Source organism: Dielma fastidiosa (assembly GCF_000313565.1).
GTDB classification, from domain to species: domain Bacteria; phylum Bacillota_I; class Bacilli_A; order Erysipelotrichales; family Erysipelotrichaceae; genus Dielma; species Dielma fastidiosa.
In genome coordinates this window covers 164005-279347 of the sequence record NZ_HE578927.1, presented here as the reverse complement: position 1 = coordinate 279347, position 115343 = coordinate 164005, and the positions used below count along the sequence as shown (strand labels likewise).

Here is a 115343-nt window from a genome sequence, read left to right as displayed (position 1 = left end):
GAGTGATGAGGAAGCCTTGATTATTACTGGTAAAACGGATCTTGAATCAGCAGTGCAAATGATTCATGCATTGGGTGCCAAAACAGCAGCGGTAACGTTAGGAGCCAAGGGTACCTATCTCAGCAGCGGCAATACTCAGCAAATTGTGGCAAGTCAGGCGATTGAACAGGTTGACTCGACGGGGGCCGGCGATGCCTTTGTGGGCGCTTTGCTCTCACGCATTCTGCATGCTAATAAACGTGACTTCAGCGCTGAGGAATGGCTGGAAATGGTACGTTTCGCTAATTGTGTCGGGGCGCTGACTTGCATGAAGCATGGTGCTATTGACGCTATTCCTTCACTTGATGAGGTTATGGAAAAACTGAATGAATCATTAAAATGAGGCGCTTTGCTTCATTTTTTTCATAAAAAAAGCGGCTGTAAACCGCTTATCGCTAAATATGAAAGACTCTGCCTTCCTGTATTTCTGTCTTTTCTTTTTCTTCCTTCGCATAACCCAGAATACAGAAGCCAATTCCTTCAACATCATCCTCAATACCCCATGCCTTTAAAAGCTTCTTTCCTTCATCACTTTCAAATACTTCCTTGGCACGGTGAATCCAGCGGCTGCCGATACCCATTGACCAGGCGGCATTCATCAGATTGCCCATGGCAAGACTGCCGTCATATAGGTAAGTTGCTTCCTTTTTCGCCAAAACGATAATGACATCTTTGGCACCATAGAAAGGATCAAAAGGCATTCCCGCTACCGCCGCGTTCATATCCGATAACTGTTTAACAACCTGATCATCAGACACAACAACAAAACGCGGAGTCTGTTTATTCATTCCCGAAGGAGCATTGAGACCAGCAGCAACAATTTCATCTAATAATTCCTTGCTGACATGCTTATCCTGATAACTTTTACAACTTTTTCGGCTAATTAAATTCTTGACTGTTTCATTCATTCAAAATTCCTCCGTTTCAATACAAATAGGGTTAAAACTATTTGTTATTTTATTGATAATATAATAATATCATTATAGGCTATAAATAAAAAGTACGATATTTTTAGATACTAGGTATCTAAAAGAATACTTAGGAGGAAAATTAATGACTGATGAAAAGTTTGGCAAATGCCCTTATTATACTGCACAATCTGTTTTACAAGGAAAATGGTCTATTTTAATCATGCATTATCTCAGCGGCAAAACTCTGCGATTTAATGAATTACTCAAAATGATGCCGGATATGACACATGCGACACTCTCCAAACAACTGAAAAAATTAGAGAATGATAGTCTGATTGTCCGCAAGGAATATCCGCAGGTACCACCCAAGGTAGAATATTATTTAAGTGATATCGGTGAAGAATTTTTACCTGTATTGGAAAGCTTAAAGCATTGGGGAAAGCAGTATATTCAATACATGGAGAAGTTGAATCATTGATTTTAAAAAAATATTGTTGACAACGCTTACAAAGCAGTGCTATGCTAATTATGTAAAAAGAAATAGGATTGTTACTCTCTGGGAGGCTTTACCTAAAAATGAAAAGATGTCTTTTTGTTTTTAGTGAGTGCTGAAAGAGAGTTTTTATATTTTAAGGAGATAACTGCCATGTTTGGTCTATTTAAGAAGAAAGAAGTAATTAAAGAAGTAATGGTTAATGCAATATGTGAGGGATTGGTTGTACCGATTGAACAAGTTCCGGATCGCGTATTTGCCAATAAAACACTAGGTGATGGTGTCGGCTTTATCCTTGATCAGGATACGATTTTTGCACCTTGTGACGGTGAAATCATCATGCTGGCGGGAACTTATCACGCGCTAGGTTTAAGATTAAAAAATGGCGCTGAAATTTTGATTCATATCGGATTAGATACAGTCTATTTGAATGGACAGGGCTTAAAGCCTAAGGTTAAAAAAGGTGATTTTGTGAAGCAAGGCCAGCAATTACTTGAAATTGATCGCCGGCTGATGAAAGAGAAAAAGATTGATTTAACAACCCCTTTACTATTGACAACCAATGAAGAATATCGTTTAACTATGATAAAGAATAATGGAACGGTTAATATTATCCATGAACCTATCTTAAAAATTGAACGGATATAAAAAGGAAGGGAGATACAATGAGAGTCGTAAAAAACATTAACAACAACGTATCTCTTTGTATAGACAGTCAGGGCAGAGAGGTAATTGCTTTTGGTAAAGGTATTGGTTTTACCAGACCGCCTTATGAAGTACCCCTGACAATGATCCAGCGGACTTTCTACAATGTAAATCAGGCATATTTGGGTGTGATTGCCCAGATTCCTGAGGAAATTATTGATGTATCGACGGAAATTGTTGATAATGCCAATCAGCAATTAGGCGATCGTTACTCAGCAAATGTTATTCTGACATTGGCAGATCACATACAGTTTGCGATTAAGCGGCAACATGAACAAGTCCATTTAAAGCTGCCTTTATTGTATGAGGTCAAGCATTTATATCCTAATGAAATGAAAATCGGTATTGCGGCACTGGCATTAATCAACAACCGATTAAGTATTCAGCTGCCTGAGGAAGAAGCTGCCAGTATTACTTTGCATTTGGTTGATTATGGCAATAAAGAAATAAATCCATCGAGTATTAAAGAAAAATCGAAGCTTACTAAGGTTACTGAATTTATTGAAACGCAGATGAATATTAAAATTGATAAAACAGGTTTTAATTATTCAAGATTTGCGACTCATATGTATTATTTGTTTGAAAGGATTGATACGGATAAAAATATTTCATCTGAAAATGAAAAAATGTTTGAACTATTAAAGGTTCAGTATCCAAAGACTTATGATTGCGCGATAGCAATTAAAAATATATTGAATGTGGAATTTAATGATGAAGAATTATTATATTTAATTATTCATATAAATCGTTTATGTTCTCGTGAGGATTGTTACCGATAGGGCTTACCCTCAGCATAAAGGTATTTAATACTTTTTGTGCTGGGGTTTTATTTTGGCCATGACAATATAAGATGCGCACTTATATTGTAAATATAGATCAAAGGAGGATTGAATATGGCAAAAAAGAATTATGATGAACTGTCAGGAAAACTGATTGAATTGATTGGCGGTAAAGAAAATGTTAGTTATTTTACGCATTGTACAACTCGCTTGCGTTTTAATCTAAAAGATCAAGGATTAGCAAAAACAGATGCAATTAATCAGCTTTCAGGTGTAAGCGGAACTTCATGGGCAAGTGATCAGCTGCAGGTGATTATCGGTGCAGATGTTGATTTGGTTTATGATGCTGTATGTCATGCTGGCGGATTCAATAAAAATGAGAAGATTAATGAAAATTTAGATGAACCAAAGCAAAAGAAATTTAGTTTTAATTCTGTTTTAGAAGCAATTTCTGGCGCAGTATTACCTATTATCCCGATTATTATCGCGACGAGTTTTATTAACATATTGGCGACTTTATTACAAAAGGCGGGTATGAGTGCGGATAATGGAACGATTCAAATGTTAACCCTTGTTGGTGCAACAGGTATGTATTTTTTACCAATTTTCATCGGTGCGACAGCTGCGAAGAAATTTAACACAAGCATGGTCTTAGGTATGTTAATAGGAGCTGTAATGATCAATCCAACTTATCTTACGGCTGTAAATGAAGGAACTTCATTGAGCTTGTTTGGTTTGCCTGTCGCAATGGTAAATTATACAAGTAATTTCTTACCAACTTTAGTTGCGGTAGCAGTTATGGCACCGATTGAAAAATATTTAAGAAATCATATACCGGCAGCTATTAAAAGTATTGCTGTACCTTTCTTAACATTATTGATTATGCTGCCATTAACTTTTTGTCTGATTGGTCCAGCAGCATCATTATTAGGCACATATTTTTCTAAGGGTGTTGTCTGGCTCTATGAAACATTTGGTTTCCTTGGTGTTGGTTTACTGACAGCGGCTTTACCATTCCTGATTATTTCTGGAATGCATATGACATTAGTTGTTTATGCAATTACATTATTTACGACTTTGGGTTATGAACCAACTGTATTTGTTGCCGGTATTATCATCACGGCCTGTCAGGCAGGAATCTGTTTGATGGTATCTTATAAAACTAGAAATGCTGAATTAAAAGCTACATCTTTTGCCGCATTTCTTACAGCGGTAATTGGCGGCACAACGGAACCGGCTTTATTTGGCGTTACAATCAGAAGTAAAAAAACAATCTATGCAACGATTATTGGCGGTTTCTTAGGCGGTTGTGTCGCAGGTTTGGGACATGCAGCAGCATATTCAACAATTTATAGCTCTTTCTGGGATTTGGTGGCTTTTATTCCAGGTGGTACAGCTAATTTGTTATGGGAAATTGGTGGCTGTTTGGTTGCCTTTATCAGCGCGATGATATTCTTGTATTTAACATTTAAAGAGGAGGATTTTACTTATGATAAATAATTATTCAGGTTTATTTTCACCATTATATCTGCCGGATGCTAATGTGATTTTGAAGAATCGCTTTGAGGTTTGTCCTAGCAGTCCTGTGTTTATTCAAGGGCCGGAACCATATCCTAGCGAAAGAATGATTCAGCACTATGCACAATTAGCAAAAAACGGTGCCAGTTTAATTACTGTTCATCTTATTACATGGGATGGCAAACCGCTGCCGCCGACAACAGAAAATGTAGTATTATCAGGACATTTAGCCGGCATGGATTTATTTGATACACGTTGTTCTCATTATTTTGCTCAGCTGGCGGAAGCAGTACATTTTTACAATTCAAAAATCTTAGTCAGAGTTACTGTACATGGACCGGAGGGTTATGATATATCTAATACTTTATCCCGATATATTCCGCACAACATGACAGATTTGAAAATGAATAAAGAAATGACAAAAGAAATGCTTTATGAATCAGTGGAGACATTGGTAAAGGTATGTAAGAAATTAAAAGAGTATGGTTTTGATGGTGTATTTTTGCATTCTGCATATCGTATGACATTATTTGGAAGAAGTTTATCTACGGCAACCAATAAGCGTACAGATGAATTTGGCGGCAGTTTGGAAAATCGTTGTCGTTTTCCATTCTATGCATGTGATGAAATTAAAAAAGCATGCGGTAAAGATTTTATTATTGAAATGAGCATTACAGGTGAAGATTCAACTGAAGAGGGCAGATGGACCTTAGAGGATACTCAGAAATTTATGAAATTAGCTGAGGGACATGTTGATATTGTCCAGCTTAGATGCTGGGAGATCGATCACACGAGTATTATTGGATATGAGCCTAATCCTCGGCCTTATGCGTATATGGCGGCAGCAGCAAAAAAAGCTAATTCAAGAGTATTAGTATCCACAACGAATGGTTTCCTTGATCCAGATGCCTCTGAACAGACAATTGAAAATGATGAAGCTGATCTTATAGGCATGGCCCGCGGCTGGATCTGCAATCCGGATTTACCTCAAAAGCTGCTTGATGGAAAAGCTGATGAAATTGTTCCATGTATTCGCTGCAATAAATGTTTATTAGCTTCTAATGATGCGGCGCCGGTGAGCGTCTGTTCGGTAAATCCGCGTTTCTGTCTTGAAGACCGTCTCGATAAAATGATTTCTAAGGAATTCAGAAAGAAACGAGTGGCGGTTATCGGCGGCGGCCCGGCTGGTATGGAAGCGGCTTTGAGTGCTGCTGAGCATGGTCATGATGTTACTTTATATGAGAAATCAGAATCATTAGGCGGACTGCTTAAAATAGCAACCATCGCTGATTTCAAATGGCCGTTGAAAGATTTCACAGAATATCTGATTAAGAAAACACTAAATTCAAAGGTTAAGCTGAAATTAAATACTTTGGCTACCCCAGAAATGATTCAAAATGAGGATTATGATGTTGTCATTGCGGCAATTGGTGCTGAACCATCTATACCATCAGCATTTAAAACAAATAACCAGAATGTCATGACGGCAGCTGAAGCATATCTTCATCCAGAAAAGGTCGGCAAAAAGGTTGCGGTTGTCGGCGGCGGCGAAGTGGGTGTAGAAACCGCGCTCTATTTTAATGGACTTGGCAGTGAGACAACAATTATTGAAATGCAGGAAATGCTTATGCCGCAGACTTCTTTTGAACATTATTATTATATGATTGAATGTGAATGGGAACAGCGTGAGAATTTTAATATCATGGTAAATACTTCGGTTTGCTCGGTATCGGAAAATGGTGTTGAATGTGATACAAAGGGAGATAAGCGATTCGTGGAAGCTGATACAATCATCCTCTGCTTAGGATATAAAGCTAAGGTTGAGGATGCATTTAAGTTTGGCAATGGTAAAGCGGAATTCTATCATATTGGTGACTGTCTGAAAGCAAGATCGTTACAGACTGCGATGCGTGAGGGATTCTCAATAGGTTCTACAATTTAGTAAATAAATTTAGTAAAAGACTCAATGTTTAAAAGAACACTGAGTCTTTATTACGATAGCAATATTTACTCTAATTTCATTATTTGTGTGAATGTAAGCTTAATAGCCACATTAAACCAACCTTGATTTATAGTGATAATTCAAGTAAGATGGTCGTATTAGGAAGCTTCTATATATTTTGGAGAACGATTATGAAAATCATAGAATATGGTAAGGCACATGAGGAAGTATTACTGCTGCTGCATGGCGGCGGTTTATCAGCGTGGAATTATCGTGATGCTGCGAATCAGCTAAAGGAAAACTATCATGTAATCGTGCCGCAGTTAGCAGGACATGCAGATAGTGATTGTCCTTTTACTTCCATTGAGAATCAAGCTAAGGAAATAATAGACTATATTGATAAGAATTTTAAAGGCACAATTTTAGCCATCGGCGGTTTATCGCTTGGCGGACAAGTGCTCATTGAAATGCTTGCGCAAAGAAGCGATATATGCAAATTTGCCTTTATTGAGAGTGCTTTGATACTGCCGATGAAGCTGACAGCCGCATTGATGGCGCCAGTATTGGGCATGAGTTACGGCTTAATTAAGCAAAAGTGGTTTGCTAAGCTGCAATTTAAGTCACTAAAAATACAGGCAAAACTATTTGAAGATTATTACCGTGATACCTGCAAGATCCAAAAACAGGACATGATTCGCTTCTTGAAGGCCAATGCTTCTTATAGAATGAAACCATCACTTTCTGAAACAACCGCCAATGTAACGATTTTTGTAGGCAGTAAAGAGCGAGGGAATATGCGCCGTTCTGCAGAACTTTTACATGCCCAAATTCCTAACAGTAAATACCAGATATTAAATGGATATTCTCATGGAGAATTAAGTCTTAACCACCCCAATGAGTATGTGGAACTATTAATCAATACTCTTTCCACAAGTAATGAGGGGTTAAGGCATACGCATACGTTTGCTGCTGATAATCAGATCACATCCCAAAATCGTGAGATATAAAAAAGCTCAAAGTATATCTGTTACCTTTGGGCTTTCTTCCATTACAATAATATTTAATAATAGCCATTTAGTCAGTCATTTTCTTTTTGTGAAATAAATTGAGTTAAGTAAATAGGCAGACATAAAATATCCTGATCTTTAGAAATATCTTTAGTATGAATGATATATCGGTTCAGTATCCTATCAGAGTATTTATTATAAAATTCATCAATGGAATGATGTGTGCGATAATTTGATGATTTAACTTCAATAGGACAAATTTTATTACTTTTAGATATCAAGAAATCAATTTCATAATTTCTCTTCTGTTCAAGGTTAGTAAAGGTAAAATAAAATAAATCATTTCCGGCTGCGGTTAAAGCTTGGGCAACCGCATTCTCATAAAGGTATCCTAAGTTTGCGGATAATTTATCATTCAATAATCTTTCATAAATGCTGTTTTCAGTGAAATCCCGATCTTTAAACTGAAGTGTCACGAATAAACCGGTATCTGCCATGTACAGCTTGAATTGGTTTAAATCTTTATAGGCTGATAAACCAACAACCGGATTATTGGCATGATAGGCAACGGAAACAACCTTGGAATCCTTTAATTCAGAGATTAGACTTAGAATTGTAGTATTCGTAGTTTTATATGAATTCAATACATTCTTAGTTTGAAATCCTTTTGCATTTTTATTTAATTGTGATGGAATTGCTTCAAATATCATTGCCAATCTGCCTGTGGAATCAATCTTTTTAAAATCATCTTCATATAGATTTATAATATCTCTTTTTACATCATCAACTTTTTTGAAATTATTGGTCATTATATATTCATTAACTGCCTGTGGCATTCCGCCAATTAGCATATATAAGCGATAATCACGCATTAATTTCCTGTTTAAGGCATCTCCTAAAGGTTTCTTAGCAGCAAATATACCTTTTAGTAAGTTTGTTGTAGTATGATCATCAAGTGCCCAAAGAAATTCTTCATAGTCCATTGGGTGCATTTGGAGTTTTCTTTCTTCACTTGGAATTAAGATGTCTTTAACATTTTTCTTGATGGAAATTAAAGAACCTGTTTCAATATAATCATAACGGCCATCTTTTACAAGCGTTTTAATAGCTTGCCGGGCTTTAGGGCATAATTGTACTTCATCAAAGATAATTACTGAATTTCTTATTTCTAAATCAACTCGATATTGTAACTGAAGCTGAAGAAAGAAGTAATCAAGATCAGACATATCATCAAATAATTCTTTAATAGTTTTTGAAGCAACAGCAAAATCTATCAGGATATAAGTTTTATATTCATTTTTCGCAAATTCTTCAACAACGGTAGATTTTCCGACCCGTCTGGCGCCTTCAATCAAAAGTGCAGTCTTACCGTTTGAATTATCTTTCCATGCTTTGATTTTATTGTATATTTTTCGTTTAAACATTAGCTGTCAGCCTCCTGTAAATTTATTATATCCAAAAATCGCAGCTTATACAACACCGTTATATCCAAAAATCGCAATTCAAATTTGTGTTGAACCTCCAAAAATCGCAAAATAATAATAAAAATAGCAGTTAATCAATCATGACTAACTGCTAATAAACATGGTGTAAATACCTTCTAAGTATACAATAAAATGAATCTGCTGATTTAAGAAAACATGATGATGAAAGGTATTTTCAAGTAATTAATCAATCTGTCAATATCCCATGAGGTAAGTGATAATAATGAGATAATGGGAAAGATACCGAATAATATATCGAAGAACCTCTGAATTTTCAGCTCACGCGAAACCACAATACCCAATGCTGAATCCAGGGCAGCAACAAGCGACAGTAGGATGGAAATGTTGGTGACTAAAAGGAGTACAGCTAAAAGCATATTGAACAAAGTAGGCTGATAGATACTATAATCTAAGGGTAAATAAGAGAGATAGATGGAACACACATAAACAAAACTAAGGAAAGATGATGTGTAGGTGAATATATAAATTATCTTTTTACAGTTCATGATTCTTATCTTCTTTCTTGATTTGATGTGTATACTATAAATTAATCAAATCTTATAGTTTCTTTAAACTTATCCTTTTCTCATGCTTCTCATTCTCATAAACATAATATTGCTGCTGATCCTCCATGCCCTTAATTGTTTCCAACAGCTTCCATTTTGGTGCGGCTTTTACTTTTTTCGTATGCTTTACAGGCTGATATCCCTCGGCGGCAGCCGGTTTATCACAGAGAATCAATGAACTGTAAGGCGGCATCGTTATTTCCACATTACCATTTACCGCTTCATAAACCGTATCTGTCAGTAAGTCCGTTAGCGTTCCCACATATGGAATGGAGATATCATAGGCTTCCTTATCCAGATTTAAGGCAGTAAAAATAACCTGATCAGCGGCGGACCGCTTATAGACAAGCTGCTTGTTGCGGACACACACCTGTTCATAATTTAATTCATGCAGTGCCGGCTGAGATTTATGGATACGAGCCAAGCGTGCGATATGCTCACTTAATTCATTACTTTGCACATCCTCTAAACTTAAGCAGGGTCTTAATCCGGCATCACTGCCATTTGCCTTAATACCGCTCATGCCCACCTCACTGCCGTAATAAATGGAAGGAATACCCGGCATAGTAAAGAGTATTGTATAACAATTATTCAGATGCTCAAGCTGACGCAATGTGCTGCCTAACCGGTTTACATCATGATTATCCACAAAATTATACAGACAGAGATCCTTGTAGATACCGCCGCTGCCAAATTGCCGGTTTAATGAATAACCAATTTCAAAATAATTCTCATCGTTATGGGATGAATAGATTCCTTTGTAGCATTCATAATTTGTGGTAGAATCCAGCATCTGATCATTGATCCAATTTTTATAATCACCATGAATCACTTCACCCATCAGCCAGAAATCTGGATTTTTTTGTTTGCATTCATAACGCAGCCGCTTAAAGAAATCCTTATCCATGACATCAGCTGCATCTAAGCGTAAACCATCGATATGAAATTGATCCATCCAAGAAAAGATTGCTTCAATGATCATATTGCCAACTTCAGGATTTCTTAGATTCAGTTTAACCAAATTATAATGCCCATTCCAACCTTCATACCAGAAATCATCATTCATTGGTGAGCGGCCATTGAAATTCAGATTCATGAACCAATCACAATAAGGGGAATCCCATTTATGTTTCTGTACATCCTGAAAGGCCCAAAATTCACGGCCAACATGATTGAATACACCATCAAGCACGATGCGGATACCCGCTTCATGACAAGCATCACAAACTTCTTTAAATGCTTCATTGCTGCCTAATCGGCGGTCAATTTTAAAATAATCCTTTGTGTCATAGCCATGCTCACTGGATTCAAAAACCGGCCCCAGATATAAAGCATTGATTCCCAGCTCTAAAAAATGCGGAATCCATTCCTTTACTTTTAAAATACGATCAATGGTTTCACCATTATCATTAGTCATTGGCGCTCCGCAGAAGCCCAATGGATAAATATGATAAAAAATACTAGAATTAACCCAATTCATATAAATTCTCCCTCTTTTCTTATTTAGTATATCAGAAGTTGTTCAAGCATGCCATAGCTTCTGATTTTGTGTAATATTTTTGTACAATTTCTTGATTGTGTACAGCATTAGTTTTATCACATACTACACAAATATGTTATAATAGTAGAAAACGGAGGTCATGCTGAGTGCTGAAATATATTTATAATGCAAAACAGAGGGATGGCAGTCTGGTCAAGGGTGAAATAGAAGCTTCTGACACGAATGATTTCCTTATAAAACTTAAAGATATGCAGCTTTACTGCATCAGCTATAAAATTATTGATGATTTTGAAAATCACAGCAATTTTAAAATGAAAGGCAAAGATCTTGTACTGTTCTCAAGACAGATGTCAGTCATGCTTTCGGCAGGTGTTTCAGTGGTGCGGGCAGTTGACATATTGTATGAAAAAAGTGAAAACCAGCGCATGAAGGAGTGTTATCGCCGTCTGTATGAACGTTTGCAGCAGGGGCGGGAATTATCCTATGCTATGGATGCTGAGGGGAACACATTTCCTAAATTGCTGATTCGAATGATTCGCAGCGGTGAAATCAGCGGTTCATTGGATACTACATTAGAGCGCATGGCCGATCATTATGAGAAGGAAAATAAGCTGTCAAATAAAATTAAGAATGCGATGCTTTATCCTAAAATCTTATGCGGTGTGTGCATCGTGGTCGTAATTGCTGTTATAACGTTTATCCTGCCTTCTTTCTTTCAGCTGTATGAAGGTCAGGCACTGCCATTGCCAACGCAGATTATGATTTGGATCAGTGATTTTATCACGAGTAAGTGGTACATTCTGATTGTTGCGGCAGTAGCTGTTTATTTATTTTGGATATGGTTTAAACGGATACCGGCAGTTCGTTTCAAACTTGATCATTTGAAACTGGTGATGCCGATTTTTGGTAAATTGAATAAAACAATTCTATCCTCCCGCTTTGCAAATACGTTTGCGACGCTTTACGCGAGTGGTGTCAATGTAATTGAAATACTTGAAATCTGTTCAGATATCCTTGATAATACATGGATCACGGATTGCTTTAAGCGAATTATTACTCGTGTCAGCAATGGTGAGTACATGTCAACGGCGATAGGTGCTGAGGATATATTTGAACCGATGCTGATGTCGATGCTTTTTATTGGTGAAGAAAGCGGACGGCTTGATGAAATATTGAATAAAGCGGCAGATTTTTATGATGAAGAAGCGAATGCGGCTACTGAGAAAATGGTATCAATGATTGAGCCAATGCTGATCATTGTCATGGGTGTTGTGGTATGCTTTATCATTGTGGCAATTATGCTGCCGATGTATGGCATGCTGGATAATGTCAGCTAATGTTTAAATGGGAGGATTAATAATGATACTGGTTATATTATTTGAAGGACAGTATATACGGTTCTATCAATTTTCTGATAATCCGCATGATCTGGAGCTTAAAAAGAGTTCAGTAATCGATCTTAATGAAAAAGAGATTTATAATGATGATGTCTATGATTTAACTAAGTTAGAGACGATAGTCAGAGATGAAGTTAAAAAGCAGAAGTATCCGCGTAAGAATGTTAAGATACTGCTTAATAACCGCCAATTGATTCTGCGTGAGTTAAGCGTACCAATGGGAAATGAAGATGAGACGCAGACGATGGTTGCTAATGAGATGATCATGTCGCTGAATCTCAGCAATGATTATGTAGTTACTTATACTAAGCTGGGCAATACGAATGAAAATGGCATTGAAGAACAGCGGGTGTTTGCTTCGGCGATTCAGGAGAAGACGCTGGCGGGCTATAAACAAATGATGAAGGCATGCCGTCTGCGCTGCAGCAGTATTCAGACTAGTACCGCAAACCTTCTGCAATATCTCTGTACCGTTGAAAAGGATAAGACGGTATTATTTGTAGAATATAATACGGATCATGTACGCAGCTTTTTATTTGAAAAAGGTAATTTTATTTTATTGCGTACCTTAAAGGATATTATTGAATATCGTGATGAAGAGGCTTTTACACAATCCTTGTTTGATAATATTGCGAAAATGGATCAATTCCAGTTTACCCGCAATCGTTATCAGCCAATTGAAGAGATTCAGATATTTGGTAATAATCCAAATCTTGAGACATTTAAGAAGCTTAATCAGGATTCAGGCCGTCCGATTACACTATTAGATAAGCCAATCATGATGCGGACTATATCCAATTATTATCAGGTGCTGGCTGGCGCATGCGCGCTGTTTGATACGCATACGATTGGTTTTTTACCTGCCTATGGTAAGAAATCAAAAAGCCGTGAAAAGATTAAGAATAAGTCTAAAAACCGATTGCTTATGACTGCTGTTGTTTCATTGCTGTTAATGGGATTGGCCTGTGGGTCAGCCTTTGCTTATGATTATTATCTGCAGAGTAAGCTGAATGAAATCACTGCTCAGATCACTCAGCGGGAAGTACCGCTTCAGGAAGCCAACCAGATTATCAATGAGTTTTCTTCTGTTAATTCATTGGATCAGACATTAACCTCCATTCAGGATATGAAGGATTTGACTGTTAAACTGACACCCGCGGTCAGTGCCTTGCTGACTTGGAATAAGTCTGGTGATATTCAAATTGCGAGTGCAGCCTATGCGAATCAGGTCTTGGAACTTAACGGCATAGCAGTTAATAATACAGACTGTGCGGCTTATGCACGGCTGCTTGATAATTCTGGTTTATTTTATACGGTAAGCTATACTGGCTTTGAGGCTCGTGAGGGTGGTTATGAGTTTGTGATGACAGCGATTCTGAAAGGAAGTGGCGAATAATGAAATTATCAAAATCAGAAACCTTGCTGATTCAGATATTGATCATAATGGTGGTTATAGCTGTTGGGTTTTTCATTTTTCTTTCGCCGATGATGAATTTGATTCAGACTCATAAATTGGCTATATTGAGCGGTGAGAGCCAGCTTCAGGAGATGAATATGGTGATTGAACAGGCCGATTCATCTAAACCGCTGATTGAAACTCTAAGAAAGCAGGCAGCAGAAAAGGCTAAATCAGTATATCCGCTGTTAGCTAATGTTCAAGTAGATGATGAATTAATGAATTTGGCATATCAGACGAATACGACACTGTCGATGCTGCTGATTGAGGATTTTAATGAAGAAGGATCTGAAAATGCTGATGCAGCAGTGCCTGGTATTGTTAAACAGGCAACGATTACCCTGCTTGGTGAGATTGATAATCTTTATCATTTCATTGACGCGGTAAATAATTATAGTAAGAGCATGGTTATTGCCAGTGTAGCTGTTGAAAACAGCACTGAAACGAAAGCGGATATTGTATTGTATTTTATGCAGGCAGATATGTCGGCAATTCAATAAAGAAAGGAAGTGATCAGCATGCGAAAGGATAAACGGGGAATGGCGCTAATTACAGCCATTGCGGTTCTGGCATTAATGCTGATCCTTTTTGGCGGCTTGGCGATGATATATAGTTCACAGGTCAGCCGTAATAAATTAGAGCATGAGCAGTCACAGGCAATGCTGTTGGCGCAGTCATATATGGAGATGTTGAATGATGTGCTGATGGATCAAGAGGCTCAGCAGGATTTTATCAAGGAATTCGGATCAATTAGATCCAATGTACCGGTGGAAATCAGTGCAAGTATTAGTGAAGAGTACCCAAAGCATCAAGTAAAAATCATAGCTACAGCACAAGATGTGAAATATAATGGGAATACGAAAACTAGAGATATTAAGGTAAAGGTTACTGTCACTGTTGATGATGAAGTGAGAAGTATTCTTGCCAATTACACATATAAAGAAGTGGTGGGCGGTGCATTGCTTGATTATGCTGTCTATGCAAATAAAATTAATTTCTATTCCAATGGGGATAAGGATAAAGAGGGCGATCCGATCATATTTAATAATTCAACTTGGTATAAGGATAGAAAAGGTACGCAGTCGATTGCTTCAAAGCAGTTAATCAATGCTGATGGTTATAAGTTTGGAGGGATTGAAAGAGGTAATTTTGATAAAATATTTCATATCAAAAAGAATGGTGAGATCAATCCTGAGAATGATGATTTCAGTGGCTTTGCCCAAGCAGTCAATCATGCTGATTTAAGCAGAAGCATTGCACCATGGGATCGTCTATCTGAGCCTGATGAGTCAATACCTTATTGTCCTTCCGATTCGGTCATAACCCAAAGCTGTATTTGGAACGGTGATGAGATGGCGGGAGATATTACCTTTAAAGCAGTGGATAATGATATCGTTGTCTATGTGCCAATTGATGATGAATTTGAATTAAATGGAGCAAAGATAGAATTTTATAACATAGAGACAGATGAAACACCTAAGCAGCTTTATTTCTATGCATATTCTGACAATGAAGATAGAGTAGAGATTGAATTTGATGAGAAATCAACCATTACCACGATTAACAATACTATTGATGATGGTAGCAATGAATATGTCGATGTCTTTTTTATCTGTAATGATGATCTTGATGTAGAGTTTAAGAATGAAAATGAAAAAAATCAGCTTGAAGCATATTTTTATTTTCCTAAGGGAAAGGTGAAATGGGAAACCTCAAAGGTCGATAAAGAAAGGTATAAAGATGAAAATCGAATTCGTGGCTGCTTAATTGCTCAAGAGATCATGATTGTGGAAAAACAAAATGACAGTCATAAGGGCTATGTAGGCATCGACTATGTACCGCCAAGAGCTGTTCAGAGTGGAGATTCAGGGACAACTTCGGCAAGTGTTACATTGAATCGTTATGAAGAAGGTGGCAAATCATGAAAAAGGGATTTACATTAGTTGAGATACTCACTGCGGTTGCCCTATTGGTTGTAATTGGCTTGTTTATGGCTACCGGTTATCTAACCATGATTCGGCTTAACCAACAGACCATTGTCGAACGAAGAAATCTTCATGAAGCCTCGACAATATTTGCTCAAAAAACATTGACTTCTCTTAAATCATATGGTGATTCAATGGCCATCACTTTTAAAGTTAAAGGTAAAACTGTGGTCAAAAAAGTGGATGGCTATGTGGATGAAAAAACAGGGCTTGTTTATTATGAAATCAATGAGGTTCGGGAATGATGAACAAAAATAATAAAAAAGGCGGCTTCACCTTGATTGAATTAATCGTAAGTATTGGCATTCTTATGATAATTCTTGGTGCTATCGGCAATATGTTTGTGCCGGTGCTTAGAAATTATCATACGATTAACACAGATGTTGATTATCAGAATACATTGAATAATATCAGCAGCAGTATTGATGAACAGATCCGTTATCTTAATGAAGATGAAATTATATTAAGTGATGAATGTATTGACGGTTATGTGTGTATTCAAGCTGCTGATTACCAAGATCAATTTTATGATTCAAGTATTGAATTAGAGTTATCTTTCTCTTCATTTTATTATAACTATTCAACATCACCGGCATCCGGTATTAATAAAGTGATGAGTATAAAAAAAGCGGGTGAGAGTGTTTACACATTGTCTAACTCGCTGAAAATGATGAATTATTCTGGGAATACAGATACTGGCACTTATACATGTCTTAATTATAAAGTATCAGAAAAATAGATTTAGATAGGCTTGAATGATCTGCGGGCCATAAAGTGAGGCAATTGATATGCCCAATGCCAGAAAAGGTCCCAAAGCCATGTAGGATTTACCTTCGCGTTTCTTAATCAGCATCAGACAGGCTGCATAGAAACCACCGATGATGATGCCAATGATACCGGCAAGCAGGGTATTGGCAAAACCAAGAAATAGACCGGAAGCAGCCATCAGTTTGATATCACCGCCGCCGATGCCGCCATGAGTTAACCAAGCAATCAAAAACAATGGCAGGGCGATAACAATGCCGCCTAAAAGGATTGATGAAAGTTCAGGCTGGTTGATCAGATAGCTGCCGACTGCCAATGCCAGAATGAAAAAATGTGAACCATCGGGGATTTCCATGGTATCGATATCAATAAAGGAAATGACGATCATAACACATAAAAGCAGTGCGTGAATGATGAAATTCAGACTGATGCCATACCGGTTAAAGCTAAGCAGAAAAGCGAAACCGCCAAGCAGTTCTACAAATGGATACCGCGCTGCAATAGGCGCACCGCAATAGGCGCATTTACCGCGCAGGGAGAGCCATGAGAACACAGGAACAAGATCCTTTGGAAATAGCCGATGATGGCAGGCAGGACAAAAGGAATAGCCCTTGCTGACGCTGAGTTTATTGGGTACTCGATAAATGACCACATTTAAAAATGATCCAATCACGCAGCCAAAAATAAAGATATATAAATAAAATAAAAAGCGTATCATACATTCACCTCAGAAATATGATACACTAATTGTTGGATAAAAGAAACTAGGGGGTGCATTTATGAGAAAAAATGTTCGTTTAGGTGAGGTGCTTGTAGAGAATCAGGTCATTACTGAGGAACAGCTGCAAAAAGCACTTGAAATACAGAAAAAAGAAGGTAAAAGACTAGGTGAAGTGTTAACCAGTCATGGGATGTGCAGTGAATATCAGATGCTGAATGCTTTGGCTAAACGTCTGAATTTGACTTATGAGCCTAATATTGCCGCTCAGGTTGATGTTGAAATCGCAAAAATTGTACCGGAACAGCTTGTTAGAAAACACAGCATCGCACCGCTTTATATCAAAGAAGGGGTGCTGTACGCGGCGACCAACGACCCATTGAATTTCTTGGGCTTAGATGATATCGGCATGGCCAGCGGGCTGGACATAGAGGTTATTGTTTCACCGAAGCAGGATGTTTTGGAAACCATTGATAAGCTGTATGCGAAAGCCAATACAAAGCAAGTGTTAGAGAATATCAGCAATGAATATGAAGATTACACAAGCAGTACCGTTTCACTGGAGGATTTTGAACAGGTAAACGACCGCATTGATGCTTCTCCGGTTGTTCAGCTGGTCAACTCCATGATCCGTGAAGCGATTCAGATGAATGCGAGTGATATTCATATTGAACCGCTGCCGCAGATGACCCGTGTGCGTTTCCGTGTCGATGGTTCCTTGTTTGAGCATACAATGCTTAAAAATAATATTCATGAATTAATCGTAACTCGTATCAAGATTTTGGCTGGTTTAAATATTGCTGAGAAGCGTGTTCCGCAGGACGGCGGTATTGCGCTTGATCTGCCTGGCGGTAAGGTCGATGTGCGTGTCAGTATGCTGCCGACCATTTATGGAGAAAAGGTTGTACTGCGTTTGTTAGGTTCTGATAAGAATGTCAATTATGATTTGAAGCAGCTTGGTTTTACACCGCATAATCTGAATTTAATTGAACGTTCACTATATAATACAAATGGTATCATATTGATGACAGGCCCAACCGGCAGCGGTAAGACTACAACTTCTTATTCAATTCTCCAACAGATCCAATCGCCGGAATTAAATATTGTCACCATTGAAGATCCGGTGGAAAAGAAATTTACCAATATCAATCAGATGCAGGTAAACGCCGGTATCGGCCTTACTTTTGCGAGCGGTCTGCGTTCGATTCTGCGTCAGGACCCGGATGTTATTTTGATTGGTGAGATCCGTGACGAAGAAACGGCTTCAATTGCCATTCGTTCCGCCATTACCGGTCACCTTGTATTATCTACGCTGCACACCAATGATGCGGTAGCTGCCATTCCGCGTTTGCTGGATATGGGAGTGCCGGCTTATTTGTTAGCCGCTGCACTGCGTTGTGTCATCGCTCAGCGTTTGGTTCGTAAAATATGCCCGCGCTGTTCCCATGAAAGGCATTTAACTGAACATGAAAAGTCCTTACTGAACTGTCCGGAACTGGATGTTGTAAAGGAAGCGGACGGCTGTGATTACTGCGGTCATACAGGCTACCACGGACGTACTGCGATTCATGAGGTTGTATTGATCGATAAAACGATTTATAAGATGATCAGCAGCGGCGATCCGCAGGAACTGATTTATCAAATGGCGGTTAGGAATGGCATGACAACGCTTCGTTCAGAGGGAATTCGTTTATTAAGAGAAGGTATTACCAATTTTGATGAAGTTATCAAGCTGATATATTCGACAGAATAGGAGACAGACATGATTGAACATTATTTAGATATTGCCCGTGAACGCAAAGCGAGCGATCTGCATTTTACTTATGGTTTGCCGCCGATGATTCGTATCAATGGTGAGCTGACAGCTTTAAACAGCGAACTATGTGATGATATGCTGCTTAACGCATTAGCGGTTGAATTGATGCGGCCTGATGAGACTGAATATTTTAATACCGGCCGAGATATTGATACATCTTTTACCGGAGCTGATCAAACCCGCTACCGTCTGAATATTTTCCGCCAGAAGGGACATACCGCTTTAGCGATTCGACTTTTAAATGATCATATACCGACAATGCAGGAATTAGGACTGCCGCCGGTATTGCATAAGCTATGTGCCCTGCCAAGAGGCTTGGTGCTGGTAACCGGGCCAACCGGCAGCGGTAAATCAACAACCTTGGCATCAATGATTGATGAAATCAATCAGCTGAAACACTGCCATATTCTAACCATGGAAGATCCGATCGAATATGTGCATGAGCATAAGAACTGTATGGTCAATCAGCGTGAGATTGGCCGTGATTCTGACAACTATTTAGCGGCGCTGAAATCGGCGCTGCGTGAAGATCCAGATGTAATTCTGATCGGTGAGCTTCGTGATTATGAAACAATTTCCTTAGCGGTATCGGCGGCGGAAACCGGCCATTTGGTTTTTGCTACTTTGCATACCCGCGGTGCTACACAGACAATTGACCGTATGGTTGACGTATTCCCAGCGCATCAGCAGGGACAGATCCGCACCCAGCTGGCAAACTGTCTGCGGGCGGTAATCTCTCAGCAATTGCTGCCGCGTCAGGATAAGGACGGCCGGGTTGCTGCCTTTGAAATCATGATTGTCAATGACGCGATTGCCAACCTGATCCGTGAATCCAAGACATTCCAAATTCCTACAATCATGCAGACCAATCTGAAAGAGGGTATGATTCTTTTGGATAATGATTTAGTGAACCTTGTCCGTGCGGGAATCATCGATTACGAAACCGCTCTGACCAAATGCAACGATCCTGCCGCAATCAGAAAAGCAATGCCTTACTAAATATGGTGAAAGCCATATTTTTTTCTTTTATTATGTATTTAAATCTTAAATTCGTAAAGTAACCCCATTGAGTTATATAACAAAACAATTCACATCAAAAAAAAGACTATAACACATTTGCTGTATGTTATGATCCTTTTTAAGTTAAATTCTATTATAAATTTCTCTTTGTTAATTAATTTCTTCTTTACAATCATTTTTATTCCTGACAATTAATTGTATTCTCTGTATGTTTTAAATCATTCAATATTTTTTTAATTCCCTCATAATGTTCTCTAAAATTTACTTCACACAATACAATACGTTCAAGAATCTTACCAATAGCTAATAAGAATAATGAACAACCAATTGTAAAAATAAGAAATATTGTAAAATTGAAACTTTTTTGATAATAAAGGTAATCATATCCTAGCGCATAACAAATAAAATACAGAGCCAATTATTCCTACACAAATAAAATTATTGTGATAATTTATAAGACTAGAGTTAAAGTAAAATACTTTTGTCATTCATAATTTACATTTTCCCCTTTCTAAGTAATACACAAATAAATCCAAATATTAATCTAATGATAACATTTAGCATAGCCTATCCCTCCTTGTATATATTCTACTTTATAGTACTTATACAATCAAGCTTATTTTACACGGTTTTTAAAGTGTATAAAACAGTCAATACTTGCAATATGATATAGCGTATAAAGGGGTAATGGCTATGCTTTTAAAATTGAAAAAGAAGAATATGTAAATAATACTTTTAGATTAAACAAGAAACTGGTAGAAGAAATGGATAAAGTAGCTGATTCTAAAAATATATCTTTGAATAAGTTAGTCGTTTTATGTATTGAATATGCATTGGAAAACTTAGAAACTAGGAAAAGTGAATGATTTATACTCAAATTTTTGTGTAAATAGCACTTGATTTCATGAAACTAAATAGGAGGAATGTTGATACATTTACTGAAAATTAATTTTTGTCATGAATATATGTTACGTTTCGTTACTTTATTTAGAAAGTGGGCACATATGTTTAGAATAGCTTAGATAAAAGCTTTCCAAATTAGAGAAATACTAATTCTACGATTTCTTTAAGATATATTTTGGCTTTAGCTATTGCTTCAAAAATGAAAGTCAAAACCAGCTTAACGGATATTCCTTATGCTATTCAAAATTATAGAACGTCAGCTGAATTAGGCCCTTTTAGATAAATGCAGATAAAATACCTTTCAATAGTATAGTTTATTAAAAGATATTTTTATTTTAAATTTCTCAACTTGTTGTTTTACAAATTGAAGATTTATAATCTTTGGTAATTCTTTAATATTTTGACAAGTTAAGTTTAAAAAAAGATGATTATACTTACTGAAAGAAAGGTGATCAAGCATTAAGTTTAATAAAATTTTCAAAATTTTCACACTTTCTTCATTCAATTTTCACAAAAGGCGCTTAAAATAAGAATCAGAAAGAGATAAGAAGCAGCCGTCACTGCTAGTCGGAACCATATTTCCCTTTTCATTCAATCCCACGACACTTATCTCTCTCTATTACCTATATAAATAAAGGAGGGTGGAATATGCGCGTACTATCATTGAACCTGCATGGTTATCAGGAAAAAGAGCCAGTTAAAAAATTACAGATCATCGCTGATTCAATTCTTGAAAATGATATTGATATTATTTGCTTCAGTGAGTGTGCTCAGCGTTATTTCACACCTATCGTTGATCGTAATATAAAAAAAGATAATGCCGCTTATCTGATTCAGCAGGCATTAAACGCCCAAGGCAGCAGTCAGTATGAACTGCATTATGAAAAGGTTCATTTTGGTTATTTTGGCTTTGTGGAGGGCTTGGCGATTTTAAGCCGTTATCCGATTCTCAGCTGTGAAAGCTTTTATGTATCAGCTCAGCGTTCAATGCTGACGCCTAATACACGCAAAGTAATGGAAGTGCTGATCAAGGTGGGAAATCATCCCATTATGATTTATAACGCGCATCTGGGCTTTGATCGTAAAAATCAATTCCTGACGCAGTTTGAAAAAATACATGAACGGGCGAGCCGTCATCATATTCCTTCAATCATTACTGGAGATTTTAATATTGACAGTGCATCCATTGATTATATGGAAATGATGCATTATGGTTATGTAGATTCATATTCCTTTAATCAATCAGAGGGTGATACATGGCATAAGGGCAGAAAAAGCCTGCGTCTTGACTACATGCTTGCGCGCTCCTCACTAAATATTCAGCAATATTGTCATTTATTTAAGGAAGAGCGGGTTTCTGATCATCTAGGAATCCTGACACAGTTTAGTTTCTAACCGCTTTTGCGGTTTTTTTCTTGTGTCATGGGGCATACTACAACCGGTGATGCATATGAAAAATATACAATTTGCAGTCTTTAATTTCGCAACCTTTATATCGATATCAGCAGTAAATTCACAGCTGATTCCTTTTTTAAATGAAAGCGGCTATACACCGGCACAAAAGGGCTGGGTGTTAGGTTTCAGCGCGCTGGCATCTTTGCTTTTCGCAGCTGTTATCGGCTGGATCAGTGATAAAACCGGTAAGATGAAACCGATGTTCATCATTACAACGCTCTTATTTATGGCCGCTGTGTTTGCCTCTTTTATATTAACCAGTGATTTGTGGATCAAGGCAATCTGTGTCATTTTAATGTTTGGGATTGTCAAGGAAGTTATGAGTATCAATGAAACATGGGTTTTTCAGCTTAAACCTAAAACCTTTGGTAAATATCACTGTTTCTCAGCAGCAGGTCTGGTCAGCGGCTCCTTGGCAGCAGGCTTTATTTATAAACAATTCAACAGTATTGGTTTATGCATTCTCTGTCTGAGCGCTTCTGCTATTTCATTACTGTGCGGTTTTTTTATCAAGGAAAAGGAAGCGGCGGAAAAGGGTTCAATTTCATTAGCCAGTATGAAAAAACTGTTGATGAATAAATCGTATCAGCGCTTATTGATGATTTTATTTCTATTGATGATTACCGGCTTCGCGGATCAGTTTGTGGTCGTGGATAAGCTGATTGCATTGGGCGGTGATCGCATCGCGGTATCTGTGAAATTTGCGATTCAGTCGCTGATGGAAATACCGATTTATTTATTTTCCGCTAAATTATTTAAGAAGTTTGAGCCATCACGCTTATTGTTGGTTGCGGCATTGATGACCGGCGTTAAATTTGTGGCCTATGGTTTCTGCGCGACACCGCTATGGGTGCTGATCGTGGCGGCTTTGCAGCTGTTTACCCATCCGATTATCGTTTTAACCAGCAAGCTGCTGATTCAGGAAGTAACACCTAAGCAGCTGGCAGCTTCAGCGCAGATTGTGGGCTTTGCAATCTATTTCGGTATCAGCGGTTTTTTAACACCGGTAATTGGCGCGTGGCTTGTAGAACGGTTTGATTTTAACATCACTTGCTGGATCTTTGCATGTATCGCGATTATTCCTACATGGATGATCATAAAAATGCGTAAAAGTAAGGGAAATCAGCCGGCTTAAGCTTTTTTCTGAGGAGAATGAATTTTCATCCCGGCCAGATTCTGTTATACTATATAAGTGATTTTGGGAGGTGGAAGCATGCTTGAAAAGCTATTGTATAAGATTGTCGATTTCGGCCGTAAGCATCCTTCATTAAGATATGTTATGCTTCTGCCGCTGGCGGTTATCTATCTGCTTGACTCAATTTTATATTATTTAAGTCTGCCTTTCAGATTGATATTCGTAGCATTTTCTAATCTGCGTAAAGAAAAAATAGAAATCCTGGAAGTTGAAGACTATCTAAATAAGGAACAGGCGCCGCCTAAGCCAAAGCATCGTTTCAGAAAAGCACTGGCGGTTGTGATATTGCTGGGACTGTGCGCGATTTATCCTATTTCCCGTTATGTTAAAAGCATGAGCCGGCCAATGCTGATTACTCATTTTGAAGCGCTCGCTGATGATCAGCTGATGATTGCACAGGGCAGTACGATTGATGAATTAGCACTGCCGGATACGATTCAAGCAAGCGGTTATGCACTTGATAAAGCGGGGAATCAGGTTGGCAATGAGAAAAGCATCAACTTGAAAATCAGTCAATGGAATGTAGAACCAGGTTTTGAAGCTGAGGCAGAGGCGGGTGTGACCTATACATTTACGCCGATTCTATCTGAGCGATTTGAAACCGAAGCGCCGCTGCCGCTGATTATTCGTACAGTAAGCAGCAATTATATTGAAAGTGAAATTGTTAATGAAGTATATTTGAATGGCAAGGGAAGTGACGCCAATGACGGTCAATCACCGCTTACGGCAGTTCAAAGCTTTGAACGGGCTAAGGAATTGCTGAATCATGAAGCGGGAACGATCTGGATCATCAATGGCATTACGATCAAGGATGAACAAGTCTGGGATGCTGATCAGCCGATTACGCTGAAACGCTATATGGGTTCAGCTTCATATCCTGCTTATACAGGAACATTGATTGATATTCGCAGCAGCGGTTCGCTGACTTTAAACCAAATCAGCATCGACGGCTCTTCTTTTGAAAGTGAAGCGGCAGCGATACTGGTCGACGGCAAGCTTAAAATTAGTGAGCTGACACAGATTATAAACAATCAGTATCCTGATCATGCCGGGGCAATTGATGTCGGCAGCAAGGGATCTCTTGAATATCCGGAATCACTCACCTTCGATGGCTGCAGTACCGATATCCACGGCAGTTATATCTCAATGCAAAACGGCAGTTCGATAATTAGCTATACACAGGCAGAATAAAAGGCGTTAAGAATGTTCCATAAGGAATTCCAACGCCTTTTTCTTATTGTGCTTTAGCTTGCAGATAGGCTTCAATTTCACCGGCAACATGCTGGGCATATTTAACGGCCTTTACTACGGTTTTAGCGCCGGTCACAACATCACCAGAAGCAAAGACACCGACTCTTGTCGTTTTCCCGTCTTCATCGGCAATCAGCAAACCGTTCTTACCGGTTTCCAAGCCGGTTGTATTGCGGACAATATTGTTTTTAGGCAGCTGTGATACCGCAATAATGATGGAATCACAGGCAAATAGATGATCGCTGTCCGCTTTTTCAACACTTTGTGGGTGGCCGTCCGCATCCATGACAACCTCACAGTCAGCAACGATCATACCTTCCTCGCTGCATGCCTTAGGGATCTTGTAGAAGACAAATTTAACACCGTCATCAATGGCTCCCTGCAGTTCAGCTTCGGTGGCAGAGATATTCTCCTTGCCCTTGCGATAGAGAATCGTCACATCACAGCCATGGCGGCTGGCGGTACGCGCCGCGTCCATCGCGACATCACCGGCGCCGATAACCGCTACCTTTTTGCCGAGTTGATAGACCTCTGGATCTTTTAGATAATCGATGGCATAATGCACATTGCCTAAGCTTTCCCCAGGGATATTTAAGGTTCTCGGATTCCATACACCCGTACCGATAAATAAGGCATCATAGCCATCCTCCAAAAGCCGGTCAATGGTCAGCACTGGACCAATCAAAGTGTTTGGTCTGATTTTTACCCCTAATTCAAGCAGCTTTTCTTCCAGTAAATCAAGAATTGTCCGCGGCAGCCTGAAATCAGGAATACCATAGCGGAGAACACCGCCAATGCGCGGATGAGCATCAAAAATAGTGACAGGATAACCCTTCTGGGCCAGCTGCAGGGCAATCGTAATCCCTGCCGGGCCGCCGCCGATAATGCCTACCCGCTGATTATGGATGCGTTTTTCAGTAAAATGAACATGCTTTAAATAATGCTTGGAAATTTCATTTTCAATGGCAGGGAAATCAACTGGTTCACCTTTGATGCCGCGGATACAATTGCCCCGGCATTGTTTTTCATGCGGACAGACAATAGAACAGATAGCTGAGAGCGGGTTGTTGTCAAACAATCGTTTGCCAGCCTGTTCATAGCGTCCTTCTTTATAATCGAGAATTACCTCCGGAATCGGCGTATGAATCGGACAAGCGCTGACACAGCGCGCGTTCTTGCAATTCAAACAGCGATTTGCAGTTTCTAAATTTTTCATAACATCACCTTCACTTGACCTATATTCTAACATACTTTAAATTGAAATGCTTTTTCTTTGTCCCAATTTTTGCGTAAACGTGATACACTGATAGGGAAAAAGAGGAGTAATTGAATGAAAAGTTATCTGATTGATCTTGATGGCACAATGTATCGGGGAAATGAAAATATTGATGGCGCCAGAGAATTTATCGCTTGGTGTATCGCCAAGCAGCAGCCCTTTTACTTTCTGACGAATAACGCTACCCGTACCCGTTTAGAGAATGTGCAGCATATGGAAAAACTGGGGTTCAAAGGCATTCGTGAAGATCAGTTTTTCACCTCAAGCATGGCGGCGGCGCGCACGATGCAAAAATTCAGCACGAAGCGCAACGCGTATATGATCGGCCAGGCAGGTTTAAGAGAAGCCTTATTGGATGCCGGGTTTAAACTTGTTGAAGAAGATGTCGATTTTGTTTTTGTGGGCCTTGATGCCAATGCTGATTATGAATCATACTCTAAGGCACTGAGTTATTTAGTAAATGGCGCCAAGCTGGTTGGCACCAATAATGACCGCAAGCTGCCGCATGGCAAAGGCTATAAGCTCGGCAACGGTTCAATTGTGGCCATGTTTGAGTATGCGAGTGAACAGCAATCACCTAAGATCGGCAAACCGTATCCGCCCATTCTGAATGAAGCGCTTGAGTATTTTAATATTAGAAAAGAAGATGCAATTTGTATTGGTGATAATTTGGAAACCGACATCCTGCTCGGTGTTAATTGCCAGGTCGAAACAATCTTTGTGACGACGGGTGTGCATACATTCGCGGACATTGAACGCTTTCAAATCGTACCGACACATAAGATCCATTCACTTTATGAATTGATGAGCGAATAAAAACATACAATGGAACAGGTGATCTCATGAATGCAGACCTGTTCCTTTTAATTTATGCCTGTTTAAAGGCATTCTTACCTTTACCTTCCATTGAAGCTGTCTTTGTACCGCTATGTCTGGCAGCTCCGACCAAAAGCTTTTACTATGCGGTAGTCAGCGGTATCGGTACCTTTTTAGGCGGTTACATCGGCTATGAGTTAAGTGTCAGCTATGGCCGTAAGGTTGCCTTAAAGCTGGTCAATGAAGAAACATTGTCCGAAGGAGAGGCAGCCATGCAGAAATATGGCGCGATGGCTGTTATCCTTGGATCGCTGACACCTTTTCCTGATTTCGTACTGGCATATCTGGCTGGTTTATGCCGAATGAACCGCTGGCTCTTTTTATTGCTTGACGGCGGCTGCCGCTTTATGCGCTCATTGCTTGTTGCGGCAACATTAAGCAAAGCGAGTGAATTTATCGCAATCGAGAAATATTCAACACTGCTCTCTATTTTGATTCTTGTTTATTTTCTTGGCAAGTACGTAATCCGTAAAAAAACGTAAAAGGGGATCGTCACGCATCAGTTCCGGATGCCATTGAACGGCAAACATATCCGCTTTTTCAATTGCTTCAATCGTTCCATCGTCGGCAATCGCGCTGATCATAAAACCTTCAGGGCATTGCGCAAGTGCTTGATGATGATAAGAATTAACTGAAGGCAGCGGCATACCGCTTAAAAATGAATGAGGGGCAATGATCAGCGGATGGCTGGTTTTCATATGTTGGTCAATATCTTGATATAAAGCCGCATGATACACCACAGCTAGTATCTGAATACCGCGGCATAAGCCAAACAAGGGAAGATGATGTTTTTCACAATAATGAATGCAGTCAATATCCAGCTGTTCGATGCTGGCTTTTTCGATGACTGTATTAGGGTGTGGTTTATCGTTAAAAAGAAGCGGATCAACATCGTCGCCGCCGCTGATCAGCACACCATCACACCCAGAAAGCTGGTCTTTGATGTCAGCTTGCGGATAAATCAGTACCGGTGTAACATGAAGTGCCAGCAGCGCATGAATTAACGGTGCTGAAATTTGATATCGTGACTCAGCTTCATTGAGCCGAACGGGAAGGGCAATTTTTAAACGCATACGATCACCTGCATTAGCCTATGCATAAATCAAGAAAAGGTGCCGTTGCACAGATGGATAGGCTTAACTCAATCGTAAAAATCATAGCCAATAAGCCGTTTGGACTATCTTTTTGGATAGCGTTTTCATCATTAAAATGGAAGGGTTTTCCAAAATAAGTAAATGTGCATAAATAAAATTCCTAATGAACATCTGATTAACAGCTTGGGTATCAGCCAAGAACATTTCTCATGTTTAAAAATCTTTTTAATAACAGTTGACATTCCTAACGAAAAAAAGTAATATTTATACAGGCAGTAATGCCTCTTTCATCTTAACCTAACTTACTTTTCTTCCCCCACCCATACTTGTAAGTTAGTTCTCCCCCAAAGTTAAGATGATCGTATGCATCATTGAAGGCACTTGAAAAAGTGTCTTTTTTCATGTTGAAATTGAATCAGAAAAATATCATTAAAAGATTATTTAAAGTTAATGCAGCTTGATGATTTAATGATATGCAGTTTAAAAAGTTAATTTGCCGCCTCAAATCATTAGTTTTATATATTTTTAAAATTGTTATTGATAATAGGTGCGGATTTTATGTATTATTAGCTTTAAGGTATCAAATTGTAGCTTTATACAAAACGTAATATCTGCAAGCAGATTTATACTATATGTCTTTTGATTAGGAGGTGCGTGATGATCAGGAAGCGATTTACTGACGATGTTTTTGCGAAAAGAGATATCACCCATGTGCGGGAAACCGTGCGGATGATTGCGGTATATCATGACCGCTATGCTTTTCTGGAAATAAAAAGAGATGATATTTTTGGCTGTCTGCGCCATCTTGAAACACTGGGCGGCGGCATTGAGGCTAATGAAAGCCACGCCCAGGCAATTCAGCGCGAGCTGCTTGAGGAGAGCGGCTGGGAAGGGGAGATTTTACGGCCATTATGTGTGATTGAGGATACTTATCATCTGATCCAGCGCCGGACTATTTCTCACTTCTATGCGGTCAGGCTGATTCGGCAAAGCCGACCCTACGCTTATACTGAAGAAGAAAAGCAGCTGATTCACGGTTTAGTTTTCTTAAGTGAAGAGGAAGTGCTGAAGGAACTGTCAGCGCTCGATAAACAGTCGATTCAGAAGCTGATTTATCAGCGTGATTTATTTGCATATAAGTGTTATCTTGAAACATGCTAATTGTGAAGAAGTTATTAAAAGCAAAGTAAATGAAATCTTTGCTTTTTTTTGTTATGCTAATGCAAGTAAGGAAAAGGATATAGAGATGCAAATAACAAAACGTGATGGAACTAAAGAAACATATGAATCAAATAAAATTGCCCGGGTAATTAAACTGGCGTTTGAAAACACACAAAGCTGTATTGAAGCTGAACAGCTGAAGGTGATGCTTCAGGAAATTGAACAGCAGCTGGTTGAGAATCCTGATGATATTAAAGTAGAACAGATTCAGGATCTTGTGGAAGTAAGCATGATGAAGCATGGCTTTTATAAGCAGGCAAAAAGCTTTATTCTTTATCGGGATCAGCAGGCTAAAAACCGCCGCATCGTCGATGAGCTTGCTGCCTCTTTGCCGCTGGCCGGACTGCGGCCGGTATTAAAGGGAATCCATAAGGACTATGGCAAGGCATTGGCGCTTGATTTGATGCTGGCAAAGTATCAGACTTTCTATAAGCCGGAAATGGATATGGATCAGCGGCTTAAGAGCTTGATACGATCTGCCGTTGAGTGCGTCAGCGCTGAAGCTCCGCAGTGGGAGTTTATTGCCGGCCGGTTACTGAACTTTCAGAATAATCATATGATTGAGGAGAGAATGGCTGCCCTGAATATTCACAGCTTCTATGATAAGCTGGTCTATTTAACAGAACAGGAATTATACGGCCGTTATATTCTTGAAGCATACAGCAAGCAGGAAATTGATGAATTAGCGGCGGCTTTAAAGGAAGAGCATACAAAGCTGTTTACTTACAGCGGTCTTGATCTGGTTATTAAACGATATTTGATCGCGGATAAGGATCATCAGGTTTTAGAGAAGCCGCAGGAAATGTTTATGGGAATCGCGATGCATTTGAATATGAATGAGAAGGAAGACCGTCTGCATAAGGTCATTGAGCTGTACGAGGTATTAAGCACTTTAAAAGTAACGATGGCAACACCGACGATGTCCAACTCCCGCAAACCGTATTTTCAGCTTTCAAGCTGCTTCATCGATACTGTACCGGATTCTTTAGAAGGTATTTACCGCAGCATTGACAATTTCGCGCAGATTTCAAAATTCGGCGGCGGCATGGGCTTATATTTTGGCAAGGTTCGCGCGGTCGGATCTGATATCCGCGGTTTTAAAGGTGTAGCCGGCGGTGTGGCACGATGGATCAAGCTGGCCAATGATACCGCGGTGGCAGTGGATCAGCTCGGTGTGCGGCAAGGCTCTGTAGCGGTTTATCTTGATGTATGGCACAAGGATATCCTTGATTTTCTGCAGCTGCGCACAAACAATGGTGATGACCGCAAAAAGGCTCATGATGTCTTTCCGGCTGTCTGCTATCCGGATCTGTTTTGGAAAATGGCCCGTGAGGATCTGAATCAGCAATGGTATTTGATGTGTCCGCATGAAATCTTAATGATCAAAGGCTATGCGCTTGAAGATTATTATGGTGAGGAATGGGAAAAACGTTATTTTGACTGTATCCATGATGAACGTATCAGCAAGCAGGCAATCCTATTGAAAGATTTGGTACGTCTGATTCTTAAGTCAGCGATTGAAACCGGCACGCCGTTTGCCTTTAACCGTGATCATGTTAATCGCATGAATCCTAATAAGCATGCGGGAATGATTTATTCATCAAATCTTTGCAGCGAAATTGCTCAGAATATGAGCGCAATCGAGAGTGTGTCAAAAACAATAGAAGAAATTGACGGAGAGACGGTCATCGTGACAAAGACGAAGCCGGGTGATTTTGTCGTGTGCAATCTGGCATCTTTGGTGCTGGGCAATATTAATGTTCATGATCAGGTAGAACTGCGTAAGATTATCAGCATCATTGTCCGCGCATTGGATAATGTTATCGATTTGAATTTCTATCCGATTCCATATGCCAAGGTTACCAATCAGCGTTATCGTCCAATCGGTTTAGGGACCAGCGGTTATCATCATCTGCTGGCAAAGGAAGGCATTCGCTGGGAAAGTGAAGAACACCTGCGGTTTATGGATCAGGTGTATGAACAAATCAACTATTATGCGATTGAAGCCAGCTGTGAGCTAGCGGCGGAAAAGGGCTGTTATGCTTATTTCAGCGGTTCTGAATGGGATAATGGAAATTACTTTACCGATCGTGGTTATCAGGATGAGAAGTGGCAGCAGCTAAGCGCGCGTGTTCATCAATCAGGGCTGCGCAATGGTTATTTGCTGGCAATTGCGCCAACCAGCTCGACTTCAATTATTGCCGGTACAAGCGCGGCTGTCGATCCGATTATGAATCGTTTCTTCCTTGAAGAAAAGAAAGGCAGCATCATCGCCCGCGTAGCACCGGATCTGAATATGAAAACATGGTGGATTTATCAAAGCGCGCATACGATCAATCAGGAATGGGTGGTTAAAGCCGCTGGTATCCGTCAGCGCCATATTGATCAAAGTCAGTCTTTAAATCTGTATATCACAAATGATTATACATTTAGACAGGTGCTGAATTTATATATAAAAGCATGGGAAAATGGTGTAAAGAGCGTTTATTATATTCGTTCTAAATCACTGGAAGTAGAAGAATGCGAAGTATGCGCGGCATAGGAGGACAAGATGGAAACCGTAAATAAGAAAGCGTTGTTTAATGAATTTGGTGATACTGATGTTTTAAAGAAACGGATGATTAACGGTAATACGACCAATCTGAATGATTTTAATAATATGAAATATCAATGGGTATCCGACTGGTACCGTCAAGCGATGAATAATTTCTGGATACCTGAAGAGATTAATCTGAGTCAGGATGTAAAGGATTATCATCGTTTAAGCAATGAGGAACGAACAGCTTATGATAAGATTCTTTCCTTTTTAATCTTCCTTGACAGTATTCAAACCGCTAATCTGCCTTGTGTTTCTGAATATATTACAGCCAGTGAGGTAAATCTCTGCCTGACAATTCAGGCTTTTCAGGAAGCGGTGCATTCTCAGAGCTACAGTTATATGCTGGATACTATTTGTTCACCGGCTGAACGTGATTCGATTTTATATCAATGGAAGGATGATCCGATTCTTTTAGCCCGCAATCATTTTATCGGTGATTTGTATAATGAATTCCAAGCGAAAAAGACGAGCTTCCAGTTAGTAAAAACATTGATTGCCAATTATATTTTGGAAGGCATTTATTTCTACTCAGGCTTTATGTTTTTCTATAATCTTGGCCGTAATGGCAAGATGCCGGGGTCCGCTCAGGAGATTCGATATATCAACCGTGATGAAAACACTCACTTATGGCTGTTTCGCTCGATTCTGCTGGAACTGAAAAAAGAAGAACCGCAGCTGTTTACCGATGAGTATGTGGCAATTTATAAAGCGATGCTGGCTCAGGGTGTTGAGGAAGAAATTCGCTGGGGAGCTTATGTACTTGGTGATAAGATTGAAGGTCTGTCTTTAAAAATGATTGAGGAATATATTTATTACCTGGGGAATCTGCGCAGCCTGGGACTTGGCTTTGGCAAGCTTTATGATGGCTATGACAGTGAACCGGCTTCTATGGCATGGGTATCTCAATACGCTAATGCGAATATGATTAAAACCGATTTCTTTGAAGCTAAATCAACAGCCTATGCGAAATCAGGCGCTTTGGTTGATGATTTATAGGATTGCAGACACTGTGAAATAAGGGGGAATTGCAGACTGCTGTTTGTGATTTCAGCGGACATTATCACTATTAGGTAAAATTAATGAAAAAAATAAAATATCAGTTAAATTATACTAGCCAATTTAGAAGGATGATGCTATAATAATAACTGAGCTTAATAGCTCATTCCCCACCCATTCATGTTCTTTAGGGGTTTAGAACATGAAGTCTGTCCCTCCCCATGGGACAGACACCCTATAAACAGCGAATCCGGTTCAAAGCCGGATTTTTTTCGTCTGAAAATGAAAAAACGCTGAATGTTTCAACAGCGTTCTTATAAGAATCGTTTTTTCTTAAACAGCCAGATACAGAAAAGAATGATCAGGATACTGCATAAAATAATCATTGGATATCCATACTGCCAAGTAAGCTCAGGCATATTGATGAAATTCATGCCATACCAGCCAGCAATTAAGGTTAAGGGCATAAAGATGGCGGTAATTACTGTCAGGACTTTCATAATTTCATTCTGACGCAGATCTAGCTGTGCCTGATAGACTTCACGCACCTGCATTGAATATTCCCGCAGTGTGAGTGTTTCTTCCCGCAGACGGTTGATGCGGTTACTGAATAGCTTTAGAAATCGCAGCTCATGATCATTAAAGAAATCATTTTCATTTTCAATCAGCTCCATCGTCAGATCATCAAGCTGACGATATGTATGTGAGAGTGCCGTCACTTCTTTGCGGATGGCGATCATTTGATGATTGAAGCGATTCAGAGTACCTTTAAAGACATCTTCTTCCAAACCGGCAATCTGATTCTCCAAGGTTTCCAGTTTCTGCGGATGATCCAAAACAAGCATTTCCAGAAAATCATAAACAAGCCGGCCCAGCTGGGGTTCTTTCCATTGTCTTGTTTCAGCCAGTGTTTTTAAGATTGCTTCAGCGGTATGGGTATCATCGATAAAGACCAGCATTTCATTCCAGATGCCTAAAAGAAACTGCTTCTTTTTATGGAACGTGGTATCCGGAATACTGAAAGCGGCAATCATGCAGTCAGCATGGACTTCAGCCTTACAGAAACGGGAAAGCGGCTGGGCGATGAGGGTGGTAAGATCAATTGGCAGTTTGACATCTAATGCCTGCTGATGGGTAAAACAGGCAATTAATCGGGTATTCGGTTCAATTTGATTTATATCAATTTCATGCAGTTGATTTGTTAATTGATAAAGCATAAGATTCATCCTTTCAATGCTTCTATTATAGCACTTATTAACCAACAAGGTTTAGATTCGGGTTGTTGTCATGCCTTGCTTAGATGCTGTGCGCATAATATAGCGCAGAAACAAAATGTTTCGGAAAGGTGGACAATCAATGAAAATACACAATTGCCGGGGATTTCCTATTACGGTATATGGAGGGATGTTTAATCATTCTGCTTATTTGCTTCAGTTTACTGAAGCGAATGAAGAACAGGCACTATATTTTGACGGCCAGTCACCCTCACATGACAGCATTGCTTTTGAATCCGGTGTTTTTGATGCGAAAAGCGGCTTCAGCTTGATGCCGGGAACGCTGATTCTCAAAGAAGCAGGCATCTATGCGCTTGATTATACGCTTTGCTTAGCGGCTGGCGGGGATATGGAGTGCAGGGTATCAGTCTATGCCGATGGTGTTTTGCTGCTGAATTCAATGTCGGTGCAGCAGCTTAGCGCCAATACACCGATGATGTTTAGCCGCCGTACCTATTATCCATTAAACGCAGGCGCGCGTATTCAGCTTATGCTGCATACAAAGAAAGCGGGACTTTTAATGGTTGGCGCTAAAATGTCGGAGCTGCTTGCTGAAAAACTCGCTGATCTGTAAAATTTGCCTTCCGGTTATCCGGGAGGCTTTTAAGCACATAAATAAATACCCTTTGAATGAATTGGCAAACCGTGCAATAATAGTGCATAAAGGAAGGAAGATAGGATGAAACGATGGGTTAAACGGGCAGCTGGATCAGCTCTTGCTTTGCTGGTGCTTTTGAGCAGCGCTTTTTATTTTTACACAAAAGATTATTATCATGCGCAGGAGCAGGTGGTATCTGTTTTCAGCATGGCGGATCATATCGAGGTTTATGATGATTATACGGTATTAGCGGCAGATTCAGCGGCTGGTCTTATCTTTTATCCGGGCGCTAAGGTAGAGGAGACTGCTTATCTTCCGCTTTTAAGCAGGCTTCAGCAGGCGGGAATCACCTGTGTCTTAATTAAAATGCCGCTGCATCTGGCGTTTTTGAATCCAAACGCGGCTGATGATGTCTTGGCTGAGCTGTCACAGATCAAGCATTGGTATATGGCCGGTCACTCCCTGGGCGGTGCAATGGCAAGCGCCTATGCGGCTGAGCATATGGATAAAATCGAAGGGGTAATTTTATTAGGCGCGTATGTTTACGGTGATCTTCCGGACGCAAGAGCCTTAGTGATTTACGGCAGTGAAGATGGTGTGCTGAACCGCAATCAGCTGACAAGCGGCACGATTACTGTTATAAAGGGCGGCAATCACGCGCAGTTTGGCTGTTACGGCATTCAGGCAGGCGATGGTGAAGCGAGCATCAGCGCTGAAGAACAGCAGGCTCAAAGCGCTGCAATCATTACTGAATTTATCCAATCGAGCGCAAAATAAAAACAGATACACTGAATGAAGTGCATCTGTTTTCATAAGCTCTATTATAATAATTAATTATTCACCGAAATAACGTTTCAATAAGCCGGCAAATGCGCAGCCATGTCTAGCTTCATCCTTAGCCATTTCATGTACAGTATCATGGATTGCATCAAGATTTGCTTGTTTAGCGCGTGTAGCCAGATCCTTCTTGCCAGCGCATGCGCCATTTTCAGCAGCCACACGCAGCTCAAGGTTTTTCTTTGTTGAATTTGTAACAACTTCACCTAATAATTCAGCAAACTTTGCAGCATGTTCAGCTTCTTCCCAAGCCGCTTTTTCATAATACATACCAATTTCAGGATAACCTTCACGATGAGCGACACGAGCCATTGCAAGATACATACCTACTTCAGAGCATTCACCTTCAAAGTTCATTCTGAGATCCTTCAGGATATCTTCAGAAACTCCCTGGGCAACACCTACTACGTGCTGATCCGCCCAAGCCATTTCGCCTTCTTCCTGCTTTGTGAACTTAGAAGCAGGCGCCTTGCATAATGGACAGAACTCTGGAGCCGCATCTCCTTCATAAACATAACCACATACTTGACATACGAATTTAGCCATAATTTCTTACCTCTTTCTTTTTACGGGTTTAGTATAACGTATTTTTGATTGACTGAATAGTAGTTTGCTCATAGAAAATCAAAAAAATTTTTATTGTAAATATCGAGTCAAAATTACTGAGTCAGGTACGTTTTAATACTGTTCAAAAAACTAAAAAAGTGATAAACTATAAGAGTCAAATTTTAGGGAGGATATCGTTATGTGCATCTTCTGCAGTATCGTAAATAAAGAAATTCCTTCTTCATGTATCTATGAAGATGATCAGGTCATGGCTTTCCTTGATTTGAGCCAGGTCACAAAGGGGCATACGCTGGTAGTTCCTAAAAAGCATTATGATAATTTGCTTGAATGCGATGATGAAACTTTAGCGCATCTGATACAAGTGGTAAAAATGCTGGCGGTGCGGATCAGTGAAAGATTAAATGCTCAGGGTGTCAATGTATTAAACAATACACATGAGGCTGCCGGTCAGACGGTTAACCATCTGCATTTTCACATCATCCCGCGTTACAGTGAGAATGACGCTGTTGTGATTCAATTTAATGAATCTGAAAAGCAGGATCTTGACGAGCTTGTGAAAATCCTGAAATAATTCAGGATTCATTTTGGAGCGGTATCGAAGTGGTCATAACGAGAACGACTCGAAATCGTTTGACGGTTACCCCGTCCGTGGGTTCGAATCCCACCCGCTCCGCCAAATAGTAAAGAAACGCCATAAAGGCGTTTTTATTATGGGTATTTTATTTTTCAGCATCATCGCATAATTTCATGAATTCCTTAATACTTTTAGATAAATATTTATTTTTATGATAGACGATATTAAAATTTCGTTTAAATTCAATATTTTCAATATGGATACATTCAATCAGCTGACTGGTACGTTCAATCTCAATTAAACGTTTAGGTACTACGGCGATGCCTAGATTTTCAACTACAGCGCTGAGCAGGGCACGGGTGCTTGTACTTTCCCATGCCGGTATGCATGCATAGCCGTGGATTTCCATTACACTGTCAAATAATTCACGGGTACCGCTGCCTCTTTCTCTTAATAAGATTCTCTCTTTTACGAAGTCATCGCCGGTGATGACTTTTTTTGACGCAAAGGGGTGCAGGCTGGAACAGACAACCGCTAATTCATCATCGGCAAAGCTATGGGTAATCAGATCCATTGAGTGTGTCACACCTTCAATCAGCGCAAAATCAAGTTCACTGCGCAGTAGCTTTTCTTCAATGACATCGGAGCTTTCAATCAGTACCTTGACATCTATTTTCGGATAGATTAATGAAAAGTCATGAATCAGCTCCGGCAGCATTTTGTTGCCGATCGTAATGCTTGAGCCGATCCGCAGTCTGCCGATTTCATCCCAGTTGCGCAAACCGTTTTCCATTTCTTCAAAGGTTGTGATGATATGAGCCGCGTAGGAATAAAAAATCTTGCCGGCCTCGGTGAGATGAAGACGGTTGCCGATGCGGTCAAAGAGCTTGATGCCATAATATTCTTCTAATTCCCTAATGGCCAAGCTGACTGCTGGCTGAGCGAGATAAAGCACATTGGCGGCGGCTGTCGCGCTGCCTTGATCCACAACCGCTACAAAAATTCTAAGATGTCTAAGTGTCATAAGTTCCTCCATAATAAAAATAATATACTTATTATAATATTATATTATTTTACTTATAGAATGGCAAGTCATAGAATAAGGGCAGGAGGGATAAGAGATGGAAAAAGATAAAAAGTTTTATTGGAAGTTATTTAGTTCAACCTTTAGCCTAAGCGCGTTTACCTTTGGCGGCGGGTTTGTCATTATACCATTAATGCGTAAGAAATTTGTGGAGGAGCTGAACTGGATTGATGAGCAGGAAATGCTGGATCTGACAGCCATCGCGCAGTCATCACCAGGTGCAATCGCGGTTAATGCTTCGATTCTGATCGGTTATCGTCTTGATGGCTTCAGAGGTGCTTTGATCACTGTGCTGGGTACGGTGCTGCCGCCGCTGATCATTCTGTCAGTTATTTCATTATTCTATACTGCATTCAGAGATTCGCTGATTGTCGGCTATGTGTTAAGAGGCATGCAGGCAGGAGTTGCGGCGGTTATTACGGATGTTGTATTAACGATGACCTTGGATATTTTGAAGGAGCATCGGCTGCAGCCGGTCATTATTTTGATTGCCGCATTTATCGCGGCGGCAATCCTGAATGTAAATGTGATTTTGATTATTTTAATCTGCGGTGTGATCGGCGCGCTGAATGTGCTGCTCACTAAACGGTCAAAGGGAGGTGTTCAGCATGATGCTGCTTAAATTATTTTGGAGTTTCTTTCAGATCGGTTTGTTCAGTATTGGCGGCGGTTATGCGGCAATGCCGATCATCCAGCATCAGGTTGTAGAAATCAACGGCTGGTTATCAATGATTGAATTCGGTGATGTTGTGACGATCTCACAGATGACGCCAGGGCCGATTGCCATCAACAGCGCTACCTTCGTAGGAACACGCATCGCGGGTCTGCCGGGAGCGATTATGGCGACCATCGGCTGTGTGACCCCCTCGATCATCATCGTTCTTACCTTGGCGTATATCTATTATAAATACCGTAATTTAAGTGTGATGCAGGGTGTATTGACCGGCTTGCGGCCAGCTGTTGTGGCAATGATCGCATCCGCGGGCTTATCGATTATCGTTTTAGCATTCTGGAACAGCAATCCAATTTCATTCGCATCGACCGACTGGATCTCAGTAGTGCTGTTTGCCGCCTCACTGCTCATTCTGCATAAATTTAAGGCCGATCCGGTATGGGTCATGAGCGGAGCGGGTCTTATCGGCTGTCTGGCTTATATGGTTTTATAACAGGAAAGGGGATCAGGAAATGAAGCTTATAATTAAAAATTCATTCTTGGGGAAACACGTTTATGATGAAACCGGCAAGGAGGTCTGCCAGATCAGCTCCCATGTAATGAATCCTAACCAGAATATCCTGCTTATCGAGCAGCAGAAAACGTATATCAGCTCCTTTGAACGAGCCGGCAGCAATTCCGCTTTGTTGCTTACCGTCGATGAGCAGGGCAGTAAGGAGCATGTCGTAAAGGGTGAAGCCAACGGTAATTCTGAGGTGAAGCTTTATGAGCGCAGCTTTCATGATCTAAACGTTGAGGATCAGCGGCAGAATCGGCATTACAGTCTGCATCTGAACCGTGATACAAGCTGGCAGATCAATGATCAGCAGCAACAAATCGGCTGTATTAAAAAAATGGATGCCTATGGCAACATCCAGATGGAATGTGAAGCACTGAATGATTTATTGCTGTTATGTGCTTTCTATCTCTTTACCCACACTTTAATGATTGAGAATGAGGCAATCATGGTTTAAATAATGTCAGAGAATCGTAAGAGAATTAAAGGTACCATTGAAAGATTTCAATGGTATTTTTATTGCGCGGAGGGATTCTATGAATAAGAAACAATTAAAAATTATCGCATGTCTATGTATGTTTTATGATCATTTAGATCGTATTTTACCGATTCAGTTATTACTGGCACCCTTATGGGACTGGCTCTATGAAATGGGACAGGAAGCGCTGATAGATCAGCTATTTAGATTATTGAATTATATTGGCCGGCTGGCTGCGCCGATCTTCTTATTTTGTATCGTTGACGGTTTCTTTCATACGCATGATAAAAAGCGTTATATACAACGGGTTGCGATTACCGCCTTATTGGCCCAAGTACCCTATATTTTATTTAATATGGCTGAAATGCATACCTATGGTGCTGCCGCTTTAATCTCTGAAATAGATTTAAACATCCTTTTTACTTTAAGCCTGGGCTTAATCGCGATATGGCTTACAGATACACTGCTTCAGCGCCGTCAATATCTGTTGGCTATAATAAGCATTATTACTGCCTGTCTGCTGGCGACCGGCCTGCATATGGAAGGAGAATACGGTTATATTCTGATCCTCTTTGCGTTTTATTTCCTCAAGGATCAAAAGCGGTGGCTGCAGGCGCTGCTCTTTATACCCATTGTCATTTTGTCAAGATATCGCTTATTTATGCTGCTGTTTACTGAAACTGACGCGCGGATGGTTCCGACTGTGATACTGAACATCTTTGGCAATTACCTTGGCCTTTTGATACCTATTTGCTTTTATAATGGTCAAAAAGGCAGCATATCCAAAACCATGCAGTTAGGCATGTATGCCTTTTATCCGCTGCATCTGTTAGTGCTTGGCATGATCGGCTTGCTGAGATAAAAAAAACCAGAAAAATCTGGTTTATTTAAAATATGGGAGATAGCCCTGAATGAATATAAATAAAACAATCAATGGCAGAATCCATTTCAAATAGAAATGAAAAACAGCAGGGAATTTCAAACCTTTGCCGGTATTGGCTTCCGCGAGGAAATTCTGCCAGCCCCAGCCATAGCGGCTAACACAAAACATCAGGTATAACAAGGAGCCCAGCGGCAGCAGGTTATTTGAAATCAGAAAATCTTCAAGCCCCATAATACTGCCTCCGAAAAGCGGCTGAATGTGGCTCCAAACACTGAATCCTAAAAGACATGGCATCGATAAAATCATAATGCCGATCATATTGATCAGCACGGATTTTTTGCGTGACCAATTAAATAAATCAGTAAAACAAGAGACAATGTTTTCAAAGACAGCAATGATTGTAGTCAAAGCGGCAAAGAATAGGAAGATAAAAAACAATCCGCCCCATAATTGTCCCAGCGGCATATTGTTGAAAATATTCGGCAGGGTGACAAAGATCAAACCAAAACCGCTGTCTGGATTCACACCGAAAGCAAAGCAGGCAGGGAAGATGATCAGTCCGGAAACTAAGGCGACGAAGGTATCCAGCAAGGTAATGCTGATGCTTTCACCAAGCAATGAGCGTTCTTTATCTATGTAGCTGCCAAAGATAGCCAATGCGCCGATACCCAGACTTAATGTGAAGAAAGCCTGACCCATGGCCGCGAAGATCACCTCTGACAGATTGTATTCAAACAGCTTGCCAAAATCCGGCTTCAGATAGAAAGCTAAACCGGCCATCGCATTTGGCAGGGTTAATGAACGAATTGCCAGCAGCACCATAATCAGCAGCAAGGCGCTCATCATGAACTTGCTGACCTTTTCAACGCCGTTTCGAAGACCGCGGGATACGATAAACATTCCCAAGGCAACCACAAACAGCATGGCTGCCGCACTGAGCCATGGATCAGAAGTAGTGGCATCATAGACGGCGGCTACCTGTTCAATATTCAGCCCCGCAAAACCACCGGCTAATGTTTTAAAAAAGTAAATCAGCATCCAGCCGGCAATCGTTGTATAAAACATCATCAGCAGATAATTGCCGCTGAGCGCAAAATATTTATACAGATGCCATTTGCTGCCCTTCGGTTCTAAGACCTCAAAGCTGCCTGCCACACTTTTCTGTGAAGCGCGGCCAACCGCGAATTCCATAACCATGATCGGCAGACCGAGAATCAATAGTAAAAACAGATAAAGCAGCACAAAGGCCGCACCGCCGTATTTACCGGTTATATAAGGAAAACGCCATACATTGCCAAGGCCGATCGCACAGCCGGCACTGATTAAAATAAAACCAAAACGTGAAGAGAATTTTTCTCTTTTTTTCATTGTGGAACCCCCTTCAAACTGTTATTAGTTTAGCGGGAAGCCATAGGAATGTCAAGCGTTGATGAAACTTTATTATTCAGGCATATAAAAAGCAGATAAGTTGCCTTATCTGCATGAACTTATTGTACTAAATACTGAGGAGCTTGAGTTTTAAATGCGTTGTAGATATCAATATCATAAATATTGAAATTATACTTCTTAAGATAATAAGCAAAGCCCTCATTTTGAAGTGTCGTACTTGAAGCCAGTCCCTTAATCGCTGTTTCCTTGAAATCTTCAGGATTTGTTGCGATTACCTTAACTACATAATAAGTAGTCAGATCAAGACTGTACTGAACCTCATCAAGTACGGTGTTGTTTTCCGTAACCTTAGTGATATTGCCCCATACATTGGTAGGCAGGCCGCTTTCTGATGAAAGCGTCTGTGTAGAACCGTTGTAATTCTCGGTAATACCGCCCATTTCTTCCACCACCTCAGCAACTTCTTTGCCGCCCTTGATGGCTTCTAATGCTTTATTTGCTACTTCTTCATCATCAGTAGTAAAGATTTGTACTTGTCTTGGCTTATAAACAGAAATCACATTTGACCAATCTTCTTCAAGATATTTCTCAGTGATATGACCTGCGCGGGCAGCTAATACCACACGCTGATTAAAGTAATCTTCTTCTGAAGCATAACCGTTGCCCTTAATGAAGGCATCCCAGTTTTCTTCACCGACATAGCCTTTGAAGCTGTCCATGGTTGACTGAGCTTCAGCTTTGATTTCATCGGTTAAAGGAATTTCATTATCGCAGATGATCTGTGTCACCATATTGATGATTGAATTAACAGCTCCCTGTGTTTTCAGGCCTGTATATACATTTTCTTTAGTGATTTTAGTATTGCCAACAGTAATTAAAGCCGTTGAACCATCAGTCACACTTGTTGTCGCGTCACTGCATCCGCTGACTGTAAACAGCAGGGCAGCCGCACATACGCATAGTAATTTTTTCATGTCTGGCCTCCTATTCCGTAATGTTCATATAAGCTTTTAAAGCTTCTTCAATTTTTGGATCAGAGAAAGTAACATTCAATTCCTGTGCTTTATCCCAAACGATCTTCGCACCCATTTCCGGGTAATAAGAATCAATGGCTGTATAGAGTGATTCACGAATTGATTCATCAGCTTCTAACGCAGCTTTATCAGTTTCTGTTACTAAAATTTTATGTCTTCCATATTCCGTCTGAACCCAGTCGCCGACTGTACCTTTTTCTTGGCTTAAGGCAGCTTCCTTAAAGGCTGTAACAAATGAAGTATCACTGTCAACATAACCCAGCGCACCGCCGGCAGAAGCCGTAGAGTCATCAGAGTATTGCTTAGCAACTTCCGCGAAATCCGTACCAGACGCTAAAGCCGCATCGATATCATCCATCTTTTTCTGTTCTTCTTCAGTTGGATTATCCGGATCAGTCATCTTAACTAAGATATGTGATACCGTTCTTGATTTCTTTTCTTCATGAATCTTAGAGAATAATGAATCAAGGTTAGCATCGTAATTTTCATGCTTTAATGTCTGAAGCTTTAAGTAATGAGTGAAGTATGCTTCAAGATCATCAATACTTGTATAGCCTGAAGCCTGTAAGCCCTGCAGCAGGTATGTTTCCCACTGATCGCCGTAATAAGCTTGATAATTCTGTCTTACTCCGGATACCTGAGCTGAAATCTGTGATTTAAGTTCAGATGTCATCGGCACCGCTTCATCAGCAACCGCTCTTTCAAAATACATGTAGAGCATTGAAGTACCCAATGAGGATTCAGAATCAACGGCTCCGTATAAATCGTCATATAAATCATCGGCGAAAATATTTGTGCCGGCCAGTTCGGCAACAACGTCTTTACCGTCGGCCTTTTTCCCTGGCAGTTTATCCTTGTTCATGTCATAGACGAAATACCCGCAGGCAGTGAACAATAACACAGCGACAAGGACAACAAACCAGTTTTCCTTTAATTTATCAATCATAATAACCTCCTAATTGACTATCTGCTTTATTATAGAATAAATGCGTTTAAAAAGCAATTTAATCAGGTCTGTTCAGATAATTTACCATAATTCTTCACTTATTCTTCAATTAATAAACACGAAAGTTGAATAATTTATCAGTTTGTGATAGAAATAACGCAATGAGTCCGTTATAATAGTACATGGTTTGTGATTCAGGGGGCGCGTTATAATATATAAGGATAAACAGTAAAAAAATAATCGTTAAAATTGTTTGCATGCTTAAAAAATGGTAACATAATACAGAAAGGAAGAATGTTATGTCACAACTAGAAATTAAAGATTTAACCGTTGAAATCGACGGCAAGGAAATTTTAAAAGGCTTAAGCCTAAATATAGATAAAAATGAGATTCACGCGCTGATGGGTCCTAATGGTAATGGTAAGTCCACATTGCTGGCAGCGGTGATGGGCAATCCTAAATTTACAGTGACAGGCGGCAGCATCACTTTTGAAGGACAGGATGTCTTAAGCATGAGTGTTGATGAACGCAGCCGGGCAGGATTGTTTTTAGGAATGCAGTACCCGCAGGAGGTTGCCGGTGTTACAAATTCTGATTTCCTGCGCGCCGCAATGAATGCGCGCCGTGAAAAACCGATTCCGCTGTTTAGCTTTATTCGTGAAATGGAGGGTACGATCAAGGATCTGCAGATGAAACCGGATCTTGCTCACCGTTTCTTAAATGAAGGCTTTTCCGGCGGTGAAAAGAAGCGCAATGAAATCGTACAGATGAAGATGCTGAAGCCAAGCTTTGCGATGCTTGATGAGATTGACAGCGGTCTTGATGTCGATGCGCTGAAGATCGTTGCTGATGCGATTAATGATGTGCGCGCGGAATCAGGGATGGGAATGATGGTCGTATCCCATTATGCCCGTTTCTATAATCTGCTGAAGCCAACGCATGCTCATGTTTTGGTTGATGGCCGTATCGTGGTCAGCGGCGGACCTGAATTAGTAGAGAAAATCGATACCGAGGGTTATGATTGGATCGAAAAAGAATATGGTGTTAAAGTCAGCGAAGAGAGTGAAACAGTAAAGACTGGTAAAATTTCATTAGGTGCTTGTGCAGCACAAGTTAAAAAGGGTGCATAGTATGAGTATGGATAAAGAACCGCTGCGCGTCGGCAGTGAGCATCTTGACCTGATGGTGATGGGTGATGAAGCGATTCATCTGGTGGTTGAGAAGCATGCCGAGGCCTCACTTTATCTGAAGGCTGAAGGTTTATCAAGCGCTGATTTAGTCATTGATGTGCTTGAAGGCGGCCAGCTGAAGCTTTTGATATGGAATGAATGTGAGAGCTTTGATCTTCAAGTGCGCGCCAATGTTGAGCGTGATGCCCGATTTGAGTTTATCGAGGGTGAAATGAGTGATGGTGCTGCTGATGTGGCATTGAATGTGAAGCTGATTGGCGAAGGTGCCAGCGCGCTGCTGAAAAGCGCGGTAATGACCAGCACAAAGAAAAATTTTGACTTTAATTGTGTTCATCAGGCCCCCCATACTAGCGGTATGATTGAAAATTATGCTGTTGTCAGGGAGCATGGTGATTATCATATGGTAGCTGTCGGCAAGATTGAAAAAGGCGCGTATGGCAGTGAAAGCCATCAGACCAGCCGCGTGCTTACCCTGTCAGATCATCAGGTATCCTCTGTCACTCCGCAGCTTTTGATTGATGAGAATGATGTTCAGGCATCGCATGCGAATACGATTGGTCAGCCTGATGAAAATCAGCTGTATTATCTGCAGACCCGCGGGCTTACCCGCACACAGGCGATGGGACTGATTATGATTGGTTATCTGCTGCCGATTGCCGATGGGCTTGATATTGAGCGCATTCATGATGAATTAACAGAAAAAATTAATGCAAAGGCGGGATTAGAATGCTTAATGTAGAAGCGATAAGAAAAGATTTTCCAATGCTTAACGGCAAGAAGATGCAGGGACATGATCTGATATATATCGATAATGCCGCTACAACCTTTAAGCCGCAGTGTGTCATTGATGCGGTAACGCATTATTATACCGATTTGAGTGTAAACTGTCACCGCGGTGATTATGAACTGAGCTATCAGGTTGATACGGAATATGAAAACTGCCGTAAAGCTGTTGCGAAATTCATTAATGCCGATGCGCGTGAAATCGTATTTACTTCCGGCGCCAGTGCTTCGCTGAACCTTGTCGCTTATGGCTGGGGACGCAAGTACATGAAGGAAGGCGATGTGATTTTAAGCTGTGAAGCTGAACATGCCAGTAATATTCTGCCATGGATGAAGTGTGCTGAAGAGACAAAATCCGTGATTGAGTATATCGAGTTAGATGAAGAGGGCCGCTTAACGGTTGAAAACTTCAAGAAAGCGATGCATGAGGGTGTCAAGGTAGTGGCGATTGCCCAGGTTACCAATGTGCTCGGTTTTGAAGTGCCGATGAAGGAAATCTGTAAGATTGCTCATGAGCATGGTGCTATCGTCATTATGGATGCCGCGCAAAGTATTCCGCATATGCCGGTGGATGTCAGAGAAATCGATTGTGATTTCCTCGCTTTCTCAGGTCATAAGATGTGCGGCCCAACCGGTATCGGTGTGCTGTATGGTAAATTTGATCTGCTTCAGATGACCGATCCGTTTATGCTGGGCGGCGGCAACAATGCCCGTTTTGATTTATGCGGTAATATTTTATTAAAGGATGCGCCGTATAAATTTGAATCAGGAACCCCGGCAATTGAAGCGGTGCTTGGTTTAAATGCGGCCATTGATTATCTGAGCGCGATCGGCATGGAAGAAATTCATGCCTATGAGAAGATGCTTCATGAATATGCGATTGATAAATTAAGTAAGCTGGATAATATTATTCTCTATAATAAGCATGCGGACGGCGGTATTATTACCTTTAATGTCAAGGATATCTTTGCTCAGGATTCCGCTACTTATTTTAATACACAGGGTATTGCTGTACGGGCAGGCCAGCATTGCGCCAAGCTCTTGCTGCATCGTTTAGGTACCGGTGCTACGATCCGTGCCAGCTTTTATTTCTATAATACGATTGAAGAAGTGGATCGTTTTATTGAAGTGTGCAGGAGTGCGACCATTGAAAACTGCCTGAATGTTTTCTTTTAGAAAGAAGGGTGTTTATGTCTGACTATATGAATGATCCAATGGTGCTCAGACAGATTCTGATGGACCATTATGAATATCCGCGCAATCATAAGCTGAGTAATGATCCGGCTTATATGAAGCGCCACATGGCTTCTGATTCATGCATCGATGACATTGTTGTGGAATCTAAAATTAATAACGGAATCATTGAAGATATCCGTTTTGACGGTGTCGCGTGTACGATTGCCACAGCTTCTACATCAATGATGAGTGAGCTTTTAAGCGGCAAGACAATTGAAGAAGCAAAGGTTATTATTGAAAATTATCACAATATGATTGATCAAAAAGCGTATGATGAAGAGCTGCTTCAGGAAGCAGTGGCTTTGCATACAGTCGGCAAACAGGCGAACCGCATTAAATGCGCGACGATCGGCTGGAAGGCGATTGAAGAAATGATCCATGAAAGCGAGGCTAAGTGATGAGTGAAGAAAATATTCCTCAGGTTGAGGATTACAAGTATGGCTTTCATGATGAGGATGTAAGTGTCTACAATACTGGTAAGGGACTTTCCCGTGAGGTTGTTGAAGCCATTTCAAGGAAAAAGAATGAACCTGAATGGATGCTTGATTATCGTTTAAAGGCATATGATCAGTTTGTGAAAATGCCGCTGCCGTCATGGGGACCAGATCTTAGCGGGATTGATTTTGATGATTATACTTATTACATTAAAGCTAGTGAAAAACAAGAAAGCTCTTGGGATGAAGTACCGGAAACGATTAAAAATACCTTTGATCGTCTCGGTATCCCAGAGGCTGAACAGAAGTTTTTGGCAGGTGTATCCACGCAGTATGAATCTGAGGTCGTTTATCATAACATGCTGGCCGAAGTTGAAGAAAAAGGCGTTCTGTTTTATGACACGGATACCGCTTTGCGTGAACAGCCTGAATTATTAAAGAAATATTTCGGCAAGCTGATCAGCTATGCGGATAATAAATTCGCAGCCTTAAACAGCTGTGTATGGTCCGGCGGCAGCTTTATCTATGTTCCTAAGGGCGTAAAGCTTGAAAAACCGCTTCAGTCTTATTTCCGTATCAATTCTGAGCGGATGGGACAGTTTGAACGAACGCTGATTATTGTTGATGAAGGAGCAGATGTGCATTATGTAGAGGGCTGTACGGCACCGAATTATTCTAAGGATTCCCTGCATGCGGCAGTTGTTGAAATCTTCGTACATAAAAATGCGCGATGCCGTTATTCGACGGTTCAAAACTGGTCGGATAATATTATCAATTTGGTAACTAAGCGGGCAATCTGTTATGAAAATGCGTCAATGGAATGGATTGACGGCAATATCGGTTCATGCCTGAATATGAAATACCCAGCCTGCGTATTAGCTGAGGAAGGGGCCCGCGGCATGACAGTGTCGATTGCGGTAGCCGGTGCGAATCAGCTGCAGGATGCCGGCGCGAAAATGATTCATCTGGCGCCGAATACTTCAAGCAATATTATTTCTAAATCAGTATCAAGAAACGGTGGTAAGGTGAATTACCGCGGTATTGTAAGTCATGGTGAGAAAGCGCTGAATGCTAAGAGCAAGGTAGAATGTGATACCTTAATTCTTGATAAGCTGTCAACCAGTGATACAGTACCAACCAATGTGAGTAAGAATGCGACTTCACAGATCGAACATGAAGCGACCGTGTCAAAGATCAGTGAAGATCAGCTGTTTTATTTGATGAGCCGCGGTTTAACTGAGTCACAGGCGACTGAAATGATCGTCATGGGCTTCTTAGAACCATTTACCCGTGAACTGCCGATGGAATATGCGGTCGAATTAAATCAGCTGCTGAAGCTGGATATGAGTAATTCCGTTGGATAAACAGGAAGCAAGAAAAGAGCTGAAGGCAATGCGGAATTCGCTGTCTTCAGCTTTTGTTTCATCCGCCTCCGCATGGATTGTTGAGAAAACGAAACCGCTGCTGGCAGAGGTGAACGCACTGGGAATTTATGTCGGAGTTGGCAATGAGGTCGCAACAATAGATTTGATTACTTGGTGTTTAAGTGAGGGTAAGGCAGTTTACTGTCCGCGTGTTCATGGCAATACGATGGACTTCTATCCGATCAGTTGTTTAAATGATTTAAAGCGAGGAACTTATGGCTTGCTTGAACCCATCGGCAATCAGCCATGTCAGCCTAGCGTGATGGCCTGCATGGTGATGCCGCTTGTCGGTTTTAATGAAGCCTGTCAGCGGATCGGTCAGGGCAAGGGGTATTATGATAAATATCTGAAACAGTGCAGCTGTATGAAATTGGGCTTGGCCTATGAATGTCAAAAAGCTGAGTTTACCAATGAAGCTCATGACATTGATGTAGACATGATTATTACAGAGCAGCATATTTATCCGCGTGTGAAATAATTGCATTTAGAACCGTTTATCGGTTCTTTTTTTTACTCTATCTCATAGACTGAACCAGGAGGGGATGTATGGTTAATCTCAAACGTTATCAGATCGATGATCTTCATGTGATTGGCATTGAAATCGATCTGCCGGCCAATCCGGTCTATATTATCAGCAATACACATGGTTTTTTATGCGGTCAGATCTTCAGCCGCAGCTATTTGGAGGGCAGCCGGGCCTGTGTCTGCATCATGAAGGAAGACAGAAGCTTTAATCATCTTTTAGACAGCTGTGTGCTGTCAGTGAATAAAAAAGCGGAGAGTCTGGGCATCAAGACAGGGATGAGCGGCCGTGAAGCAATCAAAAAAATGCATCAAATGGAAATATAAGCTCTTAGCGGTTTCACTTGCTGCGATATTGCTGCTGTCTTATACGTTTTACGAATGCAACCGTTTGTTGGAACCAGTGATGATTGCGGTGGCGAAGCAGGAGGTTCAATCCTCTTTAAATAAACTGATTCATAACTGCATCTCGGTGCTTGATTTTAATCCTGATGATTTGATTCGGGTTAAAACCAATGATGAGGGAGAAATCATCAGTGTCAATTATGACAGCATGAAGCTGAATCAGCTGCTTTATAAGGCGGTAGAGAGTATCAATGAAAGCCTGCTGCTGGCACAAAAGGGGGAAGTTGATCCAATCACCAATCAGGTTTATTTTGATAATGGCGTCGTCGATGAGGTGCCGCTGGGTTATTTTACCGAAATGGTCGGACTGTCAGATATGGGGCCCAAAATAAAGATTCGGGTTAAGGTGATCAATCGGGTAAACGGTGTTTATGAAATCACCAATGAAGCTTATGGCATCAATAATACACTGCTTAAGATTATGATCCGCGTGAATGTGAAGGCCGATGTCTTTGCCGGCATCAGTCAGGATGAAATTATCATGCAGGAAGAAATACCGGTAATTATCCAGCTGATCAACGGCAATGTACCGCAGTTTCTGCCAGCGCTCACACAATAATGAACAGTCTTCATGACTGTTTTTTAGTATAATAAAAAAAAGAACCTTACTAAAAGGTTCATCATACTACATCCAGATTTTGATTACCACAAAGAACATCAAACAGCCCATAGCTAACATTAATAACGAATTCCAGATAATTGAGCGGTCACCATCGATTATGAAATCAGCAGGTTTTGCAGGATTATAGGCGATATCAATTGTATCACCCACCTGATATTTGCAGGTTGAGCTGCTTTGATCATATTTTTCTTCATAATGTTCGTTTTGAACTTGATAAGCAACAATGGGTGAATAATGCGTATATCGGCGTCCCTTACTGACACTGGTTGTTACATCAATGTCGGTAACGGTCGCTTCACAGCTGACATAGTTCTTGGCATTAGCCAGTTTTATAAGCCCCTTGATCCCTGTATAAAAACAAAATATTCCTAATAAAACCGCGAGTATTGAAAATACTGTATCCATAAATAGCCCCTTTCATTTTTATAAGGATATTTTAGCATACCCGTTAATTTGAAACAGCATGTTTTTTGACTTGCAGCGTCGTTTTATTGCAAATAAAAACAGCGCATTGCGCTGTTAAAGCTGATTTTCTACAATTCTTACTTCTGTTACACCGCTTACTTCTTCAAGCAGCAAGGCTTCTACACCCATCTTGATCGTGTCATCCAAAGCGAGACAGTCACTGCAGGCACCTAGCATTCTTACATAAACAATACCCTCTTTAAACTCTACAAATTCGAGGTCGCCGCCGTCACGCTGGATATACGGACGGATTTTTTCTAAAACGTCAATGATTTCTTCTTCTTTAGTTTTCATGCTTCTCTCATCTCCTACAAAAAGCCATTCAGCATTGCCATAACAAGGGCAACCGCGATCCCTAAAAGCAGACCGCCAAGTGCTTCGACATAACGATGGCCCAGCACCTGTTTCATTTTTTCAAAATAGATCGGATCATCAAGCTTCAGTTTAAATGTTTCTTCAAGATCCGCAATCAGCTGCTTTGTCAGCTGAATATTTTTACCGGCATAATATCGGACATTGACTGCATCATAAATAACAATCAGGGCGAAAATCATGGTGACAGCAAACAAGGTGGAATGAATGCCCTCAACAATTCCAACGGCACAGACTAAGGCGGTTACCGTTGATGTGTGACTGCTCGGGAAGCCGCCGCAGGCAATCGTATAATGGGGATTAAAATCCCGAGTTCGTAAATAATGAAAAAAAGGTTTCAATATTTGGGCTAATACATTAGCTAGGATTGCAGCCCAGAATGGGAACATCGTTTTAAGCAGATTCATCACCTCAGTGGTATTATTATACCACAAATTAGCTGAAGCGAATGCTAATTTAATCTTTTAGAGAAGGAATAAGCTGAAAAAAACAGCCAGCAGACTTTGCAGCAGACGCATCCTTATAAAACGATAAATACTTAGTTTAGAATGCTCACAGCTGCCAAGAATCTGAAGATGGACGCATAGACCGCCAAAGCTTAACAGCATGTTGGTGAACAGCAGCTTTTGAAAGGATGGGATGCCGCTTTGCGCAAGCCTTACACAGCCGCTGGAAAATTCAGCGATGATGGAAAGCAGCTGGGAGAGTGAAGATGGCAAAAAGGGTGAAAGAATCGCGCAAAGCGAGAGGGTAATCATCAGATAACCGGCGATGATCAGCATCGTATTGATGGAAGCGGAAACGGCCTGCGCAAAATAGCTGAAGCATTTAGGCTGAACATTTGATGCCATGAATTCACAGGGTGTTTTACGGGTGAAAAATAACAGGGTAAGGATGGTTAGAATCTGAATCAGCCATAGCCTTATCCCAATAGCTAAAGATTGGTAGAGAAGAGTGCCGACAGTAACAATGATAAAGGAACATGAGGCACAGCAGCAGCAATTAATCAGCCGCTGGCCCTGATCAATGGTCAGTTCACCCTTGCCGACGGCTTCATCAATCATCATTGATGAGGCAGGAAAGCCCAGCAATACAGAGACTAAGACTAAAGAAAAAGCACCGCCGTCAAGTCCTAAAAGCCAGCGGGTGCCAACGCTTATGGGTTTCATCAGCCAAGGCAGTATACCGATTGCTACGATAAAACGCACAAAAACCATGCCGACAAACATACTGGGCAGCAGCTTTTCAAACCAGAGGGTGACAGCCAGCGCGCTGGCATCAATAATCGCCGCCCCGTTAGCTAGAATTAAGGCGCAGATCAGCAGCAGGAATATGTGAAAAAATTTGTTCATGGGATCACCACTAGTATTTTATTCATTGTTAATATAAAATAGTAGAGAAGTTTAAAGGAGCTGATAAAATGGCAATTACTGTAAGCTGTGAAGGGATTTTAAGAAGTCCTGAAGATAAATTAAGGGTGATGGAAAGCATCAAGACCTTGTGTGAGCGTGAACATCTCTTTTTGGAACAGGATCAGGAGCATGGTGAAATCATCGTCTGTCCTGAGGGAATCATTGAGATTGAATACCGTATGGATTATGTCATATTAAAAACAACAACAAGTGTGGCCGGTGCCGGATATCACGCTTATGTCTGTGAATTCTTTGATCAATTAGTCAATAGCTGTGCCACGGCCCTGTTGATTGATGATGAATGTGAATACCTTGAGGATCATGATTTTGAACGTCTGCGTGATCATTATTTTTATAGCTATCTGCATCTTTTATTGACGAATATGAAGCAGATGGATGAACAAGAGGAAGCAACCTATGCGTGGGATAATAAGAGTTATCTGCCGTTAGCCAAAAGCGGCTGCGTCATAACACCGATGGGCTATCTCAATGTCCGTGAATTTACTCACCAGACATTGGATGATGCCGCCAAGGCTTTCTTTATCTGGAATGATTTAGAGAAAAATGCGTTCTTTTACCGCAACTCCGCGTTAAACAGTATGTGGAATGACTGTACCTTTGAGATTGGCAGTGAAGCTAAGGCATCGGTTGCTGAGCATATCTTAGAGGCTATTGAAAAGGCCCACGCGTTGGATCAAAAGCTGCCGCTTCCGATGAAGCAGTACCGTCACCTCTGCGGCCTGCTTAACCGCCCTGAGAAAATCAAAACAGCAGCGGATATGGGACTTGATGAGGTAGGCTATCGTTTAGAGGAAGTGCTTTACCCTTATGGCAGCTGGCTGATTCTTGAGGATGGCCGCTGTACGTGCAGCTTTGATCATAATACGATGATCTTAACCCGCTGTGATCAAAATCAGGAATGGCTTTCAACGATGCGGATTACCGGCTATACCGCCGATCATAAGCTAAAGGAATTCGCGGAAGGCTTTGTCAGCCGCAGTGATGCCGATGATGTGTTTGAATGGGAAGATGAGACAATCCGCTGCCGCGGCATGCGTGTTCAGTTAAATGATGAACAGCATACCATTTTGATTCAGGCCCAGCTGATCTGTGAAAAGGAAACCTTGATGATTACGATTGAGCTTGCGGATTTAAGTACCTGTGAACGCACAATGGAACATCTGCATATGATACTGTACAACAAGGAAACAGAAAGGGAGGAGTACGATGTTCGAATTTAATGATATAGACGCTCTGATACTTTCTTCATTGAGTTATTTTGATGTACTGGATTTTAAGGAACCCTTGTCAGTGACGGACTTTGCGCATGAATTATTAGTCAGTCCTAAATACATGGATCAGCAGCGAACCGATCTGTATACATTGAAGACGCTTGAATTTCTTCAGCAGTTTGCTTTTGAACGCTATCAGTCACTGATGATTACTGATGTTTTTAATGACAATAAGCAAAGCGGTTTAGTGATGCAGAAAATTGAGGATGACGATCATGTGTACCTCTGCTTCCGCGGCAGTGAAATGCTTGATGAGGAATATCAGCGCTGCGGCTGGGAGGATTGGGAGGATAATCTGGATATCTTTCTTTCAGTCACAGCTCAGCAGCTATTGGCATTAAAACGTTTCCAGATGGAGGATTTTCATGGCAAACGTATTTATTTGCTCGGTCACTCCAAGGGCGGCAATCTTGCCTTAAGCCTGTCACTGCTCTGTTCAAAGCAGCAGCTTGATCAAATTGAAGGTGTATATGCATTTAACGCGCCGGGTATCAATCCCGATATGCTGGCGGCGTATAAACAACGGGCAGATGATTTGGATTATCTGGCTAAGCTGCATCTGATCGAAAATGAAAATGATGTCGTATCCGCCTTTTTTATGCATCTGAAGGAACCGGAAATCATCGCTTCATGCTATGATGACCGCAATCTTCAGCAGCTTTGTCATGCTCATCAGGTTTATGCTTATAAGCTGGATCAGCATGGTTTTGTTTCCGCGAAACAAAAAAGCCGGATGCCGAAACTGATGGAGGCTGCCATCAACAATGTATTTATGAAGCAGTCAAAGGAAAAACGCGCGGCATTTATTAATGATTGTCTGAGCTATCTGCGCACAAATCATACGATGCCGCAGATTTACCCGCTCTTTATCCGGCGCATCGATAAATATACTCAGATTTTCAATGACCTATCCTATGAGCGCTTCAAGGTTATCGAATTTGATGAGCTGATCGACCGTTTTAAAAAAGAGCTACATACCAAAGCGATGAATCTCTCAATGAAGATTTTTGATGTGAAAACAGCGGTTGGTGAACTGATTGAAAAAATAAATATCAAATAATGAGATATTTATTAAAATAATCAAATATTTGTGATATAATATACTCAGCCAATAATTGGGAGGACTGAGTATGGCAGATCAAAAGAATAAAAATCAGGAAATATTAATGGAATTAGTGCGTGAGCACAATAAAGAATTAGATCTGACAGATCGAGAAATCGAATTCATTCTGAGTTTACGTGAACTGAATCAAGAAAATCTTGAAGCAGTTAAAACTTATATTGCAAAAGAATGTTTAAAACACAAATCGATGAATTAGGTGTCAGCATTTAAACATAAAAAGGGATCGTTTGATATACGCGAAATGGCAGTATAACAGGCAATCCCTTTTTAGTTATTTCTAAATATTATTTAATCAATTGGTGTTAATTCTCCCCAATCATAGCTGACACTGACCGTATAGGCTTCATGTCCCGGTGTGTAATAGCGCGCCTGTTCGACATTGCGGTAGGCGACTTGATCACCGATGCCGTTAGAGAAACAGCCGGCATTGTATAGATTGGCAGGATCATAACCAAGCTGAATCAAAAGATTCATCATATAGGTAGCTTCGACACCTGCTGTTGACATGAAGACGATCTGTTTATCTTTAGGAAAAAGATAATTCAGATTTGATTCGGATTCTTTATAATTAGCGACAAAGCTGTTTACATCACCAAGCTGAGCAAGCACTTTGCCATTTTCATCACGGGGCTTAGTCATCGTAAATAAGACATTTTCATTGTCTGTCAGATCGACGATTAATCCATAAAACGGAATATTTGTGAAACCGGCAATCGTACCCTCACTCAGCAGCTGCTGAGGATCACGCAGATCGACATACATCACATCTTTAATAAAAAGATAATCGTCAATGTTTAATGCGTTTAATTCAGAATCGCTGATCAGTGTACTCTCCGGTTTTGCTTTCTTTGGCAGCTGGGTGATTTCCGCATTGCCAGCCTCCGCAAGCTGTGAATTGCCGGCATCAGGGGAATTTGTTGGCTGTGGGGCCGCACTGCAGCCGCAAAGCAGGGATAAGCTTAAGATACAAAGTAATTTTTTCATATTAGTCCTCCACTATAATTGCATTGACAGCATCGCCTTGATAAGCAAGGGCATCTTTGGCTGTCTGATTCATCGTCAGCTGATAACCGTCTTCCTGACTGCCAGTCACAACGGTATAGCCGATCTTAATTTCATAAATGGTTTCTATTTGGTTAATTAGTGTTATGCGCTGTTTCGCATCCTCAATATTAAATAGAATCGTTGTCAGGGCATCAAGGATGTCAGCCCGATTATCACTGAATACAGATACTGAGCGAATCATATTTCTTGATCTGCCCAGTGTTGGATCAAGAATATGGTGATGGTTGATCTGATGCTTCTCACAATAATAATACTGCTGATCATCGCCAGAGGTAGACAAGGCGGCAATATCAGATTGTTCATAGGCAGCCAGCAAGGTCTTGGCATTTGGTTCACGGATTCCCCATGTCCATGTTTTGTTTATCTTTGTTGGTGCATAGAGAAACTGTGAGCTTTCTGAGCAGGCGGCCATAAAAGGAACATCCAAATGCTTTAAGGCTTCATAGGCTTTTTGCGCGGCGATGCCTTTCGCGAAAGCGCCTAGGTTGAGCTTAACCTTTTGTTCACAGGGTGAATATGTATTAAATATCACGCTGTGATCGGTTTCATCAAGCTGAATGATTGCATCTAATTGATCATAAGGCACAACACAGGCAAGGGCGGCATTAATATCTTCATCCGCTGGATCTTCAGCGTGAATTGGCAGCGATGAATATTTATTCTGATATAAATCAGAAAGGGCGCCGATGGTTGGGTTAAAGCTGCCTTCACTTAATACAGAGAGCGCGATGGCATCCTTAAGGGCATCAAAGAGCAGCGGATCAAGCAGCAGCTTATCCTCACTGCCGTAATGCTGATTAATAACATAAAGGTTATTGATTGATGTAAAGCCATGGTCAGGATCAAACAATTGATGCAGCTGGTGAATTAAGGCTTCAAAGTCAGGCATTGCTTGATCAAGCTGCTGTGGATCATACATTGTTAAGAGTACGCTTGTATTCATCGGCAGCAGCATTGTTTTTTCCTGATCATAAAGCACCGATACAGAAGCACTGACTGGCTCTGGCTGAACCGGGCTTTTTTCTCTGCCGCAGCCAGCGAGTATAAGGAACAGAATAAGTATTATTTTTTTCATGATATAATTGTACAACATGTAAGCATGTTAGGAAATATGAAAATTTAAGTAAAAAAAGGAAGTAAAATGTAAAAGTTAACAATTTCACGAAAATTCTGTAACCGCTTGAGTTCATTTTGCGAATCGGCTATAATAAAAATAACATAAAGGAGGAAATATGAAAAAGTTAGCAAAAAGCTTGATTGCGTTACTTCTTCTTGCCGGTACAGTTACAGGCTGTACAAGTACAACACCACCGGCCAACGACGGTAATACTGGCACAGATGATCCGGTGACTGAGGGCGGAACCTGTTCATTTGAAAATATGACACTTGAAGAAGTAAACAAATTTTTGAATGAAAGCGCCGATTTAGGCGAAGGATCTGTCGGTAATGTGGTAGCGGTAGTACCCATTAACCATGTCGATGGTCCGCGTAATGAAACGAATTTCTACGCGTTTGTAAACTTCAAATATGTGGCTCGTAATTACATTAAGTATCAGATCACATATCTGTCATGCACATGCCGTTCTGCTGATGTAAACTACTGGCAGACTGCCTATGTAGAACTGACACTGCCTGACAGCAAGGATATTAAGGATTCTGAAGTACGCTTCCTGTCATTTGATCAGGATTCTGCCGGACATTATCTGGGCGGCTTCTGGGGAGACAGCAATCCAACACCTGCCGGTGTAACTTATGAAACCTTTAAGGAAGAATACATTCCTTTCTTCAAGGGCAAGACTTATGATTATATCAGCACATTAAGCGTACAGGATGATATTGATCCAGCTGATTATTCAGCCGGTGAAGGACGTGAAGGTCTGACATTGGATACATTCACTGGTTCTTCTGTTTCAACAAACAACATTATCCGTATGCTGAATGCATTATTCCAATATCATGCAACTGACGAATATTTTAACTAAATAGAGGGAGATCTAAACGATTATGAAAAAATTTAGTGTATTAGCATTATCTGCTTTATTATTAATGGGATGTTCAACTGCACCTGCACAAAAAACAGATGCTGAATTAGAAGCTGAAGGATGGGTTAAAAATCCATTAGAAAACGGTTATGTAATGGCTACAGATGCACCAACACCAACAGCTCTGCCTGATCCTCGTGATACTACAAAGATGTATAAGCCAAGTAAGGATGAAGCAGAAGTAGCTTGTACTGCTGATTCATATGCAGCTGCTTGTTCTTCAATCAACGTTGATAACCTGATTGATTATTTAGGCAGAGATGATGTTGTCTATATCGATCTTCGTGATTATAACGACTATGCTAAAAAGCATTTAAAGAACTTTGAAGTAATTCCTTATTTCGCAGTTATCTTCAATGCTGATGCAAATACTGATGCTACACTGCCACAATTATACGGCGGCTCAGTAACTGAACCAATCGACGTTTATGAAGAATCAGATGATCTGCTGCATGCAATGATCCCAACTGATAAGACAGTCTTCTTAATGTGCCAGAGCGGCGGCCGTGTTACACAATTGATGAACCTGCTGGCAGCTAAAGGTTATGATATGAGCAAAATCTACAATGTAGGCGGTATGGGACAATTTGAAGGTTCTGAATTCCGTCCTTATACAACAGATAATGCTGAATTAGCAGTAACTGCTACTTATGCATTTGAAGGTTTAACTCGTAAATAGGCATAGAATTCTTAGCTTAAAAGCAAATATGATGTTAAAAGAGCGGCAGAGGTCTTCGATTGTGACCTTTGTCGCTTCTCTTATATAAAGTTGATGAAGATTCAGGGGAGCGTACAGAAGGCAGAATTGTTTTAAAAAGTGTTTTTTTTCATTTAATGAATGAAATTTTCTATGACTTGCGTTACAATGATTAATAGGACTGGATGATTCTAAAGAACTATTGGAGGAATACGATGAATAACAATAATGATGAAATGTATGAAGTAAGTGATTATGATGAGGATATTCAGCAAAGAGAGGCTTTGATTGCAGAAGCTGAACAGATTGACGGCGATGCTGAATGGGATGTGATTGCCCGTGCGATTGCTGATCTAAGAAGAAAATGGAAACAAATTTCATATTGGGATTCAGTTTATGAAGATCAGTTAGTTGAGAAATTTGATGGTGTTGTTGATAAGCTTTACAGCAAGCGCCGTGAAGGGTTCCAAAACAATCAGGAGCTAAAAAAAGCATTGATTGAACAGGCTAAAAAGGTTTCTGTGTCTAATGAGTGGAATCAGGCGACTGATGCTATGGCTGATTTAATGCGTCAATGGAAGGCGATTGGTACAGCCGGCAAAGAAGATGACGCTTTGTGGGAAGCATTTAATGCGGCTCGTCAGACTTTCTTTGACCGCAAACATGCCTATTGGGAAAATCTTCAGTCAAACTTTGCGAATGCATTGCAGGCTAAACAGTCACTGATTGAACAGGCTAAGGAAATTGCTGATTCAACTCAATGGCAGCAGACCAGCGAGAAGTTTAAGAGCTTAATGGATCAATGGAAAGCCGCAGGCAGTGCCGGCCGTGAACATGAAGATCGTTTATGGGATGCATTTAATGAGCAGCGTCAGAAATTCTATGATCGCCGCAGTGTTTATTATGATCAGCTGCATAAGGAGCAGGATCAAAAGTATCTTGATAAAAAGGCGCTGGTTGAAAAGGCAGCTGCCATTGCCGCTGAGAAGACATATACTAAAGAGCTGACTGAACAAATGAAGGGCTTAAGCAATGAATGGAAAGCAATTGGTTCATGCGGTAAGGAGCGGGAAGATCAGATCTGGGATGAATTCCGCTCAGTAATGGATGATTACTTCAACGGCTTGAAACAGCTGAATGAGCAGAAGCATCAGGAATGGCGTCAGCGGATGCAGGATGCCCGTAATCGTAAGCAGGATCTGCTGCAGAAGCAGAAATGGCAGCTGAAACGAATGCAGGAGGAAATGGTTGGTCTGCTAGGTCAAAGAGCCATTGATGAGATGAATGAAGATATTGCCGACAAGGAAGAATTTATTCAGCAGTTAGAAGCTGAAATCGCCGATATTGAAAAATCGTTGGCTAAATAGATTAAAAGCTGAAAAGTACACCCGATTCATAAGCTGAAGGTGTGCTTTTTAATATAATAAAAAAACAGCGCTGGGCTGTTTATAATTTATAATGGTGACTCGTTGGAGATTCGAACTCCAGACCCTTTGATTAAAAGTCAAATGCTCTACCATCTGAGCTAACGAGTCATTGATGTGCCTAGTTATTATAGGATATAGTACCCGCTGTTGTCAACAACTAATGATAAAAACAGACAAAATGTGTCAGCCTTTTGTCATAAATTTAAACATTCCTCACCATATGATAAGAAAATAATCAAAAAAGAAATAAATTTCGACATTGAAGCATGGCATTTCATTGTATAATAATAGGCAATGATGATTAATCATGAAAAGATTGATCTCAAAGCAGGAGGCAGTATATGAAAAAAAGTGTTAAGACAGCCGCTGGGATTTTCTCGCTGGCTTTGATCTTTGTATTATTAGTAACCAGTATCGATTTCCACGCATTTAATAAAAACTACTATCGTGAACAGTACATAAAGCTGAATACAGCGGATAGTTTGGGAATGAGTGATGAAGACTTATTCGCGGCAACCGAAACACTGCTGGATTATCTGCATGATCAAAGAGATGATATCTTAGTGAGCGGTGAAGTATTTGGCATGCAGCGTGAAATATTTACTGAGCGTGAAACGCTGCATATGGTGGATGTGAAAAATCTTTATCAGAATGTATTAACCGCCAGAAATTTGGCAACAATGATAGGTGTATTAGCTTTTGCTTATCTGATTTACCGCAGCCGTAAGGATGAAAATGGTATAAATATGCTGAAGCGCCAGCTGGCAGGCAGTTTTATTCAAATTTCAATTTGTCTGCTGATTGTTGTCGGAATGCTGGCCGGTTATGCACTGATGGATTTTACAGGCTTTTGGATCGGTTTCCACGAATTATTCTTTACGAATGATTTATGGCAGCTGAATCCGGCTAATTCAATTATGATTAATATGTTTCCTGAAACATTCTTTGCCGGCATGGTTTTCCGCATCACTTTAACCTTTCTGGTTGTTTATTTTCTTTTACTTATTGGTTTTATCTTCCTGCGGAAAAAAGCAAAGGAAGATGTTGACAAAAAAATATAATCAGCTTCATTGCAATGTTGATAAAGTAGTGTTAAAATTTTCTAATGAAGGAGCGAGGATATATGAGAAGAGTTTTATTAGCAAGTGAATCACCAAGAAGAAGAGAACTGATGGTTCTTAGTGAAATTCCATTTACGACTGCAAGCTGTTTATTAAAAGAAACCTTGGATCCTGAACTTAGTATAGAGAAGGCGGTTGAAAAGCTGGCTTTTGAAAAAGCGGATGCCGTTTTTCATAGATATCCTGAAGAATTCATTATCGGAGCGGATACGATCGTTGTTTGTGATGGGGAAGTTTTTGGTAAGCCTAAGGATAATGAAGATGCTGAACGGATGCTGAGAAAGCTGTCTGGTAAAACGCATCAAGTAATTACCGGGGTGGCTTTAGTGGCCAAGGATGTCAAGGAATGCTTTCATGAAGTAACGGATGTTACATTCTATGATCTTGAAGACGAGGAAATCAAACGCTATGCCAAGTCTAAGGAACCTCACGATAAGGCTGGCGCTTATGCGATACAGGGTAAGGGATTGACGTTTGTAAAGAAAATCAATGGTGATTTTTATAACGTAGTAGGACTGCCGATGGCTAGTCTGTATAAACGTTTAAAGAAATATTTAGAATTGGATTATTAAAAATGCGGATGCTGACAATGTGATCAGTTCCGTATTTTTTTATGAATATTTTAAATTTGTCTATCATTGAATTAATATGCTATAATATTTACATAAACTGGGCATTATTCTGACTATCAGAATAGAAAACACAAGGAGAATCATAAAAGATGAAAAGGATTGGAAGAATTTTTTGTTCCTCTTTTTTGAGTGTGCTTCTTGTTCTTTCCGAATGCCCAACGGTAAGTGCAGAAGATTCAAAAAAGGAAGAGAATGTCATAGAAGACATTCAACGGATTACTGAGTTTGTTGGTTATGAACCTAATGAAAATAAGCCATATATGAATTTTATGGTAAATGCTGAAGAGAAAGAGAATCTGATGCTTCCTGAAAGTTTAGATGTATGGATTGAAAACAGTTCAGAACCGGAAAAATTAATGGTAAACTGGGATATAAAAACAGAAACTTATGATCAGATTGTTTATGTGCCAAAATGGGATGAGACACTTTATCAGCTGTCTGATGAATTGCTTCAAGGGCAGGATGCACTTCCTTACATTGTGGTAAATGTTGAAAATCAAATGCAGAACAATGAATTAATAGTCTATGATAATAAAGCTATTGAAAAAACGGTGGGATCAGAGGTTAATGCTGATTACGCTAATTTTATTGAGCTGTTTAATGACTCTTTATTGAGCGGTGATGTGATTGTGAAGCTGAATAGCGATGTCACTGAAACTCGTAACGCAAGTACAGGTGCTTTTGAAATACCTGATCGAATTACTTCATTAACGATAGATTCTGATACAGATGGAACACCCAGAACATTATCCATTTCAGGTAATGGTGCTTTATTGAATATATATGTGAACGGTAAGAAACTGTATGTTGGAAAGGATATTAAAATATCTAATGATGGAATATATAATAGTGATATATACGGCGGCGGTTATGAGGAAGATATTATCGGTTCACCTGAAATAGAATTTTATGGCAGGTTGGAATCATCTGGCTCAATTTATGGCGGCGGATATAATCATAAGGTTACCGGTGATATTAAGCTGATTGTGGGAGGTTATGTAGGCTGGTCTTTAATTGGTGGCGGGCATGCCGAACCTGATAAAAATCAATCGTTATCAACTATTAATGCAGATGTGACTGGAAATATAGAGATTCAATTACTCAAAGATGGGCATGTTCATAATGTGCTTTACGGCGGCGGTTATGCAACGAGTGAACAATCAGGAACATATAGTGCGAATGTTAGCGGAAATATTAAATTGGATATAAATGGCGATGTGTATTGTCTCAACGATGCAATTGTCGGTGGAGGTGCGGCAAAAGCAGAAACGTGCAAGACAATGACACTCAATGCAAATGTTGGCGGAGATATAACTTTAAACTTTGGTGAAGATGCGCAAAGTGGCAATGGTAAATATATGGGTGCTGGGCTACATATCATTGGTGGCGGTTTAGCATCTGGGAACAGTAATTATAATGACGGTACTGGTGATTGGAACATTGTTACGAATGCAGTAGTTTCTGGTGATGTAAAAATTAAGGTGGACAAGGATTCAGCAGCAGGAGAAAGTCAGTTGAATGAACGAACGATTTATTATTTGTATGCTGGTGGTAATGCAGATGGCAGAGGGGCTAATGCGAATGTGTTGGGTAGTACATATGTTCAATGTGGCAGGGGCCCTGCTTTAAGTTCATCGTTTTTAGCAGCTGGTGGTCATGCCGCTTTTGGAGGTACAGCCGATGTGAAAAAAACAACGAATATTACAATTGTTCCTATTGATAATCAGTTTGAAGGTTATGAGAATACACCTGCAATTTATGGTGGAGGAAAGGCAGATGGAAATTATGACCTTGCCAATCAAACTCTTGACTTAAGAATTAGCCAAGCGAACGTAGGCGGAAGCAAAATAGAAATTAAGGCTGGTAGTACAATCTCTACATATGATACTGACAGAGGAGCTAGTATAGTTGGTGGCGGTTTAGCTAGTGGAAATGCAACTAATGATAGTTATGGGGATACTTTTGATATGTGTCCTGCAATTGCTAAAGTGCTTGGTGATATAAGTATTAATATTGCTGATGATATTGAGTTTAATGAAGGAATGGTAGGGGGTGGTATAGTTGTCAGAGCCGGAGACGCGAGTGTTGATGGTTCAATCAATATCACAATTAAAGATAACTGCATTTTTAATAAGGATTATGTCGGAGCTGGTAAAGTAGTAAGAGTGACTTCATCATTAAATGCTAAGGCTCTAAGTAATGTTGAAGGTAATATTACATCTACATTTGGAAAAAATATTGAATTTAAGCAGTCATATTATGGTGGCGGATTTACTGAGGGCGCGAATTCCTCTGCTAGTGTGGGTGGAAAGATAACTACTTCATTTACTGGTGGTGTCAGTGTAGGAGCAAATTATGCAGCTGCTGGTTATGCTAAAAATCCTAATACAACAGCAAATGTAGCAGGTGGCCTTGATTATACAATTAATGGTGATTTTTCGTGTGCTAACTATTATGGGGCTGGTTATTTGTATAATTCAGCCAGCTCAGCAGATATTGGAACAAAAGATAATCCTGTGTCAGTTAAGACTACTTTTAAAGGGAACGGAACAAATACAATGCGTACATCCAGTTCTGGCATATGGTTATATAATGGCGGTTATGCTCAATTTGGTGGTGGAACAGTTAATATATATGGCAATTTATCATTAACGTTTGATGGTACAATTCCCCAAGAGACATTAATTATTGGCGGTTATGGAAAGCAGACTACGAATGCAGATATAATCGGCAATATTGAATTTACAATGCAAAATCTAGATAATCCAATGTCATATTCTATATATGGCGGAGGTTATGCCGCAACTGGTGGAACTGCAAACATTACTGGCAATGTCACAACAAAATATAATAATTCAACTATCAATGGTGCCATATATGGCGGTGGCCGTAATGCTGATGCAAAAGCTGGCACAAATGCAGATATTACTGGTAATATGAAAATGATATTCACTAATACAGTATTATCTTCTGCATATGGGGGAAGTATGGGCGCTGACGGAAATAATGCAATAATCAACGGAACATCAATTATTGAGTTAAAAGAGGGGAATACTGTCAAGCAGCAATTATATGCTGGCGGTTATTATTACAGTAGCTTAGATAACATGGAATTTCATGTTACAGGTATCCAAAATTCACCTATTACTTTTACAGGCTCTGGGGCGTATGCGACAAGTGTAGTCAATAATGATATCAAATTGTTTATTGGTGATGGCACAACTGAGACAATATTAAACAGCGAGTATATTTTAAATGTTAATGAAGTTATCGTCACAGATAACGCAGTTTTGAAACTATCAGAGAAGGGGAGTGACGGATCAAACAATCAATATAATCTGTTTTTCGACGTGGAAGAGTTAACGATTCAGCCAGGTGGTAAATTAGATTTAACAAATTCTAGCACGGCACAAAATGATAGTATTTTAGGAAACTATATCGGCGGTGGCACACTTCGTCTTGAAGATGGAAAAACATTCACAATTGGCGGTACCGCATCTGGTACAACAACGGTTGAAATTGATGGTACACCTGTTGTAGATCAAACATATATCACAGTTACTGGCGGTGGTACTGAATCATTCACTTATGATAGTGATGAATATGAGTTAAGGAATGATGAAGCTAGCGCACCTCACAAATGGAAATATGTGAAGAGTGAAATTGTTGCACCTCATAATTCAGTCACAGGGATTGTTAATGATAGTGAATATACTAAAGGTGATAAGATTAGTTTTACTGCAATTGGTGATGGTATGAATGTTACTTCACCGCAAACTAATGCTGTGCGCTGGCTGCCTGTAAAGTGGCAGGTATTAACTGAAAATAGCTTTAATGAGGCAGGACCTTATACTGGTGAAATTGATACTTCCACATTGTCTGTTGGCAGCAATACTTTGAACGTAGTCTTCCAAAAACAGAAATATGATGGCAGTGTGTGGAATGATGTAACTGGGGAAGATACGCTAACCATCACCTTTAAGATTAAAGAGAAAACCAGCAGCGATTTACCATCCGGCGGTGGTGGGGGCGGCAGTTCTGCACCTTCAAGCAAAGCAGATGGATTCGTAGAGGAAAAGAATAAAACTTATTATTATAACAATGGCAAGCAAGTTGAAAGTGGGTTTATCCTCTTGGATAAAGATGAAAAGTTGGTTGCCGCTGTGAAGCCTGAACAATTATCAGTTATTTCTGAGATTGCTGAAGCTGTCTATTTCATCAAAGATGATAAAACAGTTGCAAAACAAGAATGGGTAATTCTTGATGAATTTAATAATTTGGTGAATACCCGACCATTTGATCAGTTAATTACCGATTATGGCGATAAATATAAGGTATATGCTGCAAGAGAAGATGGTCGTTTAGTACAGTCATGGCTGGAAGTTAATGGCATCTGGTATTATTTTAAAGAGGATTACACAGCCCGTTATCAATATTGGCAGGCACATTGGAATGATTGGTATTTATTTGAAAATTATACTTATGTCACGAATCGCTGGCATCCTACTTCTGAGGGACGCTGGTATTATCTTGACAGCGAAGGCAGAATGGTTAGAAATCAATGGGTTGATGACTGTTGGATTAATGAAGACGGCATTTATTGGAGTCCGCTCTATAATTAAAAACTAAAAAAGTCTGAAATTGTAAAGACATCACGGATTAAAGATTGTCTTACTTTTCAGACTTTTATAATTAATGTTTGCCGAATATTCAGTCACATATCTGTAAGTGTCTTGTAATGTATACTTTATAAGACACCTGGATTCTTTATAATTATAGGTGTTTTTGTCTGTTTTGTAAAGAAAATCAGACCTTTTTATGCTGTTTTGAACCCTTTTTTGCATAAATCAGAGTGTGACAAAAAGTATACTTAATGATACACTTCACAAATTGATTATGTTGGAGTGATAAAAAAATACTGATAGTTTCTTCATAAACAGAAGACGGATCAGTATATTAAGTAACATTTGGATTCTAAATCAGAATATGGAGATGCTGTCGTTAATGATAACATCTCCGCCGCTGGGAAGTGATATTTTCGCCCAAGTTTTTATCACTTCCCTTTTTGTTTAATTATGCTTTTATTCTCTATTCATGTGAACCATAATAAATATAAGGTGCCAATACATCGGCAATAATCGTTAAAATCGTTAATTCTCTTTCATTCCATGCATGAAGCTGTTCATCATAAAATGTCACCATGCCTAAAGGCTGCTGATCAAATACAATCAATGACTGCATCCATGCTCTATATGCTGTTTCCGTTGTTTCAATTGCTTCATTCTGACTGTCATTGACAACACATTGCCTATTCTGATAATTGTTCAATACCTTGAGATTGTTTTCAATTATAGTAACTGATTGCTCAGGCTGATTGTTCATATCAATGAAAAGACATCGATTATGAGTCAAATTCTGGTCAAAAATTTGAATCGCCGCCTGCTTCAATTCCAATGCTTTCAGGCACAATCGCAAAACCGCAAATAAATCATTCTCTGCATAACGGTCTACATTCAATATTTTATAAATTGCCGGCAGGAATTGCTCAGCAGATTTAGAATACAAGGGTGCTTCACTGGCATAATGCGTATCTTCATCACTTGGTTTGGCATAAACAGCATATTGATTTTTACCTTTACGCTTTGCCATATAAAGAGCATTGTCTGCTTTCTTAAACATTTCATCATAGATTTCAGATTGCTTTGTTAAATAAATACCGATACTGATTGTAATGATTCCGGCAGTATCATTAGCAATGATTTTTCTGGCTGCTTTTAAATAATTCTCAACCTTTTCATAGAGATAATCTAAAGAATAGAATGAAGGGAAGAAAACCGCAAATTCATCACCGCCTACACGCCCGGCGATGACATTGCTTTGGTTGCCTTTAGTCAATAAGCCAACAACATCAAGAATTACCTGATCTCCCGCATAATGTCCAAAAGTATCATTAACATTTTTAAAATCATCGATATCAATCATTAATAATGCCGCATATTCATCTTTAGAACGATCACAAACCGCTTCTGAAACATGCTGCTTAAAAGCTGCTTTATTAAAAATGCCGGTAAATGGATCTAATTCATTATTTTTTAAAAGCCGGGCATTATTTAAAAGAATCAAACGATGTTCATTCATCATTTCCTCTTGTTCAATTTTTATAATCAGGCTTTGCCGAGTATTGCTTTTTTCAAGCTCCCGATAATTTTCATTCTTTTGATAATATTGAAAGAGCGTTTCATAACTGTCATCATCCGGATAATCTTTAAGTGTCATTTTAACCTTTAAACCAGAGAGATGCTGACGCAGCAGGATATCATGTACTTCTTCGCTCATTAATTCCAATTCTTCTAATAGGCGAGTCGCATAGTCTTTAAGCTCAAGCTCAATACAGTCTTCTAAAGCTTCTAAAAGCAACTTAAAATAACGATTACGGTTTACAATCCCCTCTGAAAGATTGATTAATTCATCAAGCAGCGGTGTCATGCATTTTAAATTCTTGTCATGCTTATAGAGATGGATGCGCTGAATAGCTACTTCAATAGCTGCCGCTGAACTTTCAAATTGCCGATAATCCTTGTCATAGAGCTGAAGCCATTTTTTAGCTTCATCAAAATCGTTGAGCTTAATATATGCGGCTATAATGTTAATAACCGGAATTGCATCATTGCCGGTAATAGCGATCTGCAGTTTCTGTTTATATTCATGACTGCTTAGGAAGTATTTTAATGCCATATCGGGGATATCAAGATTCTGAAATAAAGCCCCTATATTATTTAATGGAAAATAGCTGTACTGTAATTCTTCATGTTCCAAAGAAAAATAATAGGCTTTAAGCAGATAACTGATTGCCGCGATAAAATCAGAGATACTGGCATATACGATTCCCATCATATTTAAAGTCTGCACATGATATTCAGGGACATCATGTAAATCACAGATACTTAAAATCTCCATATTTAAGCTAAGTGTTTTGTCATGCTGTCCTTTCATAAAATAAACCATTGACATATAAAATAATGCAGCAGCAATAGAATAAGTATCCTGTATATCTTCAGCTAACATTTTTAATTCATTAGCATGAACACTCATTCCTTCGATATTATTATTCGCTCTGCATTCTTTAATTTTGTTGACTAACTCTTCACATTTTTTACTCTTATAATTTGCTGTCATGATATCCCTCTTTATTTAATAATAACATATGTCATGTTCAGAAAATAGTCTTTTATTCTAGGAAAGGATGTTTTAGATAAGGGCGTGTTCTGTTGATTTCTCTAACGCATGTAGTATAATGAATGAAGAAAGAGAGGCAGTTTATGAAGATTGAACAATTAGATAATTATGAAGCAATGAGCAGACGAGGAGCCGAAATTCTCTTTAATGAAATCAGCAATAACCCTTATGCAAATATCTGCCTGGCTACAGGTGAATCACCGCGCAGAATGTATGAATTATTAGTTGAAATGATTCATGTGAATCAGCTTGATGTCAGCCATTTGACGTTTACCAAGCTTGATGAATGGTGCGGCTTAAACGCTAAGGATGATTCTACCTGTGAATGGTTTATTCGGCATTATGTGCTTGAACCTTTAAATATTAAAGAAGAACAGTTGATTTCATTTAATAATGAAGCGGCTGATACTGAATGTGAGGCAAAACGGATTCATGATTTAATTGATATGCATCCGATTGACTGCTGTATTTTAGGTCTTGGCAAGAATGGGCATCTTGGTTTAAATGAACCAGCTGATGAATTAATTCCTGATGCCCATGTGATTCAGCTTGATGAACTGTCTAAGCATCATGGTATGCTGAAGGGCAAAAAGGTGGAGCAGGGAATTACGCTTGGTCTAAGTGAATTATTAAATGCAAAGAAGATATTAATGCTGATCAGCGGCAGCGGCAAGGCTGAAATCCTTCAAAGGCTGATGAGTAAGAAAGTATCGACAGCACTGCCGGCATCATTTTTATGGCTGCATAATGATGTCGCGTGTCTGATCAATAAAGAGATGAAATAGCATGACTAATAAGCTGCTGAATTTTATGAAAATCCTTATGGGATCTACAATTGGGGTCTATATCGGCAGGGCATTGTTTGTCTGGTATGATTATCAGAGTCATCCAATGCTTTATGAATTAAGTTCAAGTCCATGGTATACGAGTATTCTTGTTTCGACGTTATTTGTAATAATTTTGCTGCTGATTGAAGGCGGTGTTTATTTTTATCTGCGTCATAGGACACGGATGAATCCTTAATTTATAGATTAATAGGTTATGATGATAAAGTCAGGGTTATCTTTTCTTGAAAGAAGCGCTGACTTTTTAATATTATTTCATGTGCTGGCATATGATAGCTTGGCAGTCAATTTGAATGTTCTGCATTTCTAAATATTTTCTTAAGAAAACATTAAATTAACCTAATATTTTCTAACAGTTTTGTTATAATGAGCTTTTCACATTGACTTAATCACAGAAGCTATCTATAATGTATGACAGGGTGTCATATACGACGCCAAGGAGAATCTGAAATGAAAGAAATATGGAAAAAACATAAGAAATTGATAGTAATTGCTGTTGTGGCAGTAGTGGTTGTTGCTTTCTTTTTTAATCCCTTTAAAGGATCAGGCAATAGCGATCTGATGGTACAGACAACGGTACTGGCTAAGCAGGATCTTTCTAAGACTGTAGAGGTTACGGGACTTGTAGAGAGTGCTGATTCAATGAAGGTTACTTCTTCATTAGCTGCTTATGAAATGCAGACAATTAATGTCAAAGCCGGTGATAAGGTTGAAGCGGGTCAGGTATTGGGAACCGTTGATGTTGAAGATCTTTTGCTTGATGTGCAGAAGGCTGAGGCTTCATTGAATATTAATGATCAGACAACAGGTCTGACTTTAAATTCAACTCAACAGGAATATGAAGATTTTAAGGCTGATCTTGAGAATAACATGAACAGCTCAATTAATAATGCGCAGACAAATGTGGATAACGCGCTGACAACGCTGAATGATGCGAAGAAAGCCTATAATGAAGCATTAGAGGATATGGATCAGGGCGAAAACGAGACAATCAAAAAGGCTCAGAAGGCTGTGGATAATGCGAGAAAAGCGTATCGAAATGCTTCTGATGCTTATGACAGCTATGATCCTGATGCGTCTGAAAGTCTCATCAATTCTCTGCTTGCAGATTTAACAAGACAGTGTACGAATGCAGACGGTGAAATTGATCGTGTTAAATTATGTCCAACATATGATAGTGAAAAAGCAAAAATATTAGCTCAGGGTGCTTCATCTGGTTCAAGTGAATCATCACTTAAATCAGCAAGCGATTCTGCCTATGACGCTTACAAAGAGGCCAAGGACGCCTTAGCTGATGCCGTCAAAGCCGCAGACAAACAGCTGGAATCTTACCTTGACGCAGTTGACAAGGCACAGACAGCTTATGATAATGCTGAAAAGAATCTGACGATTGCGAAACGCAATGCTCAGCAGCAGTTAAAGACTTATGAGGATTCACTGACAAAGACACAGTTATCAGCCAGTGATCCATCAAGACAGATCGAACTGCAGAAGTTAAAGAAACAATTAAACGAAGCTGAAATCACTGCGCCAATCTCTGGTACCGTGACAGCTGTAAATGTAGAAGTAGGCGATAAGGCAAGCGGTGTACTGTTTGTTATTGAAAATGCTGATGCGTTAAAAATCAACACCGCCATCAAGGAATATGATTTAATGAGTGTTCAAAATGGTATGAAAGCAATTATTTCTGCCGATGCAATTCCGAATGAAAAATACAATGGTAAAGTCAGCTTCATTGCGCCAGCGGCTAAAAAGGCTGCCGATGGTTCAACTAAATCTGGTTCTTCATCCGTTGAATTTGAAAGTGAAATCGATGTTACTGATACTAAAACAGATTTGCGTATCGGTATGAATGCTAAAGTAAATATCATTGTTGAAGAGAAAAAAGGTGCTTTGGCAGTTCCTTATGATGCAGTAATTACAGATGTAGACGGTACATCTTATATCTATGTTGCACAACAGGATGGTAATAAATACACAGCTAAAAAAGTAATCGTTACGATTGGCATGGAAACTGACTTCCTGCTTGAAGTTATCAGTGACGAATTACAAGAAGGAGATATTGTCATCACTTCACCGCAGGGAGTAAGTGAAGGGGCAACCGTTCTGCTGGGGTAAACCATGGAGAAAAAAGTAATATTTGAGATGAAGGATATTGTCAAAACCTTCTATCAGGGGACGGAAAATGAACTTGAAGTGCTCCATGGAATTTCGCTTACCGTCCACGAAGGGGAGTTTGTATCAATTGTCGGACCTTCCGGGTCAGGTAAAAGTACCTTGATGAATATCATTGGTGCACTGGATCGTCAGACAAGCGGACAATATATACTTGATGGAGTTTCTATGGATGATGTTGATGACAACAAGCTTTCGCATTTCAGAAATCAGAAAATTGGTTTCGTTTTCCAAACCTTTAATCTGATTCCAAGAACCAGCGCTTTGAAAAATGTTGAAATGCCTATGATGTACGCGGGCGTACCGCACAGGGAAAGAACACAGAAAGCGAAGGATCTGCTGAAGCTTGTTGAAATGGAAGACCGCATGGGGCATATGCCTAATGAGTTATCAGGCGGTCAGAAGCAGCGTGTTGCGATTGCCCGTTCTATGGCAAACGATCCTGCTATTATCTTAGCCGATGAGCCGACAGGTGCTCTGGATACGTATACCGGGCATTTAGTTATGAATTTATTTCATCAGCTGCATAAGGAACAAGGCAAAACCATTGTTCTGATAACCCATAATCCTGAGCTGGCAGCCGAGACGGAACGGATCTTAACGATTCGCGATGGTCTTATTGTCAGCGATCAGAGAAAAGAGGGTGACGTATGGATTTAATGGAAAGCATAACACTGGCATTCAGTGGCTTAAAAGCAAATAAAATGCGTGCCCTGCTGACAATGCTGGGTATTATTATCGGTATATCTTCAGTTATTGCTATTGTTACGGTCGGCGATTCAATGCGTTCGGCTATGACTTCTTCAATGGCTGATTTGGGAGCTAAAAATCTGATGATCGGCTTATCTTATCGTTACGATGAATCAGGAAATACAGTGGCGCCCAATAACTATGAAATAACTGACAGCGATGTTATCAGCTATGAGATGATTAATGCTTATAAAGAACGTTTTGACAACGATTTACTAGGTGTTTCAATGACTGAATCATTAGGCAGCGGTAAAGCGCAGGATGGCCGGCTTTATGCCAATGTCAGCTTGAGCGGAGTCAGCGCTGACTATGCGGAAGCGAATTCTATCGAAATGATTAAAGGCCGCTTCTTGAATCAGCGTGATATTAATTCAATGAAGAATTTAATCGTTGTATCAAATAAGTTTGTGAATAATATGTTTGCGCCAGGTGTTGATCCAATCGGTAAAGAGGTTCAGATTCACCGCAGTAATGAAATTAATACTTATACGATTGTCGGTGTCTACGAATATAAACAGAATGCGATGATGTATTCTATGGCATCGGAAAAAGACATGAGCACCGATGCTTATATTCCGGTTTCTACCGCGCAGCGTATTAATAATTCTAATGGTTTCTATCAGATTACAGCTACACCTAAAGCGAATGTAGATTCAACGGCTTTCCAGATCGAAACACAAGAATTCTTTAATCGATATTATGATAAGAATCCGTATATAACAATTCAAACATTCAGTATGGAAAGTATGCTCGGTCAAATTGATTCTATGATGTCCACAATGTCCATTGCGATTGCAATCATTGCCGGTATTTCATTGTTGGTCGGCGGTATTGGCGTAATGAACATCATGCTTGTATCAGTTACTGAACGTACAAGAGAAATTGGTACCCGTAAAGCCTTAGGGGCACCTAACAGCGCAATCCGCATTCAATTTATTACTGAATCCGTGATTACCTGTCTGGTCGGCGGCTTTTTGGGTGTTATATTAGGTGTAGTATTGGGTAGTGTTGGTGCCAGCGCATTAGGCTTCCCGGCTCGGCCTTCGGTAAGCATTATCCTAATCGCTGTAAGCTTCTCAATGGCAATTGGTGTTTTCTTTGGATATTATCCAGCCAATAAAGCCGCTAAGCTTAATCCAATTGAAGCATTGCGTTACGAATAGGGGGAAATGGTTTGCCAACATCAACGTTTTATAATCTGCCTGAGGATAAGAAGGATAAATTGCTTCGCTCAGCAATTAAGGAATTTACAAGAGTATCATACAATGAGGTTTCAATTAATCAAATCGTAAAGGACGCGGGTATATCAAGAGGCAGCTTTTACCAGTATTTTAAGGATAAGAGTGATTTACTAGTTTTTATTCTTCAGGATTTCTTAGTATCTCTGCATGAATGCGCATTGACATCTTTAGAAAACAGCAATGGTGATATCTTCACAATGTTTGCGGATTTATATGACTGTCTGTCGGTGGAATGCCTGCAGGATGATCATTATCAATTTTTCCGTAATTTATTTACCAGTATGCGGGCTAATAATGAAGAGTTGAAACAAGTGCCTTGTGATATGAACGTTCCTGATTTTGACCCGATCTTCTTTAAGGAACATTTTAATCGTGATACTTTAGTTTACACAGAAGATGAAGATGTACTGCTGCTGCAGTCACTGCTCTTTAATCTTACTAAGTCTTCCGTTATCAAGCTGATTCTCCAGCCAAAGGATCGGGAGCGGATACGTAATGATTTGAATCGAACGCTGATGATGATCAAAACAGGATGTGAAAAGCCGCGATAGCGGTTTTTCTTTAGGATGAAGTGATAGTTAACTTTTCACTTCAGAGAAATTACAAAAAATTAAATTTAGGGTTGACATTTTTGAAAGCGCATACTATTATAGATGATGTAAAAAGGATTGTTACTCTTCGAGGCATTACCTTAGGACAAACAGGAATCTGTTTGTTTTATGTGTCTGCATTGAAGAGTTTTTTATTGTTTATCAGGAGGTGAATAAATGTTTAATCTGTTTAAGAAAAAAGTGATTGATAACCAATGCTATGCACCGGTAAATGGTGAATGTATCAGCCTGGATGATGTGGCAGATCAAGTATTCTCATCAAGGATGATGGGCGACGGTGTCGCATTTAGATTCAATGAGGATGTGGTCTGCGCGCCATGTGACGGTGAAATCATCATGATTGCGAATACCAATCACGCGTTTGGTCTGAAGGCGGAGAACGGCGCTGAAATTCTGGTACATATTGGTTTAGATACCGTGAATTTGAATGGCAAAGGTCTGAAAGCTTTGGTAACACAGAATCAGCGGGTGAAAAAAGGCACGCCTGTTATCCAGCTTGACCGGCCGTATTTAGAAGCTGAAAACGTCGATCTGACAACCCCGATGATTATTACAAATGGTAATGATTTTACGTTGACAACTCAGCATATTAACGATAAAGTAAGGATAGGCGAAACAGTAGTTATCACCTGTCAGAAATAGTGCTGTGAAAGGAGTCAGACTCATGAAGGTTATTAAAAAAATCAATAACAATGTTGCCGTATGTTTGGATAACAATGAACATGAGCTGATCGCATTTGGCAAAGGTATCGGATTTCCAGCCATGCCATATGAATTACTTGATTTATCACTGATTACCCGAACTTATTATGGTGTTGACCCCAATTATTTCGGACTTGTTCAGGAAATCGATGAATCAATCTTTGAGGTTTGCGCAGTTATTATTGATTATGCCCGTAATTGCATTGAAAGCAATTTGAATCCGAATGTGGTATTCACCTTGGCTGATCATATTAATTTTGCGATTGAGAGAATTCGCAAGGGAATTGAAATTAAGCTGCCGCTTTATTATGAATTATCCCATCTCTATGAAAAAGAGGTAGCAGTCGGGAAATTTGCACTTAAAGAAATTCGCCGGCGGCTTCATGTTTATCTGGCTGAAACAGAGGCATACAGCATTGCCCTGCATTTAATAAATGCGGAGGAACAGCCAGTGAATACCGTTTTAGACTATGACAGTGATAAGGTCATCGATAAGGTGACAAAAATCATTGAAGCATGTTACGATATGCCGATCCGGCGTGATAGTTTTAATTACTCCCGCTTTGTATCGCATATGCAGTATTTATTTAAAAGGAAGGAAAGCAATTCAAGCATAACCAGTGAGAACAGCCGCCTGTTTCAGAGTATGAAAGAGGAATATCCGATGAGTTATGCCTGTGCGCTGGATATTCAGAAATATTTTGAAGATACCTTAAGCTGGCATCCCAGCGATGAAGAAGTTTTATATTTAATGCTGCACATCAATCGATTGTGTGCGCGTGAGGATTGTAACCAATAGGGCATTACCTCAGCAGATCCGTAAAGCGTATGATTAGCCTGAACAGGTAGAATCTGCGCTCTGCTCTGCTGGGGTTTTATTTTGGCAAAAACAGGACTGTGTGACGTCCATAGTCCGATTGCATAGATGGTAAGAAAGGATGAAACCATGAAAAACAGTAAAAAAATGGCAGAGGATATTCTGCAGGGGATTGGCGGTAAAGCCAACATCACAAGCTTAGTTCATTGTATGACAAGACTTCGTTTTACTTTAAAGGATGAAAGTCTGATTCAGAAGCAGCAAATTGAAAATACAGAAGGTGTATTAGGAACGATGGCGCAAAACGGACAGTTCCAGATTATTATCGGTCAAACCGTTCCTGATGTTTATGCTGAATTATGTAGTTTGGCGGGAATTGAAAAGATGGAAGCGTTAAATGAAAACCTGGATGCTGACAATCAAGGGAAGAAGAAATTCCGTCCCGGTGCGATTTTTGAAGTAGTCAGCGGCTGTTTTGCACCCGTTGTTACCGCTTTTGCCGGGGCTGGTATTTTAAAGGGTATTTTAACCTTACTGACTACATACAGCTTGCTGGATACATCAACCGGTCTGTATTTGATGCTGAACGCGGCCAGTGATGCGACTTTCTACTTCCTGCCGTTCCTGTTAGCTTATACGAGTGCAAAACGTTTTAAAACGAATGAGATTATGGCCTTAATTTTAGCGGGTATTTATATGTATCCAACGATTATTAATAATGCCGGTACGCAGGTGAGCGCGTTTGGCATCAGCTTTTATTTAGTAAAATATTCATCCAGTGTAATTCCTATTATGCTGTCTGTATGGGTGATGAGTTATGTTCACCGCTGGATTTCTAAAGTATCGCCAAGCTTTTTAAGAGTTGTGTTAGTTCCGGTTGTTGTTTTATTAGTCATGACGCCGCTGAGCTTAATGCTGTTTGGCCCGCTGGGTTATAACATTGGTATTTATATTGGCAATTTCTTTAAATGGCTGTTTGATATTGCACCAATGGTCGGCGGCTTCGTTGACGGCTTCACCCGTCCGCTGATGGTATTTACCGGTACGCATATGACGATGTCACCAATCATGATTAACAACATTGAAACATTGGGTTATGACATGCTGGGTCCCGTACATTGTGTCGCGACTGTATCAGCAGCGGGTATGTGCTTCGGCGCTTTCTTAAAGGCAAAGAAGGAATCAAACAAGGCAGCTAATTTCTCATCCTTTATTTCCGCAGCAATCGGTATTACTGAACCAGCTTTATATGGTGTAGCTTTCCGCTTTAAACGTCCGTTGGCTGCTTTATGCATCGGCGGCGGTGTTTCCGGCGCGTTTGTAGCGGCGATGGGTGCAAAGGCATTAAGCTTTGCGATGCCCGCGTTAATTTCATTACCGGTATATACAGGCACGATTCCGATCGTTCTTGCCGGCAGTGCGATCGGCTTTGTATTAACAGCAGTATTGACTTATGTTTTAGGCTTTGATGAAGATATTAAAAAAGACGAACGGGCGATTGAAGCTGAAAAAAAGAATCTATTTTAATTAGAAAGGAGAATTTACAATGAGTGTAAAAGGATTTCCAAAAAGTTTTTTATGGGGCGGCGCGACGGCTGCTTCACAGGTAGAGGGCGGATATAATGAAGGCGGCAAGGGGTTAGATACTCAAGACTGCCGGCCGGGTAATTTTCATCTGACAAGAGAACAGAAGAATGACTGGAAATATAAAAAAATGACAACGGAGAAATTCAATCAGGGCTGTGCAAGTAAGGATGTAAACGCGTATCCGTTCCGCTTTGGCAGTGATGAATATCATCATTATAAGGAAGATATCGCATTGTTTGCGGAAATGGGAATGAATGTCTATCGTTTGTCTATCAGCTGGGCGCGTATATTTCCATTAGGCGATGAGGATGAACCTAACAAAGAGGGACTGCAGTATTATAAGAATATCTTTGATGAATGCCATAAGTATGGCATCAAGGTCTTTGTGACGATGCTGCATTATGCGGTACCGGTGCATTTGGTAAAGGAATACGGCGCGTGGAGTAATCGAAAGATGATCGATTTCTATTTGAAGTATGCGAAAACATTATTTGAGAATTTCAAGGACGATGTTGATTACTGGCTGCCGTTTAATGAGATTAATGCCGGCCGGTTCAATCCTTATAATGGGGTGGCACTGATTGAAGAAGAACATGAGAATCTTGATAACGATGTTTTCCAGGCGCTGCATCATCAATTTGTTGCGAATGCGTTAACGGTTAAGCTGGCTCATGAAATGATGCCCAATTCTAAGATTGGCTGCATGATTGCCCGTTTCTGTCATTATCCGGCAACCTGCAAACCAGAAGATAATCTTGAACAGCTGCATGATGAACAATATACTAACTGGTTCTATACTGATGTTATGGCCAGAGGTAAATATCCGGCTTATATGAATCGTTATTTTAAAGCGAAGAATGTAAAGCTGCAGATGGCAGAAGGCGACGTAGAACTGCTTGCTGAATATCCGGTTGATTTTGTAGCTTTCTCATATTATTTTACGCAAGTATCAACGGCTGATGAAAACTGGGAAAAGACAGGCGGCAATTTGGTTATTGCCAATAAGAATCCATATCTTAAATCCAGTGAGTGGGGCTGGCAGATGGACCCAATTGGTCTGCGGATCACTTTAAATCAGCTCTATGACCGTTATCAGAAACCATTGTTTATAGCAGAAAATGGTCTGGGCGCGGTAGATGTCTTAGAAGCTGACGGCAGTGTGCATGATCCTTATCGAATCGAATATTTACGCACTCACACAGCGGCGATTAAAGAGGCTATTGAAGATGGCGTGGATGTTTTTGGTTATACGATGTGGGGAATTATTGATTTAGTATCATGCGGATCTGTGGAGATGAGCAAGCGTTACGGCGTTATCTATGTAGATGCTGATGATGAAGGCAAGGGTACATTTAAACGTTATAAGAAAGACAGCTTTACTTGGTTTAAGAATTTTATTGCCCAGGAAAATGAGACATCGTTATGAAAGTAATACGATGCAGGGATAAAGCAGAAGTAGGCAAGGCTGCCTGCGCTTATACGCTTCAGGCAATGATGCAGCCAGATGCCCACATCGCGATCACCGGCGGTTCAACACCCAAAGAGATGTATGAATATCTGGTTCCTTTGGTTTGTGATAATCCGGCTTTCAGCCATGTTCAGTATTATAACTTTGATGAAATTCCTCAGGTGGGCGAGCATGAGGGGTTAACGATGCAGGCACTGCGTTCTTTATTCTTTACACCTGCCAATATTGATGAAAAGCAGATTCATATTCTGAATGAAAAGAATTATATGGAATGTGAAGCAGCCTTGGCAGCTGTCGGCTATCTCGATTATGTTGTTTTAGGGCTTGGCAAAGACGGTCATTTCTGCGGTAATCTGCCGCATACATGTACTTTTGATGATGATACGCATGCGGTTGCCTGTGATTTGAATCCAACCCTATATAATCGCATTAAATTCCTATCGGGGAGCGATGAAAATAAAATGCCTGATGCGTATGTGACGATGGGCCCGCGGACGATCATGCGCAGCAAACAGATTGTCATGATTGTGAACGGCAAGGCAAAAGCAGAAATCGTAAAACGTGCTTTATGGGGTGAAATTACAGCTGAATGCCCCTCTTCAATCTTTCAGCTGCATCCTAATTTTATCTTAATCTTAGACGCGGAGGCGGCATCCGAACTGACATTATAAAAACAAGAATGCATCGATCAGCAGTTAGAAGGTTTGATTTACAAGCGTAGGTCAAACCTTTTCTATGTTTTGAAGATGTTATCACTCTGTAAATGTGACAAATTGGACATAAAGATTGTGAGAAAATGAGGATAGTGCTATGATAGTCACAAAGAAAGGAATTAGGGAAATATGAAAAAAACGCTCTCTTTTTTATTAGCCGGAGTTTTAGCGTTCAGTTCATTGTTCAGTATGAATGTTCAGGCTGCTTCAGACAGCGTTCAGACAATGGCCGATACGCTGATTCAAAATTACGGTGTAACGAGTTTACAGTATGCGCTGATAGATAATGGTGAAATCATCACCAGCGGTACATCAGGTGTATACAGTAAATCCGAGAATCGATTATTGACAAAGGATAACATGTATACGATTGGCTCAACAAGCAAAATGTTTGTGACCGCTTCAATTATGAAATTAGTGGATGAAGGCAAGATTGATCTGGATAAACCTGTCAAAGATTATGTGCCTGAATTTAGAATGAAGGACAGCCGTTACCGTAAGATTACGGTCAGAATGCTGCTGAATCATTCATCAGGTTTGATGGGCAGCACATATCTGAATGGCTTTTTGTTTAATGATAATGATACCCAGGCGCATGACAGCTTTTTAAAGGATCTGCGCGAACAGGAATTAAAGGCTGATCCGGGTGCTTATTCGGTTTACAGCAATGATTCCTTTACCTTGGCGGAGATCGTCATTGAAAAGGTCAGCGGTGAATCATTTACTGAGTATATCCGCAAAAATATTACGGAGCCTTTAGGCTTAACGCATACTAAGACACCGTTAGATGATTTTGACCGTTCTTTAGTAGCGAAGACTTACTATCCAAATACGCCAATGCTGGCCAACGGTGTTGATAACGCGAATATCATCGGTACCGGCGGTATTTATTCTACGGCTGAAGAGCTTTGTAAATTTGCGCAGATTTATATGAAGAATAATTCATTGCTGTCAGCGGAAAGCAAGAAGGCAACCTTCCAGAAAGAATATCTGCGCGGTCAGTGGCTGGCGGATGAGCCGAATATTATTAATTTTGGTCTGGGCTGGGATTCAGTAAATCTTGATCCATTTGCCAGCTATGGCATCCAGGCGGGTGTTAAAGGCGGCGATACACTTTTAATGCATAGCTCATTGATTGTTCTGCCTGAATACAATATGGCAGCGGCAGTAACTTCTTCCGGCGGCAGCAGCTTGTATGATCAGATATTAGCGACTCAGCTGTTAATGGATCGTCTATATGAAAAAGGCATCATTAAAGGCGCGGAAACATTGCCGGTGCCAAGTCAGCCGGTTCAGAAAGCACTGGATGGCGATTTGAAGAAATATGAAGGTTATTACGCTAACTTCGGTGGTATTTATCGGGTTGATTTAAGTGATGATGGTTTGCTTACTTATAAAAATGCTTATCTTGAAGGCAACGAGCAGGCAGCTACAATGATTTATGTCGGTGACGGACAGTTTGTGGATCCTACTGGTAATTTGGCTATGTATTTCATGGAACAAAACGGAAATACCTATCTGAATGTCAACGGTGCTTCTGAATTGCCGGGCATCGGACGTGTTCATGAGCATTCCTATTTTGCTCAGAAAGTTGAATTGTCCGAATTGAGCGACTCTGTCGCAAAGGCATGGGCGGCTCGTGAAGATAAAGGCTATCTGAGCATCCTAAATAAATATACATCACAGGTAGTCGCAACCGTTCTGCCGGTAACCAGTGTTGCATTAAAGGGCAATTACTTATCTTGTTATCGGGTAATCGATGCGAATACAGCGGTTCCTGAAATTGAAATTCCAATGAGCGGCAGCCGTGATGTCGGTATCATCTCTTTCTATAAAGAGGATGGTATTGAATATATGAAGTTAAATGATAACCTGTTTGTCAGTGAAGATGCAATCAAGGAAGTTCACCGTGACAGCTTCAGCGTTCGTATCAATGATAAGGGTTATAATCAATATTACTATGCCGGACCTGAATATGAAGGCAAAAACATTTCTATTACAGTACCTGAGAATGCAGGCTATGTAGTTTATGACAGTACAGGCATGGCTGTGCTTAATTCAGTGAACAGCAAGCCGGAATCTTTCCCATTAGGAGCAGGCTGTTACATCTTGTTTATGGGTGATGCCGGTGCGCGTTTCAAAGTAGAAATCAAAGATTAAACGGGGATATCCCCGTTTTTTTAAATAATAAGCAAAAAAAATCAGCCGTTTTGGCTGATGATATAATTAAATGGTGCCGTCTAGAGGAATTGAACCTCCGACCTACTCCTTACCATGGAGTTGCTCTACCCCTGAGCTAAGACGGCAGCTAAATATTATTATAGTGAATATTGGCTAAACTGCAAGAGTTATTCATGTAAAGTTTATGAAAATATAAGAAAATAATATAAATTGTTTTCTGAAAATATTCAATAAAGTTGTTGACAATCGTTTTCATTCCTGTATAATAGAGACCATAACAAATGTGATGATTGGGAAGAGTACTAAGCAAGGACGCTGCACAGAGAGCTGTTGACCGGTGAAAAACAGAGAGCGTCAGGTTTAGGAAAATCACCCATGAACAGTCTGCTGAAAGGGTTCAAGTAAGTTAGAACGATTAACACTCGTTACGGTGTTCTGCATTAAAAGGATTTTTCCGGAGATGTCAGAAGAGTGACTGTCTTTGACAGTAATTGGAGTGGTACCGCAGAACCAAAGGTTTTGTCTCTTAGAGATAAAGCCTTTTTTTGTTATTACAGGAGGAAATGTAAATGAAATTCGTAAACCGTTTAAGTGATTTTTTAGGGAAGTACATGGCATGGATCGTATTGGCTGTTGCGGCTTTTTCACTGATTCAGCCTTCCTTCTTCACGGCTGTCGCTCAAATCAAGGTAGCGGGGCAGTCACTGACTAATGTTTTATTAGGGGTAATTATGTTTGGTATGGGCATGACATTGGAGCTGAATGATTTCAAAATTGTTTTTTCAAGACCGAAGGATGTGCTGATTGGCTGTCTGGCTCAATTTACGATTATGCCGCTGGGAGCCTTCCTGCTGGCCAAGGGATTAAATCTTGACAGCGGGTTAGCGGTTGGCTTAGTGCTTTTGGGAACTTGTCCCGGCGGTACGGCAAGTAATGTAATGACCTACTTAGCCAAGGGAGATGTGCCGTTATCAGTTGGCATGACAATGGTATCGACCTTGCTTGCGCCGCTGCTTACCCCTTTGCTTACTTATGTTTTAGCGGGCCAATGGGTTGAGGTAAATATGCTGACAATGCTGCTGAGTATTGTTCAGGTCGTATTAGTACCGATTGCGGCGGGTGTATTAGTGCATCGGTTAGCCGGGGATGCCGTTAAGCAGTTTGATAAAGTCTTAGTTATGGTCAGCGTCTTAAGCATTGTGACAATTGTCGGTATGTGTGTGGCTCCGAATGCTCAGCGTTTAATAACTTCTGGTTTAATGGTGATTGCGGCGGTTTGTCTGCATAACTGGCTGGGCTTTGGCGTCGGCTGGCTGTTTGCCCGGCTGCTTGGCTTAGAGACGACTAAGAAAAGAGCCATCTCGATTGAGGTAGGTTTACAGAATTCAGGCCTTGCGGTAGGTTTGGCCGGACAGTTTGCCAATCCTTTATGTGCGCTGCCGGCAGCGGTAGCCACTGTAGCTCATCAGATTTCTGGCTCCGTATTGGCTAATGTATACGCATCTATGCCGCTTGAGAAGCAGGAATCAAGAAAGGCGATGCCTGAATTAGAAGCCGAAGCGGCAAAGGCTTAAGAAAGTGAGGAACTATTATGTCGAATGTATTTTTACCAAGTTATAGTGTCGGTACGGATGTTTATCAAGAAGCAGCAGAAATCTGCAAGGATTATGGCAATAAGGCAGTCTGTATCGGCGGTCATCGGGCATTGGCTAAAGCCTGCCATCTGTTGAAAGAAGCTTTAAAGGACAGTACGATAGAGATTTTGGATACTTTATGGTATGGCGGTGAAGCCGCTTATGAAAATGTGGAAATGCTGAAACAGAACGCAGCGGTACAGGCAGCGGATATGATTTTTGCTTTTGGCGGCGGCAAGGCATTGGATACATGCAAGGTCTTAAGTGATCAAATGAATAAAAAGCTGTTTAATTTCCCAACCATCGCGGGAACGTGTGCGGCGGTAACTTCTGTCTGTGCGATGTATGAACCTAACGGGGTATTTAAAAACCTCTATCACCGTGATCGGCCCGCGCATCATACATTTATTAATACACAAGTGATAGCGGAAGCACCGGATGTATATCTTTGGGCAGGCATTGGAGATACGTTAGCTAAGGGCTATGAACCGGAATTCAGCTCCCGCGGCCGTGAATTGGATCATGCGAATAATGTGGGGGTAACATTATCTGTATTGTGCGGTGATCCATTGGTCCGTTATGGTGCGGCGGCGCTTGCTGACTGTCAGGCAAATCGAAATTCTAAGGCCTTAGAGGAAACGGTACTGGCCATCATCGTATCAACCGGCCTTGTTTCTAATTATGTAATTAATGATTATAACAGTGTGGTAGCTCATGCGATGTGCTATGGCTTTACGACCTTGAAAAAGGTTGAAGAAAAGCATCTGCATGGTGAAATTGTTTCTTATGGATTATTAGTTCAATTGATGCTGGATGATAAGCTTGATGAGCTGCAAAAGCTGCTGCCATTCTATCAAAGTGTTAAACTGCCGACGCGGCTTGCAGATCTTGACTGCACGATGGCAGATCTTGACGGCGTATTAAAAAGAGCTTCACAGGTGCCGGATGTGAATGTATCGGCAATTAAAGTCACGGAAGAAAATCTTCGTCAGGCAATTGAAAAGCTAGAGGACTTTACCGCATAATCAGTGCTGATCTGGGTTATACAGATCGGCTTTTTTATTTGATTGCGTGCTGGTCTGTGTTATAATATGTCAGCAAAGGGTGATGGCATGGAAAAGTCAGGGTGGATCATTTATCATGACGGTGAGATCAGTGATCAGATCAAGGAAAAAGAGATAATTGGTGAAATTGACCAAAAACTGCTGCGATTAGATGAATTGAAAAGTATGTGGCTGTCATATTCTGAAAAGAAACAGCTGGTATTATATATTGATGGTCTGGGCTGGCATCAGCTTAAAGCATCACTGCCGCAATGTCCTTATTTCTCTACATTTAATACAGCCTGTGCTTTAAGCAGCTGGCCGCCGATTACCAATACGGCTTTAGCGAGCATGCTAAGCGGCGCCGATGCTTCTGTGCATCAAATTAAAAGTCATGCCGACCGCAGCTTGAAGCTCTCCACCATCTTTGATGAATATCCGGGGCGCTGTGTCTATATTGAGGGTGAAAGAACGATTCTTTATACCCAGCAGTCAGCACTTCTGAATCCAAGAGATGAAAAAGACAGTGATCAGGCAGTCTTATCATGCATGCGGGAAAATCTTGATTATGATTTTATTTTTGTACATATCCATGGTTATGACGATGTCTGTCATCACTATTCCCCACAGAGCAGACAGGCTATTGATAAGCTGATTTGGCTTGATGGCCAGCTTTCACAGCTGTTGAGTGATGTAAAGGGTATGATTTGGCTGATTAGCGATCATGGTCAGCATGCTAATGGGGATAAGGGAGAGCATGGCAGCTTCTGTGAAGCGGATATGCTTGTACCAATAGGTCTAAGGGTGAATGAAAATGAATAAGTTTAAACTGCCGGAAAAACAGCTATATAGCCTATCAAAGCGCGCGCAGGGAAAGGCGGAGCGTCAGATTGAGGTCTATGGCTGTGAATTATACAAATATATTGGTGATCTGGATGAAGGGGATCAGGTCTTATGTGTGGGTGAGGATGGCATGCAGCTGCTTCTAAGCGGCAAAGAGGTCTTGCTGCCCCATCATATTTTAATTTGTGAAACCGAGGGTGATTATCAAATCATTCCATCAAAAGATCATGTAAGCAGCCGCTGGCTGAAGCATCTTGTATCGATTGAAGTAAGGAGGAAAGGGTTATGAAAGTATTTAGTATTGTAGGCATCCGCGCCAGCGGTAAAACGACAACTATTGAACAAATTATCCGTGAATTAAACCGCCGCGGTAAAACGGTATCAACGATTAAAACTATTTTTTGTCCGACCTTTTCCATTGATGATCCCAAAAGCAATACCGCCCGTCATAAAGCTGCCGGCGCAAGCTCAGTAATTGCCAAGGGTAAGACGGAGACGGCATTGATCATTCCGGAAGCGGTTGATAATAATAAACTGCTGAATCTCAGTCATAGTGATTATGTGATTTTGGAAGGTGACTATGAAGCACCGGTGCCAAGAATTGTCTGCGCGCATCAGCCGAAAGAGGTTGAAGAGCGGATGAATGACTTTACCTTCGCAATCAGCGGCCGCATTGCCGATCAATATGATCAAGTGTGCAATCTGCCCGCTTACAGCGCGTTAAGTCAGCTGACAGAATTGGTCGATTTGATTGAAGAAAAAGTTTATGACCGGCTGCCCAATGTCGATTCAGAAATCTGCAGTGCGTGCGGAGCTGATTGTGTTGCTTTAGGCAGAGCCATTATTCAGGGGGAAGCAAAACGGGAATTGTGTACGCTGAGTCAGGCGGCAGTTTGCCAGCTTTGTGAGCAAGCGGCTCAGGTCAAACTTGTACAGGGAGCCGTTACAGCTTCTACCGGCCCCTGTCAGTGCGGCTGTCATAAGCTGGTTAAAGAAACAGAGCTGAAGAAACGCGCACTGGCGGCAGTCAATCTGCCGATGCAGCTTGTAATAAATGGTAAAAAGGTTGAGCTGAGTCATAGCCAAGAAGCTGAACTCAAGCAGCTGCTGGCTTCTTTTGTGAAGGAAAATGTGCATTCAATCAAACTGAATGCCGGGGATGAGTATGAGTAAACATTTATTCTTGACTGGGGAGAAAAAAGTTGGTAAGTCCAGTGCAATAAAAAAATTTCTAAGCATCGCGCAGCAAGATTTCAGCGGCTATCAGACCCAGCCGGTAATAATCAATGAACGAATCCGCGGCTATGCGCTGCATAGCTTTGAGGCTTTGGATGAAGAAGAAAATGATGTGATTATCAGCGTTCGTGCCGGTGTTCGCCGTAATATCTGCGTTGAGGGTATTTTTGATACAATTGGCGTTAAAATAATACAAGCCGCGGTTGCCGCTGATGCTGAATTGGTGATCATTGATGAATTAGGTAAGCTGGAAGATAACGCGCCTGACTTTCAGGCTGCGATTAAACAGCTGTTAGACAGCAATCATCGAGTATTAGGTGTCTTACAGAAAAAAGAAAGCAAAATGTCAGCTCTGCTGAATGAGCGTGATGATTGCGAAATCATTGAAATCAGTGAAGCGGATCGTGACATGGCTGTGGATAAGATCAGCCAGTGGTACAGGGGCTGACTTTACAAAAAAATAAAAAAGTGTAATGTAAATATGTTAGGAGTTGATTCGTTTGCAAAATGCCGCCGTTGAAGTGAACTTTGACATTGAAGAAATCAAACAGAATGAAACTATGCGCAATGACTTTATTTCTCAATACAAGCCATTTATTGCTTCATTTACTTCCGAATGTGCACATCGCTATGTCACTTATGGCGTTGACGAAGAACTTTCTATCGCTTTAATGGCGTTTAATGAGGCAATTGACCGTTTTAATGGTAAAGGGAATTTTTTACTGTATGCGAAAATGGTAATTAAAGCCAGACTGCTTGATTATTTTAAATCATCGCTTTACCGCGAAAATAAGAAGTCGTTTGGTTTATATAATGAAGAGGAAGATGAAATCGACGAATTAAAGGAAGACGCGATTCAGCGTTATGCTGACAGCTATGAACAGTCAATCCGCATCGCGGAAATCAATGAACTGAATGAAAAGCTTCAGGCTTTTAGTATTACCTTTCAGGATTTAGTTAAAAGCTCACCTAAGCATTTAATTACTCGGCATTATGTAAATAATGCGATTCAGAAGATTTTAGAACGTCCTGAATTAGTAGAAAAAATAATGAATGATCATTCACTGCCTTTAAAAGAAATTGAAAAAAATTTTTTAATACCACGAAAAAAGATCGAGAGCTATCGTAAATATATAATAGCGGGGATCATTCTTGCGGATTCGGATTTAGAGACATTAAAAGAATATTTGCCGTTTAAAAAATAGAAAGGAGTGGAAAAATGATCAAAAAAGGGATTATTATGGAAATTCATGATCAAAAGGCGATTGTGATGAGTACAAAAGGTCAATTCGATGAAATTAATGCCACTCCATCCATGGAAGTCGGCAATGAAATACAGTATGGTGATGATTCAAAGTTAAAGATTGCAGCTACGTTATGTATGCTGTTTATCATGTTTGGCAGTGTTTTTGGATTTAATTTCTTAGCGAACCAGCGTACTCCGGTTTCATATGTCGCTGTGGATGTGAATCCGGGCGTTGAGTTTACTGTCAATATGTATGATGAAGTGATTTCTGTATCAGCGACGAATAAGGATGGTGAGCTGGTACTGGCGGGGCTTGATTACAAAGGTCAGAAGATTGAAGAGGCCACGAAGAATTTTATTGATGAAGTAACAAAGATGGGATATATTGATAAGAATAAGGATGATAATGCCGTCATGATTACCGTTGTGAATGATAATGAGCTGAAGGCATTGAATCTGCAGGAAAGATTGTATCTAAAGGTTAATGAGTTTTTTGTAGAGAATCACATTTTAGGTGTCGTGCTTGGGGAAGAGACAAATGAAATGCTGCGGTTGGAAGCGCAGAGCAAAGGTGTATCGGCCGGTAAGCTGAGACTGATTAAGCAGGCAGTGAAAGCTGATCCGTCGCTGACTCAGGAGGCGGCTGCGAATATGGCGGTTAAGGATCTGAATAAAGTGATCGAGGCCAAGGAAGTGCCGGCACCTGTGAAGAGTGAAGAGGAATTGCTGGAGGAGAAGGATTCGACGATTATGACTGTCATGATGTATCGCCGTTCAACACCGACGGCGACTTCGGATGATGTTAATTTTAATGATCAGCTAAACGATTACCAGAATCAGAAAAAAGACGAGGCAACAAATGCCTGGGATGAGATTAATAAAGATCTTGATGCGACACCATCGGATGCCACATCATCAGATGCTTCAGCGAGTGATGCAACACCAAGTGACGCCTCTAAGAGTGATACAACCAAATCAGATGCGAGCGTTAATGATGCAAGCCCGGCTGACAACAGTAAGCTGAAGGCTGAGTCGACGCTCACGGACAGCGCGACAGGATCAGATACAGATGCAGTAAAAAAATAATATAAAAGACAGATGCTGAAATAAATGTTCAATATCTGTCTTTTTTTGTGTAAAAAAGTTTTATGCCTTCTTTCTGGTTGAAAGTGCACCGATGATTCCGCCTATGAGGATTAAAGGGGCTAATCTGACAAACAGCCATTCAAAAGCATGGAATGCAACTCCTAATATGGCAGTTTCAGGATTGTTATAGTTCCAAAGTAAATATGGACTGTCCATTTTTATCAAAAGGGCAAAAACGAGAATAATGCCAGCGCATAGCAGGATAAATAACCAATGAAATATCTTCCGGTTTGTTTCTTTCCTTTGCGCAAGCTGGCAATTAATGATCGTAAGCTTTTCAGAAATAGCTTTTATGTCATCAGCCTCCGGTTCTATCACAGTTTCTCCAAGCAATATGTGAACCGGTGTTTCAAGTGCTTCTGATATATTAATCAGCATATCCGAATCGGGAACTGACAAACCTTGCTCCCATTTAGAAATGGTTTGACGGACAACATTGAGTTTAATTGCAAGCTCTTGCTGTGAAAGTCCTTTTGATTTTCTGATTGTTTTAATGTTTTTATTTAACATCAAGGGTACCACCTTTCTTTTGTTGTTACTTCTATTGTAGGCAAAACTTACCGTTGCCACAAGCAATGTGTGTTAACAATAAAGAAAATACATGGCTGTTTCAATGCTGCATAGAATTCTTGATTGTTTTGTTTTTTTATGCTGTTTAATCTGTTAAAAACGGTTTAGAAGCGTTTCTAAACCGTTAACAGGGAAAGCGTCTTAAAAGGTATACCTTATAATACACTCACATCGTTGTAAAAAACAACCTTGAAATTACATAAAACGGACGTTATACCTTTACGAATGCAATAAAAATGCCTATAATGGAAGAGAAATATAGTGTCTCAAAAGGTATACCTTTTAAGACATATTCAAAAAAACCTGGGGAGGTAATGGAATGAAATCAAATAAAACAAAGTCAGCAGTGACTGCTTTAGTTGTAGCTGCAATGCTTTGTTCAGTGACATTGCCAATTAAGGCAGTTGAGTCACAATGGGTTAATAATGATGGCTTATGGTCTTATGTTAAAAATGATAATTCATTAGCAACTGGCTGGCTTGAAGATGGTGATTGTTGGTATGCGTTTGATGAAAATGGAATTATGCGGACTGGCTGGATAGCATCTCATGAGCATTGGTATTTCATGGGTGAATCCGGTGTCATGCAGGTGGATGCATGGGTAGAAGATAATGGCTCTCTTTATTATCTTAAAGGTACCGGCGTTATGGCAAAGGACTATGTTAAAGATGGTTATGAATTAACTAGCGATGGAAAAGCTATTCCGTTAGCTGAATCCAACTCGATAGTTGTGACAGACCCCAATGCAATTTCGGGTGAAGTTATTGAAGGGAATCTGTATGTGGATGTGACTGCCGCAAAAGAAATTGAGTTAAGCAAAGTAATCATCAAAGGGAAGCTAGTTGTATTAGGTGATAATGAAACAGCTGGAAAAGTCGTTCTAAAGGATTCGACAGTTGATACTATCAGCAATCAGACTAGAAATACAGAAGTTGTTTTAAGCGGTGAAACGAAAGTTAAGGCTATTGTATTGGAAGAGACAGCATTGGTAACACCGGATAAGAATTTCAATGGTGAAGTAGAAACAATTGAAGTTCAATCAACAACCAAAGATGAAATTAAGATTGAAGTACCAACACAGGAAGTAATGACACGCACCTATGCAAGTATAGACATTCAGGCACCGGTTGAAAACCTTGAAGTAATAACTGATACTCAAATCAAGGTAAATGCCGATGTGAAGAATGTAGTCGTTACCGAGACAGCAAAGGATACTAAAGTGGAAGTAACCAAAGGAAGTACCATAGGCACATTAACGGCAGATGCACCAGTAAAGATTGATGGCAACGGTACTGTCAATAAGGTAGAAGTCAATGCTGATGGTGTAGAAGCTGGTAAAGATACAATTATCAAAGATGTAGATAAGGCTGATGAAGTTGAAAAAGCACCGGAAGTAAATAAACCTTCGACTGGTGGTTCATCAGGCGGCGGAGGATATGTGCCGCCAGTTGTTGAAAAGGGAGTTAAGAATGAGGCTGAGTTAATCGCTGCTTTAAAAGAATTAACAGATGGCGGAGAAATATTAATTGGAAAAAATTTCACCACTGGTAGACAGATTAACATTAATCAAGATATGATTCCAGAGGATGTTAAGTCATTTACCATTGACGGTCAAGGCAACGCGATTACTTATCTTTCTCAAAATGAGGAGAATTCGTATGTTATTGCTTTCAATAATCTTAGTGCCCAAGTTATTTTGAAAAATATTAAATTGACTGGCGCTGATACTTCTTTATTAGTTAATGGTTCAAGTGTTCAGTTGGAAGGTAAAGTTGATGTATCAGGGAATACAGCAAGCGGTATTGAGCTAGCAAGACTAACTGGCGAAAGCGGTAAGAGCAGCCTTGATGTTACTAAAGCTAAGGTTGTGAATACATCTGAATTCAGAGAGCCTAATGGTCAGAATAATCTTCCAACTATATTGGCTAAAGGTACAGATCAGATAGAAGTGATCTCAGATGCTAGTAACGGCCTTCATAGTAAAAATGTAACTGGTCAAGTTGAATATTATTTGAATAATATTAAGTATGAAGTTGATACAGAAGATTCATTTCAAAAAATGCTGAATGATTATATTCAGGGAGATACGGTCGTTTTAACTGATGATATTACATTGTCTGAAAATGCAACATTTAACGAGGATGTTATTCTAGATATAAATGGTACAACCATAACAATAAATGAAGGTAAAGGTTCATTAAGAATTTCACCAGCTAAAAAATTAGAAGTATTAGGATCAGGAACAGTCATTGGTTGTTTCTATGCTGAGAAAAATTTTCGTAGTGGCAGTACATTAAAAATATCAGTTGATGCTACTAATGAATTTAAAGTGAATGCCAAAAATGATAATGGGTGGGCAATTTATGGAACAAAAGGTTGTGTTATTGAAATTGATGGCGGTATATATAGTAGTTCTGCAATAGGTAATGCAGGTGTAATTCAGATGGTTGATGAAAATAATTCATTGACAGTTAAAAATGCTATTGTAAATGTTGAAACATCAACTGTAATAGGTGCTACTGGCATATATTCACATGCTACTAATACTGTTTTAGATAATGTTGTAGTTAATGGTAATTATAGCGCTTGTGGTAAATTTAATTATGCATATGGAAAAACAATAATTAGCAATAGTAAATTTTATACAACTAAGAGAGCGGATGAAGGTTACTCTGCACCTACTATTATATATCAGGGTGAATTAGAAATAACAAATTCTGAAATTACAAGAGTAAATGTTGGCATTTTGTATGAGAAACCCAATACTGTTCTTACTTCTGTTGAAGGATTAACCTATGATAAAAATAATTTATTTTTTCATAGTGCAATTGATAATAAATATTTAGATATTGATTATCAAGGACATATAATTGATTAGTAGTATTTAAAGAATAATAGTGTAAATTTTGAAAGCAAGGTCGCACAAAGATCTTGCTTTTATAATCTACGTATAATTTCAAGCAGTATCATTAATAAATATGAAGCGATATAACAGGACTTATCATTTAAATCAGAAAAAAATAAAAAAAATTTGCATCTGCCCCCGAAAAAGAATTAGGCACATCGTATTCTATAGTAGTGGTTGAGAAAAGTCTTATGGAGGAGCTTACTGGAATCACGTTATATCTAAAAAGAGAGAGAAAAATGGTAACTGTCTTAAGGTTTGGGAAGGCCGAGAGATTAAGGAGAAGAGAAAAATGGTTTTATCCTCCAAGATTAAAAAGAAATGATCAGCTTCATTTCTTTTTTTTGGCAAAATTTGGATTTCAAAAAAGTTTATAAAAAGCCGATGATTTCAGCCAAAATTCGACAAAACATAGGCTATATCGCTTAATTGAAGCATAAAAAGTGAAAAAATTAGCGATTTATTCAATGAAAGCAGTTTCATTTATTGTAAAGAAATGAAAATATGCTACAATATGTATATCCTATTTATTTATGGATTGGAGGAGAAATCATGGATAAATTCACGATTGCTGATTATATTGAAAAACTACAGGCTAAAAAAGAAGAAGCTCATAACAAACAATGGCTGTATATAGAATGCAATGCCAAAGATTTAATGGAAGAATTGGAACCAGGTGTTAAAAATATGACTACATGCTGCAAGGCAATGCTTGAAGCTCTCTTAGAAGGGGATATTATTCTGGCTGCTCCTAAGACAAAGAACATGTGTGGTTCAGCTTTAACACTTCGTTATTATGTAGATAACTTAAGCCCAGAACGCAGAAAATATTCAGAAGTTAACTAAGCCACAGCCGTGGCTTTTATTTTGGTTGCAATTTTTAATGGAGCCGATATAATGTTCATGTGTATGATTTTATAGATGGTTCATAAACTAACAAAGGAGTTAAGAATGAAATTACTGGCAGCAGATTATGACGGTACGTTACGCAGAGGTGATACCGTTTCACAAAGAAATAAGGAAGCATTAATAAACTGGCGCAAGCAGGGAAATCTGTTTGGTATCGTTACCGGCCGCTCATTAGAGAGTATCCAAAAGGAAATCATTAAAAATGAGCTGGCTATTGATTTTCTGATAACCAATAACGGCGGTGTTCAAGCGGATGGCAATGGGAATGTACTATCAGTTACAAAGATCGATTTCAACGCGGCTCTTGAAATTATTGACTACATTCGTTCACTGAATTGTATATCCTATGTCCTCAATAATGGCATCAGCCGCAGCCGCACCGTATTAAAAGCATCAGCAGAGGATCTGAAATATGGCAATCAGGATGTGATGCGCAGTGAAGCTGATTTAATAGCGGAGGGACAAATCGCGCAGATTGTAATCTCCGTTGAAGATAATGAAATCAATCATGAGTATGCGAAAGCCATCAATGAGCGCTTTAGTGGTTATGTGGAAGCATTTCCTAATCTGTATTGTGTGGATATTGTGCCTAAGGGGATTTCCAAAGCTGAGGGTATAAATAAAATGCTTATTGATAGCAAATTAGAGCCGGTATCTGTTATCTGTGTCGGTGATCAGTTTAATGACTGTTCCATGCTTCAGGCTTATAAAGGCTATACCTTTCATGACTCACCGCAGGAACTTCAGTCAATGGCTTTTAAGGTGATTGATGAAGTTGCTGATGTTGTTGATGATGAGCTTTAAAAAATAGTCAGATACAATAAATTTATGCTATAATTAAAAAAGTGAAAGGAGTTTTGTCATGTTCAACTATATCACCACAACGAATATTACTCAGATAATACGTGCCATTATTGATATCATGTGCGTATGGGTTGTCATATACTATGGACTGAAGATCGTTCGTAATAATTCAAGAACGATTCAGATTTTTAAGGGCATTATTTTTGTTATTATCGTACAGGCTTTTGCCAAGGTTTTCAAACTGCCGACCATTGAAAGTTTGGCAGCGATGTTTATTGCATGGGGGCCGCTGGCTTTGATTATTCTGTTCCAGCCAGAGATCCGCAATGTGCTTGAAAAGCTAGGAAAGACGAATGTTTTTTCTCGTATTTCAACCTTAACGGTTAACGAACGTGAAAATCTGGTTGATGAGTTAGTGAAGGCAGCCGGTGAATTGAGTGCTACCCAGACAGGTGCTTTAATTTCGCTGGAGCAAAGTCATTCATTATCTGATTATATCAAAACAGGTACGAAGATGAATTCCATCGTGACCAGTGAATTATTATGTTCGATCTTTGTTCCGGGTACACCGCTGCACGATGGTGCGGTTATCATTCAGGGCGATAAGATTGCCTGTGCCAGTGCTTATTTTCCGCCTACAACCTTTGATTTTCCATCTTCATACGGTGCCCGTCACCGCGCGGCAATCGGTATCAGTGAAATTACTGATTCTATATCAATCGTGGTTTCAGAGGAAACCGGTACGATTTCGATTGCGGAGGGCGGCAAGCTGCATGTGATGAGCGTTGATTCATTGCGTGAATATCTGATGATGGTAATCTGTCACACAGAAAATGAGATTCAGAAGGATAATCAAATCAAAAAGGATTATGATGATGAAATTGAATTCAGTGACGGTGTAGAGGCTGAAGAGCATAAGGGCCCAAAAATCACAGCACATTTGATGAAGAAATCAGTGAAGAAGTTTGGTAAGCGTAAGGCTGAGGAAGAAGTCAAGGCTGAAGAGGCTGAAAAGCCAGTGGAAGCGGCTGAAGAATTAGAAGAAACTCAGGAAGTTGCTGAAGAGATCGTATATGATCAATCAGATTCAGAAACTGAAGGAGGTGAGTAGTCATGGCTAGACCTAAGAAGAAAAAAGAGCAGGAAGAAAAGAAGATTAATGAAAATAAAGTTGAGCTGGCTAAAACGATTGCTCAGCAAAGTCAGAAAATTGCCCGTTCCTATGCAAGTATCGAAAATACTTTCGCAAAGGCTTTCCGTTGGGTAAGCGCTTGGTTTGATAAGATTTTGTTTAATCAGCGTTATGCCAAGGAGGTTGCTTTGATTTTAGCAATCATCCTCTATGTGGCTACCAATTCCACGGATTCTTTGTCAATCAGCAGACAGCCGGCTTATACGAACACCTATACGGATCAGCCGGTAACCGCCGAGGTCAATTCAGCGGTTTATGAGGTAACCGGTTTACCTGAATCAGTAACGGTTTATCTGATGGGTGATCTGTCAGATATTCAAATGGCAGACAGTCAGGCAACGCAGAAGGTTGTGGCTGATTTGAATGGTTTAGGTGAAGGGACGCATCAGGTTGATTTAAAGGTTGCGAATATTTCCAGCCGTATTACCGCTGTGGTAAATCCATCAAGCGCGGTAATTACAATCAGCAAGAAGCAGTCTCAGGAATTCCAAATTGGTTATGATTTTATTAATACGAAGGATATGGATTCAGTGTATGCTCTCTCTGAGCCTGAATTTGAAAAGGATTCTGTGCTGGTACGTGCCAGTGACGCGACGATTCGCTCGATATCAATCGTAAAAGCTTTAATTGATGTATCGAATGTAACTGGTGATTTCACTGTTGAGGCACCGTTAGTAGCTTATGATCAGCAGGGAAATCGTATGGATGTTGATATTGTTCCGGATAAGATCAAAACTACGGTTAAGGTTACCCGTCCTGAAAAGGATGTGCCAATCAGCATTGTGCCGATTGGTGAGGTTCCAAACAACAAGGCAATCTCACGGTATAGCTTGGATCATCAGGCTGTGACGATTTATGGACCGCAGGAGGTGCTTGATCAGATCAACGGTATTGATATTCAAGTACCGGTAAGCAGCTTTACTTCATCACCGCAGGTTCTTTCAATGCCAATTAATCTGCCAAGCGGTGTGCGTAAGAAGAGCGTTTCGGTTGTCAGCATTACTATTGAATTAGCGGATAAGGTTGAGAAAGTGATTGAGGATATTCCAATTCAATGGAAGAATAATACTCAGAATTACAAATTGACACTTGATGAAAATGAACCGCAGACAGTGAATGTGACCGTCAGCGGTGCTCAGGAAGTTCTTGATACTGAGGATGGCAGCGCGATTTCAGTTTATATCGATTTAGCGGATGTAACGCAGACCGGTACGATTGAATTGCCTCTGCATGTCAGCGGCGGTAATAAGCTGGCAACTTATACCTTAGATAAGCAGACGATCAAGATCAATGTCACAAAATAAAAATTAAAAAGACAGGAGCTACTATGGGAAAATATTTTGGTACAGATGGCATACGCGGACGCGCTAATGATACGCTGACACTGGATAAGGCAATTAAGATTGGCCGTTATCTGGGTGCCTATTATGGGCAAAGCGGTCATGCGCGCATACTGATTGGCAAAGATACCCGTTTGTCCAGTTCAATGTTTGAATCGGGCTTAGCGGCTGGAGCTGCGGCGAGCGGCGCTGATGTGTATCTGTTGGGTGTATGCCCGACACCCAGCGTATCTTATCTGATTCAGAAGGAGCATTTCAGCTGCGGTATCATGGTTTCAGCTTCTCATAACCCTTATTATGATAATGGCATTAAGCTGTTTTCACCGGCTGGTAAAAAAATGGACCCGGCCGTTGAGGAAGCCATTGAGGCAACCTTTACGGGTGAAGATGAACTGCCTTATGCGATTAATGAAGCAATCGGCCGCATCATCGATTATCATGACGCGCTGCAGCTGTATATTTCATGGTTAAGGGAAACGGCCTGCGATTTATCAGGCATGAATATCGCATTGGATCTGGCAAATGGCAGCGCGGTAGCAACAGCGGTGGAAACACTGCGTGAGTTAGGCGCGAAGCTTGAAGTGATTCACAGTGAACCTAACGGTGTTAATATTAATACACATTGCGGATCAACGCATCCCGAGGAACTTCAGGAACTGATGCGCAAGGGACATTATGATGCTGGCTTTGCTTTTGACGGTGATGCGGATCGTTTAATTGCCGTTGATGAAGATGGCAATCTGATTAATGGTGATTATACGCTTTATATTGTTGGTAAGGCATTAAAGGCTAAAGGACTGTTGAAGGACGATGTTGTGGTGACGACAGTCATGGCGAATCTCGGTTTATATAAAGCTTTTGAGAAGTGCGGCATTCACAGCGTTCAAACGGCTGTTGGTGATAAATATGTTTATGAAAGTATGGAAGCTAATGGTTATACGATTGGCGGTGAACAAAGCGGCCATATCATCTTTAATGAATATGAAACAACTGGAGATGGTTTATTTACCGCCTTGCAGCTGCTGAAAATCATGAAGGAAACCGGGCTAAGCTTAAAGACTTTAGGTGAAGAGCTGTTTATTTATCCGCAGCTTTTAGTTAATGTGCCGGTAAAGGATAAGGAAAAGGCTCTGCATGATCCCAAAATTCTTGCGGAAATTGCGGCTGTGGAAGCAAAGCTTGGCGATGAAGGACGGATTTTGGTTCGGCCAAGCGGTACTGAACCGTTAGTCCGTGTCATGGTTGAAGCCAAGACTCATGAATTGTGTGAAGAGTACGTTTATCAAATCGTAGACACGATAAGAAGTTCTAACAATACCTTATAATACAATTTATAGGAATATTTTTGTTATCATATATTATTAATTGAAACGAATAAAGTACGGTTTGTTTAAAATCGTACTTTTCTTGTCCGTAAATTATTACATTCATTTTGCAGCCATTTTAGGTTGAGTCTTCAATATGTCTATATTGGCTGTTGGCAATGTCTACCCTATACCTTAATTGCTTAGCTATAATAAATGGATTAACACCTGGGGTGATAAATAGAGAAGTATATGAGTGGAGGAGATAGGGATGATATCATTCGACAGAATATTAGCTTAAACAAAGAAAAGAAACGGCAGGAGTTTTGCCGTTTCTTTTACAAATCATGTTTCGTTATGCGATTTTGTGCGACTTCATAGACTTCATCATCTTCCCGCGCGCCAATTACAACAATCAACAGATCATCGTTATGCCGGATGAGCTGGTAGACCATACGCAGACCAGCACCTCGGAGTTTGATTTTTAGGAAGCCGGAAAGATTAGTTCTATTTTTGTTTCCCAGGGGTTTTCCATAGCCGCCTTCGTTTTCCGGCAAAGGATTTTTGCAGACTTTCTGAATTGCTTTTCGAATCAGAATTTTCTGGCTGCCATCCAGTTTGCGGAGGTCTTCAAGGGCTTCAGGAAGGTATTTGACATTCCAGCTCATTCAAATTCAATGTCATCCGTTTCTTCAAAGTCAGAAGGGCTGAATCCAAATTCCTGATCTACCTGTTCCTGGGAGATAACGGCGGAGGGATTGAATGTGGACATACGCTGTGTAGCAACGGTTAAGAGCCTTGCATCACTTACTTCATCCAGAAGATGGATATATTCTTCAGGTGAAATAAGGACACATTCAGGAGAGTTGTTTTTCATAACAACCTTAGCGCCATGGCGTTTTACTTCATCAAAGATTTTCCCAGCCAGTCCACGGTTAAACTGAGAAATAGAAATTGTGTTTTCAATTGCACTTCGAATATTCATAATCATCACCTCATTACTTATATTATACGCAATGACAGCATAAAAATCAATAAATATGCTGATATAAATACTGCTGTTTGAATGCTGACTATCCAAATGTGTGAATAAAATCGTAAATTTTGTTAAATCGAAGGGACTTTAAACAAGTCCTTTTAATTTTCTCAAATTTTGATACAATAAGTGGTAGAAGAGGTGGTATTTATGAAAAAAGTAATCTGTGTAGTTGAAGATGAAAAAGACTTAAATGAACTGGTAAAACGCTATCTTGAAAAAGAAGGCTATGAAGTGCGTTCCTATTATACTTATGAACAGGCCAGCATTCATACGGTGGATGATGATGTTCATCTATGGATTCTGGATATTATGCTGGATGATAAATCCGGTTTTGATCTGATTGAAGAGATTCGCCTGCAGGGCCGTGATGTTCCGGTTATTTTCATGTCCGCACGCGATAAAGAGTTTGACCGCATCATTGGTTTAGAAAAGGGCAGTGATGATTACATCACGAAACCATTTTCACCTAAGGAGCTTGTGCTGCGGGTAAACAACATTATTAAGCGGACGTATAAGAGTGAGAATACGCGTATTCAGATTGACAGCTATGAACTGGATGAGGAACAGCGCAAGGTATTTGATAATAATGAAGAAATCGATCTGACAACAAAAGAATTTGATTTGCTGATGATGTTTATCCGCAACAAAGGAACAGCGTTCTCCCGAGAGAAAATTTTGGAACTGGTTTGGGAGGATAATTATTTTGGCTCAGACCGTGTTGTTGATGATACGCTGCGTAGACTTAGAAAGAAGCTGCCTAAGCTGAATATTCATACGATTTATGGCTATGGCTATCGTTTAGGATAATGAAAAAGCTGAATGCGTGGGTCAAGAATTTATCATTATCCCAGCAGCTGTTTGTTCTGATATTCTTTTTCATCGCTTTTTTCTCTTCCTTTTTCTTTATCTTTCTGACCGGAAATGTTGATGATTTTATCCGAGATCAAATGTTTAATATCATTGACCGCAATCAATCGATTATCGTCAATCTATATAAGATGGGGGTTGATGAGGATAAGATCATCACCCTTCAATTAGAAGACACGCAGAAAGATACGATGATGATTCATATCTTCTATACCGATAAAGGCAATTATTCTTCTGCCTCGGAAACGTTAAACAACAACCGCTCGCTGACGCTGACCATCGGCAAGCAGCTGCTGAAGCAGATGGAGGACGGTGTTGAGGTCGGCCATTATACTTATGACGGCGGTTATTATGCGATTAATATTGCCAGTCCTAATTTTGCGGTGGTATCTTTGGTTACCAAGGAATACCGAACAATGTATCGGGATACGCTGTTAAGCAGTGTAATCAATATTACGGTAATCGCGGTTGGCGTGTTCTTTATTGTGCTGATGATTTGGATGGGTTATCTGATTCATCCATTGAATCAGATTCGTAATTACATTGAAAAGATTAAGCTGGGTGAGGATGCTGAGCTGAAGGTAAATCGTAATGATGAAATTGGTGAACTGGCGGATGCGTTAGTCAGCATGCGTCAGGAGCTGAAGCGTCAAGAGAAGACCAAGGAGGAAATGATTCATAATATTTCTCATGATCTTAAGACGCCGATAGCTACGATTAAATCTTATGGTGAATCAATTAAGGATGGTATTTATCCATATGATACGCTTGAAAAGAGTGTCGATGTTATTATTGATAATGCGAATCGTTTAGAGCGTAAGGTGCATTCCTTGCTTTATCTGAATCGTGTTGAATATCTTGTGTCACAGAATACCGGTGAAAAGCGTACCAATATGAAGGAAGTTATTGAGGAGGTTCTGCTGGCTATGAAGGCAGTAAAACCGGATATTGAAATCAAGGCTGATCTGAAAGAGGTTTATTTTAATGGTTCCAAGGAGCCATGGCGTATTACAGTGGAGAATCTATTGGAGAATTCTTTGCGTTACGCGCAGACGCAGGTAAAAATTAAACTGAATGAAGATGAGCTGAGTATTTCCAATGATGGCCCTTGTATGTCAGAGAGCCGCATCGCTTCTTTATTTAAACCTTTTGAAAAGGGACAGGGCGGCCAGTTTGGTATTGGTTTATCCATCGTTTATAAGGTAACGACAGCGAATGGTTATAATGTTTCTGGTGAAAATATGACCAAAGGTGTAATTTTTAGAATCAATAAATTTAAAGCCTGATAGTTTTAATACCTCTCACTGATTCATAGACTGAATCAGGAGGGGTTTTTTTATGAATATCCATTATCAGATCGCTGGATCTGGAAGAAATGTAATTCTGCTGCATGGCTGGGGTCAGAATTGTACCATGATGAATCCGCTTCAGCAGAAGCTTAAAGAGCATTATCGAGTAGCCTCACTGGATCTTTTTGGCTTTGGTGAGAGTGAAGCTATTGAAAATTATGATACCTTTGATGATTATGTAGAAGCATTTCATCAGTTTGTTCTTGATCATGAATTAACAGATCCAATTCTGATCGCGCATTCTTTTGGCGCCCGTCTGGCGATCCGCTATGCGTTGAAATATTCAGTCAGCGCGATGATTTTAACGGGAGCTGCCGGTATTAAACCGCCGCTGACATGGCAGAAGCGCTGGCGTCAGACTTGTCATAAGCTGAGCCGCTGGCTGCCGCTGCCTAAGCCTAAAGGAAGCTATGATTATCAGCATGCGGATGTGTTTCAGCGCAAGGTGCTGGTACAGGTTGTCAATGAGGATCTGACACCGGTTCTTGAAAAGATTAAGGTACCGGTTTTGCTGATTTGGGGTGAGTGTGATGATCAGACACCATTATGGATGGGAAAAAAGATGGAAGCTTTAATGCCTGAAGCGTGTTTGATTGTTTTAGAACAGGAGGATCATTTTGCTTATTACCATCAAAGCGGCCGTTTCTGCGCAATTGTGAGTGCTTTTCTTGAAGGGTGGTGCCTTTCATGAGGCTGCTGATTGCCGCCTTGCTGATTGATCTGTCTTTCAGTTATTTTTTGCGGGATGCCCAGAGCTATCAGCAGAATCGGTATAATTTTGGCCGATATATCGATACGTTAAAGCGTGAGAAGCTTTGGCATGACTTGCTGCAGAACGGATTTCTATTTCTGTTTTTTATATTCAGTATCATGAGTGTCAGTGAAGCGGATGGATTGATTGTGCTGTTTCTTTGTGTCTATGTATATCTGTTTAGTAAAAATGAAGAAAAACAGCCATTAACCTTAGTTTATACTCAGCGGATCAAACGGCTGATTACTTTATATGCGGTATTGATCGCATTGTTTGTCTTGCTTTGTACTCAGCTGAGCAAGATCACGATCTATGTGCTGATGATTCCTTTGTTTGGTCTTCATTCACTGTTTTTTATTGTGACTGCCCTGCTGTCGGTACCGTTAGAGAAAAGGATTCGGCGTCAGTATCGGCAGGCGGCAAGTGAGAAGCTGGCGGGCTGCAGCTGTATCAAAATTGGCATTACCGGCAGTTATGGTAAAACCAGTGTGAAGAATATTTTAAATCAGCTGCTGTCTATGAAATACGCATGCTGCGCAACACCGCTTTCTTATAATAATGAAATGGGCATCACCCGTACAATTCGGGAAAAGCTGACGCTGTCCGATGAGGTTTTTCTCTGTGAAATGGGAGCGGATCATGTGCATGAGATTGAGGATCTGTGTCGTTTTGTACAGCCTGATTATGGGATTGTGACCGCGGTTGGTTTGCAGCATCTGGCAACCTTTAAGTCATTGGAGAATATCCTTCATGAAAAGCTCCAGCTGGCTGAGCATGCGAAAAAGGCGGTGTTCATCAATACTGATAATGAATATTTGCGTAACGCACAGATCAACAATCCAATTAAGATAATAAGCTATGGGGTGAATCGGCCGGCAGATTATCAGGGAGTAAATATTTTTTGTGACGCGTCGGGCAGCCGTTTTGAACTGCTTCATGAGAACAAGCGGACAGCTTTTGAAACTAAGCTGTTAGGAATGCATAATATTTTAAACTGTGTTGGGGCGCTGGCAATGGCCGATGAGCTTGGTGTTGATCTTGAATTAATGAAACTGGCACTTAAAACAATGCCGCCGATTCCTCATCGTTTAGAGCTGAAAAGCTTTGGCTGCGGCCGTTTAATTGATAATGCATATAATTCTAATCCTGACAGTGCCAAGGAAGCCCTTGAGGTGCTTGCGATGATGCCGGGCAGACATATTCTCATTACGCCGGGTTTCATTGATCTGGGGGCACAGACGGCGTTCTACTGTGAACAGTTCGGCACACAGATGAAGGGGATTGACCTAATTGTGCTGATTGGACGCAATGCCCCGGATATGGAAAGAGGCTGTATCAGCGTTGGGATTGAAGAAGAAAAGATTCTGCATGTGGACAGTATGCGCCGTGCCCTTGAGGTTGTGAAGGCAATGATGCATGAAAATGATACCATTCTGATTGAAAATGATATCCCTGATGCATTTCTTCATTAACCAATCTGGGTGTTTTGCATAATCTAGTGTGTGAGGAGGCGCAAGATGAAAATACAGGTTGGTGTCGTATACGGCGGAAAGTCTGTGGAGCATGAGGTATCGGTGATTTCCGCTTTGCAGGCCATGAAATCATTTGATCATAATAAATATGAGATTATACCGATCTATTATGGAAAGGATCAGCAGTTTTACACCGGCAGAAAAGCAATGGAAGCTGCCACATATCAAAAGCTTGAGGATATTCCTAAGCTGCTTGAGGTTGTTGACTGGGTGCGGGAGGGACAGGAGGTATTTCTTAAATACCGGCGTTTATTCAGGGTGAAACAGCGCCTTGATGTCGTATTCCCAATCATGCATGGCGCAAGCGGTGAAGATGGCAAGTTTCAAGGCTTCTTAGAAACATTAGGCGTTCCATATTGTGAATCCAGTGTGCTGTCCTGTGCCATCGTTCAGGATAAAGCGATGATGCGAAGAGTTCTAAACAGTGTACAGGTACCGTTAGTTGATGGCTTTGAGATTACCCGCAGTGAATGTATTCTGCATCCTGAAACACTCATAGAAAAAGCTGAACAAGTCGGCGGCCCATGGATCATAAAACCCGTCAGCGGCGGCAGTTCAATCGGCATTCTCTGCTGTGATGATAAGGATCAGCTCCTGCCAACCGCATTGGAATGTTTTGCCTTTGACAGCAAGCTGGTTGTTGAACATCGGTTTACAGATTTCAGGGAATTTAATATTGGACTGCTTGGCGATCATGATGATATAAAGCTGTCATTGATTGAGGAAGTATTCAAAAGTGATACGATCTTAAGCTATGTGGATAAATATGGCGGCAGTTCAAGCAAGGGTATGGAATCCATCAGCCGCCGGCTGCCGGCTGGTATTGAGGATGAAATCTGTGAGGCGATCAAAGAAGCAGCCAGAAATGCTTTTAAGGTTTGTGAATGCAGCGGCGTAGTGCGCATCGATTTCCTGTATGATAATGAAACCAAAGCTTTGTATCTTAATGAAATCAACACGATTCCCGGTTCATTAGCCGCCTATCTGTTTAAGGATATGAGCCGTCAGGAGCTGCTTGACCGCTGTATCAATCTGGCTTTTCGCAAAGAGCGGAATGCTAAGAAAATTGTTTCAACTATTGAATCATCACTGCTTAAAAATTCAGCCTTTGACGGCATCAAGAAATAAAATGCAAAGCAAGCCTATTTGATAAAGATAGGCTTTTCTTTTGTTTAATTGATGGTAATGACTTGCTTTACGAATGCTGCAGAATCAGTTGTAAATGATATAATGGTTAATGTAAGTTAACGAAAGAGGGTTTAGGATGAATCAGCATAAGATAACGATTAATCAAAACTGTGTTGGCTGTTCACTTTGTATCAATGACTGTCCGGCACACAATATAAAACTAGTAGACGGCAAAGCGCAGATCATCGCGGCTGAGTGCATCTTCTGCGGACACTGTGAGGCAGTCTGTCCAAAGGCGGCCATCACAATCAGCGGCTATGAGTATGAACCTATCAATCAAACTGCGTCAAAGCGCTTGAATCCTGATCAAGTATTGGCGGCTATCCGCTTCCGGAGAACGATCCGTCAGTTTAAAGATCAAGATATTCCTGAGCCTGTCATGGATCAGATTTTTGAAGCGGGCAGACTGACACATACCAGCAAGAATGCACAGGATGTTTCATTTATTGTATTAGATCAGAAAAAGCAAGAAATAGAAGCGATCGCTGTCCGGCTGCTGCGCAGAATAAAACCGCTGATTAATTGCTTTAACGCTCTGGCAAGACAAAATGAAATCGGTGATGACTTTTTCTTTTTCAAGGCACCGAAGGTTATCCTTATCACTGCTGATGATGCGATCAACGCGCACCTCGCGGCACAGAATATGGAATTTGTGGCGGAAGCAAATGGGTTGGGTGTTTTATTCAGCGGTTATTTCACGATGGTTTTAAAAATGTCCCATAAGATAAGAAAAAGGCTGGGCTTAAAACACAGCCAAGCAGTAGTAACTTTAGTATTGGGTTATCCAAAGGTTAAATATCTGCGTTCACCACGGCGTGAATCGCTTAAAGTAAACATTTACTAGGAGGGCTATAATGGCAGAAAAAATGGATTGTGCGGCGCGGCTGATGATGATTACAGAAGGGTTTAAAAACAATCGGAAAGCATTGACTGCAATCGGTGATGAAACAAGACAGCTGATTCTGCTTGTCCTTTTGGAAAGTGATTTGAATGGTATCCGCGTCGGTGAGATTGCGAAAAAGACACATTTAACACGTCCCTCGGTTTCACATCATCTGCAGATATTAAAAGAGGCCGGCATTGTTAATATGCGGAAAGAGGGAACAATGAATTTTTATTACATTAAGGCAAATGAAACTCAGTGGCAGAGCCTTTCAGAGCTGATGAAGCTGATTGTTGAGGGTGTTCTGCATATTAGTGATAATCAAGGAAAGGATGATGAATAATGATTTTATATTTCTCAGGAACTGGCAACAGCGAGTATGCGGCTCAGCAAATCGCAGCCAAGACAGATGATGAATGCTTGAATCTCTTTACCAAAATACGTTCTCAGGATACGCGGGAGCTGACCTCTCAAAAACCATGGGTTATCGTGGCACCGACCTATGCCTGGCGGATTCCGCGCATTGTTGAGGAATACTTGCACAAAACTAAATTAAATGGCAGTAAAAAAGTATATTTTGTGCTGACCTGCGGCGGCGCGATTGGCAATGCTGAAGCGAATCTGAAACGTTTATGCGCTGATCAGGGTTATCAATTTCAAGGCTGCGCGGAGGTTATTATGCCGGAGAATTATATTGCGCTTTATTCAGCACCGAATCAACAGGAAGCATTGAAAATTATTGAAGCGGCTGACGCGTTGCTGGCTAGGATTGCGGAGTGGATTAAAAATGGCAGCAGCATCCCGGCACAGCCAATCAGCTTCAAGGGTAAAGTGTGCAGTCAGATAATAAATCCATTATTTTACTCTTTGATGGTAAAGGCGGATAAGTTTTATGCAAAGGCTGATTGTGTGAGCTGCGGTCAATGTGTAAATGTTTGCCTGCTGAATAATATTCGGCTAGTGAACGGCAAACCGCAATGGGGGAAGGACTGCACACACTGTATGGCCTGTATCTGCCGCTGTCCAGTTGAAGCTATTGAATATGGCAAGCATACTGAAGGCTTAAACCGTTATACATGCCCAAAAAAATTAATGGATCAATAGAATAAGACATCCATGCAAGTGAGGCATTCACAGAAACAAGTAAAGTCAGAAAGAAAATTTTAAGCAGGCATATACAGAAAATGACCATGTCAGAGTTTCAATAATCTCAAGCATGGTCATTTTTTATACATGTCTTATTATCATCAATAATTAAAATAATATCTTTAAAACGATCTGATTCATTTAAAATATTTTGTTATCTTTGATGATAACATAATTTTCTAAAATAATTTAATGAAAGATCATTTTCTTATTCTTATAAATAATTCTTAATTCTCTCCATCGCCGCGTCACTCAGCTCATCACCGCATCGCTTTTTGGCCAACAAATCGGCATTCTTTAAGATTTCATCACAGATGCCGTCAACACGGTCTTTATCAGAATGGCGGGCAATTGAATTCATGATGCGATGAATCTCTTCCGTTGAGAATAAAGCTGAAGATACCAGCATATCTCTTGCCATGACACTTGAGCGGAAAGCATGATGATGACCATGTTCAAGATATTGAGCACAATCATGCAGATAACCGGCAATCTGAACTAATTCCGGATTATAATTCTCTTTTTCAGCAATCTCTTTTGCACAATCGGCAACTGCCTGACTGTGTTCAAAACAGAGCGCTCTATTTTCATCATTTTCGATTCCGTTATAGTAACGGTCAGCGATTTTCTTTATTTCTTCATAACGATTCATTTTTTCATCAGCTCCTTAAATTCCTCCAATGTCTGTGCAAAGAAGGTAAATGCATCATTGTATACCTCATCATTATTAGGGTCAACGCCAGAATGAATCAGTTCATCAATTGGACTCTCACTGCCGCCCATCTTTAAGAAGGACAGATAGTCAGATGTATTGCCGGATAATATCTTTTGTGCGAATGACAATGCCACCGACATTCCAAGCGTATATTTATAAACATAGAAATTGTAATAGAAATGCGGTACATAGTAACAGCCGGCACCATGAATCGTTTCATCAAGAAGCACCTCAGGGCCATAGTTTTCCTTGCTGAGTCTGAGGAACAGATCCATACATGTCTGATTTGAAACAGCTTCACCTTTTTCAATCTTCTCATGCAGCTGCGCTTCAAACTGAGCAAACATCGGCTGACGGTATAAGGTGCCAACCAGCTGTTCTAGGAGATTGTATAGAATATAAGCTTTATATTCATCATTGTCACTGGTGCTTAACAGATAACGGTTCAGCAGAATCTCATTCACGGTGGACGCAACCTCAGCGACAAAGATCCGATATCCGGCCAGCATACTGCGGTTGTTCTCATTGGAATAGGTAGAATGCATTGAATGACCTAGCTCATGAGCCAGTGTACTGAGTGAATCATAACCGCCGGTAAAATTCATCATCACATAGGCGTTTGATGTATACGTTCCCCATGAATAAGCGCCCGGCCGTTTTCCCTCATGAGTCATGAAATCAATCCATTGATTGTCTCTGGCCTGATGCAGTTTGCTCAGATAATCATCGCCCAATGGTTTTAATGCTTCATCCAATATAGCAAAGCATTCCTCAATGGTATAGTGAATCTCCGCATTCTTAACCAGCGGTACATTTAAGTCATAATAGTGCAGCTCATCAAGTTCCAGCAATTCTTTTTTTAAGGCATTATAGGCATGGAAGCCGCTGATATACTTTTCATTCGCCATAATGCATACCTTATCAAACAGCTTCTTATCAGCATCATCCTCAAACAGACTGGCTTCTAACGCAGAATTAAAATGTCTGGTATGTGCGTTAAAGACCTGACCCTTGGCATGGCCAATCAATAGATTCGACATCGGCGCGCTTAACCGCTTATATTCACTGAAATAATTGGTATAGGCATCTTTTCGTACCTGTGCGTCAGGGTTACGCAGAAATTCGCGCAGTGTCGCACCATTAAGAAACTGCGGTTTGCCGTCAACCATGACATCCTTAAACGTTACCCGCCATGACTGATAGGTACGCTGGGCATTGTCACAGATGTCCTGCATATCGGCAAGCATTTTCTCACCGGCTTCATCCAATCGATGCGGAATCGTTTTCCACACACAGGAAATCGGATAACGGAAATCCTTGCAGGCCGGCTGCTTCAAATATTCGTCTACAATCTCTTTATGGCGGATCAGTTCCAGATCAACAAAAGCCAGCTCGCTTTGCTGAGTATTTAGCAATAGCTCGGCTTTCGCAAGATTCTGCTGATTCAAAGCCTTTTCCGGTTCCACATCACAGCACATTTTCGCATAGACATATGCATTGTCCAAACAGGAGCCGAATGCTTCACTGGTTTCCATATAAGCGATAAAGCTTTCACAATCCTTACAGATTGACCCTTCCATCTGTTTTAAGGCTGTCAGTAATTCCTCGCATCGACGGATATTTTCATCAAAGGCATCCTGATTAGGAAAAAGTGATGAAAGGTCCCATTTGTACTGTGAAAGTACCTCTTCTCTTTTCATAGTTTCACCTCGTCCTATTCATTGTAGCTTTTAAGTGTTCGATAGGCAAGCTTTAATAAAAATTATTGCAAAGAAGGAGCGGCTGTATGTTATAATAAATAGCATAGAAGGAGGATTTGTTATGTCAACACCACATAATAGAGCAGAAGTAGGAAGTATTGCGAAAACCGTGTTAATGCCAGGAGATCCGCTCCGTGCAAAATATATCGCGGAAACATTTTTAGAGGACGCTGTGCAGTTTAATACCGTGCGCAACATGTTTGGTTATACCGGTACTTATAAGGGCAGAAAGATATCCGTTATGGGCAGCGGTATGGGTATGCCTTCAATCGGTATTTACAGCTATGAGCTGTATAAATTCTATGGCGTAGAAAATATTATCCGTATTGGATCAGCAGGTGCTTATACAGATAAGCTGAATCTGTTTGATACAATTTTGGTTGAAAGCAGCTGGAGTGAATCAAATTTTGCGAAGGCACAGAATGGTTATGATTCAGATATCGCATATCCAAGTGAAGAACTGAACGCGCGTCTTGAAAAAGCAGCAGAAGAATTAAATATTCCAGTAATCAAAGCCAGAATTCATTCAAGTGATGTTTTCTATCATGAAGATAATGTTGCGGGTCCGGCAGAGTTCTACAATGAACATGGCTGTGTTTGTGTAGAAATGGAAAGCTTCGCGCTGTTCCACAATGCGAAGGTTTTAGGCAAGAATGCCGCTTGTCTGCTGACTATTTCTGATTCATTAATTACGCACCAGGTAACAACCGCTGAAGAACGTGAAACTTCATTTACTAATATGATGAAGATTGCGTTGGAAATGGCTGACTAAACGTTTAGATGAGAAAGACAAAATCGAATAAGGCTTTGTCTTTTTTTATTTTTATAAGGGTAATATTAATAGTTATGCAACTTTTTAAGTAGAGGCAGAAGAATAAAAAAGGAAGCTTTAATTTCACTGATTGATTCAATGACTTAAAACTTCCTTTTATTAAATTGATTAAATTTAAGCTTTTTCTAAAACCTTGAGAATTTCCCCAGTATAGCTGCGATGATAATCCTTGTTTGGATAATTCTTATCAATGTCAGCATCAAGAAATTGGGAAGAATCAATATCTGAAACGGCAATCTTACGGCAAATCAGCACAAGCTTGGCTTCTTCGAAGTAAGGCGCTGCCTCAGTATAATTGACACTCAGTCCGCTTGCTTTGATTTTATCAATGTCGCGTCCTGATTTACTGCCGCAAAGCTTCAGCACATCTCTGTATTCTTCATCAAAAAAACAGAGTGAGAAGGTATCTTCTTTTTCCATAAACTGATACGTATAGCGCTGTGGACGCACAACAGTAACAGCAACCGGGCGATTCCAGATATATCCGGCAAAACCCCAGCTGGCAGTCATAGTGTTGCAGGCTTCTGCATTACCGGCAGTAACCAGCATCCACTGATTTTTAATTAAATCAATTAGATTTTCCTTAATCTCAACAGGTTTGATTTCTTTCATTTATTTTCCTTCTTTCATCATGATAAAGCTCATATGCCGTCCGCAGTTCTTATCCCGTCGATAGGAGAAGAAGTTTTCCTGATTCGAATAAGTACAGTTTTTATCAACCGAGATATTCGTGTAAGGTACACCGGCAAGAATACACTGTTCACGGTTCAAGCCTTTATTATCGACATAAGCTTTCTTAGTTTCCGTGTTTTGATAAACAAAGGCTGAAGTATCAAAGCTCATGTTCTTGATCAATTCTACAACCTCTTCACCAACTTCAAAATTATCCTGACAGATTGCCGGTCCGATATAAACCAGTAATTGAGATGGATCAACACCTTCATTCTCTTTTAGGTAATTAATCGCTTTGCCAGTGATTTCTTTAACGGTACCTTGCCAGCCAGCATGGATTGCGCAAATTAGCTCCTGAATTGGATCGTAAATCAGCACTGGTACGCAGTCAGCATGGAAGACACCAAGCATAATTCCTTTTTCTTTTGTATAAAGCGCGTCACAATCAGGAATTGCGCTCGCATCGTCATTACTGCCTTTACCGCTGTCAACGTTGGTAACTTTGATTAGATGATCTGAATGTGTTTGCTGAGCAAATACACACTGATTCAAACTGATGTTGAAATCTTCACAGAATTTATTGCGGTTTTTTAATATATTTTCTTTATCGCCTCCTACATGGAGAGCCATATTAAAATTCTCGGGCTGTTCAGCAACTCTTAACGTTGTACCGGCAGCAAGCATGCCATCATTTTTCCATAAGATATATTTTTTCATAGATTCCCTTCTTTCATTTGCGATCATTTAGAGTATATGATCTTTAAGTTAGTATAATGCATTTTGACTGTTTTTTCAAATCAATGACACTTTTTTCATCTTTGATGATCTGAGTTACAGAAGCTGAATTCGATTAATTCTTGTAAATCAAGATTCTTGCGTTAAATTGCCATTCGCTAATAAATTATTTTGTAGTATAATATATTAAACATATATAATAGATAGGTATGCTTTTGGGGAGGCAAATATGAAAAACAGGAAAGGATTTACACTTATAGAATTGATTGTAGTTATCGCCATTCTTGGTATTTTGGCACTTTTTCTTGTACCTTCCTTTATGGGATATGCAAAAGATGCGAAACAGTCTGTCTGTGAAAGTAATATGACATCAATTCAGCGGGCCTATCATTTTCAGATGGCAAAGCAGGAGAAAGATGAAGAACGTGATTTTCTTGATAAAGTTATGAATAATGAATTTGATGATTTCAGCACCGCGCCTAAGTGCCCATCTGGTGGTATTTATTATATCATTAATACAGGTGAGGAAGCCGGACAATCCGTCTTTCAGGTAGTATGCTCGGAGCATTCGAATGTATTAGGCAAAATACCGACTCAGATTCTGAATCAGATGATACATTTTAATCAAAATGTGAGAGATATGGATGTCACTTCTGATGAGTTTAAAAAGTATTATGAGTTATATAAGGAGAGTGTAGAGAAAGCTGGTGGTACGGCAAAAAATATAGGAATGTTTCAAAGCTATGTCCTGAATAACAATGATGAATTACGAAATTATTTACAATATATAAATGGTGGCTCATGGCCGACTTTACAAGTGAATGGCCAAACTTTATATGTTCAACCTTATATCGATTCACATCGCAGTAATTCAAGCGGTGATATCATTATTTATGCTTCCCCGAATGGTAATGGTAACTGGAATACTAATTATATTTATGATTCAAACACTGGTAAGTGGTGGACGGGTAAAAAATCATTCAGTGTTTCAGATAAGTCATTTGATCAGGTAAAAGAAAAGATGCAAGAGTATGGTTGGAGTGAAGTATCAAATCCACAGGATATGGTTATTACTGGTCAGATAGTTATGCCATAAGGACAATTGTGAAATTGCTGTATTGTGTATAGCTTCTTACTTATGCTATGATAACTGCAGGTGATACACATGCAGATAAATCGCTTAGATTTAGTTTATTCATTGTTTTCAATAGTTAATCAGAATAAGACAGATGATCCGGATTATGTGCTTGCCAAGTATTTTCTTGAGCATTATACCGAATTAAGCAAGCTGAATATCCATGAGGTAGCGGCTGACTGTTATGTATCAAGAAGCAGTGTACGCCGTTTCTGTCAACAAATCGGTTATGATAATTTTAAGGATCTTAAGGATGAATTCAGAGAATTTGATTATCAGTATAATTATTTTATGAAGCTTACAGATCGAGATAATTATCGGGAATGGCTGGCTGGCGAGTTAGCTAAGATGGTAAATGAACTGAATCAACGTATGGATACATCAGAGGTGGATCGTATTGTAGAACGGATTCATGACAGTGAAAATGTTGTATTCCTTTCTTCTTATTCGAGTATTTTGTTTTTGATGGAATTTCAAAGACCTCTGATTTTAAGCGGTAAGCTTGTTCGAGTTATGACTGATACTAATATGGATATAGATTTTCTGCTTTCATTAGGTGAGAATGATTATGTTATGACGGTATCAGCTACCGGTAATTTTGCCAGAGCGGTGATGCCTGTAATTACTCAGCTCAAGGCGTATAAGGCATTGATGACGACGGCTAGGATCAGTGAGCTTGAAGTACCTTATGATAAGGTATACCACTTAAGCGCCAATGATTATTCGAATGTGAAATCAGTCTATAGTAAGTATGGTATGGAATATGTGTTTGATAATCTATATAGTACCTATGTGCGGCGTTATGGTACGATCATCAAGAATACAAAATAATGAGTGTCTGCTTTATGCAGATGCTTTTTTCTTTCATGGTGCAGAAATTGAACCCCATTTTTTTATCTGTTCCATTAACATAAAGGTATGAAAAAGGAGAGTTGTACCATGAAAGTATTAATAGGCGGATTCGTTGCGGAATCCAATGCTAGAGTAAAGGAATATTGTGAGTTGACTAGTTTTATGCTGAAAACAGGTGATGAGGTAGCTAAGGCATTATATGTCGATGATTTATTTGCGGCAGAGGGTATTGAAGTAATACCTGCTATTTATGCAGATGGCAGAGCCGGTGGCATTGTTGCTAAGGAAGCATTTGACTATATCGCTAATCAATTTATTAAGGCTGTAAAAGAACACCAGCATGAACTGGATGGAATGTTCTTTTTTCTGCATGGTGCCAGTCATGTGCAGGAACTGTCAGGCGGCAGCGGCGAGCATTATATAATCCGTGAAATCAGAAAAATTGTTGGCCCATATATGCCAATTGCCATGGTTATGGACCCACATGGCAATCTGTCACAGGAGCAGGCTGATAATTGTACGATTATACGAACTTTTAGACATTCACCGCATACAGATCGCAGGGAATGTCATCGTTTAGTTGCTTCTTTGTTAATTGACTTGTTAAATCACCGCCGCAATATTCATCCAGTTTATCGCAAAGTACCTGTGCTTTTGGGTGGTGAACGGACAGTTTCCACCGATGAACCAATGGTTTCAATTAATAAGATGCTTGATGAAATTGAAAAGGATGAGCGAATTATGTGCTGCTCATATCATATTGGTTATGTACGTCACGACAGTGATAAATGCGGAGCCAGTGTAATTGTTGTGCCTAATAATGAAAAGGATACCGCTTATGCGAATACAAAGGCAGATGAAATTGCAGCTTTTGCTTTTTCTAAAAGGCATGAGTTTCATTTTACAGGTATGGCATTAGAGCCAGAGGATGCAGTGAGAGCAGTGATGGCGGCAAAAGGAAAACCATGCTTTATTACAGATTCAGGTGATAATTGTACGGCTGGCGGACCAGGCTGTAATACGTTCATTCTTCGTCAATTCCTGGCTCTGGAAGATTATGCAGAGAAACGCATTCTCTTTGCTTGCATCAGTGATGAAGGCTGTGCAAACCAGCTTGCAGATTATGCGCTAGGCAGTACCGTGAGCTTTGACTTAGGTATTGATGAAGATGCATTATCAGCTAAGGTTTCGCTAATTGCTACAATCCTTGCTAAAGGTGAACTGCATCATCATTATGGTGATCAGACAGCGATTGGCAGCTGTG

111 protein-coding genes, 3 tRNA genes and 1 other annotated feature (2 of these 115 only partly in view) are annotated in these 115343 nt (G+C 40.2%); of the genes, 86 read left to right on the top strand and 28 right to left on the bottom strand.

Annotated elements, in window-relative coordinates:
• Positions 1-382 carry the final stretch of a carbohydrate kinase family protein gene (locus tag DAHG_RS11220; RefSeq protein ID WP_022938450.1) on the top strand. 575 nt of this gene lie to the left of the window's left edge, so 382 of the gene's 957 nt are visible here — the last part of the coding sequence; the start codon falls outside the window, past its left edge; its stop codon occupies positions 380-382.
• 52 nt (positions 383-434) lie between these two features.
• Here DAHG_RS11220 and DAHG_RS11215 read toward each other — a convergent pair whose 3' ends face one another.
• Entirely contained in the window at positions 435-947 is a 513-nt protein-coding gene (locus DAHG_RS11215; protein WP_022938449.1) for a nitroreductase, read from the bottom strand.
• A 145-nt stretch (positions 948-1092) separates the two neighbouring features.
• On the opposite strand from DAHG_RS11215, the gene DAHG_RS11210 reads away from it, so the two are divergent.
• The 6 genes from DAHG_RS11210 (at position 1093) to DAHG_RS19435 (ending at position 7394) form a co-directional block, all read left to right on the top strand.
• Entirely contained in the window at positions 1093-1428 is a 336-nt protein-coding gene (locus tag DAHG_RS11210; RefSeq protein ID WP_022938448.1) for a winged helix-turn-helix transcriptional regulator, read from the top strand.
• Between the two features lie 168 nt (positions 1429-1596).
• Positions 1597-2091, top strand: coding sequence for a PTS sugar transporter subunit IIA (locus DAHG_RS11205; RefSeq protein WP_022938447.1), 495 nt, complete (start codon positions 1597-1599; stop codon positions 2089-2091).
• 17 nt (positions 2092-2108) lie between these two features.
• Positions 2109-2927 (top strand): PRD domain-containing protein, encoded by an 819-nt coding sequence (locus DAHG_RS11200; protein WP_022938446.1) that lies wholly within the window; start codon positions 2109-2111, stop codon positions 2925-2927.
• Positions 2928-3041: 114 nt separating this feature from the next.
• Positions 3042-4427: a PTS transporter subunit EIIC gene (locus DAHG_RS11195; RefSeq protein ID WP_022938445.1), complete on the top strand. Its 1386-nt coding sequence runs from the start codon at positions 3042-3044 to the stop codon at positions 4425-4427.
• Positions 4417-6387, top strand: a complete 1971-nt coding sequence (locus tag DAHG_RS11190) for an oxidoreductase (protein WP_022938444.1) — start codon at positions 4417-4419, stop codon at positions 6385-6387. The genes DAHG_RS11195 and DAHG_RS11190 overlap by 11 nt, the downstream gene beginning before the upstream one ends.
• 191 nt (positions 6388-6578) lie before the next feature.
• Positions 6579-7394 carry an alpha/beta fold hydrolase gene (locus DAHG_RS19435; RefSeq protein ID WP_022938443.1) on the top strand — a complete coding sequence of 272 codons (816 nt, stop codon included), beginning with the start codon at positions 6579-6581 and terminating at the stop codon, positions 7392-7394.
• A gap of 71 nt (positions 7395-7465) precedes the next feature.
• On the opposite strand, the gene DAHG_RS11180 is transcribed toward DAHG_RS19435, so the two are convergent.
• A complete protein-coding gene (locus DAHG_RS11180; protein ID WP_022938442.1) occupies positions 7466-8818 on the bottom strand; it encodes an ATP-binding protein in 1353 nt (450 codons plus the stop codon).
• 618 nt (positions 8819-9436) lie between these two features.
• On the bottom strand, positions 9437-10924 hold the full coding sequence (locus DAHG_RS19430; protein WP_022938441.1) for an alpha-amylase family glycosyl hydrolase: 1488 nt from the start codon (positions 10922-10924) through the stop codon (positions 9437-9439).
• Between the two features lie 167 nt (positions 10925-11091).
• Between DAHG_RS19430 and DAHG_RS11170 the strand changes: the two genes are divergently transcribed.
• From DAHG_RS11170 to DAHG_RS11145, 6 genes are read left to right on the top strand one after another with little or no spacing between them, the layout of a single operon-like run.
• A complete protein-coding gene (locus DAHG_RS11170; RefSeq protein WP_022938440.1) occupies positions 11092-12282 on the top strand; it encodes a type II secretion system F family protein in 1191 nt (396 codons plus the stop codon).
• A 22-nt stretch (positions 12283-12304) separates the two neighbouring features.
• Positions 12305-13738 carry a PilN domain-containing protein gene (locus DAHG_RS11165; protein WP_022938439.1) on the top strand — a complete coding sequence of 478 codons (1434 nt, stop codon included), beginning with the start codon at positions 12305-12307 and terminating at the stop codon, positions 13736-13738.
• Positions 13738-14298, top strand: a complete 561-nt coding sequence (locus DAHG_RS11160; protein ID WP_022938438.1) for a hypothetical protein — start codon at positions 13738-13740, stop codon at positions 14296-14298. The genes DAHG_RS11165 and DAHG_RS11160 overlap by 1 nt, the downstream gene beginning before the upstream one ends.
• Before the next feature lie 18 nt (positions 14299-14316).
• The gene (locus DAHG_RS11155; RefSeq protein WP_022938437.1) at positions 14317-15723 is read left to right on the top strand and encodes a type II secretion system protein; all 1407 of its coding nucleotides are present in this window, start codon (positions 14317-14319) and stop codon (positions 15721-15723) included.
• Entirely contained in the window at positions 15720-16028 is a 309-nt protein-coding gene (locus DAHG_RS11150) for a PulJ/GspJ family protein (protein WP_022938436.1), read from the top strand. The genes DAHG_RS11155 and DAHG_RS11150 overlap by 4 nt, the downstream gene beginning before the upstream one ends.
• A complete protein-coding gene (locus DAHG_RS11145; protein WP_022938435.1) occupies positions 16025-16522 on the top strand; it encodes a type II secretion system protein in 498 nt (165 codons plus the stop codon). Before DAHG_RS11150 ends, DAHG_RS11145 begins: the two co-directional genes overlap by 4 nt.
• Here DAHG_RS11145 and DAHG_RS11140 read toward each other — a convergent pair.
• On the bottom strand, positions 16511-17266 hold the full coding sequence (locus tag DAHG_RS11140) for a prepilin peptidase (protein WP_022938434.1): 756 nt from the start codon (positions 17264-17266) through the stop codon (positions 16511-16513). The two genes, DAHG_RS11145 and DAHG_RS11140, sit on opposite strands and share 12 nt — an antisense overlap.
• Positions 17267-17327: 61 nt before the next feature.
• On the opposite strand from DAHG_RS11140, the gene DAHG_RS11135 reads away from it, so the two are divergent.
• The 5 genes from DAHG_RS11135 to DAHG_RS11115 all read left to right on the top strand — a co-directional run bounded on the left by DAHG_RS11135 (position 17328) and on the right by DAHG_RS11115 (position 24846).
• On the top strand, positions 17328-19019 hold the full coding sequence (locus DAHG_RS11135) for a GspE/PulE family protein (protein WP_022938433.1): 1692 nt from the start codon (positions 17328-17330) through the stop codon (positions 19017-19019).
• Between the two features lie 9 nt (positions 19020-19028).
• The gene (locus DAHG_RS11130) at positions 19029-20081 is read left to right on the top strand and encodes a type IV pilus twitching motility protein PilT (protein WP_022938432.1); all 1053 of its coding nucleotides are present in this window, start codon (positions 19029-19031) and stop codon (positions 20079-20081) included.
• Between the two features lie 1572 nt (positions 20082-21653).
• A complete protein-coding gene (locus DAHG_RS11125; protein ID WP_022938431.1) occupies positions 21654-22400 on the top strand; it encodes an endonuclease/exonuclease/phosphatase family protein in 747 nt (248 codons plus the stop codon).
• Positions 22401-22455: 55 nt separating this feature from the next.
• Positions 22456-23595 (top strand): MFS transporter, encoded by a 1140-nt coding sequence (locus tag DAHG_RS11120; RefSeq protein ID WP_022938430.1) that lies wholly within the window; start codon positions 22456-22458, stop codon positions 23593-23595.
• A 78-nt stretch (positions 23596-23673) separates the two neighbouring features.
• Positions 23674-24846 (top strand): hypothetical protein, encoded by a 1173-nt coding sequence (locus tag DAHG_RS11115; protein WP_022938429.1) that lies wholly within the window; start codon positions 23674-23676, stop codon positions 24844-24846.
• Positions 24847-24889: 43 nt separating this feature from the next.
• On the opposite strand, the gene DAHG_RS11110 is transcribed toward DAHG_RS11115, so the two are convergent.
• Entirely contained in the window at positions 24890-26122 is a 1233-nt protein-coding gene (locus DAHG_RS11110; protein WP_022938428.1) for an NAD(P)-dependent oxidoreductase, read from the bottom strand.
• A gap of 114 nt (positions 26123-26236) precedes the next feature.
• Between DAHG_RS11110 and DAHG_RS11105 the strand changes: the two genes are divergently transcribed.
• On the top strand, positions 26237-26998 hold the full coding sequence (locus DAHG_RS11105) for an HAD-IIA family hydrolase (RefSeq protein WP_022938427.1): 762 nt from the start codon (positions 26237-26239) through the stop codon (positions 26996-26998).
• A gap of 26 nt (positions 26999-27024) precedes the next feature.
• Positions 27025-27540: a YqaA family protein gene (locus DAHG_RS11100; protein ID WP_022938426.1), complete on the top strand. Its 516-nt coding sequence runs from the start codon at positions 27025-27027 to the stop codon at positions 27538-27540.
• Here the strand turns inward: DAHG_RS11100 and DAHG_RS20595 are convergent.
• Positions 27472-28131: a gamma-glutamyl-gamma-aminobutyrate hydrolase family protein gene (locus DAHG_RS20595; protein ID WP_022938425.1), complete on the bottom strand. Its 660-nt coding sequence runs from the start codon at positions 28129-28131 to the stop codon at positions 27472-27474. The genes DAHG_RS11100 and DAHG_RS20595 overlap by 69 nt on opposite strands.
• A 678-nt stretch (positions 28132-28809) precedes the next feature.
• On the opposite strand from DAHG_RS20595, the gene DAHG_RS20590 reads away from it, so the two are divergent.
• The 3 genes from DAHG_RS20590 (at position 28810) to DAHG_RS11080 (ending at position 32968) form a co-directional block, all read left to right on the top strand.
• Complete coding sequence (locus DAHG_RS20590; RefSeq protein WP_022938424.1) at positions 28810-29313, top strand: NUDIX domain-containing protein; 504 nt, start codon at positions 28810-28812, stop codon at positions 29311-29313.
• Positions 29314-29398: 85 nt separating this feature from the next.
• Positions 29399-31915 (top strand): ribonucleoside-diphosphate reductase subunit alpha, encoded by a 2517-nt coding sequence (locus DAHG_RS11085; protein ID WP_026880949.1) that lies wholly within the window; start codon positions 29399-29401, stop codon positions 31913-31915.
• 9 nt (positions 31916-31924) lie between these two features.
• A complete protein-coding gene (locus tag DAHG_RS11080) occupies positions 31925-32968 on the top strand; it encodes a ribonucleotide-diphosphate reductase subunit beta (protein ID WP_022938422.1) in 1044 nt (347 codons plus the stop codon).
• Between the two features lie 314 nt (positions 32969-33282).
• On the opposite strand, the gene DAHG_RS19415 is transcribed toward DAHG_RS11080, so the two are convergent.
• Positions 33283-34185 (bottom strand): magnesium transporter CorA family protein, encoded by a 903-nt coding sequence (locus DAHG_RS19415; protein WP_022938421.1) that lies wholly within the window; start codon positions 34183-34185, stop codon positions 33283-33285.
• A gap of 139 nt (positions 34186-34324) precedes the next feature.
• Between DAHG_RS19415 and DAHG_RS11070 the strand changes: the two genes are divergently transcribed.
• Together DAHG_RS11070 and DAHG_RS11065 are read left to right on the top strand one after the other, a co-directional pair.
• A complete protein-coding gene (locus DAHG_RS11070) occupies positions 34325-34816 on the top strand; it encodes a hypothetical protein (RefSeq protein ID WP_146211893.1) in 492 nt (163 codons plus the stop codon).
• Positions 34817-34921: 105 nt separating this feature from the next.
• On the top strand, positions 34922-35617 hold the full coding sequence (locus DAHG_RS11065; RefSeq protein WP_022938419.1) for an alpha/beta fold hydrolase: 696 nt from the start codon (positions 34922-34924) through the stop codon (positions 35615-35617).
• Between the two features lie 57 nt (positions 35618-35674).
• Here DAHG_RS11065 and DAHG_RS11060 read toward each other — a convergent pair whose 3' ends face one another.
• The gene (locus tag DAHG_RS11060; RefSeq protein WP_022938418.1) at positions 35675-36223 is read right to left on the bottom strand and encodes an NADH peroxidase; all 549 of its coding nucleotides are present in this window, start codon (positions 36221-36223) and stop codon (positions 35675-35677) included.
• Positions 36224-36422: 199 nt separating this feature from the next.
• Here DAHG_RS11060 and DAHG_RS11055 point away from each other — a divergent pair, with 199 nt between their 5' ends.
• Together DAHG_RS11055 and DAHG_RS11050 are read left to right on the top strand one after the other, a co-directional pair.
• Positions 36423-36815, top strand: a complete 393-nt coding sequence (locus tag DAHG_RS11055; RefSeq protein WP_022938417.1) for an HIT family protein — start codon at positions 36423-36425, stop codon at positions 36813-36815.
• Between the two features lie 15 nt (positions 36816-36830).
• A tRNA-Ser gene (locus DAHG_RS11050) sits at positions 36831-36920 on the top strand.
• 43 nt (positions 36921-36963) lie between these two features.
• Here DAHG_RS11050 and DAHG_RS11045 read toward each other — a convergent pair.
• On the bottom strand, positions 36964-37842 hold the full coding sequence (locus tag DAHG_RS11045) for a LysR family transcriptional regulator (RefSeq protein ID WP_022938416.1): 879 nt from the start codon (positions 37840-37842) through the stop codon (positions 36964-36966).
• 97 nt (positions 37843-37939) lie between these two features.
• Between DAHG_RS11045 and DAHG_RS11040 the strand changes: the two genes are divergently transcribed.
• From DAHG_RS11040 to DAHG_RS11025, 4 genes are all read left to right on the top strand, one after another.
• Positions 37940-38524 (top strand): chromate transporter, encoded by a 585-nt coding sequence (locus DAHG_RS11040; RefSeq protein WP_022938415.1) that lies wholly within the window; start codon positions 37940-37942, stop codon positions 38522-38524.
• Positions 38511-39068: a chromate transporter gene (locus DAHG_RS11035; RefSeq protein WP_022938414.1), complete on the top strand. Its 558-nt coding sequence runs from the start codon at positions 38511-38513 to the stop codon at positions 39066-39068. The genes DAHG_RS11040 and DAHG_RS11035 overlap by 14 nt, the downstream gene beginning before the upstream one ends.
• Before the next feature lie 19 nt (positions 39069-39087).
• Positions 39088-39588: a hypothetical protein gene (locus DAHG_RS11030; RefSeq protein WP_022938413.1), complete on the top strand. Its 501-nt coding sequence runs from the start codon at positions 39088-39090 to the stop codon at positions 39586-39588.
• A gap of 79 nt (positions 39589-39667) precedes the next feature.
• Positions 39668-40471: a TraX family protein gene (locus DAHG_RS11025; RefSeq protein WP_022938412.1), complete on the top strand. Its 804-nt coding sequence runs from the start codon at positions 39668-39670 to the stop codon at positions 40469-40471.
• Positions 40472-40492: 21 nt separating this feature from the next.
• Here the strand turns inward: DAHG_RS11025 and DAHG_RS11020 are convergent, their stop codons facing one another.
• The 3 genes from DAHG_RS11020 to DAHG_RS11010 all read right to left on the bottom strand — a co-directional run bounded on the left by DAHG_RS11020 (position 40493) and on the right by DAHG_RS11010 (position 43861).
• Complete coding sequence (locus tag DAHG_RS11020; protein WP_022938411.1) at positions 40493-41860, bottom strand: sodium-dependent transporter; 1368 nt, start codon at positions 41858-41860, stop codon at positions 40493-40495.
• Between the two features lie 119 nt (positions 41861-41979).
• Entirely contained in the window at positions 41980-42855 is an 876-nt protein-coding gene (locus DAHG_RS11015) for a peptidylprolyl isomerase (protein ID WP_022938410.1), read from the bottom strand.
• Positions 42856-42865: 10 nt separating this feature from the next.
• Positions 42866-43861: a peptidylprolyl isomerase gene (locus tag DAHG_RS11010; protein ID WP_022938409.1), complete on the bottom strand. Its 996-nt coding sequence runs from the start codon at positions 43859-43861 to the stop codon at positions 42866-42868.
• A 299-nt stretch (positions 43862-44160) separates the two neighbouring features.
• Between DAHG_RS11010 and sufC the strand changes: the two genes are divergently transcribed.
• The 8 genes from sufC (at position 44161) to yunB (ending at position 50414) form a co-directional block, all read left to right on the top strand.
• Positions 44161-44991 (top strand): Fe-S cluster assembly ATPase SufC, encoded by an 831-nt coding sequence (gene sufC / locus DAHG_RS11005; protein ID WP_022938408.1) that lies wholly within the window; start codon positions 44161-44163, stop codon positions 44989-44991.
• A gap of 1 nt (position 44992) precedes the next feature.
• Positions 44993-45790, top strand: a complete 798-nt coding sequence (locus DAHG_RS11000; protein WP_022938407.1) for a SufB/SufD family protein — start codon at positions 44993-44995, stop codon at positions 45788-45790.
• A complete protein-coding gene (locus DAHG_RS10995) occupies positions 45778-47010 on the top strand; it encodes an aminotransferase class V-fold PLP-dependent enzyme (RefSeq protein WP_022938406.1) in 1233 nt (410 codons plus the stop codon). The genes DAHG_RS11000 and DAHG_RS10995 overlap by 13 nt, the downstream gene beginning before the upstream one ends.
• A 14-nt stretch (positions 47011-47024) precedes the next feature.
• Positions 47025-47468: a Fe-S cluster assembly sulfur transfer protein SufU gene (sufU, locus tag DAHG_RS10990; RefSeq protein ID WP_022938405.1), complete on the top strand. Its 444-nt coding sequence runs from the start codon at positions 47025-47027 to the stop codon at positions 47466-47468.
• Positions 47468-48868, top strand: a complete 1401-nt coding sequence (gene sufB, locus DAHG_RS10985; RefSeq protein WP_022938404.1) for a Fe-S cluster assembly protein SufB — start codon at positions 47468-47470, stop codon at positions 48866-48868. Before sufU ends, sufB begins: the two co-directional genes overlap by 1 nt.
• Complete coding sequence (locus tag DAHG_RS19410; protein ID WP_022938403.1) at positions 48861-49406, top strand: 5-formyltetrahydrofolate cyclo-ligase; 546 nt, start codon at positions 48861-48863, stop codon at positions 49404-49406. Before sufB ends, DAHG_RS19410 begins: the two co-directional genes overlap by 8 nt.
• Before the next feature lie 68 nt (positions 49407-49474).
• Positions 49475-49777 carry a DUF1805 domain-containing protein gene (locus tag DAHG_RS10975; protein WP_022938402.1) on the top strand — a complete coding sequence of 101 codons (303 nt, stop codon included), beginning with the start codon at positions 49475-49477 and terminating at the stop codon, positions 49775-49777.
• A complete protein-coding gene (gene yunB, locus DAHG_RS10970) occupies positions 49740-50414 on the top strand; it encodes a sporulation protein YunB (protein ID WP_022938401.1) in 675 nt (224 codons plus the stop codon). Before DAHG_RS10975 ends, yunB begins: the two co-directional genes overlap by 38 nt.
• Before the next feature lie 66 nt (positions 50415-50480).
• Here the strand turns inward: yunB and DAHG_RS10965 are convergent, their stop codons facing one another.
• From DAHG_RS10965 to DAHG_RS10950, 4 genes are all read right to left on the bottom strand, one after another.
• On the bottom strand, positions 50481-50882 hold the full coding sequence (locus DAHG_RS10965) for a DUF3592 domain-containing protein (protein ID WP_022938400.1): 402 nt from the start codon (positions 50880-50882) through the stop codon (positions 50481-50483).
• Positions 50883-50996: 114 nt separating this feature from the next.
• The gene (locus DAHG_RS10960) at positions 50997-51236 is read right to left on the bottom strand and encodes a NifU family protein (RefSeq protein ID WP_022938399.1); all 240 of its coding nucleotides are present in this window, start codon (positions 51234-51236) and stop codon (positions 50997-50999) included.
• A gap of 14 nt (positions 51237-51250) precedes the next feature.
• Positions 51251-51721, bottom strand: coding sequence for a divergent PAP2 family protein (locus DAHG_RS10955; protein ID WP_022938398.1), 471 nt, complete (start codon positions 51719-51721; stop codon positions 51251-51253).
• A 57-nt stretch (positions 51722-51778) separates the two neighbouring features.
• Positions 51779-52666, bottom strand: coding sequence for a hypothetical protein (locus tag DAHG_RS10950; RefSeq protein WP_022938397.1), 888 nt, complete (start codon positions 52664-52666; stop codon positions 51779-51781).
• A 68-nt stretch (positions 52667-52734) separates the two neighbouring features.
• Between DAHG_RS10950 and DAHG_RS10945 the strand changes: the two genes are divergently transcribed.
• From DAHG_RS10945 to DAHG_RS10935, 3 genes are all read left to right on the top strand, one after another.
• Entirely contained in the window at positions 52735-53967 is a 1233-nt protein-coding gene (locus tag DAHG_RS10945; protein WP_022938396.1) for a hypothetical protein, read from the top strand.
• Positions 53954-55078 carry an Mbeg1-like protein gene (locus DAHG_RS19405; protein ID WP_022938395.1) on the top strand — a complete coding sequence of 375 codons (1125 nt, stop codon included), beginning with the start codon at positions 53954-53956 and terminating at the stop codon, positions 55076-55078. The genes DAHG_RS10945 and DAHG_RS19405 overlap by 14 nt, the downstream gene beginning before the upstream one ends.
• Positions 55079-55148: 70 nt before the next feature.
• Positions 55149-55337: a hypothetical protein gene (locus DAHG_RS10935; RefSeq protein WP_022938394.1), complete on the top strand. Its 189-nt coding sequence runs from the start codon at positions 55149-55151 to the stop codon at positions 55335-55337.
• Positions 55338-55429: 92 nt separating this feature from the next.
• On the opposite strand, the gene DAHG_RS10930 is transcribed toward DAHG_RS10935, so the two are convergent.
• Together DAHG_RS10930 and DAHG_RS10925 are read right to left on the bottom strand one after the other, a co-directional pair.
• Complete coding sequence (locus DAHG_RS10930) at positions 55430-56125, bottom strand: hypothetical protein (protein WP_022938393.1); 696 nt, start codon at positions 56123-56125, stop codon at positions 55430-55432.
• A gap of 1 nt (position 56126) precedes the next feature.
• Entirely contained in the window at positions 56127-57281 is a 1155-nt protein-coding gene (locus tag DAHG_RS10925; protein ID WP_161650525.1) for an FAD:protein FMN transferase, read from the bottom strand.
• 157 nt (positions 57282-57438) lie between these two features.
• On the opposite strand from DAHG_RS10925, the gene DAHG_RS10920 reads away from it, so the two are divergent.
• The 3 genes from DAHG_RS10920 to DAHG_RS10910 all read left to right on the top strand — a co-directional run bounded on the left by DAHG_RS10920 (position 57439) and on the right by DAHG_RS10910 (position 60312).
• A complete protein-coding gene (locus DAHG_RS10920) occupies positions 57439-58188 on the top strand; it encodes a hypothetical protein (RefSeq protein ID WP_022938391.1) in 750 nt (249 codons plus the stop codon).
• Between the two features lie 22 nt (positions 58189-58210).
• Entirely contained in the window at positions 58211-58927 is a 717-nt protein-coding gene (locus tag DAHG_RS10915; RefSeq protein WP_022938390.1) for a rhodanese-like domain-containing protein, read from the top strand.
• A 233-nt stretch (positions 58928-59160) separates the two neighbouring features.
• Positions 59161-60312: a DUF349 domain-containing protein gene (locus tag DAHG_RS10910; protein WP_022938389.1), complete on the top strand. Its 1152-nt coding sequence runs from the start codon at positions 59161-59163 to the stop codon at positions 60310-60312.
• A gap of 92 nt (positions 60313-60404) precedes the next feature.
• Here the strand turns inward: DAHG_RS10910 and DAHG_RS10905 are convergent.
• Positions 60405-60480 (bottom strand) — tRNA-Lys (locus DAHG_RS10905).
• Between the two features lie 233 nt (positions 60481-60713).
• On the opposite strand from DAHG_RS10905, the gene DAHG_RS10900 reads away from it, so the two are divergent.
• From DAHG_RS10900 to DAHG_RS10890, 3 genes are all read left to right on the top strand, one after another.
• Positions 60714-61433 carry a TIGR01906 family membrane protein gene (locus DAHG_RS10900; RefSeq protein ID WP_022938388.1) on the top strand — a complete coding sequence of 240 codons (720 nt, stop codon included), beginning with the start codon at positions 60714-60716 and terminating at the stop codon, positions 61431-61433.
• 62 nt (positions 61434-61495) lie between these two features.
• On the top strand, positions 61496-62065 hold the full coding sequence (locus DAHG_RS10895; RefSeq protein ID WP_022938387.1) for a Maf family protein: 570 nt from the start codon (positions 61496-61498) through the stop codon (positions 62063-62065).
• Positions 62066-62214: 149 nt separating this feature from the next.
• The gene (locus tag DAHG_RS10890) at positions 62215-66747 is read left to right on the top strand and encodes a hypothetical protein (protein WP_022938386.1); all 4533 of its coding nucleotides are present in this window, start codon (positions 62215-62217) and stop codon (positions 66745-66747) included.
• 466 nt (positions 66748-67213) lie between these two features.
• Here the strand turns inward: DAHG_RS10890 and DAHG_RS10885 are convergent, their stop codons facing one another.
• Positions 67214-69301 carry a GGDEF domain-containing protein gene (locus tag DAHG_RS10885; protein ID WP_022938385.1) on the bottom strand — a complete coding sequence of 696 codons (2088 nt, stop codon included), beginning with the start codon at positions 69299-69301 and terminating at the stop codon, positions 67214-67216.
• A gap of 143 nt (positions 69302-69444) precedes the next feature.
• Here DAHG_RS10885 and DAHG_RS10880 point away from each other — a divergent pair, with 143 nt between their 5' ends.
• From DAHG_RS10880 to DAHG_RS10825, 12 genes are all read left to right on the top strand, one after another.
• Positions 69445-70146: a galactosamine-6-phosphate isomerase gene (locus DAHG_RS10880; RefSeq protein ID WP_022938384.1), complete on the top strand. Its 702-nt coding sequence runs from the start codon at positions 69445-69447 to the stop codon at positions 70144-70146.
• A 1-nt stretch (position 70147) separates the two neighbouring features.
• A complete protein-coding gene (locus tag DAHG_RS19400) occupies positions 70148-70384 on the top strand; it encodes a hypothetical protein (RefSeq protein WP_022938383.1) in 237 nt (78 codons plus the stop codon).
• 272 nt (positions 70385-70656) lie between these two features.
• Positions 70657-72324 carry an efflux RND transporter periplasmic adaptor subunit gene (locus DAHG_RS10870; protein WP_022938382.1) on the top strand — a complete coding sequence of 556 codons (1668 nt, stop codon included), beginning with the start codon at positions 70657-70659 and terminating at the stop codon, positions 72322-72324.
• 3 nt (positions 72325-72327) lie between these two features.
• Positions 72328-73041, top strand: a complete 714-nt coding sequence (locus DAHG_RS10865) for an ABC transporter ATP-binding protein (RefSeq protein WP_022938381.1) — start codon at positions 72328-72330, stop codon at positions 73039-73041.
• Complete coding sequence (locus tag DAHG_RS10860; protein WP_022938380.1) at positions 73032-74294, top strand: ABC transporter permease; 1263 nt, start codon at positions 73032-73034, stop codon at positions 74292-74294. The genes DAHG_RS10865 and DAHG_RS10860 overlap by 10 nt, the downstream gene beginning before the upstream one ends.
• An 11-nt stretch (positions 74295-74305) precedes the next feature.
• Complete coding sequence (locus tag DAHG_RS20585) at positions 74306-74923, top strand: TetR family transcriptional regulator (RefSeq protein WP_022938379.1); 618 nt, start codon at positions 74306-74308, stop codon at positions 74921-74923.
• A gap of 216 nt (positions 74924-75139) precedes the next feature.
• Complete coding sequence (locus tag DAHG_RS10850) at positions 75140-75625, top strand: PTS sugar transporter subunit IIA (RefSeq protein WP_022938378.1); 486 nt, start codon at positions 75140-75142, stop codon at positions 75623-75625.
• Positions 75626-75647: 22 nt separating this feature from the next.
• Positions 75648-76484: a PRD domain-containing protein gene (locus DAHG_RS10845; RefSeq protein WP_022938377.1), complete on the top strand. Its 837-nt coding sequence runs from the start codon at positions 75648-75650 to the stop codon at positions 76482-76484.
• A 147-nt stretch (positions 76485-76631) separates the two neighbouring features.
• Entirely contained in the window at positions 76632-78029 is a 1398-nt protein-coding gene (locus DAHG_RS10840) for a PTS transporter subunit EIIC (protein ID WP_022938376.1), read from the top strand.
• A 19-nt stretch (positions 78030-78048) separates the two neighbouring features.
• The gene (locus DAHG_RS10835; protein ID WP_022938375.1) at positions 78049-79515 is read left to right on the top strand and encodes a glycoside hydrolase family 1 protein; all 1467 of its coding nucleotides are present in this window, start codon (positions 78049-78051) and stop codon (positions 79513-79515) included.
• The gene (locus tag DAHG_RS10830) at positions 79512-80228 is read left to right on the top strand and encodes a glucosamine-6-phosphate deaminase (protein WP_022938374.1); all 717 of its coding nucleotides are present in this window, start codon (positions 79512-79514) and stop codon (positions 80226-80228) included. Before DAHG_RS10835 ends, DAHG_RS10830 begins: the two co-directional genes overlap by 4 nt.
• A gap of 171 nt (positions 80229-80399) precedes the next feature.
• Complete coding sequence (locus DAHG_RS10825; protein WP_022938373.1) at positions 80400-82430, top strand: serine hydrolase domain-containing protein; 2031 nt, start codon at positions 80400-80402, stop codon at positions 82428-82430.
• A 71-nt stretch (positions 82431-82501) separates the two neighbouring features.
• On the opposite strand, the gene DAHG_RS10820 is transcribed toward DAHG_RS10825, so the two are convergent.
• Positions 82502-82576, bottom strand: a tRNA-Thr gene (locus tag DAHG_RS10820).
• 152 nt (positions 82577-82728) lie between these two features.
• Positions 82729-82981 (top strand) — a binding site (T-box leader).
• A 39-nt stretch (positions 82982-83020) separates the two neighbouring features.
• On the opposite strand from DAHG_RS10820, the gene DAHG_RS10815 reads away from it, so the two are divergent.
• The 8 genes from DAHG_RS10815 (at position 83021) to DAHG_RS10780 (ending at position 89539) form a co-directional block, all read left to right on the top strand.
• A complete protein-coding gene (locus DAHG_RS10815) occupies positions 83021-84025 on the top strand; it encodes a bile acid:sodium symporter family protein (RefSeq protein ID WP_022938372.1) in 1005 nt (334 codons plus the stop codon).
• 17 nt (positions 84026-84042) lie between these two features.
• Positions 84043-85110 (top strand): iron-containing alcohol dehydrogenase family protein, encoded by a 1068-nt coding sequence (locus tag DAHG_RS10810; RefSeq protein WP_022938371.1) that lies wholly within the window; start codon positions 84043-84045, stop codon positions 85108-85110.
• Between the two features lie 87 nt (positions 85111-85197).
• Positions 85198-85950 (top strand): alkaline phosphatase family protein, encoded by a 753-nt coding sequence (locus DAHG_RS10805; protein WP_161650523.1) that lies wholly within the window; start codon positions 85198-85200, stop codon positions 85948-85950.
• Positions 85943-86260 (top strand): hypothetical protein, encoded by a 318-nt coding sequence (locus DAHG_RS10800; RefSeq protein WP_022938369.1) that lies wholly within the window; start codon positions 85943-85945, stop codon positions 86258-86260. The genes DAHG_RS10805 and DAHG_RS10800 overlap by 8 nt, the downstream gene beginning before the upstream one ends.
• Positions 86257-87144 carry a molybdopterin-guanine dinucleotide biosynthesis protein B gene (gene mobB, locus DAHG_RS19390; protein ID WP_022938368.1) on the top strand — a complete coding sequence of 296 codons (888 nt, stop codon included), beginning with the start codon at positions 86257-86259 and terminating at the stop codon, positions 87142-87144. Before DAHG_RS10800 ends, mobB begins: the two co-directional genes overlap by 4 nt.
• Positions 87137-87655 (top strand): nucleoside-triphosphatase, encoded by a 519-nt coding sequence (locus tag DAHG_RS10790; protein WP_022938367.1) that lies wholly within the window; start codon positions 87137-87139, stop codon positions 87653-87655. Before mobB ends, DAHG_RS10790 begins: the two co-directional genes overlap by 8 nt.
• 52 nt (positions 87656-87707) lie before the next feature.
• Positions 87708-88412 (top strand): hypothetical protein, encoded by a 705-nt coding sequence (locus DAHG_RS10785; RefSeq protein WP_022938366.1) that lies wholly within the window; start codon positions 87708-87710, stop codon positions 88410-88412.
• Positions 88413-88426: 14 nt separating this feature from the next.
• Complete coding sequence (locus DAHG_RS10780; protein WP_022938365.1) at positions 88427-89539, top strand: anti-sigma factor domain-containing protein; 1113 nt, start codon at positions 88427-88429, stop codon at positions 89537-89539.
• 60 nt (positions 89540-89599) lie between these two features.
• On the opposite strand, the gene DAHG_RS10775 is transcribed toward DAHG_RS10780, so the two are convergent.
• The gene (locus DAHG_RS10775) at positions 89600-90109 is read right to left on the bottom strand and encodes a helix-turn-helix domain-containing protein (protein WP_022938364.1); all 510 of its coding nucleotides are present in this window, start codon (positions 90107-90109) and stop codon (positions 89600-89602) included.
• 379 nt (positions 90110-90488) lie between these two features.
• Between DAHG_RS10775 and DAHG_RS20580 the strand changes: the two genes are divergently transcribed.
• The 6 genes from DAHG_RS20580 to glmM all read left to right on the top strand — a co-directional run bounded on the left by DAHG_RS20580 (position 90489) and on the right by glmM (position 98644).
• Positions 90489-93047: an N-acetylmuramoyl-L-alanine amidase family protein gene (locus DAHG_RS20580; protein WP_022938363.1), complete on the top strand. Its 2559-nt coding sequence runs from the start codon at positions 90489-90491 to the stop codon at positions 93045-93047.
• A 579-nt stretch (positions 93048-93626) separates the two neighbouring features.
• A complete protein-coding gene (locus DAHG_RS10760) occupies positions 93627-93920 on the top strand; it encodes a hypothetical protein (RefSeq protein WP_022938361.1) in 294 nt (97 codons plus the stop codon).
• Between the two features lie 105 nt (positions 93921-94025).
• Positions 94026-94787 carry an HAD-IIB family hydrolase gene (locus DAHG_RS10755; protein ID WP_022938360.1) on the top strand — a complete coding sequence of 254 codons (762 nt, stop codon included), beginning with the start codon at positions 94026-94028 and terminating at the stop codon, positions 94785-94787.
• Between the two features lie 58 nt (positions 94788-94845).
• Positions 94846-95898, top strand: coding sequence for a diadenylate cyclase CdaA (gene cdaA, locus DAHG_RS10750; RefSeq protein ID WP_022938359.1), 1053 nt, complete (start codon positions 94846-94848; stop codon positions 95896-95898).
• A gap of 2 nt (positions 95899-95900) precedes the next feature.
• A complete protein-coding gene (locus DAHG_RS10745) occupies positions 95901-97283 on the top strand; it encodes a CdaR family protein (protein WP_022938358.1) in 1383 nt (460 codons plus the stop codon).
• A gap of 23 nt (positions 97284-97306) precedes the next feature.
• Positions 97307-98644, top strand: a complete 1338-nt coding sequence (gene glmM, locus DAHG_RS10740) for a phosphoglucosamine mutase (RefSeq protein WP_022938357.1) — start codon at positions 97307-97309, stop codon at positions 98642-98644.
• A 317-nt stretch (positions 98645-98961) separates the two neighbouring features.
• Here the strand turns inward: glmM and DAHG_RS10735 are convergent, their stop codons facing one another.
• Positions 98962-99291, bottom strand: coding sequence for a type II toxin-antitoxin system RelE family toxin (locus DAHG_RS10735; protein ID WP_022938356.1), 330 nt, complete (start codon positions 99289-99291; stop codon positions 98962-98964).
• A complete protein-coding gene (locus DAHG_RS10730) occupies positions 99288-99608 on the bottom strand; it encodes a type II toxin-antitoxin system Phd/YefM family antitoxin (RefSeq protein WP_022938355.1) in 321 nt (106 codons plus the stop codon). The genes DAHG_RS10735 and DAHG_RS10730 overlap by 4 nt, the downstream gene beginning before the upstream one ends.
• 201 nt (positions 99609-99809) lie before the next feature.
• Here DAHG_RS10730 and DAHG_RS10725 point away from each other — a divergent pair, with 201 nt between their 5' ends.
• The 8 genes from DAHG_RS10725 (at position 99810) to DAHG_RS10690 (ending at position 107336) form a co-directional block, all read left to right on the top strand.
• Positions 99810-100469, top strand: coding sequence for a response regulator transcription factor (locus DAHG_RS10725; protein ID WP_022938354.1), 660 nt, complete (start codon positions 99810-99812; stop codon positions 100467-100469).
• The gene (locus DAHG_RS10720) at positions 100469-101815 is read left to right on the top strand and encodes a HAMP domain-containing sensor histidine kinase (RefSeq protein ID WP_022938353.1); all 1347 of its coding nucleotides are present in this window, start codon (positions 100469-100471) and stop codon (positions 101813-101815) included. The genes DAHG_RS10725 and DAHG_RS10720 overlap by 1 nt, the downstream gene beginning before the upstream one ends.
• A gap of 52 nt (positions 101816-101867) precedes the next feature.
• Complete coding sequence (locus DAHG_RS10715) at positions 101868-102569, top strand: alpha/beta fold hydrolase (protein ID WP_022938352.1); 702 nt, start codon at positions 101868-101870, stop codon at positions 102567-102569.
• Complete coding sequence (locus DAHG_RS19380) at positions 102566-104101, top strand: UDP-N-acetylmuramoyl-tripeptide--D-alanyl-D-alanine ligase (RefSeq protein WP_022938351.1); 1536 nt, start codon at positions 102566-102568, stop codon at positions 104099-104101. Before DAHG_RS10715 ends, DAHG_RS19380 begins: the two co-directional genes overlap by 4 nt.
• Before the next feature lie 45 nt (positions 104102-104146).
• Positions 104147-105289, top strand: a complete 1143-nt coding sequence (locus DAHG_RS10705; protein ID WP_022938350.1) for an ATP-binding protein — start codon at positions 104147-104149, stop codon at positions 105287-105289.
• A gap of 136 nt (positions 105290-105425) precedes the next feature.
• Positions 105426-106193, top strand: coding sequence for a nitroreductase family protein (locus DAHG_RS10700; protein WP_022938349.1), 768 nt, complete (start codon positions 105426-105428; stop codon positions 106191-106193).
• Positions 106194-106203: 10 nt separating this feature from the next.
• Entirely contained in the window at positions 106204-106575 is a 372-nt protein-coding gene (locus DAHG_RS10695; protein ID WP_022938348.1) for an ArsR/SmtB family transcription factor, read from the top strand.
• Positions 106575-107336 carry an EFR1 family ferrodoxin gene (locus DAHG_RS10690; RefSeq protein WP_022938347.1) on the top strand — a complete coding sequence of 254 codons (762 nt, stop codon included), beginning with the start codon at positions 106575-106577 and terminating at the stop codon, positions 107334-107336. The genes DAHG_RS10695 and DAHG_RS10690 overlap by 1 nt, the downstream gene beginning before the upstream one ends.
• A 256-nt stretch (positions 107337-107592) precedes the next feature.
• On the opposite strand, the gene DAHG_RS19375 is transcribed toward DAHG_RS10690, so the two are convergent.
• Positions 107593-108030, bottom strand: a complete 438-nt coding sequence (locus DAHG_RS19375) for an HD domain-containing protein (protein ID WP_022938346.1) — start codon at positions 108028-108030, stop codon at positions 107593-107595.
• Positions 108027-109793: an oligoendopeptidase F gene (gene pepF, locus DAHG_RS10680; protein WP_022938345.1), complete on the bottom strand. Its 1767-nt coding sequence runs from the start codon at positions 109791-109793 to the stop codon at positions 108027-108029. The genes DAHG_RS19375 and pepF overlap by 4 nt, the downstream gene beginning before the upstream one ends.
• 121 nt (positions 109794-109914) lie before the next feature.
• On the opposite strand from pepF, the gene deoD reads away from it, so the two are divergent.
• Positions 109915-110625: a purine-nucleoside phosphorylase gene (deoD, locus tag DAHG_RS10675; RefSeq protein ID WP_022938344.1), complete on the top strand. Its 711-nt coding sequence runs from the start codon at positions 109915-109917 to the stop codon at positions 110623-110625.
• Between the two features lie 174 nt (positions 110626-110799).
• On the opposite strand, the gene DAHG_RS10670 is transcribed toward deoD, so the two are convergent.
• Together DAHG_RS10670 and pgeF are read right to left on the bottom strand one after the other, a co-directional pair.
• A complete protein-coding gene (locus tag DAHG_RS10670; RefSeq protein WP_022938343.1) occupies positions 110800-111297 on the bottom strand; it encodes a flavin reductase family protein in 498 nt (165 codons plus the stop codon).
• Positions 111298-112074 (bottom strand): peptidoglycan editing factor PgeF, encoded by a 777-nt coding sequence (gene pgeF / locus DAHG_RS10665; RefSeq protein WP_022938342.1) that lies wholly within the window; start codon positions 112072-112074, stop codon positions 111298-111300.
• Positions 112075-112321: 247 nt separating this feature from the next.
• Here pgeF and DAHG_RS21880 point away from each other — a divergent pair, with 247 nt between their 5' ends.
• From DAHG_RS21880 to DAHG_RS10650, 3 genes are all read left to right on the top strand, one after another.
• Positions 112322-113188, top strand: a complete 867-nt coding sequence (locus DAHG_RS21880; protein WP_022938341.1) for a prepilin-type N-terminal cleavage/methylation domain-containing protein — start codon at positions 112322-112324, stop codon at positions 113186-113188.
• Positions 113189-113257: 69 nt separating this feature from the next.
• Complete coding sequence (locus DAHG_RS10655) at positions 113258-114058, top strand: MurR/RpiR family transcriptional regulator (protein WP_022938340.1); 801 nt, start codon at positions 113258-113260, stop codon at positions 114056-114058.
• 108 nt (positions 114059-114166) lie between these two features.
• Positions 114167-115343, top strand: partial view of a M81 family metallopeptidase gene (locus DAHG_RS10650; protein WP_022938339.1) — the 5' portion only. The gene runs 266 nt beyond the window's last position; only the first 1177 of its 1443 coding nucleotides appear in the window; it begins with the start codon at positions 114167-114169; its stop codon lies off the right edge, out of view.

What these genes read in the sequence shown, in the direction of transcription:
- DAHG_RS10840 (WP_022938376.1), top strand. Translation starts at nt 76,632, where the DNA reads ATGAAAAACAGTAAAAAAATGGCAGAGGATATTCTGCAGGGGATTGGC.
- DAHG_RS10865 (WP_022938381.1), top strand. Translation starts at nt 72,328, where the DNA reads ATGGAGAAAAAAGTAATATTTGAGATGAAGGATATTGTCAAAACCTTC.
- DAHG_RS10910 (WP_022938389.1), top strand. Translation starts at nt 59,161, where the DNA reads ATGAATAACAATAATGATGAAATGTATGAAGTAAGTGATTATGATGAG.
- DAHG_RS20580 (WP_022938363.1), top strand. Translation starts at nt 90,489, where the DNA reads ATGAAATCAAATAAAACAAAGTCAGCAGTGACTGCTTTAGTTGTAGCT.
- DAHG_RS11085 (WP_026880949.1), top strand. Translation starts at nt 29,399, where the DNA reads ATGCAAATAACAAAACGTGATGGAACTAAAGAAACATATGAATCAAAT.
- DAHG_RS10775 (WP_022938364.1), bottom strand. Translation starts at nt 90,109, where the DNA reads ATGTTAAATAAAAACATTAAAACAATCAGAAAATCAAAAGGACTTTCA.
- DAHG_RS11205 (WP_022938447.1), top strand. Translation starts at nt 1,597, where the DNA reads ATGTTTGGTCTATTTAAGAAGAAAGAAGTAATTAAAGAAGTAATGGTT.
- DAHG_RS11070 (WP_146211893.1), top strand. Translation starts at nt 34,325, where the DNA reads ATGAAAATACACAATTGCCGGGGATTTCCTATTACGGTATATGGAGGG.
- glmM (WP_022938357.1), top strand. Translation starts at nt 97,307, where the DNA reads ATGGGAAAATATTTTGGTACAGATGGCATACGCGGACGCGCTAATGAT.
- DAHG_RS10925 (WP_161650525.1), bottom strand. Translation starts at nt 57,281, where the DNA reads ATGAAAAAAATAATACTTATTCTGTTCCTTATACTCGCTGGCTGCGGC.
- DAHG_RS11145 (WP_022938435.1), top strand. Translation starts at nt 16,025, where the DNA reads ATGATGAACAAAAATAATAAAAAAGGCGGCTTCACCTTGATTGAATTA.
- DAHG_RS11195 (WP_022938445.1), top strand. Translation starts at nt 3,042, where the DNA reads ATGGCAAAAAAGAATTATGATGAACTGTCAGGAAAACTGATTGAATTG.
- DAHG_RS11110 (WP_022938428.1), bottom strand. Translation starts at nt 26,122, where the DNA reads ATGAAAAATTTAGAAACTGCAAATCGCTGTTTGAATTGCAAGAACGCG.
- DAHG_RS11060 (WP_022938418.1), bottom strand. Translation starts at nt 36,223, where the DNA reads ATGGCTAAATTCGTATGTCAAGTATGTGGTTATGTTTATGAAGGAGAT.
- DAHG_RS10670 (WP_022938343.1), bottom strand. Translation starts at nt 111,297, where the DNA reads ATGAAAGAAATCAAACCTGTTGAGATTAAGGAAAATCTAATTGATTTA.
- DAHG_RS11120 (WP_022938430.1), top strand. Translation starts at nt 22,456, where the DNA reads ATGAAAAATATACAATTTGCAGTCTTTAATTTCGCAACCTTTATATCG.
- cdaA (WP_022938359.1), top strand. Translation starts at nt 94,846, where the DNA reads ATGTTCAACTATATCACCACAACGAATATTACTCAGATAATACGTGCC.
- DAHG_RS11125 (WP_022938431.1), top strand. Translation starts at nt 21,654, where the DNA reads ATGCGCGTACTATCATTGAACCTGCATGGTTATCAGGAAAAAGAGCCA.
- DAHG_RS10825 (WP_022938373.1), top strand. Translation starts at nt 80,400, where the DNA reads ATGAAAAAAACGCTCTCTTTTTTATTAGCCGGAGTTTTAGCGTTCAGT.
- DAHG_RS11055 (WP_022938417.1), top strand. Translation starts at nt 36,423, where the DNA reads ATGTGCATCTTCTGCAGTATCGTAAATAAAGAAATTCCTTCTTCATGT.
- DAHG_RS10880 (WP_022938384.1), top strand. Translation starts at nt 69,445, where the DNA reads ATGAAGATTGAACAATTAGATAATTATGAAGCAATGAGCAGACGAGGA.
- DAHG_RS11035 (WP_022938414.1), top strand. Translation starts at nt 38,511, where the DNA reads ATGATGCTGCTTAAATTATTTTGGAGTTTCTTTCAGATCGGTTTGTTC.
- DAHG_RS10695 (WP_022938348.1), top strand. Translation starts at nt 106,204, where the DNA reads ATGGCAGAAAAAATGGATTGTGCGGCGCGGCTGATGATGATTACAGAA.
- DAHG_RS11030 (WP_022938413.1), top strand. Translation starts at nt 39,088, where the DNA reads ATGAAGCTTATAATTAAAAATTCATTCTTGGGGAAACACGTTTATGAT.
- DAHG_RS10965 (WP_022938400.1), bottom strand. Translation starts at nt 50,882, where the DNA reads ATGGATACAGTATTTTCAATACTCGCGGTTTTATTAGGAATATTTTGT.
- DAHG_RS11215 (WP_022938449.1), bottom strand. Translation starts at nt 947, where the DNA reads ATGAATGAAACAGTCAAGAATTTAATTAGCCGAAAAAGTTGTAAAAGT.
- DAHG_RS19435 (WP_022938443.1), top strand. Translation starts at nt 6,579, where the DNA reads ATGAAAATCATAGAATATGGTAAGGCACATGAGGAAGTATTACTGCTG.
- DAHG_RS19400 (WP_022938383.1), top strand. Translation starts at nt 70,148, where the DNA reads ATGACTAATAAGCTGCTGAATTTTATGAAAATCCTTATGGGATCTACA.
- DAHG_RS21880 (WP_022938341.1), top strand. Translation starts at nt 112,322, where the DNA reads ATGAAAAACAGGAAAGGATTTACACTTATAGAATTGATTGTAGTTATC.
- DAHG_RS10780 (WP_022938365.1), top strand. Translation starts at nt 88,427, where the DNA reads ATGATCAAAAAAGGGATTATTATGGAAATTCATGATCAAAAGGCGATT.
- DAHG_RS10935 (WP_022938394.1), top strand. Translation starts at nt 55,149, where the DNA reads ATGGCAGATCAAAAGAATAAAAATCAGGAAATATTAATGGAATTAGTG.
- DAHG_RS10915 (WP_022938390.1), top strand. Translation starts at nt 58,211, where the DNA reads ATGAAAAAATTTAGTGTATTAGCATTATCTGCTTTATTATTAATGGGA.
- DAHG_RS10755 (WP_022938360.1), top strand. Translation starts at nt 94,026, where the DNA reads ATGAAATTACTGGCAGCAGATTATGACGGTACGTTACGCAGAGGTGAT.
- DAHG_RS11040 (WP_022938415.1), top strand. Translation starts at nt 37,940, where the DNA reads ATGGAAAAAGATAAAAAGTTTTATTGGAAGTTATTTAGTTCAACCTTT.
- mobB (WP_022938368.1), top strand. Translation starts at nt 86,257, where the DNA reads ATGAAAGTATTTAGTATTGTAGGCATCCGCGCCAGCGGTAAAACGACA.
- DAHG_RS10860 (WP_022938380.1), top strand. Translation starts at nt 73,032, where the DNA reads ATGGATTTAATGGAAAGCATAACACTGGCATTCAGTGGCTTAAAAGCA.
- DAHG_RS10930 (WP_022938393.1), bottom strand. Translation starts at nt 56,125, where the DNA reads ATGAAAAAATTACTTTGTATCTTAAGCTTATCCCTGCTTTGCGGCTGC.
- DAHG_RS11150 (WP_022938436.1), top strand. Translation starts at nt 15,720, where the DNA reads ATGAAAAAGGGATTTACATTAGTTGAGATACTCACTGCGGTTGCCCTA.
- DAHG_RS10955 (WP_022938398.1), bottom strand. Translation starts at nt 51,721, where the DNA reads ATGAATCTGCTTAAAACGATGTTCCCATTCTGGGCTGCAATCCTAGCT.
- DAHG_RS10690 (WP_022938347.1), top strand. Translation starts at nt 106,575, where the DNA reads ATGATTTTATATTTCTCAGGAACTGGCAACAGCGAGTATGCGGCTCAG.
- DAHG_RS10800 (WP_022938369.1), top strand. Translation starts at nt 85,943, where the DNA reads ATGAATAAGTTTAAACTGCCGGAAAAACAGCTATATAGCCTATCAAAG.
- DAHG_RS10705 (WP_022938350.1), top strand. Translation starts at nt 104,147, where the DNA reads ATGAAAATACAGGTTGGTGTCGTATACGGCGGAAAGTCTGTGGAGCAT.
- DAHG_RS10810 (WP_022938371.1), top strand. Translation starts at nt 84,043, where the DNA reads ATGTCGAATGTATTTTTACCAAGTTATAGTGTCGGTACGGATGTTTAT.
- DAHG_RS11015 (WP_022938410.1), bottom strand. Translation starts at nt 42,855, where the DNA reads ATGAAAAAATTACTATGCGTATGTGCGGCTGCCCTGCTGTTTACAGTC.
- DAHG_RS11025 (WP_022938412.1), top strand. Translation starts at nt 39,668, where the DNA reads ATGAATAAGAAACAATTAAAAATTATCGCATGTCTATGTATGTTTTAT.
- sufU (WP_022938405.1), top strand. Translation starts at nt 47,025, where the DNA reads ATGTCTGACTATATGAATGATCCAATGGTGCTCAGACAGATTCTGATG.
- DAHG_RS11045 (WP_022938416.1), bottom strand. Translation starts at nt 37,842, where the DNA reads ATGACACTTAGACATCTTAGAATTTTTGTAGCGGTTGTGGATCAAGGC.
- DAHG_RS20590 (WP_022938424.1), top strand. Translation starts at nt 28,810, where the DNA reads ATGATCAGGAAGCGATTTACTGACGATGTTTTTGCGAAAAGAGATATC.
- DAHG_RS10960 (WP_022938399.1), bottom strand. Translation starts at nt 51,236, where the DNA reads ATGAAAACTAAAGAAGAAGAAATCATTGACGTTTTAGAAAAAATCCGT.
- DAHG_RS11210 (WP_022938448.1), top strand. Translation starts at nt 1,093, where the DNA reads ATGACTGATGAAAAGTTTGGCAAATGCCCTTATTATACTGCACAATCT.
- DAHG_RS10760 (WP_022938361.1), top strand. Translation starts at nt 93,627, where the DNA reads ATGGATAAATTCACGATTGCTGATTATATTGAAAAACTACAGGCTAAA.
- DAHG_RS11165 (WP_022938439.1), top strand. Translation starts at nt 12,305, where the DNA reads ATGATACTGGTTATATTATTTGAAGGACAGTATATACGGTTCTATCAA.
- DAHG_RS19415 (WP_022938421.1), bottom strand. Translation starts at nt 34,185, where the DNA reads ATGCTTTATCAATTAACAAATCAACTGCATGAAATTGATATAAATCAA.
- DAHG_RS11130 (WP_022938432.1), top strand. Translation starts at nt 19,029, where the DNA reads ATGATTGAACATTATTTAGATATTGCCCGTGAACGCAAAGCGAGCGAT.
- DAHG_RS10725 (WP_022938354.1), top strand. Translation starts at nt 99,810, where the DNA reads ATGAAAAAAGTAATCTGTGTAGTTGAAGATGAAAAAGACTTAAATGAA.
- DAHG_RS10895 (WP_022938387.1), top strand. Translation starts at nt 61,496, where the DNA reads ATGAGAAGAGTTTTATTAGCAAGTGAATCACCAAGAAGAAGAGAACTG.
- DAHG_RS10995 (WP_022938406.1), top strand. Translation starts at nt 45,778, where the DNA reads ATGCTTAATGTAGAAGCGATAAGAAAAGATTTTCCAATGCTTAACGGC.
- DAHG_RS20595 (WP_022938425.1), bottom strand. Translation starts at nt 28,131, where the DNA reads ATGCGTTTAAAAATTGCCCTTCCCGTTCGGCTCAATGAAGCTGAGTCA.
- DAHG_RS10805 (WP_161650523.1), top strand. Translation starts at nt 85,198, where the DNA reads ATGGAAAAGTCAGGGTGGATCATTTATCATGACGGTGAGATCAGTGAT.
- DAHG_RS11020 (WP_022938411.1), bottom strand. Translation starts at nt 41,860, where the DNA reads ATGAAAAAAAGAGAAAAATTCTCTTCACGTTTTGGTTTTATTTTAATC.
- sufB (WP_022938404.1), top strand. Translation starts at nt 47,468, where the DNA reads ATGAGTGAAGAAAATATTCCTCAGGTTGAGGATTACAAGTATGGCTTT.
- DAHG_RS11180 (WP_022938442.1), bottom strand. Translation starts at nt 8,818, where the DNA reads ATGTTTAAACGAAAAATATACAATAAAATCAAAGCATGGAAAGATAAT.
- DAHG_RS10830 (WP_022938374.1), top strand. Translation starts at nt 79,512, where the DNA reads ATGAAAGTAATACGATGCAGGGATAAAGCAGAAGTAGGCAAGGCTGCC.
- DAHG_RS10655 (WP_022938340.1), top strand. Translation starts at nt 113,258, where the DNA reads ATGCAGATAAATCGCTTAGATTTAGTTTATTCATTGTTTTCAATAGTT.
- DAHG_RS10845 (WP_022938377.1), top strand. Translation starts at nt 75,648, where the DNA reads ATGAAGGTTATTAAAAAAATCAATAACAATGTTGCCGTATGTTTGGAT.
- DAHG_RS11100 (WP_022938426.1), top strand. Translation starts at nt 27,025, where the DNA reads ATGAATGCAGACCTGTTCCTTTTAATTTATGCCTGTTTAAAGGCATTC.
- DAHG_RS11190 (WP_022938444.1), top strand. Translation starts at nt 4,417, where the DNA reads ATGATAAATAATTATTCAGGTTTATTTTCACCATTATATCTGCCGGAT.
- DAHG_RS10920 (WP_022938391.1), top strand. Translation starts at nt 57,439, where the DNA reads ATGAAAAAGTTAGCAAAAAGCTTGATTGCGTTACTTCTTCTTGCCGGT.
- DAHG_RS11140 (WP_022938434.1), bottom strand. Translation starts at nt 17,266, where the DNA reads ATGATACGCTTTTTATTTTATTTATATATCTTTATTTTTGGCTGCGTG.
- DAHG_RS11000 (WP_022938407.1), top strand. Translation starts at nt 44,993, where the DNA reads ATGAGTATGGATAAAGAACCGCTGCGCGTCGGCAGTGAGCATCTTGAC.
- DAHG_RS11080 (WP_022938422.1), top strand. Translation starts at nt 31,925, where the DNA reads ATGGAAACCGTAAATAAGAAAGCGTTGTTTAATGAATTTGGTGATACT.
- DAHG_RS10950 (WP_022938397.1), bottom strand. Translation starts at nt 52,666, where the DNA reads ATGAACAAATTTTTTCACATATTCCTGCTGCTGATCTGCGCCTTAATT.
- DAHG_RS11155 (WP_022938437.1), top strand. Translation starts at nt 14,317, where the DNA reads ATGCGAAAGGATAAACGGGGAATGGCGCTAATTACAGCCATTGCGGTT.
- DAHG_RS19380 (WP_022938351.1), top strand. Translation starts at nt 102,566, where the DNA reads ATGAGGCTGCTGATTGCCGCCTTGCTGATTGATCTGTCTTTCAGTTAT.
- DAHG_RS11115 (WP_022938429.1), top strand. Translation starts at nt 23,674, where the DNA reads ATGCTTGAAAAGCTATTGTATAAGATTGTCGATTTCGGCCGTAAGCAT.
- DAHG_RS11065 (WP_022938419.1), top strand. Translation starts at nt 34,922, where the DNA reads ATGAAACGATGGGTTAAACGGGCAGCTGGATCAGCTCTTGCTTTGCTG.
- DAHG_RS11105 (WP_022938427.1), top strand. Translation starts at nt 26,237, where the DNA reads ATGAAAAGTTATCTGATTGATCTTGATGGCACAATGTATCGGGGAAAT.
- pepF (WP_022938345.1), bottom strand. Translation starts at nt 109,793, where the DNA reads ATGAAAAGAGAAGAGGTACTTTCACAGTACAAATGGGACCTTTCATCA.
- DAHG_RS10835 (WP_022938375.1), top strand. Translation starts at nt 78,049, where the DNA reads ATGAGTGTAAAAGGATTTCCAAAAAGTTTTTTATGGGGCGGCGCGACG.
- DAHG_RS10730 (WP_022938355.1), bottom strand. Translation starts at nt 99,608, where the DNA reads ATGAATATTCGAAGTGCAATTGAAAACACAATTTCTATTTCTCAGTTT.
- DAHG_RS11010 (WP_022938409.1), bottom strand. Translation starts at nt 43,861, where the DNA reads ATGATTGATAAATTAAAGGAAAACTGGTTTGTTGTCCTTGTCGCTGTG.
- DAHG_RS10700 (WP_022938349.1), top strand. Translation starts at nt 105,426, where the DNA reads ATGAATCAGCATAAGATAACGATTAATCAAAACTGTGTTGGCTGTTCA.
- sufC (WP_022938408.1), top strand. Translation starts at nt 44,161, where the DNA reads ATGTCACAACTAGAAATTAAAGATTTAACCGTTGAAATCGACGGCAAG.
- DAHG_RS10850 (WP_022938378.1), top strand. Translation starts at nt 75,140, where the DNA reads ATGTTTAATCTGTTTAAGAAAAAAGTGATTGATAACCAATGCTATGCA.
- DAHG_RS10975 (WP_022938402.1), top strand. Translation starts at nt 49,475, where the DNA reads ATGGTTAATCTCAAACGTTATCAGATCGATGATCTTCATGTGATTGGC.
- DAHG_RS10885 (WP_022938385.1), bottom strand. Translation starts at nt 69,301, where the DNA reads ATGACAGCAAATTATAAGAGTAAAAAATGTGAAGAGTTAGTCAACAAA.
- DAHG_RS10715 (WP_022938352.1), top strand. Translation starts at nt 101,868, where the DNA reads ATGAATATCCATTATCAGATCGCTGGATCTGGAAGAAATGTAATTCTG.
- DAHG_RS10720 (WP_022938353.1), top strand. Translation starts at nt 100,469, where the DNA reads ATGAAAAAGCTGAATGCGTGGGTCAAGAATTTATCATTATCCCAGCAG.
- DAHG_RS19375 (WP_022938346.1), bottom strand. Translation starts at nt 108,030, where the DNA reads ATGAATCGTTATGAAGAAATAAAGAAAATCGCTGACCGTTACTATAAC.
- DAHG_RS11160 (WP_022938438.1), top strand. Translation starts at nt 13,738, where the DNA reads ATGAAATTATCAAAATCAGAAACCTTGCTGATTCAGATATTGATCATA.
- DAHG_RS19430 (WP_022938441.1), bottom strand. Translation starts at nt 10,924, where the DNA reads ATGAATTGGGTTAATTCTAGTATTTTTTATCATATTTATCCATTGGGC.
- DAHG_RS10745 (WP_022938358.1), top strand. Translation starts at nt 95,901, where the DNA reads ATGGCTAGACCTAAGAAGAAAAAAGAGCAGGAAGAAAAGAAGATTAAT.
- DAHG_RS10945 (WP_022938396.1), top strand. Translation starts at nt 52,735, where the DNA reads ATGGCAATTACTGTAAGCTGTGAAGGGATTTTAAGAAGTCCTGAAGAT.
- DAHG_RS10900 (WP_022938388.1), top strand. Translation starts at nt 60,714, where the DNA reads ATGAAAAAAAGTGTTAAGACAGCCGCTGGGATTTTCTCGCTGGCTTTG.
- pgeF (WP_022938342.1), bottom strand. Translation starts at nt 112,074, where the DNA reads ATGAAAAAATATATCTTATGGAAAAATGATGGCATGCTTGCTGCCGGT.
- DAHG_RS10790 (WP_022938367.1), top strand. Translation starts at nt 87,137, where the DNA reads ATGAGTAAACATTTATTCTTGACTGGGGAGAAAAAAGTTGGTAAGTCC.
- DAHG_RS10890 (WP_022938386.1), top strand. Translation starts at nt 62,215, where the DNA reads ATGAAAAGGATTGGAAGAATTTTTTGTTCCTCTTTTTTGAGTGTGCTT.
- DAHG_RS10815 (WP_022938372.1), top strand. Translation starts at nt 83,021, where the DNA reads ATGAAATTCGTAAACCGTTTAAGTGATTTTTTAGGGAAGTACATGGCA.
- DAHG_RS11135 (WP_022938433.1), top strand. Translation starts at nt 17,328, where the DNA reads ATGAGAAAAAATGTTCGTTTAGGTGAGGTGCTTGTAGAGAATCAGGTC.
- deoD (WP_022938344.1), top strand. Translation starts at nt 109,915, where the DNA reads ATGTCAACACCACATAATAGAGCAGAAGTAGGAAGTATTGCGAAAACC.
- DAHG_RS11200 (WP_022938446.1), top strand. Translation starts at nt 2,109, where the DNA reads ATGAGAGTCGTAAAAAACATTAACAACAACGTATCTCTTTGTATAGAC.
- DAHG_RS10870 (WP_022938382.1), top strand. Translation starts at nt 70,657, where the DNA reads ATGAAAGAAATATGGAAAAAACATAAGAAATTGATAGTAATTGCTGTT.
- DAHG_RS19405 (WP_022938395.1), top strand. Translation starts at nt 53,954, where the DNA reads ATGTTCGAATTTAATGATATAGACGCTCTGATACTTTCTTCATTGAGT.
- DAHG_RS10735 (WP_022938356.1), bottom strand. Translation starts at nt 99,291, where the DNA reads ATGAGCTGGAATGTCAAATACCTTCCTGAAGCCCTTGAAGACCTCCGC.